This window comes from Thermohalobaculum xanthum (assembly GCF_016623495.1).
Lineage (GTDB): Bacteria > Pseudomonadota > Alphaproteobacteria > Rhodobacterales > Rhodobacteraceae > Thermohalobaculum > Thermohalobaculum xanthum.
In genome coordinates this window covers 959,370-1,070,915 of sequence record NZ_JAEHHL010000001.1, presented here as the reverse complement: position 1 = coordinate 1,070,915, position 111,546 = coordinate 959,370, and the positions used below count along the sequence as shown (strand labels likewise).

Annotated in this window: 104 protein-coding genes and 2 tRNA genes (1 of these 106 cut by a window edge); 60 read left to right on the top strand and 46 right to left on the bottom strand. The window is 65.8% G+C overall.

Features of this window, described 5'->3' with window-relative positions; translation table 11 throughout:
* From H0I76_RS05015 to H0I76_RS05005, 3 genes are all read left to right on the top strand, one after another.
* Positions 1–699 (top strand): enoyl-CoA hydratase (locus tag H0I76_RS05015; RefSeq protein ID WP_200607727.1); only part of this gene is annotated, 699 nt, incomplete at its 5' end.
* Between the two features lie 4 nt (positions 700–703).
* On the top strand, positions 704–2,338 hold the full coding sequence (locus H0I76_RS05010) for an acyl-CoA synthetase (RefSeq protein ID WP_200607725.1): 1,635 nt from the start codon (positions 704–706) through the stop codon (positions 2,336–2,338).
* Between the two features lie 405 nt (positions 2,339–2,743).
* On the top strand, positions 2,744–4,480 hold the full coding sequence (locus H0I76_RS05005; protein ID WP_200607722.1) for an adenylate/guanylate cyclase domain-containing protein: 1,737 nt from the start codon (positions 2,744–2,746) through the stop codon (positions 4,478–4,480).
* 558 nt (positions 4,481–5,038) lie between these two features.
* Here the strand turns inward: H0I76_RS05005 and H0I76_RS05000 are convergent.
* The 6 genes from H0I76_RS05000 to H0I76_RS04975 all read right to left on the bottom strand — a co-directional run bounded on the left by H0I76_RS05000 (position 5,039) and on the right by H0I76_RS04975 (position 8,873).
* A complete protein-coding gene (locus H0I76_RS05000; protein ID WP_200607719.1) occupies positions 5,039–5,356 on the bottom strand; it encodes a hypothetical protein in 318 nt (105 codons plus the stop codon).
* A gap of 59 nt (positions 5,357–5,415) precedes the next feature.
* Positions 5,416–6,051, bottom strand: coding sequence for a hypothetical protein (locus tag H0I76_RS04995; protein ID WP_200607717.1), 636 nt, complete (start codon positions 6,049–6,051; stop codon positions 5,416–5,418).
* On the bottom strand, positions 6,048–6,818 hold the full coding sequence (locus H0I76_RS04990) for a hypothetical protein (protein ID WP_200607715.1): 771 nt from the start codon (positions 6,816–6,818) through the stop codon (positions 6,048–6,050). The genes H0I76_RS04995 and H0I76_RS04990 overlap by 4 nt, the downstream gene beginning before the upstream one ends.
* Complete coding sequence (locus tag H0I76_RS19760) at positions 6,818–7,012, bottom strand: helix-turn-helix transcriptional regulator (protein ID WP_200607713.1); 195 nt, start codon at positions 7,010–7,012, stop codon at positions 6,818–6,820. The genes H0I76_RS04990 and H0I76_RS19760 overlap by 1 nt, the downstream gene beginning before the upstream one ends.
* Positions 7,013–7,092: 80 nt before the next feature.
* Complete coding sequence (locus tag H0I76_RS04980) at positions 7,093–7,683, bottom strand: hypothetical protein (RefSeq protein WP_200607710.1); 591 nt, start codon at positions 7,681–7,683, stop codon at positions 7,093–7,095.
* Positions 7,680–8,873, bottom strand: a complete 1,194-nt coding sequence (locus H0I76_RS04975; RefSeq protein ID WP_200607708.1) for a tyrosine-type recombinase/integrase — start codon at positions 8,871–8,873, stop codon at positions 7,680–7,682. Before H0I76_RS04975 ends, H0I76_RS04980 begins: the two co-directional genes overlap by 4 nt.
* A 646-nt stretch (positions 8,874–9,519) precedes the next feature.
* Between H0I76_RS04975 and H0I76_RS04970 the strand changes: the two genes are divergently transcribed.
* Both H0I76_RS04970 and H0I76_RS04965 read left to right on the top strand, forming a co-directional pair.
* A complete protein-coding gene (locus H0I76_RS04970; protein ID WP_200607705.1) occupies positions 9,520–10,920 on the top strand; it encodes a glutamate decarboxylase in 1,401 nt (466 codons plus the stop codon).
* A gap of 64 nt (positions 10,921–10,984) precedes the next feature.
* The gene (locus H0I76_RS04965) at positions 10,985–12,910 is read left to right on the top strand and encodes an aspartate:alanine exchanger family transporter (RefSeq protein ID WP_200607703.1); all 1,926 of its coding nucleotides are present in this window, start codon (positions 10,985–10,987) and stop codon (positions 12,908–12,910) included.
* 28 nt (positions 12,911–12,938) lie between these two features.
* Here the strand turns inward: H0I76_RS04965 and H0I76_RS04960 are convergent, their stop codons facing one another.
* The gene (locus tag H0I76_RS04960) at positions 12,939–13,724 is read right to left on the bottom strand and encodes an IclR family transcriptional regulator (protein ID WP_234455081.1); all 786 of its coding nucleotides are present in this window, start codon (positions 13,722–13,724) and stop codon (positions 12,939–12,941) included.
* Positions 13,725–13,953: 229 nt separating this feature from the next.
* Here H0I76_RS04960 and H0I76_RS04955 point away from each other — a divergent pair, with 229 nt between their 5' ends.
* The 8 genes from H0I76_RS04955 (at position 13,954) to H0I76_RS04920 (ending at position 23,457) form a co-directional block, all read left to right on the top strand.
* On the top strand, positions 13,954–15,426 hold the full coding sequence (locus tag H0I76_RS04955; protein ID WP_234455141.1) for an ABC transporter substrate-binding protein: 1,473 nt from the start codon (positions 13,954–13,956) through the stop codon (positions 15,424–15,426).
* 96 nt (positions 15,427–15,522) lie between these two features.
* Positions 15,523–16,440: an ABC transporter permease gene (locus H0I76_RS04950; RefSeq protein ID WP_200607698.1), complete on the top strand. Its 918-nt coding sequence runs from the start codon at positions 15,523–15,525 to the stop codon at positions 16,438–16,440.
* A 1-nt stretch (position 16,441) separates the two neighbouring features.
* The gene (locus H0I76_RS04945; protein WP_200607696.1) at positions 16,442–17,338 is read left to right on the top strand and encodes an ABC transporter permease; all 897 of its coding nucleotides are present in this window, start codon (positions 16,442–16,444) and stop codon (positions 17,336–17,338) included.
* A gap of 7 nt (positions 17,339–17,345) precedes the next feature.
* Complete coding sequence (locus tag H0I76_RS04940; protein WP_200607694.1) at positions 17,346–18,353, top strand: ABC transporter ATP-binding protein; 1,008 nt, start codon at positions 17,346–17,348, stop codon at positions 18,351–18,353.
* Positions 18,350–19,339: an ABC transporter ATP-binding protein gene (locus H0I76_RS04935; protein ID WP_200607691.1), complete on the top strand. Its 990-nt coding sequence runs from the start codon at positions 18,350–18,352 to the stop codon at positions 19,337–19,339. The genes H0I76_RS04940 and H0I76_RS04935 overlap by 4 nt, the downstream gene beginning before the upstream one ends.
* 28 nt (positions 19,340–19,367) lie before the next feature.
* Positions 19,368–20,951, top strand: coding sequence for a gamma-glutamyltransferase (locus H0I76_RS04930; RefSeq protein WP_200607689.1), 1,584 nt, complete (start codon positions 19,368–19,370; stop codon positions 20,949–20,951).
* Positions 20,948–22,354 (top strand): M20 family metallopeptidase, encoded by a 1,407-nt coding sequence (locus H0I76_RS04925; protein ID WP_234455080.1) that lies wholly within the window; start codon positions 20,948–20,950, stop codon positions 22,352–22,354. Before H0I76_RS04930 ends, H0I76_RS04925 begins: the two co-directional genes overlap by 4 nt.
* Before the next feature lie 146 nt (positions 22,355–22,500).
* Positions 22,501–23,457: a hypothetical protein gene (locus tag H0I76_RS04920; protein WP_200607687.1), complete on the top strand. Its 957-nt coding sequence runs from the start codon at positions 22,501–22,503 to the stop codon at positions 23,455–23,457.
* 50 nt (positions 23,458–23,507) lie between these two features.
* Here the strand turns inward: H0I76_RS04920 and H0I76_RS04915 are convergent, their stop codons facing one another.
* Positions 23,508–26,711, bottom strand: coding sequence for an ATP-binding protein (locus H0I76_RS04915; RefSeq protein WP_200607685.1), 3,204 nt, complete (start codon positions 26,709–26,711; stop codon positions 23,508–23,510).
* Between the two features lie 224 nt (positions 26,712–26,935).
* On the opposite strand from H0I76_RS04915, the gene H0I76_RS04910 reads away from it, so the two are divergent.
* The 8 genes from H0I76_RS04910 to H0I76_RS04875 all read left to right on the top strand — a co-directional run bounded on the left by H0I76_RS04910 (position 26,936) and on the right by H0I76_RS04875 (position 35,043).
* Positions 26,936–28,561 carry a GMC family oxidoreductase gene (locus tag H0I76_RS04910; protein WP_200607683.1) on the top strand — a complete coding sequence of 542 codons (1,626 nt, stop codon included), beginning with the start codon at positions 26,936–26,938 and terminating at the stop codon, positions 28,559–28,561.
* Positions 28,562–28,669: 108 nt separating this feature from the next.
* Positions 28,670–28,912 carry a hypothetical protein gene (locus H0I76_RS04905; protein ID WP_200607681.1) on the top strand — a complete coding sequence of 81 codons (243 nt, stop codon included), beginning with the start codon at positions 28,670–28,672 and terminating at the stop codon, positions 28,910–28,912.
* The gene (locus tag H0I76_RS04900) at positions 28,909–30,057 is read left to right on the top strand and encodes a TRAP transporter substrate-binding protein (protein ID WP_200607679.1); all 1,149 of its coding nucleotides are present in this window, start codon (positions 28,909–28,911) and stop codon (positions 30,055–30,057) included. The genes H0I76_RS04905 and H0I76_RS04900 overlap by 4 nt, the downstream gene beginning before the upstream one ends.
* Before the next feature lie 61 nt (positions 30,058–30,118).
* Positions 30,119–30,625 carry a TRAP transporter small permease gene (locus H0I76_RS04895; RefSeq protein WP_200607677.1) on the top strand — a complete coding sequence of 169 codons (507 nt, stop codon included), beginning with the start codon at positions 30,119–30,121 and terminating at the stop codon, positions 30,623–30,625.
* 10 nt (positions 30,626–30,635) lie between these two features.
* Positions 30,636–31,958 (top strand): TRAP transporter large permease, encoded by a 1,323-nt coding sequence (locus tag H0I76_RS04890; RefSeq protein ID WP_200607674.1) that lies wholly within the window; start codon positions 30,636–30,638, stop codon positions 31,956–31,958.
* Positions 31,959–31,968: 10 nt separating this feature from the next.
* The gene (gene hisD / locus H0I76_RS04885; protein ID WP_200607672.1) at positions 31,969–33,276 is read left to right on the top strand and encodes a histidinol dehydrogenase; all 1,308 of its coding nucleotides are present in this window, start codon (positions 31,969–31,971) and stop codon (positions 33,274–33,276) included.
* On the top strand, positions 33,269–34,042 hold the full coding sequence (locus tag H0I76_RS04880) for an SDR family NAD(P)-dependent oxidoreductase (protein WP_200607669.1): 774 nt from the start codon (positions 33,269–33,271) through the stop codon (positions 34,040–34,042). The genes hisD and H0I76_RS04880 overlap by 8 nt, the downstream gene beginning before the upstream one ends.
* Positions 34,039–35,043 carry a zinc-dependent alcohol dehydrogenase gene (locus H0I76_RS04875; RefSeq protein WP_200607667.1) on the top strand — a complete coding sequence of 335 codons (1,005 nt, stop codon included), beginning with the start codon at positions 34,039–34,041 and terminating at the stop codon, positions 35,041–35,043. Before H0I76_RS04880 ends, H0I76_RS04875 begins: the two co-directional genes overlap by 4 nt.
* Before the next feature lie 91 nt (positions 35,044–35,134).
* Here the strand turns inward: H0I76_RS04875 and H0I76_RS04870 are convergent, their stop codons facing one another.
* The gene (locus H0I76_RS04870; protein ID WP_200607665.1) at positions 35,135–35,794 is read right to left on the bottom strand and encodes a peroxiredoxin; all 660 of its coding nucleotides are present in this window, start codon (positions 35,792–35,794) and stop codon (positions 35,135–35,137) included.
* Positions 35,795–36,089: 295 nt separating this feature from the next.
* Between H0I76_RS04870 and efp the strand changes: the two genes are divergently transcribed.
* The 3 genes from efp (at position 36,090) to H0I76_RS04855 (ending at position 37,970) form a co-directional block, all read left to right on the top strand.
* A complete protein-coding gene (gene efp, locus H0I76_RS04865; protein WP_200607663.1) occupies positions 36,090–36,653 on the top strand; it encodes an elongation factor P in 564 nt (187 codons plus the stop codon).
* Positions 36,654–36,681: 28 nt separating this feature from the next.
* A complete protein-coding gene (locus tag H0I76_RS04860; RefSeq protein WP_200607661.1) occupies positions 36,682–37,473 on the top strand; it encodes an inositol monophosphatase family protein in 792 nt (263 codons plus the stop codon).
* Positions 37,474–37,556: 83 nt separating this feature from the next.
* A complete protein-coding gene (locus H0I76_RS04855; protein WP_200607659.1) occupies positions 37,557–37,970 on the top strand; it encodes a hypothetical protein in 414 nt (137 codons plus the stop codon).
* 6 nt (positions 37,971–37,976) lie between these two features.
* Here H0I76_RS04855 and H0I76_RS04850 read toward each other — a convergent pair whose 3' ends face one another.
* Complete coding sequence (locus H0I76_RS04850) at positions 37,977–38,270, bottom strand: cupin domain-containing protein (protein WP_200607657.1); 294 nt, start codon at positions 38,268–38,270, stop codon at positions 37,977–37,979.
* Between the two features lie 140 nt (positions 38,271–38,410).
* Entirely contained in the window at positions 38,411–39,529 is a 1,119-nt protein-coding gene (ald, locus tag H0I76_RS04845; RefSeq protein ID WP_200607655.1) for an alanine dehydrogenase, read from the bottom strand.
* Positions 39,530–39,781: 252 nt separating this feature from the next.
* On the opposite strand from ald, the gene H0I76_RS04840 reads away from it, so the two are divergent.
* From H0I76_RS04840 to H0I76_RS04830, 3 genes are all read left to right on the top strand, one after another.
* On the top strand, positions 39,782–41,041 hold the full coding sequence (locus H0I76_RS04840; RefSeq protein ID WP_200607653.1) for a biopolymer transporter ExbB: 1,260 nt from the start codon (positions 39,782–39,784) through the stop codon (positions 41,039–41,041).
* Positions 41,041–42,597 (top strand): peptidoglycan -binding protein, encoded by a 1,557-nt coding sequence (locus H0I76_RS04835; RefSeq protein WP_200607651.1) that lies wholly within the window; start codon positions 41,041–41,043, stop codon positions 42,595–42,597. The genes H0I76_RS04840 and H0I76_RS04835 overlap by 1 nt, the downstream gene beginning before the upstream one ends.
* 89 nt (positions 42,598–42,686) lie before the next feature.
* On the top strand, positions 42,687–43,106 hold the full coding sequence (locus H0I76_RS04830; protein ID WP_200607649.1) for a DUF4864 domain-containing protein: 420 nt from the start codon (positions 42,687–42,689) through the stop codon (positions 43,104–43,106).
* Here the strand turns inward: H0I76_RS04830 and H0I76_RS04825 are convergent.
* The 7 genes from H0I76_RS04825 to H0I76_RS04795 all read right to left on the bottom strand — a co-directional run bounded on the left by H0I76_RS04825 (position 43,103) and on the right by H0I76_RS04795 (position 50,473).
* On the bottom strand, positions 43,103–44,056 hold the full coding sequence (locus H0I76_RS04825) for an AEC family transporter (protein ID WP_234455078.1): 954 nt from the start codon (positions 44,054–44,056) through the stop codon (positions 43,103–43,105). The two genes, H0I76_RS04830 and H0I76_RS04825, sit on opposite strands and share 4 nt — an antisense overlap.
* A gap of 78 nt (positions 44,057–44,134) precedes the next feature.
* Entirely contained in the window at positions 44,135–44,950 is an 816-nt protein-coding gene (locus H0I76_RS04820) for an MBL fold metallo-hydrolase (protein ID WP_200607646.1), read from the bottom strand.
* Positions 44,950–45,759: a TatD family hydrolase gene (locus H0I76_RS04815; protein ID WP_200607644.1), complete on the bottom strand. Its 810-nt coding sequence runs from the start codon at positions 45,757–45,759 to the stop codon at positions 44,950–44,952. Before H0I76_RS04815 ends, H0I76_RS04820 begins: the two co-directional genes overlap by 1 nt.
* Before the next feature lie 27 nt (positions 45,760–45,786).
* Positions 45,787–46,935 (bottom strand): DNA polymerase III subunit delta', encoded by a 1,149-nt coding sequence (locus H0I76_RS04810; protein ID WP_200607642.1) that lies wholly within the window; start codon positions 46,933–46,935, stop codon positions 45,787–45,789.
* Positions 46,932–47,630 (bottom strand): dTMP kinase, encoded by a 699-nt coding sequence (tmk, locus tag H0I76_RS04805; RefSeq protein WP_200607640.1) that lies wholly within the window; start codon positions 47,628–47,630, stop codon positions 46,932–46,934. Before tmk ends, H0I76_RS04810 begins: the two co-directional genes overlap by 4 nt.
* Entirely contained in the window at positions 47,623–48,774 is a 1,152-nt protein-coding gene (locus H0I76_RS04800) for a D-alanyl-D-alanine carboxypeptidase family protein (RefSeq protein WP_200607638.1), read from the bottom strand. The genes tmk and H0I76_RS04800 overlap by 8 nt, the downstream gene beginning before the upstream one ends.
* Before the next feature lie 67 nt (positions 48,775–48,841).
* Entirely contained in the window at positions 48,842–50,473 is a 1,632-nt protein-coding gene (locus H0I76_RS04795) for an SPOR domain-containing protein (protein ID WP_200607636.1), read from the bottom strand.
* Positions 50,474–50,606: 133 nt separating this feature from the next.
* Here H0I76_RS04795 and H0I76_RS04790 point away from each other — a divergent pair.
* From H0I76_RS04790 to H0I76_RS04765, 6 genes are all read left to right on the top strand, one after another.
* Positions 50,607–50,694 (top strand) — tRNA-Ser (locus H0I76_RS04790).
* Between the two features lie 50 nt (positions 50,695–50,744).
* The gene (locus H0I76_RS04785) at positions 50,745–52,052 is read left to right on the top strand and encodes a tyrosine-type recombinase/integrase (RefSeq protein ID WP_200607634.1); all 1,308 of its coding nucleotides are present in this window, start codon (positions 50,745–50,747) and stop codon (positions 52,050–52,052) included.
* Positions 52,053–52,127: 75 nt separating this feature from the next.
* Positions 52,128–52,982 carry a hypothetical protein gene (locus tag H0I76_RS04780; RefSeq protein ID WP_200607631.1) on the top strand — a complete coding sequence of 285 codons (855 nt, stop codon included), beginning with the start codon at positions 52,128–52,130 and terminating at the stop codon, positions 52,980–52,982.
* Positions 52,983–53,069: 87 nt separating this feature from the next.
* Complete coding sequence (locus H0I76_RS04775; protein ID WP_200607629.1) at positions 53,070–53,282, top strand: helix-turn-helix transcriptional regulator; 213 nt, start codon at positions 53,070–53,072, stop codon at positions 53,280–53,282.
* The gene (locus tag H0I76_RS04770) at positions 53,282–53,707 is read left to right on the top strand and encodes a MerR family transcriptional regulator (RefSeq protein ID WP_200607626.1); all 426 of its coding nucleotides are present in this window, start codon (positions 53,282–53,284) and stop codon (positions 53,705–53,707) included. Before H0I76_RS04775 ends, H0I76_RS04770 begins: the two co-directional genes overlap by 1 nt.
* 51 nt (positions 53,708–53,758) lie before the next feature.
* Positions 53,759–54,781 (top strand): site-specific integrase, encoded by a 1,023-nt coding sequence (locus H0I76_RS04765; RefSeq protein ID WP_200607624.1) that lies wholly within the window; start codon positions 53,759–53,761, stop codon positions 54,779–54,781.
* 418 nt (positions 54,782–55,199) lie between these two features.
* On the opposite strand, the gene H0I76_RS04760 is transcribed toward H0I76_RS04765, so the two are convergent.
* The 11 genes from H0I76_RS04760 to H0I76_RS04715 form a co-directional block, all read right to left on the bottom strand.
* A complete protein-coding gene (locus H0I76_RS04760) occupies positions 55,200–55,553 on the bottom strand; it encodes a hypothetical protein (RefSeq protein ID WP_200607622.1) in 354 nt (117 codons plus the stop codon).
* A gap of 41 nt (positions 55,554–55,594) precedes the next feature.
* Positions 55,595–56,497: a type I-C CRISPR-associated protein Cas7/Csd2 gene (gene cas7c / locus H0I76_RS04755; protein ID WP_200607620.1), complete on the bottom strand. Its 903-nt coding sequence runs from the start codon at positions 56,495–56,497 to the stop codon at positions 55,595–55,597.
* Entirely contained in the window at positions 56,494–58,305 is a 1,812-nt protein-coding gene (gene cas8c / locus H0I76_RS04750; RefSeq protein ID WP_200607618.1) for a type I-C CRISPR-associated protein Cas8c/Csd1, read from the bottom strand. The genes cas7c and cas8c overlap by 4 nt, the downstream gene beginning before the upstream one ends.
* Entirely contained in the window at positions 58,302–58,970 is a 669-nt protein-coding gene (gene cas5c, locus H0I76_RS04745; protein WP_200607616.1) for a type I-C CRISPR-associated protein Cas5c, read from the bottom strand. The genes cas8c and cas5c overlap by 4 nt, the downstream gene beginning before the upstream one ends.
* A gap of 6 nt (positions 58,971–58,976) precedes the next feature.
* A complete protein-coding gene (gene cas3, locus H0I76_RS04740) occupies positions 58,977–61,220 on the bottom strand; it encodes a CRISPR-associated helicase Cas3' (RefSeq protein WP_200607614.1) in 2,244 nt (747 codons plus the stop codon).
* Positions 61,221–61,321: 101 nt separating this feature from the next.
* Positions 61,322–62,005 (bottom strand): DUF6064 family protein, encoded by a 684-nt coding sequence (locus H0I76_RS04735; protein ID WP_200607612.1) that lies wholly within the window; start codon positions 62,003–62,005, stop codon positions 61,322–61,324.
* The gene (locus H0I76_RS04730) at positions 62,005–62,925 is read right to left on the bottom strand and encodes an aldo/keto reductase (RefSeq protein WP_200607610.1); all 921 of its coding nucleotides are present in this window, start codon (positions 62,923–62,925) and stop codon (positions 62,005–62,007) included. The genes H0I76_RS04735 and H0I76_RS04730 overlap by 1 nt, the downstream gene beginning before the upstream one ends.
* Before the next feature lie 195 nt (positions 62,926–63,120).
* Complete coding sequence (locus tag H0I76_RS04725; RefSeq protein WP_200607608.1) at positions 63,121–63,606, bottom strand: flavodoxin family protein; 486 nt, start codon at positions 63,604–63,606, stop codon at positions 63,121–63,123.
* Between the two features lie 188 nt (positions 63,607–63,794).
* Positions 63,795–64,088, bottom strand: coding sequence for a hypothetical protein (locus tag H0I76_RS19365; protein WP_234455076.1), 294 nt, complete (start codon positions 64,086–64,088; stop codon positions 63,795–63,797).
* Between the two features lie 422 nt (positions 64,089–64,510).
* Positions 64,511–65,125 (bottom strand): cytochrome b/b6 domain-containing protein, encoded by a 615-nt coding sequence (locus H0I76_RS04720; RefSeq protein WP_234455075.1) that lies wholly within the window; start codon positions 65,123–65,125, stop codon positions 64,511–64,513.
* The gene (locus H0I76_RS04715; protein WP_200607604.1) at positions 65,125–65,583 is read right to left on the bottom strand and encodes a PepSY domain-containing protein; all 459 of its coding nucleotides are present in this window, start codon (positions 65,581–65,583) and stop codon (positions 65,125–65,127) included. The genes H0I76_RS04720 and H0I76_RS04715 overlap by 1 nt, the downstream gene beginning before the upstream one ends.
* 316 nt (positions 65,584–65,899) lie before the next feature.
* Between H0I76_RS04715 and H0I76_RS04710 the strand changes: the two genes are divergently transcribed.
* The 3 genes from H0I76_RS04710 (at position 65,900) to H0I76_RS04700 (ending at position 70,200) form a co-directional block, all read left to right on the top strand.
* Positions 65,900–68,317 carry an outer membrane beta-barrel protein gene (locus H0I76_RS04710; RefSeq protein WP_200607602.1) on the top strand — a complete coding sequence of 806 codons (2,418 nt, stop codon included), beginning with the start codon at positions 65,900–65,902 and terminating at the stop codon, positions 68,315–68,317.
* Between the two features lie 232 nt (positions 68,318–68,549).
* Positions 68,550–69,647: a hypothetical protein gene (locus H0I76_RS04705; protein ID WP_200607600.1), complete on the top strand. Its 1,098-nt coding sequence runs from the start codon at positions 68,550–68,552 to the stop codon at positions 69,645–69,647.
* 76 nt (positions 69,648–69,723) lie between these two features.
* Positions 69,724–70,200 (top strand): hypothetical protein, encoded by a 477-nt coding sequence (locus tag H0I76_RS04700; protein ID WP_200607598.1) that lies wholly within the window; start codon positions 69,724–69,726, stop codon positions 70,198–70,200.
* A gap of 421 nt (positions 70,201–70,621) precedes the next feature.
* Here H0I76_RS04700 and H0I76_RS04695 read toward each other — a convergent pair whose 3' ends face one another.
* The 3 genes from H0I76_RS04695 to H0I76_RS04685 are packed head-to-tail and all read right to left on the bottom strand — an operon-like array spanning position 70,622 to position 73,469.
* Entirely contained in the window at positions 70,622–70,999 is a 378-nt protein-coding gene (locus tag H0I76_RS04695; RefSeq protein WP_200607596.1) for a response regulator, read from the bottom strand.
* Between the two features lie 59 nt (positions 71,000–71,058).
* Positions 71,059–71,685 carry a response regulator transcription factor gene (locus H0I76_RS04690; RefSeq protein ID WP_200607594.1) on the bottom strand — a complete coding sequence of 209 codons (627 nt, stop codon included), beginning with the start codon at positions 71,683–71,685 and terminating at the stop codon, positions 71,059–71,061.
* Between the two features lie 8 nt (positions 71,686–71,693).
* The gene (locus tag H0I76_RS04685; protein ID WP_200607592.1) at positions 71,694–73,469 is read right to left on the bottom strand and encodes an ATP-binding protein; all 1,776 of its coding nucleotides are present in this window, start codon (positions 73,467–73,469) and stop codon (positions 71,694–71,696) included.
* Positions 73,470–73,734: 265 nt separating this feature from the next.
* Between H0I76_RS04685 and H0I76_RS04680 the strand changes: the two genes are divergently transcribed.
* The 5 genes from H0I76_RS04680 to H0I76_RS04660 all read left to right on the top strand — a co-directional run bounded on the left by H0I76_RS04680 (position 73,735) and on the right by H0I76_RS04660 (position 79,077).
* Positions 73,735–75,345 carry an arylsulfatase gene (locus H0I76_RS04680; RefSeq protein ID WP_200607590.1) on the top strand — a complete coding sequence of 537 codons (1,611 nt, stop codon included), beginning with the start codon at positions 73,735–73,737 and terminating at the stop codon, positions 75,343–75,345.
* Between the two features lie 128 nt (positions 75,346–75,473).
* Entirely contained in the window at positions 75,474–75,857 is a 384-nt protein-coding gene (locus H0I76_RS04675; RefSeq protein ID WP_200607588.1) for a hypothetical protein, read from the top strand.
* Between the two features lie 96 nt (positions 75,858–75,953).
* Complete coding sequence (locus H0I76_RS04670; RefSeq protein ID WP_200607586.1) at positions 75,954–76,952, top strand: HAD family hydrolase; 999 nt, start codon at positions 75,954–75,956, stop codon at positions 76,950–76,952.
* A 36-nt stretch (positions 76,953–76,988) separates the two neighbouring features.
* On the top strand, positions 76,989–77,807 hold the full coding sequence (locus tag H0I76_RS04665; protein ID WP_234455074.1) for a transporter: 819 nt from the start codon (positions 76,989–76,991) through the stop codon (positions 77,805–77,807).
* A gap of 184 nt (positions 77,808–77,991) precedes the next feature.
* Entirely contained in the window at positions 77,992–79,077 is a 1,086-nt protein-coding gene (locus tag H0I76_RS04660) for a ligand-gated ion channel (RefSeq protein ID WP_200607584.1), read from the top strand.
* A 448-nt stretch (positions 79,078–79,525) separates the two neighbouring features.
* Here H0I76_RS04660 and H0I76_RS04655 read toward each other — a convergent pair whose 3' ends face one another.
* Entirely contained in the window at positions 79,526–79,771 is a 246-nt protein-coding gene (locus H0I76_RS04655; RefSeq protein ID WP_200607582.1) for a hypothetical protein, read from the bottom strand.
* Between the two features lie 482 nt (positions 79,772–80,253).
* On the opposite strand from H0I76_RS04655, the gene H0I76_RS04650 reads away from it, so the two are divergent.
* Together H0I76_RS04650 and H0I76_RS04645 are read left to right on the top strand one after the other, a co-directional pair.
* Complete coding sequence (locus H0I76_RS04650) at positions 80,254–82,320, top strand: alkyl/aryl-sulfatase (RefSeq protein WP_200607580.1); 2,067 nt, start codon at positions 80,254–80,256, stop codon at positions 82,318–82,320.
* 291 nt (positions 82,321–82,611) lie between these two features.
* Positions 82,612–82,899 (top strand): sll1863 family stress response protein, encoded by a 288-nt coding sequence (locus tag H0I76_RS04645; protein WP_200607578.1) that lies wholly within the window; start codon positions 82,612–82,614, stop codon positions 82,897–82,899.
* Positions 82,900–83,413: 514 nt separating this feature from the next.
* On the opposite strand, the gene H0I76_RS04640 is transcribed toward H0I76_RS04645, so the two are convergent.
* Positions 83,414–85,540, bottom strand: a complete 2,127-nt coding sequence (locus H0I76_RS04640; protein ID WP_200607576.1) for an acyltransferase family protein — start codon at positions 85,538–85,540, stop codon at positions 83,414–83,416.
* A gap of 86 nt (positions 85,541–85,626) precedes the next feature.
* Here H0I76_RS04640 and H0I76_RS04635 point away from each other — a divergent pair, with 86 nt between their 5' ends.
* From H0I76_RS04635 to H0I76_RS04585, 11 genes are all read left to right on the top strand, one after another.
* Positions 85,627–85,968 carry a hypothetical protein gene (locus H0I76_RS04635; RefSeq protein ID WP_200607574.1) on the top strand — a complete coding sequence of 114 codons (342 nt, stop codon included), beginning with the start codon at positions 85,627–85,629 and terminating at the stop codon, positions 85,966–85,968.
* 707 nt (positions 85,969–86,675) lie between these two features.
* Positions 86,676–86,816 carry a hypothetical protein gene (locus tag H0I76_RS04630; RefSeq protein ID WP_200607572.1) on the top strand — a complete coding sequence of 47 codons (141 nt, stop codon included), beginning with the start codon at positions 86,676–86,678 and terminating at the stop codon, positions 86,814–86,816.
* 299 nt (positions 86,817–87,115) lie between these two features.
* A complete protein-coding gene (locus tag H0I76_RS04625) occupies positions 87,116–87,985 on the top strand; it encodes a LysR family transcriptional regulator (protein WP_234455073.1) in 870 nt (289 codons plus the stop codon).
* Positions 87,986–88,089: 104 nt separating this feature from the next.
* Positions 88,090–88,713 (top strand): NAD(P)H:quinone oxidoreductase, encoded by a 624-nt coding sequence (wrbA, locus tag H0I76_RS04620; protein WP_200607568.1) that lies wholly within the window; start codon positions 88,090–88,092, stop codon positions 88,711–88,713.
* Entirely contained in the window at positions 88,713–89,360 is a 648-nt protein-coding gene (locus H0I76_RS04615) for a DsbA family oxidoreductase (protein WP_200607566.1), read from the top strand. The genes wrbA and H0I76_RS04615 overlap by 1 nt, the downstream gene beginning before the upstream one ends.
* Positions 89,361–89,449: 89 nt before the next feature.
* Positions 89,450–90,352 (top strand): EamA family transporter, encoded by a 903-nt coding sequence (locus tag H0I76_RS04610; RefSeq protein ID WP_407704247.1) that lies wholly within the window; start codon positions 89,450–89,452, stop codon positions 90,350–90,352.
* A 279-nt stretch (positions 90,353–90,631) separates the two neighbouring features.
* On the top strand, positions 90,632–91,297 hold the full coding sequence (locus H0I76_RS04605) for a Crp/Fnr family transcriptional regulator (RefSeq protein WP_200607562.1): 666 nt from the start codon (positions 90,632–90,634) through the stop codon (positions 91,295–91,297).
* A gap of 75 nt (positions 91,298–91,372) precedes the next feature.
* Complete coding sequence (locus H0I76_RS04600; RefSeq protein ID WP_200607560.1) at positions 91,373–91,567, top strand: YgaP family membrane protein; 195 nt, start codon at positions 91,373–91,375, stop codon at positions 91,565–91,567.
* 40 nt (positions 91,568–91,607) lie between these two features.
* The gene (locus H0I76_RS04595) at positions 91,608–92,201 is read left to right on the top strand and encodes a rhodanese-like domain-containing protein (RefSeq protein WP_200607558.1); all 594 of its coding nucleotides are present in this window, start codon (positions 91,608–91,610) and stop codon (positions 92,199–92,201) included.
* Positions 92,202–92,379: 178 nt separating this feature from the next.
* Positions 92,380–92,718 carry a RidA family protein gene (locus H0I76_RS04590; protein WP_200607556.1) on the top strand — a complete coding sequence of 113 codons (339 nt, stop codon included), beginning with the start codon at positions 92,380–92,382 and terminating at the stop codon, positions 92,716–92,718.
* Between the two features lie 109 nt (positions 92,719–92,827).
* Positions 92,828–94,084 (top strand): D-amino acid dehydrogenase, encoded by a 1,257-nt coding sequence (locus H0I76_RS04585; RefSeq protein ID WP_200607553.1) that lies wholly within the window; start codon positions 92,828–92,830, stop codon positions 94,082–94,084.
* 24 nt (positions 94,085–94,108) lie between these two features.
* Here the strand turns inward: H0I76_RS04585 and H0I76_RS04580 are convergent, their stop codons facing one another.
* Complete coding sequence (locus tag H0I76_RS04580) at positions 94,109–95,032, bottom strand: hypothetical protein (RefSeq protein ID WP_200607551.1); 924 nt, start codon at positions 95,030–95,032, stop codon at positions 94,109–94,111.
* A gap of 301 nt (positions 95,033–95,333) precedes the next feature.
* On the opposite strand from H0I76_RS04580, the gene ftsH reads away from it, so the two are divergent.
* Positions 95,334–97,211, top strand: coding sequence for an ATP-dependent zinc metalloprotease FtsH (gene ftsH, locus H0I76_RS04575; protein ID WP_200607549.1), 1,878 nt, complete (start codon positions 95,334–95,336; stop codon positions 97,209–97,211).
* 22 nt (positions 97,212–97,233) lie between these two features.
* Here ftsH and H0I76_RS04570 read toward each other — a convergent pair whose 3' ends face one another.
* From H0I76_RS04570 to H0I76_RS04540, 7 genes are all read right to left on the bottom strand, one after another.
* Positions 97,234–98,130 carry a hypothetical protein gene (locus H0I76_RS04570; RefSeq protein ID WP_200607547.1) on the bottom strand — a complete coding sequence of 299 codons (897 nt, stop codon included), beginning with the start codon at positions 98,128–98,130 and terminating at the stop codon, positions 97,234–97,236.
* A complete protein-coding gene (locus tag H0I76_RS04565) occupies positions 98,114–100,639 on the bottom strand; it encodes a Lon protease family protein (RefSeq protein ID WP_200607544.1) in 2,526 nt (841 codons plus the stop codon). The genes H0I76_RS04570 and H0I76_RS04565 overlap by 17 nt, the downstream gene beginning before the upstream one ends.
* A 34-nt stretch (positions 100,640–100,673) precedes the next feature.
* The gene (locus H0I76_RS04560) at positions 100,674–101,120 is read right to left on the bottom strand and encodes a baeRF12 domain-containing protein (RefSeq protein WP_200607541.1); all 447 of its coding nucleotides are present in this window, start codon (positions 101,118–101,120) and stop codon (positions 100,674–100,676) included.
* A 138-nt stretch (positions 101,121–101,258) separates the two neighbouring features.
* Positions 101,259–101,726: an Hsp20/alpha crystallin family protein gene (locus H0I76_RS04555; RefSeq protein WP_200607539.1), complete on the bottom strand. Its 468-nt coding sequence runs from the start codon at positions 101,724–101,726 to the stop codon at positions 101,259–101,261.
* Positions 101,727–101,831: 105 nt separating this feature from the next.
* A complete protein-coding gene (locus tag H0I76_RS04550) occupies positions 101,832–102,656 on the bottom strand; it encodes a metal ABC transporter permease (RefSeq protein WP_200607537.1) in 825 nt (274 codons plus the stop codon).
* Positions 102,653–103,552 (bottom strand): ATP-binding cassette domain-containing protein, encoded by a 900-nt coding sequence (locus H0I76_RS04545; RefSeq protein WP_200607535.1) that lies wholly within the window; start codon positions 103,550–103,552, stop codon positions 102,653–102,655. The genes H0I76_RS04550 and H0I76_RS04545 overlap by 4 nt, the downstream gene beginning before the upstream one ends.
* On the bottom strand, positions 103,549–104,061 hold the full coding sequence (locus H0I76_RS04540; protein WP_200607533.1) for a Fur family transcriptional regulator: 513 nt from the start codon (positions 104,059–104,061) through the stop codon (positions 103,549–103,551). Before H0I76_RS04540 ends, H0I76_RS04545 begins: the two co-directional genes overlap by 4 nt.
* Positions 104,062–104,183: 122 nt before the next feature.
* On the opposite strand from H0I76_RS04540, the gene H0I76_RS04535 reads away from it, so the two are divergent.
* Positions 104,184–105,326, top strand: a complete 1,143-nt coding sequence (locus H0I76_RS04535) for a zinc ABC transporter substrate-binding protein (protein ID WP_234455072.1) — start codon at positions 104,184–104,186, stop codon at positions 105,324–105,326.
* A gap of 83 nt (positions 105,327–105,409) precedes the next feature.
* On the opposite strand, the gene H0I76_RS04530 is transcribed toward H0I76_RS04535, so the two are convergent.
* Entirely contained in the window at positions 105,410–106,711 is a 1,302-nt protein-coding gene (locus H0I76_RS04530) for an ATPase (protein ID WP_200607531.1), read from the bottom strand.
* 321 nt (positions 106,712–107,032) lie between these two features.
* Positions 107,033–107,117 (bottom strand) — tRNA-Leu (locus tag H0I76_RS04525).
* Between the two features lie 236 nt (positions 107,118–107,353).
* Between H0I76_RS04525 and lipB the strand changes: the two genes are divergently transcribed.
* The 4 genes from lipB (at position 107,354) to H0I76_RS04505 (ending at position 111,057) form a co-directional block, all read left to right on the top strand.
* Positions 107,354–108,022 (top strand): lipoyl(octanoyl) transferase LipB, encoded by a 669-nt coding sequence (gene lipB / locus H0I76_RS04520; protein ID WP_200607529.1) that lies wholly within the window; start codon positions 107,354–107,356, stop codon positions 108,020–108,022.
* A gap of 129 nt (positions 108,023–108,151) precedes the next feature.
* Positions 108,152–108,526 carry a c-type cytochrome gene (locus tag H0I76_RS04515; RefSeq protein ID WP_200607527.1) on the top strand — a complete coding sequence of 125 codons (375 nt, stop codon included), beginning with the start codon at positions 108,152–108,154 and terminating at the stop codon, positions 108,524–108,526.
* Between the two features lie 270 nt (positions 108,527–108,796).
* Positions 108,797–110,434: a cytochrome c oxidase subunit I gene (ctaD, locus tag H0I76_RS04510; protein ID WP_200607525.1), complete on the top strand. Its 1,638-nt coding sequence runs from the start codon at positions 108,797–108,799 to the stop codon at positions 110,432–110,434.
* 8 nt (positions 110,435–110,442) lie between these two features.
* Positions 110,443–111,057: a DUF2244 domain-containing protein gene (locus tag H0I76_RS04505; protein WP_200607523.1), complete on the top strand. Its 615-nt coding sequence runs from the start codon at positions 110,443–110,445 to the stop codon at positions 111,055–111,057.
* Here H0I76_RS04505 and H0I76_RS04500 read toward each other — a convergent pair.
* Positions 111,051–111,443: a DUF6165 family protein gene (locus H0I76_RS04500; RefSeq protein ID WP_200607521.1), complete on the bottom strand. Its 393-nt coding sequence runs from the start codon at positions 111,441–111,443 to the stop codon at positions 111,051–111,053. The two genes, H0I76_RS04505 and H0I76_RS04500, sit on opposite strands and share 7 nt — an antisense overlap.
* Positions 111,440–111,546, bottom strand: the 3' portion of a protein-coding gene (locus H0I76_RS04495) for a glycosyltransferase family 9 protein (RefSeq protein WP_200607519.1). Its footprint extends 1,324 nt past the window's final position; the window shows 107 of its 1,431 coding nt (coding positions 1,325–1,431); its start codon lies off the right edge, out of view; the stop codon is at positions 111,440–111,442. The genes H0I76_RS04500 and H0I76_RS04495 overlap by 4 nt, the downstream gene beginning before the upstream one ends.

Here is a 111,546-nt window from a genome sequence, read left to right as displayed (position 1 = left end):
CTCGCAATACTGGCCGCGGCCTTTGCCGAGGCCGGAGCCGATCCTTCGGTGCGTGTCGTCATTCTGGCCGCGAACGGACCGGCTTTTTGCGCGGGCCATGATCTGAAGGAAATGACCGCCGGCCGGTCCGCCCCTGATCGCGGCAGGGCCTATTTCACCAGGGTGATGGCGATGTGTTCCGGCGTCATGCAAGCGATCATGGCCTGCCCGAAACCCGTGATCGCGGAGGTTACGGGCATCGCGACCGCGGCGGGCTGCCAGCTGGTCGCGAGCTGCGATCTGGCCGTCGCCGCGGACACGGCGCAGTTCAGCACGCCCGGCGTGCATATCGGGCTGTTCTGCTCCACGCCCATGGTCGCCCTGTCGCGCAATGTCGGCAGCAAGCACGCGATGGAGATGCTCCTGACCGGCGACATGACCTCGGCCGGCCGCGCCGCGGAGATCGGGCTGGTCAACCGGAGCGTCCCTCCCGAAGCGTTGCAGGCGGCGACGATGGAGATGGCCCGCAAGATCGCGTCCAAATCCAGCATGACGCTCGCCACCGGCAAGCGCGCCTTCCATGCGCAACGCGAGATGGCCCTGTCCGAGGCCTATGCCTACGCCTCCGCGGTGATGGTCGAGAACATGCTCGCCCGCGACGCGGAGGAAGGCATCGGCGCATTCATCGAAAAGCGCTCGGCGCAATGGCAGGATCGGTAAGGCAATGGCGCACAATCCCTACAACACCGACATGGATCGCACCCCCGCGAACTATCAGCCCCTGACGCCGCTGACGTTTCTCGAGCGTGCCGCCGGTGTCTTTCCCGAGCATACCGCGATCATTCACGGCGCACTGCGGCGCAGCTACGCCGAGTTCTACGCGCGGTCGCGGCAACTGGCCTCGGCGCTGGCCCGGAGCGGGATCGGGCGGGGCGATACCGTGTCGGTGCTGCTGGCGAATACGCCGGCGATGCTCGAATGCCATTACGGGGTGCCCATGTGCGGTGCGGTCCTGCACTCAATCAACACCCGCCTCGACGCGGCGATCATCGCGTTCCAACTCGACCACGCCATGTCCAGGGTCGCAATCGTCGACCGGGAATTCATGCCGTTGATGCAGAAGGCGCTTGCGCTTGCCACCGCGAAGCCCGTCCTGATCCTGTATGACGACCCGGAGTTCGACGGCCCGCAAACGCCTGTAAAAGCGCCAGATTACGAGGCCTTCCTCTCCGGCGGCGATCCGGAGTTCACTTGGCGGATGCCCGAGGATGAGTGGGACGCCATCTCGATCAACTATACCTCCGGGACGACCGGCGACCCCAAGGGCGTCGTCTCCCATCACCGAGGCGCCTACCTGCTTGCGCAGGGCAATGCGCTGACGACATCCATGCAAAAGCACGCGGTCTATCTCTGGACCCTGCCGATGTTTCACTGCAACGGCTGGTGCTTCCCCTGGACGGTGTCTGCCATCATCGGCACACATGTCTGTCTGCGGCAGGTGCGGGCCGAGCCGATCTGGAATGCCCTTGCCGATGACGGCGTGACTCATCTGTGTGGCGCGCCGATCGTCATGTCGCTGATGATCTCGGCGCCGGACGAGGTTAAACGCGATCTCGACCACACCGTGCAGTTCTTCACCGCCGCCGCGCCGCCGCCGGAAAAGCTGCTGGCCGAGATGAAGGCCGCGGGCTTCGAAGTGACCCATCTTTATGGGCTGACGGAAACCTATGGCCCGGCGGTCGTGAATGACTGGCATCAAGCCTGGTCAGAGTTGCCCCCGGCTGATCAGGCCGCGCTGAAATCCCGTCAGGGCGTGCGCTACCTGGCGCTAGAGCAGCTAGACGTTTTCAACCCCGAGACGATGTGTCCGGTGCCGCGCGATGGTAAGACCATCGGCGAGGTCATGTTTCGCGGAAACGTCGTGATGAAGGGCTATTTTCGCAACCCCAAGGCCACGCAGGAGGCCTTTGCCGACGGCTGGTTCCACTCTGGCGATCTGGGGGTCATGCATCCCGATGGCTATATCCAGCTCAAGGACAGGTCGAAGGACATCATCATCTCGGGCGGTGAGAACATCTCCTCGATCGAGGTCGAGGAAGCGCTCTACCGTCATCCTGCCGTCGCGGTCGCCGCCGTCGTCGCGATGCCGCATGAGAAGTGGGGCGAAACGCCCTGCGCCTTCCTCGAACTTCGCACGGGCCATCAGGCGGATACGGAGGAGCTTCGCGCGTGGTGCCGCGATCAGCTCGCGCCCTATAAGGTTCCGGGCAAGTTCGTCTTCATGCCCATTCCTAGAACATCAACCGGTAAGATCCAGAAGTTTGCTCTTCGGGAGCAGGCAAGGGCTATCCCCATCTGACATCAAGGCGGACAAGCGGGTTCACGCTTTGTCGGCCTTCCGGCTCTGCGCTCCTCTCGACACCGTAAAGTCGCAGCGAATGACCGCGATCACGAACCCCGCCGCAGCATTCCAAGTCTCAAACGGCGGTCTGCTTAGGGTCGTTAGCGTTCATTCAAGCTTGTTGGCAGAAGGTCTTGAAAGTCCGCAAAGCGGACTTTGGTGGAGGGCGCAGCGAACGTCTCCCTCCGCCCACAGCCGTCGTGTCGGCGTCTCTCTCGGCCCTCTCCGGAGGCTCGTGCTCAACGCGGCGAAGGTCTGGATCGAGGCCACTGTCGCAGTTGGTCTTGATGTGCATACCCGCTTGCTTGCCAATGGTTGCGGCCGGCGCGGTAGGCTATTCTGAGATGTACCGGGGAAAGTCTCATGGCCAGCCGCCTCGCCGCGATCCTTGCTGCTGATGTCGTCGGGTTCTCGACCCTGATGAAGGATGACGAACTGGGCACGCTGGCCGCGCTCAGCACTCTCCGGGCGAAGGTAGTCGATCCCGCGATCGCCGAACGGGGCGGACGGGTCGTCAAACTCATGGGCGATGGAGCCCTGATAGAGTTCTCGTCGATCTCAAAGGCCGTGGAAGCGGCTCTCGCCATCCAGGAACAGCTCGGCGGGGCAAGGGAAACGATGCGGCTGCGCATCGGGATCAATCTCGGAGACGTGATCCTCGATGGGGACGATATCTATGGAACCGGGGTCAATATGGCCGTTCGGCTCGAAGAGCTCGCGGAACCTGGAGGGATCTGCGTTTCGTCCGTCGTGCGCGACAGCTTGAGCAGTTGTCTTCGCGAGCAGTTCCGCGATGCCGGCGAGCAAACGCTCAAGGGTCTCGGACCGATGCGCGTGTGGCGGTGGCCCTGTGCGGATACCCTCAGCATGACAGGCGCGTCGGCGCCCGATGCCGAAAAGCCATCGATCGCCGTGCTGCCGTTCGTCAACGTGAGCAACGACCGGGAGCAAGAGTATCTCGCCGACGGCATCACGGAGGACCTGATAACGGCCCTCGGCCGGTGCCGCTGGCTCTTCGTCATCGCCAGAAGTTCGGCCTTCTCCTATAAGGGGCAAACCAGGAGTGCTCCCGAGATTTGCAGCGAACTCGGCGTTCGTTACCTGCTTGAGGGGAGTGTCCGCAGATCGGGCGATCGTGTTCGGATCACTGCGTCGCTTTGCGACGGAAGAAACGGAGCCCGGCTTTGGGGCGAGCGCTACGATCGCGATCTCCACGATGTCTTCGACCTTCAGGACGAGATCACCTCTGTCATCGCGGGCACCATCGAGCCGGAACTCGAAACGATCGACCGCCTTGCCCGGGTCCACGCCCAGCGCCGCGATATCACCGCCTGGGATTCCTACCAGCGCGGTCTGTGGCACCTCTATCGCTTCACCGCCGACGACCTGCAGCAGGCAGCGGCGCATTTCGAGGACGCGATCGCCCGGGACGGGGATTTCTCTCAGGCCCATGCGAGGCTCGCCTATGTTGCCATCCAGCTTGGCTGGTATGGGCCGCGAGAGGAGCGTGCCGCGCGCGCGGCCGAGGCGGTGCGCCGGGCGACCATGGCGGTGCAGCTTGATGGCAGGGATCCTTCGGCCAGGCTGTCGCTTGGCCGCGGCCTCGCTCTGTCGGGTCAGATGGAGGCCGGCATCGAAGAGTTGCGACGGGCGGTAGCGCTCGATCCGAGTTTCGCTCAGGCGCATTTCGCGCTCGCTCAGGCTCTCACCGGCATCGACGCGCATCAGGAAGCGTTGCACGGGATTGAAACCGCGATCCGGCTCAGTCCGCGCGATCCGCATATGTGGACATTCCTGCACATACGGGCCATCGCACATTACATCGCGGATGACCTCAATCACGCGGAAGCCGACGAGCAAGCTGCGCTTCGGGAGCCAAACGTCACCTTCTATCCGTATACGCTTCTGGTCGCCATCTATGGCCGGGCTGGCAAGAAGCTCGAGGCGCAACGCGCGATCACGCAGCTTGACCGTCTCAGACCTGATTTCACCTGCGCTGAGGCAGTCGACGAGTGGTATTTCGGCGACCACGCGATGATGACGCCGCGTTTCCTGGAGCAGTTTGCTGCGGACCTGCGGAAGGCGGGACTACCCGGCTGATCGACCCGACCGATGCACAGAGACGCCGGAAAGTTGGTCAAAGTCGGCTTGGTCCACTCTCTCGACGTTCAAACGAATTGCATAGAAGTGCCGCTTTGCACCCGATCCGGTCGTCATGTTGATGTCACTCTTGGCCCATAGGCGCTGACGCTGAACACCCCAAGATGCAGCGAAGTGAGCTGCCCAAATTGTCTGGTACGGTTGAATTGTGAGCGCATAGGAGTACCATCGAAAAAAAGGACGGCCAGCGTGATTGAACACGCTGACCGCGCTGTGTTCAGGATACTCATGCTGGCGCCAATACTCGCAGTAGCCCGTGCATAAACCTATTCCATGGCAGTTCTGTGAATGTCGGAGGCCGACAAGATGATGATGCCGGTGCCCGTCTTCAAGCTGAGTGAAATAGTTGGTTCGGGCTCCAAGCTGTTCTTGGCCGCAGCGAGGACGGACGACCACCAAGGGCCAAGAGCTGAAATGCCCGCTAAGGCCGCACTGTCGCTGCCGGAAAATATATAGATGCAGATTAAAGTTTAATCTCTTAACAAAAGACCGTCAGGATTAAATTGCCTCAAGGAGGCGGAGATAAGCCTCAGTCGCTTCTTTGTCAGACATGCTTGAGTCGATCGCGAAAATTCCCGAGCTCGGCTGGTTCAGCGGATCGGCCATGGTCTTGGGTCGACCGTACGCGCGATCAAGGATCGAGTTGGCGGCCGAGACACGCGCCGCTTCACTTTTCCCATGCAGGGCGACATCGATTAGCGCGGCAAGTGCTTCCTCGCTGTGCTCCCGTGCCATCTCTGCAATGAAGCGCTTTGCCTGTGATACCGCGCCAGGTTTTCGACCTGCACCAAGGCGCCTCCCTCCATGTCCGGACATTTTGATTTTCCTGATTGTTTTTCAACGGAAACAGTTACGGTTCAAAGGCTTGATGGATGTTACGGCAGAAGTGATTGCGTGGCCGGCCTGCGGGCGACGGTGCGTGAAAACAGGCGCTGCTGATCGTGCGCCTCAATGGCGATTAAACGTTGCCGCTCGGCCATCGTCCAGTCCAGCACCCGCACCGCTGACCGATAGCGGTTCTCGAATTTCCGCGCTTTCGCAATGAATTCGCGAGGCGTCGGCGGCCACGTGCATTCCATCCCGAAATGGAGTGCAGCTTCGGCGATGGCGTGCAGCGAGACTGGCCCGGCTGCCAGCTCGAGCTCTAGGGAGAAGACGAAGAATTCGACAAAGGTCGCGGATTTCGCGGCGTCGAAGCCGCGCACTGCGTCAAGCATCGCAGCGACGATCTGCGCCGCCTCGTTTGCTCTGGTCGGGCGATCCGCCGCCGAACGCATCCTCTCACGGATTTCAGCAAGCTCGTTATCGTCAGGCAATGATTGCGCAGCAGCAAAGGCTTTAGCGGCCCCAAAGTCGCGCATCGATCCGACCTTGCGTGCGAGATCGAGGAACCCGAAGATCGGTAGCCGTGCATATCGTCGACGCGTTCGGTGTCCGTCTAGGTACGGTCCAAGCACCAGCGACGGTGCGGTGGGGAGGTGCGAGCCCCGCTCTGCGATTTTAAGCTTCATGAGTCAATTCCGTTAAGAGCGTCTTGCCGAGCGGCGACGATCGCCGCCGCCGATAACCGCCGATTTCCGGGGTGTTTGCGTCCGCCACATGGCTGCCACTCAAGTTCTCGGCGCACCCAATTTCGCCAAGCGGCACGCCAGTTTGTCTTGAGGCCCTTCGGCCCAGCGACCGAGATCGAGTAGTCGCGGAACTTTTGCCAGACGCGCTCCGCATCCTCTGCATGGAGCCCGAGCTTCACGGCGTCGTCGACGAGTTCCTCGGTTAGCACCGCATCTGGGTGCATTCGCGAAGCTCTTGGCGGTTTCATCTCTGGCCCGGAGTTGCCGTCAGGCCCCTCTCTTGTGGGATTCAAGGTCTTCAAAGTATTATTATCCGTCGCGCTCGTGTCGCGCTTCTGTCGCGGGTCGCGTCGCGCCTCTCTCGCGCCTCCGCCGCTCGAGTTCTGAAATTTATCATAATTGCGTACGTCTATGACAAGTTGACCTGTCGCGGTTTGCGTCGCGATCATGTCGCGGTTTTCGAGGCGGGTCAGGAAGCGACGGACACGGTCTTTCGACCAGCCCCAGCGATCGGCCATGAAGCGCAGCGAATGGCACAGCTGCCCACGTTCGAGATCCACGACTACGCGCCCAGACCGGACTGTCACCGGCCTCCACGCCGCCTCACTCAAGATCCAGACCCAAGCCTCGCGCTCGGAGAACGACGAGTCCCTGAAGGCCGCATGGGTCCAGATCGATCGGTGCACGTTGAAGGTGCCGCCGGCCATCATGCCGCCTCGCGGGCTTTTGCGCGAGTGATCGCTGCCTCGAGGTCGGCGCGATCCCACCTCGTGACGCGCCCAAGCCGGACAGGCTGCGGCAGGATGCCTGCGCTGACATGTCTCCAGGTGGTCGCGACCGAGATACCGAAAAGGTCCGCAACCTCATGAACCCTCAGAAAGCGAGCCTCTGGTTCTGTCATGTTGTCTCACCTCGATTTTTCTGCGCGATCCTTCGCGACGAGGTGAGTATGGGCGCGGCGGTGTTCATTGTAATTGAGAGCTAGGCCCCAATTTTCGCCGGTTCTCTCAAGTCGTTGGCGAGCCTCGCGTAATGTGCCGCGTTACGGACGATTCCGAGGGCCTCAAATACGTCCACAAGGAAATCGCCGAACGGGCTGCTCCCGTCATTGAAGGTCAGGCCGCCTTCGTCGTGCTGCTCGCGCCACAACTCGCCTGCCGCCCAGGCGGTCGCGGTCGCATGCCAGTCGGTGCCGTCCGCCACGCCGGTGGCGCGGAGCGAGCGTTGCACCGCGGGCAGCCGTCGCTCGATAGCCTCAGTAATATCCCGGATCGCGGCAGGCAGCCCGGCGGGGAGTCGTGGGCTTTGTTCCCCGTCCGAGAGCGCCTTGACGGCCGCAGGGCCCAAGCTGTCGAGCGCGGCCATAGCGTCCCGCAGATGGCGCACGAGCAGATTGAGGCCCGCGCTGTCGGATCGCCGGATCTGGCCAAAGTTCGCCTCGGCTAGCATCTCGGCTTGCCCGATAAACAACGCCTTGAAATGCGAGCGCGGCAACTCAGATCCGAGAAACTGATCGGCGAGCTCGGGCATGTGCCGTTCGATTGCGCCGCGGAGAGCTTCAATCTCGCTCATCGCACCAGCGCCTCGGGCAGCGCAATGACGTCGGCCGTCTCTCCCGTGACCATCGCTGCCCAGCGGTCGAGTGCGGCGGCGCGCTGCGGCAGGTTCTGTGCCCGGTTGTAGACCCGCGCGACGGCCGACGGTGCCGATCCGCTCGCGCTATGGTTCAGGATCCTGTCGACCACCGCCTCACTCTCGCCTGCCTCGCAAAGCGCCGAGGCGAACGCCGTTCGGAAGTCGTGTGGCCGGAAGTCCTCAACGCCAGTGGTTTGGTAGAGGCGAGCGTTTGCTTTCGAGAACCCAGAGACTGGCGACTTTCCGGTGGTCGTGAAAACGAACGGGGTGCCGCCGGTGCGCTCCTTAAGCGCTTCCAGTTCGGCCAAGACGGGCGCCGAAAGGTGCACGATGTGGGGGCGGCCATTCTTTGTCCTAGCGCCGGGGATCTCGTAGCGTCGCGCTGCGAAGTCGATCTCGGACCAGTGGGCGAGGGCCAGGTCACCGAGCCGCTGGGCGGTGAGGACGCGGAGCCTGAACAAGGCCCCCCAGATCGGCCCTAATTCGAATGTCGCACCGTAGACTTGTCGGATCTCGTCGAGACTCAGCACGCGCTCGCGCGGCTTCTCTTTCGCGGCTCGAGCCGTGCCGGCGCCGATGTGCTCAGGCAGGTGGCCGCGCTCAAAGCACCATCGCGAGAAATGCACCAGTGCCGCCCGGATGCGGTTTGCGGCGCCGAGCCGGCCTTCCGCCGCTTTCGCATCAATCGCGGCCTGAAGATCAACTCGGTCGAGGTCGTCGATCGGCCGTGCGAGGTGGGGTGCTAGTGCCGCCCGCAACTGCCGCTCGCGCTCGGCGGCGGTGCGGAGGTTGGGTGCGAGATATATCTTGGCGTAGAGGCTGATCGCGTCCGCAACCCTCATGACGGGTGCCGCGGGTTCCTCGACGGGGCGAGGGTCGACTCCCTGCACGGCAAGATGCCGGGTCTCGCGCGCGAGCTCGCGGGCCTCGGCTAGCCCAACGGCGGGGTAACTGCCCAGCGTCCGGCGCTGCTGCTTACCGTGCAGGGTGAACAGGACTGACCAGCTTCGGGCGCCCTTTGATGTAATGCGGAAGACCGCGCCGCTATCGGAGTCGGTGATCTCGAGGCGGCCCGTCGGCGGCGGCTTCAGGGTTTCGATCGCCCTGGCGGAGAGCCGTTTTTTCATGATCCAGATGGTCCTCTGGGGTGTTTATGGGGTGTTTTATGGCTGCGATTTGGTGAGATAAAGCTAGACGGTCAGTGAGCCGGTGACAATGGGACACAGCTGGCATGGTCCTGTAAATATTGATTAAAATCAACTTATCTCGCTGATAGATTTGGCTTTTCCAGAATGTGATTTTTCGGACTGTTAATCCGCGGGTCGCAGGTTCGAGTCCTGCCGCCGGAGCCAACCGTTTCAAGAGGTTAGGGCACCCGCCCGCACCCTTCTTCCCTACATGCCGATCTTGAGTTCGCGCCGGCAGCGCGTTGCCGCCCGCGGGCGCCTTTGCAGTGCCGGTCGCCATGCGTCGGCCCGAACCCCGGATCCCGTGACAACCGCGGGCGTTCTCGCGGCGCTGGCGAGGGGCGCAGTTCGGCCTGCCCTCGACGCTGGCCCAGGAGCACACCCGATCACGTGACAAAAAGCGATGCCGGCGTGCAAACTTTTCCCCGCATTCCGGGCGCGGAGCATTGGGTGCCGCGCTGCCGTCGCGCATTGTGACCCGGCAAGATCCGTCGATGGGTGCATCTGCGCCACCTTCGCGTACCCGTGCTATCGTGTCCCGCAGCCGCGTTTTCGATAGCGACCATGCCAGCAGGAGATTGAATGCATGTCTCTTCATTCAAAGGACAACATCCGAAGCGAGCTCTTGGCCGACATTTACGGATCGGCGGATGTCAGTTCCCTGCTTCCGAAGTACAGGCTGCCTGAAGAGGAGCAGAACGCACGCGTCGTGTCGGCGATCGTCCGCGACGAGCTGATGTTGGACGGCAATGCGCGCCAGAACCTCGCGACGTTCTGCCAGACGTGGCTCGACGACGAGATCCACAGGATCATGGATCTGTGCATCGACAAGAACATGATCGACAAGGACGAGTATCCGCAGACCGCCGAGATCGAGAAGCGTTGCGTGCACATGCTGGCCGACCTGTGGAACTCGCCGGAATCGACGAACACGCTCGGCACCTCGACGACGGGCTCGTCGGACGCCGCGATGCTCGGCGGCATGGCCGCCAAGTGGCGTTGGCGCGAGAAGATGCGCGCCGCCGGAAAGCCCACGGACAAGCCGAACATGGTGTGCGGCCCGGTGCAGGTCTGCTGGCACAAGTTCGCCAAGTACTGGGATATCGAGCTGCGCGAGATTCCGCTCGAGGGCGATCGACTGATCATGAACGCCGAAGAGGTGCTTAAGCGCGTCGACGAGAACACGATCTTCGTCGTGCCGACCTTCGGCGTGACGTTCACCTGCGAGTACGAGCCGGTAAAGGAGGTGCATGACGCGCTGGACCGCCTCGAGAAGGAGACGGGCCTCGACATTCCGATGCATGTCGATGCGGCCTCCGGCGGGTTCCTCGCGCCGTTCTGCGCCCCCGAGATCGAGTGGGATTTCCGTTTGCCGCGGGTCAAGTCGATCAACGCGTCGGGCCACAAGTTCGGGCTTGCGCCTCTCGGGACCGGCTGGTGCATCTTCCGCGACAAGAGCGACCTTCCCGAAGACCTGATCTTTCGGGTGAACTATCTGGGCGGCAACATGCCGACCTTCGCCCTCAGCTTCTCGCGGCCCGGCGGGCAGATCATCGCGCAATACTACAACCTGCTGCGGCTCGGTAAGGAGGGCTACCGCAAGGTGCATACGGCCTGCTACGAGACGGCGCAGTACCTGGCCGACGAGATCGGCAAGATGGGCCCGTTCAAGGTGCTGTTCGACGGCGATCCGAAGAAGGGGATCCCGGCCGTGTCGTGGACGGTCAAGGAAGGGTTCGACACGCGGGGCTACACCCTGTTCGACCTCAGCGACCGTCTCAGGATGCGCGGCTGGCAAGTTGCCGCCTACACCTTGCCGCCGGACAGGCAGGACCTGGTGGTCCAGCGCGTGCTGGTGCGCCACGGCTTCAGCAAGGATCTGGCCACGCTCTTTGTTGCGGACATGAAACGCTGCCTCGAGCATTTCGCGGCGCATCCCGTGACGACACCGATGACCGAACGCGAGGCCGGCGGCTACAGCCACTGAACGGTTGCCGCGAGGCCGCGTCACCGGGCCGGATGGGCCTTATCCGCGCAGGGAGACCCCGACAATGAGCCTTCCGGAAAGCCGCCACGCCGGCAAGAAGAGACCATTCATCGCGGCAGCCGCCCTTGTCTTGACGATTGCGGCGGGCAGCGCCGCGCTGGCCGCCGCGGTATCCCCCGACGCCGGGCAGCTCGTTCGCGAAGCCGAGCATGTCGTCGGCAATGTCTTCCAGTTCTTCGCGCCGATCGCGGAAACCGGGGTCAAGGGTGTCTTCGCGTTCCTCGGCCAGCAGCAGTGGGTGCTGATCCTGATCGCGATGGCGCTCGGCTATCCGCTCGGCAGGGTGGCCATCGGGCCGATCTCGCTCGGCTCGACCGCGGGCACCCTGCTGGTCGCGGTCATCATCTCGTTGGTCGCGCAGAGCTATTTCGGCCTCACATACTCGGTGCCCGGCATCGTCGCCACGATATTCCTGTCGCTGTTCATGTACGCGCTCGGCCTTGGCACAGGGCCGAAATTCTTCACGGGCCTGAGATCGGCCGGGCTGGCCGCGATCGTCGTGGGTCTCGTCATCTGGTCGCTCAACTGGGTGATCTGCGTCGGGGGCGCCAAGCTCTTCGGGCTGCCGTCCGGGTTCGCGGCAGGGCTCATCTCGGGCAGCTACACGATCACGGCGGTGCTTGGCGTCGCGCAATCGGCCGTGCAGAGCGGCGCGGCGCATGTTCCGCCGGGCATGACCGCCGACCAGATCGGCGCCAACATGGCCGCCGGATACGCGATCAGCTACATCCTGTCGAGCGTCGGGATCATCCTGCTGATGCGCTACCTTCCCGCGATCTTCGGCCATGACGCGATGGCGGACGCGAAGAAGGCCGAGGACGCGTTCTCGGGCTCGGGCAGCGACCCGCTTCCCGGCACGCCGCAGGCCTTCCTGCTGGGATACTCGCCCGTCGACATCCGGGCCTATAGGCTTCAGAACAAGGCCCTGATCGGCAAGACCGTCGAGGAACTGTTCGAGGCCCATCCCGACGCGCCCGTGCTGCGCATCGTGCGCGGCGGGAAGGTGGTCGATGTCCTGACGAACCCGGCCCTGCAGGAAGATGACCTCGTCACCATTCGGGCGGATCTCAAGCTCGAGATCCTGCGCGGCAGCGAGATCGGCCCCGAGGTCGACGACAAGCTCGCCCGGGATGTCGAGATCAGTGCCGCCGACATCCATGTCGGCTCGGCCGCGGCCTCGGGCAAGACGGTCGAGGAACTGGCCACGAACGAGCTCGGCTTCGGTCTGCGCCTCAAGGCGATCTTCCGTGCGGGCCAGGAAATCCCCCTCGGGCCCAAGACCGACGTGCGGCTCGGCGACGTCCTGCGCCTGACCGGCCCGCAGACCTGTATCGAGCGAGCCGCCAAGGGCCTGGGCGGCAAGGCGATCACGGCAGGGATGCTGGCCACGACCGAGACGATGTACCTCGCCATGGCGATGGCCGCGGGCTACGTGGTCGGCGCGCTCAGCATCACGATCGGCGGCATTCCCTTCGCGCTGGGAACCTCGGCCGGCTGCTTGCTCGCGGGTATCTTCGTCGCCTACTTCCGCAGCAGGAACCCCGAGTTCGGCGGACCGGTTTCCGAGGGCGCGCGCAGCTTCCTCCAGGATATCGGTCTCAACATCTTCGTGGCAGCGCTGGGCGCGAATGTCGGTCCCATGATCGCCAGCGCGCTCGGCGGGGACACGGTGTTGGTCCTTGCGCTGATCGGCACCACGGCGGCGCTTCTGCCGGTCGTCGTCGCCTTTTTCGTCGGCGACAAGATGCTCAAGATGAACTCGATCATTTGCGCGGGCGCCTGCGCGGGGGGGCGGAACTCGACGCCCAGCCTCAACGCCGTGCTCGACCAGTCGAAGAGCCAGGTCGCCGCGGTCCCGTACCCCGTTTCCTACGCCGTCACCACGGTGCTTGCGCTGATCGGCGGCTATATCGCGCAGATCATATCCTGAGTGCCCCGGCGGCCCGTGGCAGGTCGGCTCAGCGGTGCCGCCTCGGCGGCGTGATCCCGTTCGCGGTGTCGAGCAGGTAGGGCACGATCTCGCGCTCGACGCGGTCCGTGGTCCAGTGGAACGCCGAAACCGAACAATGCACGGCCGCGCTCGCCCTGCCGTCGGGGTCGAGGATCGGGGCGGCCACGCCGATCTCGTTCAGGATCAGCTCGTTCTTCGAGATCGAGTAGCCGCGCTCGACCGCCTCGGCCACCTCCCCGGCGATGCGGCCGCGGTCGAGCGTGGTGAGCGGCGTGTACTGCCTGACCGGCCAGTTCGCGATCGCCGCGCGCCGCTCCTCCTCGGGCAGAGTCGCGAGAATCGCCCGGCCCGACGAGGTGACCAGCGCCGGGATCCGGCGCCCGATCAACGTGGCCGCAAAATGCGATCGCGGGCTCGGCAGGCGGGTGACGTAGACGATGTCCATGCCCGAAAGCTCGGACATGTTGACCGTCTCGCCGACCTGATGGGAAAGCTCGATCAGCTTGGGACTGGACAGGGCGATCAGGGGATCGGACCAGAGATAGGCATAGGCCAGCTCGATCCAGGCATGCGAGGGGCGAAACCGCCGCGTCACCGGGTCCTTCTCGAGAAAGCCTTGCTGGTGCAGCGTGTTGGCCAGGCGCTGCGTCGCACTGCGATCCAGCCCCGCGCGTGCCGCGAGCTCGCTCAGCGCCATCTCCGTGTGCCCCTCGTCGAATGCGCGCAAGAGTTTCAGGCCCTTGGCAAGCGAGGCCACGAACAGGGTGTCCTGCTTCTCCGTCCGAATTTCCAAACCCCGGCCCCTCCCGCGTTTCGCCTCGCTGAATGGGCGAGAATCCACTCTTGACCACGCCGGTTCGCGGCGTTCTTATTCTACTATAAGATTGCTAGTATCATAATATGATACGGCAGCGAAGGACAAAGTTGAAACCGGGGGCGGGCCAGCAGGCAGCCCTCAAGACAGGGCCGGAGGGAAAATGAAGCGCAACCTGATCACGGGTGCCGTGGCGGCATCGGCCATCATGGCCGCGACAGGGGCCTATGCCGACAAGGCGAGCGACACGCTCAACGTCGCCTTCACCAAGGAGCTGGAGAACGTCGACAGCTACTTCAACTCATCGCGCGAGGGCGTGGTGATGCAGCGCGCCGTATGGGACGGGCTGATCTACCGCGATCCCAGCACGAACGAGTACATCGGCAACCTCGCGACGGAATGGAACTGGATCGACGACCTGACGCTGGAGCTCAAGCTGCGCGAGGGCGTCAAGTTCCACAATGGCGAGCCTTTCAACGCCGATGACGTGGTCTACACCGTGAATTTCGTCGCCGACGAGGCGAATGGCGTGAAGACCCAGCGCAACGTCAACTGGATGAAGTCGGCCGAGAAGATCGACGACTACACCGTCCGGATCCACCTGAAGAACCCGTTCCCCGCGGCGGTCGAGTTCCTCTCGGGTCCGGTCTCGATCTACCCGAACGAGTATTATGCCGAGGCCGGCCCGACCGGCATGGGCCTCAAGCCCGTCGGCACGGGCCCCTACAAGGTAGTCTCGGTCGAGCCGGGTAAGCACTTCGTGCTCGAGAAGAACGAGAACTACCACGACAGCCCGAAGGGCCAGCCCACCATCGGCAAGATCGACATCCGCACGATCCCGGACGTCAACACGCAGATGGCCGAGCTGTTCGGCGGAACGCTGGACCTGATCTGGCAGGTGCCGGCCGACCAGTCCGAGAAGCTTGCCGAGATGGGCCAGTTCACGGTCGCGAACGAAAGCACCATGCGCATCGGCTATCTGACGATGGACGCGGCGGGGCGCACCGGCAATGCCGACAACCCCTTCGCCGATGTTCGCGTTCGCCGCGCGGTCAACCATGCCATCGACCGCGAGGGGCTGGTGAAAGCGCTGCTCAAGGGCAAGTCGCAGGTCGTCTACTCGGCGTGCTTCCCCAGCCAGTTCGGCTGCTCGCAGGACGTGGCCGAGTATGAGTACGACCCCGAGAAGGCCAAGGCGCTGCTGGCCGAGGCCGGCTATCCGGACGGCTTCAAGACCGAGTTCTACGCCTATCGCGACCGCGAGTATGCCGAGGCCATCGCCAGCTTCCTCAACGCGGTCGGCATCGAGACCGACTTCAAGATGCTGCAGTACTCGGCGCTGCGCGAGCTGCGCATGTCGAGCGGCACGCCGATCTCGTTCCAGACCTGGGGCTCGTACTCGATCAACGACACCTCGGCGATCACCAGCCAGTTCTTCAAGCACGGCTCGCTTGACGACACGCGCGACGACGAGGTGAAGGAGTGGCTGGACATCGCCGACCGGGCGACCGATCCGGAAAAGCGCAAGGAATACTACGCCAAGGCGCTTCAGAAGATCGCGGATCAGGCCTACTGGGCGCCGATGTTCTCGTACAACACGAACTACGTGTTCACGAAGGACGTCGAGTACACGCCGACCGCGGACGAGGTCCTGCGCTTCCACGCGATGACGTGGAAGTAAGCTGAACCGACCTGACCCGGGCCGCGGCCGATCCCTGGCGATCGGCCGCGGCCAAGCCCTGCACGGCCCCCGGCGGCCAGCAACGAGGCGTCGAACGTGATTAAATTCATCCTGAAACGGCTTGGCCTCGCGCTCCTGGTGGCGCTGACGGTGTCGGCCATCAGCTTCAGCCTGCTCTTCATGTCGGGCGACCCGGCGGCGGCAATCGCCGGCGAGACCGCGAGCGGCGAGGACATCGAGGCGATCCGCCGGATCTATGGCTTCGACCGGCCCGTGCTGGTTCAGTACTGGGAATGGCTGCTGGGCGCGCTCCAGGGCAATTTCGGCGAGAGCTACTACTTCAAGCTGCCGGTTGCCGACCTGATCGCCGAGCGGCTGTCGATCACGATGACGCTGGGCGTCTGCGGCATCACCTTCGCGTTGGTCACGGCCGTGCCGCTCGGTGTTGCGGCGGCAATGCGGCCGAACTCGCTGATCGACCGCGCGGCCCTGCTTCTGTCGGTGATGGGGCAGGCGATGCCGAGCTTCTGGTTCGGTCTGATCCTGATCGTGATCTTCTCGATCCAGCTGGGCCTCTTGCCGCCCTCGGGTTCATCGACGCCGATCCATTTCATCATGCCGACGATCGTGCTTGGCTACTACGCCATGCCCGCGATCATGCGCCTCACGCGCGCGGGAATGCTCGAGGTCTTGTCCTCGGACTACATCCGCACCGCCCGCGCCAAGGGCGCAAGCGAGGTGCGGGTGATGTTCCGCCATGCGCTCAGGAACGCGATCATCCCGGTCGTCTCGCTCGCCGCGGTGCAGATGGGCTTCATGCTTGGCGGCTCGATCGTCGTTGAGTCGATCTTCGCGCTGCATGGCGCCGGATACCTGGCCTGGGAGTCGATCGGGCGGAACGACCTGCCCACGGTGCAGGCGCTGATCCTCGTGTTCTCGGGCTTCTACATCGTCTTCACCTTCCTCGCCGACGTGCTGAACGCGTGGCTCGACCCCCGGATGCGGACCGCCTGACATGGCCACGACCACAGATCCCCTGCTGGAAGAGATCCAGGGCCCGACGCCGGGCCAGCTGCTGCGCCGTCGCGTCTTCGGCCATCACGGCCTGATGATCGGCGGCGGGCTGGTCGCGCTCCTCGTCGTCGTCGCGATCCTTGCCCCCGTGCTTGCGCCGCACGATCCCTATGCGCAGAGCCTGCTCGAGCGCCTGCAGCCGCCGGTCTTTCTCGGCGGCAGCTGGGAGCATCCGCTCGGCACCGACCATCTGGGCCGTGATTACCTCTCGCGCCTGATCTACGGGGCGCGCGTGTCGCTGATGATCGGCGTCATCGCGGCGCTGATCTCGGGCCTGATCGGCACGGCCATGGGCGTCGCCGCCGGCTATTTCGGCGGGCGCGTCGACATGGTCGTGACATTCCTGATCAATGTCCGCCTGGCCATGCCGGTCGTCCTGGTGGCGCTGGCGGTCGTCGCGATCTTCGGCGGCTCGCTGCAGGTGGTGATCATCGTGCTCGGCCTGCTGCTCTGGGACCGTTTCGCCGTCGTGATGCGGGCCTCGACCCTGCAGGTGCGCGGGCGCGAGTACGTCGCCGCGGCGCGCGCCATCGGCTGTTCGACCCCGCGGATCGTGCTGACCGAGATCATGCCGAACATCGTCAACAACCTGATTGTGGTCGTGACCCTGGAAATGGCGCATGCGATCCTCCTCGAGGCCGCGCTGTCCTTCCTCGGGCTCGGCGTGCAGCCGCCGACGCCGTCCTGGGGGCTGATGGTCTCCGAGGGCAAGCAGATGATGCTGTTCGAGCCCTGGCTCGTGATGATCCCCGGCATCGTGCTCTTCCTGCTGGTGCTGGCAATCAACCTGATGGGCGACGGTCTGCGCGACGTCACCGCCCCCGAGAACCGGAGCTGAGGGCCAGATGACCGAGACCCGAGATCCGATCCTGTCGGTTCGCAACCTGACGCTCGACATCCCCGTCGGGGGCGGCACGCTCCACGCGGTGCGCGGTATCGACTTCGACCTCGCGCGCGGCGAGACGCTGTGCATCGTGGGCGAGTCCGGCTCCGGCAAGTCGCTCACCTCTCTGGCGATCATGGGACTGCTGGCGCCCCGGATCGAGCGGCGCGCCGACCGGCTGGAGTTCGACGGTGTCGATCTGCTCAAGGCCGGCCCGCGCAAGATGCGCAGCCTGCGTGGCAACCGCATGTCGATGATCTTCCAGGAGCCGATGACCTCACTCAATCCGGCCTACACCATCGGCGACCAGCTGACCGAGGCGCTGCTCTTGCACCGCAATGTCGGCAAGAAGGCCGCGCGCGACCGGGCGGTCGAGCTGCTGGAGAAGGTAGGGATCACCGCCGCGGCCAGCCGCCTCGGCCAGTTCCCGCACCAGCTTTCGGGCGGCCTTCGCCAGCGCGTGATGATCGCCATGGCACTGATGTGCGAGCCCGAACTGATCATCGCCGACGAGCCGACCACCGCGCTCGACGTGACCATTCAGGCGCAGATCCTGCGGCTGCTGGTGGACCTGCAGCGCGAGATGAACGTGGCGATGATCCTGATCACGCACGATCTGGGCGTGGTCGCGCGCGTCGCCGACAAGGTGGCGGTGATGTATGCGGGCGAACTGGTCGAGACCGGCCCCGCGGGCGCCGTCTTCGGCCAGCCGACGCATCCCTATACCCGCGGCCTGCTGCGCTGCATCCCCGTGCCCGGCAAGACCGAGCGGGGCGCCGAGCTCGGCACGATCCCGGGCATCGTGCCCTCGCTGGTGGGCGACGTCTCGGGCTGCCCCTTCCGCACCCGCTGCGAGGAGGCCGTCGCCGCCTGCCGCGGCGCGATCCCGCTGAGGCACCGCTCGGACGATGCGCATGCCTTCCGCTGCGTGCATGAAACCGGCATGGCCACCGCGGAGGTATCGGCATGAGTGACGCCACGACCCCGGTGCTCGAGCTGCGCAACGTCTCGAAGGTCTACACCATTCGCCAGGGCCTCTTTGCCGAGCGCAAGTCGCTTCGGGCCATCGACGACGTCTCGCTCAAGGTCGAGCGCGGCGGCGTGCTGGGGCTGGTGGGCGAATCGGGCTGCGGCAAGTCCACCCTCGCCAAGATCCTGCTTGGCCTCGAGACACCGACCACGGGCGAGGTGCTGATCGACGGCGAGCCCGTGGGTGCGCAGGACCGGCGCAAGCTGGCGCGCCGCATCCAGCCGATCTTCCAGGACCCGTACTCCTCGCTCAATCCGCGCAAGAGCATCGCCGACATCATCTCGCTGCCACTGCGCGTGCATGGCATCGGCGATGCCGCCAGCCAGGACAAGGCGGTGCGCGAAATCCTCGACATCGTCGGCCTGCCGGCGCGGGTGATGAACTCCTACCCCAGCCAGATGTCGGGCGGGCAGCGCCAGCGCGTGGCGATCGCCCGCGCGCTGATCATGAAGCCCGAGATCGTGATCTGCGACGAGCCGACCTCGGCGCTCGACGTCTCGGTCCAGAGCCAGATCCTCAACCTGCTGGGCGAGCTGCGCCGCGAGTTCGGGCTGACCTATCTCTTCATCAGCCACAACCTCGCGGTGGTCGAGCATCTCGCGACCCGCGTGGCGGTCATGTATCTCGGCCGCATCGTCGAGGAGGCGAGCGTTGCCGGCCTCTTCGACCACGCCCGGCATCCCTATTCACAGGCGCTGCTGGAATCGGTCCTGACCCCGGATCCCGCGCTCGGCGTGCCGGACACGCAACTTGGCGCGGCCTATCCGAATCCGATCGCGCCGCCGTCCGGCTGCCACTTCCACCCGCGCTGCCCCAAGGCCCTGCCGCAATGTTCGAGCGTGGCGCCCCGCCCGCTGACGACCGCCGACGGGCGCATCGAGTGCCACCTGTTCGACGAGGAAAAGGCAGAACCCGCCACGGCCTGACCGTTTCCGTTTCAGCGGAGTTTTTGACGTGAGAAGCAATTTTTCCGGCACCCAGCAGATCCGCAAGGCGGTGATCGCGACCGAGGGCGGCGTCGTCGCCGCCCAGCACTCCCGTGCCGCCGAGATCGGCGCCGAGGTGCTGGCCGCAGGCGGCGATGCGATCGACGCGGCGGTCGCCGTCTCCTTCGCCATCGGCGTCGTCGAGCCATGGATGAGCGGTCCCGCCGGCGGCGGCGCGATGATGATCTGGCGCGCCGACGAAGGCCGGGCGCATTCGGTCAACTACGGCATGCGCTCGCCTGCCGCGCTCGATCCCGCCGACTACCCTCTCTCGGGCGCGGGCAAGGCGAGCGACCTCTTCCCATGGGAGGCCGTGGTCGAGGACCGCAACGTGCAGGGCGCGACCTCGGTCGCCGTGCCAGGGCTGGTCGACGGTGTCGGCATCGCCCATGAACGCTTCGGCCGGATGCCCTGGCGCGACCTGATCCAACCTGCGATCGGGCTGGCGAAGGAGGGGCTGCATGTCGACTGGTACGCCGCGCTGATCATCGCCTCGGCGACGCGCGCGCTGGCGCAGGACCCGGACGCGGCGGCGATGTTCCTCGAGGACGGTCAGTGGCCGACCATCGCGGGCTGGACCAGCCTCTCCGACAAGCGCATCGCGATGGACCGCATGGCCGACACGCTCGACCGGATCGCCCTCAAGGGCCCGCGCGAGTTCTACGAGGGCGACGTTGCCCGGGCCATTGCCGCCGACATCCAGGCCAAGGGCGGCCCCCTCGCGTTCGATGATCTGCGCGCCTATCGAGCCGAGTTCGAAGCACCGCTGACCTTCGCCTACCGGGGTGCGCGGTTCGACGTCACGCCCTACATGACCGCCGGACCCACCTTCCGCGATGTCTTCGCGGTGATGGAAGAGGGGTACGCACCCGGCGCGACGGCCGATGGCAAGGCCTTCGCCATGATCGCCCGCGCGCTGAAGGCGGCCTATGCGCGGCGCCTGACCACCATGGGCGCCGAGGGCGAGGCCGAAACCGCCCCCGCCTGCACGACGCATTTCTCGGTGGTCGATCGCCACGGCAACATGGTGGCGCTGACGCAGACCCTGCTGTCGATCTTCGGGTCGCGCGTGGTGTCGCCCTCGACCGGGCTCCTGATGAACAACGGCATCATGTGGTTCGACCCCGAGCAGGGCAAACCGAACTCGCTGGCACCCGGCAAGCGCTGCCTGATGAATGTCTGCCCCGTGATCGGCGAGGCCGGCGGTCGGCGTTTCGCGCTTGGCGCCTCGGGCGGGCGCAAGATCGTCTCGGCGGTCGCGCAGCTTTCGGCGTTCGTGGCCGATTTCGGCATGGATATCGAGGCGGCCTTCCACCATCCGCGGATCGACGTCTCGGGCGGCGATACCGTGGTGGCCGACGACACGCTGCCGACCGAAACCGTCGCCGCGCTCGAAGCGGGCCACCCCGTGATCCGCGCCCGGCGTACGGTCTTCCCCTACGCCTTTGCCTGCCCGGCGGGCGTGATGCGCGAGGGGGCGCGCAACACCGGCTGCACCGAGATCATGTCGCCCTGGGGCGACGCCATACCCGAATCGCAGAGGGCTCAATGACCACCATGACCGCCGCTGCCCGCGAGGGCGCCATCGACCACGCGACGAAGTACTACGAGGAAGGGCGATTCCAGTCCGACCTCGGCGCCCTGGTCGCCTTCGAGACCGAGAGCCAGAATCCCGAGCAGAAGGCCGAGCTGATGCGCTACCTGCGCGAGGCGATGGAGCCGCGCCTTGTCGCCATGGGCTTTGCCTGCGAGATCTTCGCGAACCCCGATCCGCGCGGCGGACCGCTGCTGGTGGGCGAGCGGATCGAGGATCCGGCCCTGACCACGGTCTTGACCTATGGCCATGGCGACGTGATCCGGGCGCAGACCGATCAGTGGCGCGAGGGCCTCCACCCCTTCCGCCTGGTCGAGGAGGGCGAGCGCCTCTACGGCCGCGGCACGGCCGACAACAAGGGCCAGCACCTGATCAACATCGCGGCTCTCGAGGCCGTGCTGGCCGAGCGCGGCCGCCTCGGCTTCAACGTGCGCATCGTGATCGAGATGTCCGAGGAGACCGGCTCGGCCGGCCTGCCCGAGTTCTTCGCCGCCCAGAAGGACCGCCTGCAGGCCGATGTCCTGATCGCCTCGGACGGGCCGCGCCTCCAGCCCGACACGCCGACAATGTTCATGGGCTCGCGCGGCGGCGTCGGCTTCGACCTGATCGTCGATCTGCGCGAGGGCGCGCATCACTCGGGCAACTGGGGCGGGTTGCTGGCCGACCCGGCGATGATCCTGGCGCATGCGCTCGCCTCGATCTGCGACCGACGTGGCCAGATCAAAGTGCCCGAGTGGCGCCCCGACAGCCTGACGCCCGCAGTGCGCGCGGCCCTCGACGGGCTGCCGATCGAGGGCGAGGACGGCCCGGCGATCGACCACGACTGGGGCGAGGAAAGCCTCACACCGGCCGAGCGGGTCTTCGGCTGGAACTCCTTCGCCGTGCTGGCGATGACGAGCGGCGTGCCCGAGGCGCCGGTGAACGCCATCTCGGCCTCGGCCCGCGCGACCTGCCAGCTGCGCTACGTCGTCGGCACCGACCCCGAGGACATCCTGCCGGCGCTGCGCCGCCATCTCGACCGCGAAGGCTTCGGCATGGTGAAGATCGTCCCCATGGATCGCGGGTTCTTCAAGGCGACCCGCCTCGACCCCGACCACCCATGGGTGAAATTCACCGCCGCCTCGCTCGCGCGCACCGCGGGCAAGCCGCCGCACATCCTGCCCAATCTCGCCGGCTCGCTGCCGAACGACAGCTTCTCCGAGATCCTCGGCCTTCCGACGGTCTGGGTCCCGCATTCCTATCGCGGTTGCTCGCAGCACGCGCCGAACGAGCATGTGCTCAAGCCCGTCTGCCGCGACGCGCTCAGAGCGATGGCGGGCCTGTTCTGGGATATCGGCGAGACCGGCGGCCCGGGCGCCTGATACGAGGCGGATGATCCCAGACGGAGGGGCGCAGTCGCGCCCCTCTCCCCCTCCGATTGTTTCCCCCCTCTGCCGCTGGCATACTTGCCCTGCGGGGGAGAATTGCTTGCACGTGATTTCAGGCCGGTTTGGCCGAGGAGGGGAATATGGATTTCAGTCTCGCGCGCCGGATCGGCGCGGTCGCATTCGTGCTCGCGCTCGGGGCCTGCGCTCAGATCGAGAGCAAGATGGCCGATGTCGGGCTCGCGACAACGGCCAGTCCGTTCGCCGAGGTCGACATGAAGCTCAAGATTGCCGGCGCGAACCTCGATGACGACGTCAAGACCCGCGATCGTCTCAACGGCATGCTGAACCGCCTCGGCGCGCCCGGCGCCTCAACGCCCAAGGGCCGGATCAACGCGCTTCTGCGCAATCCGAACAAGCAGTTGAAAGGGGCGGGGGGCATCCAGGCGCGCACCGCCGCGGCCGCGGCCGCCGTCGCGCTCAACGCCCAGGGGCGCTTCCAGGGTGGCTTCACCAGCTACAGCGTGAAGGGCCAGATCCAGAGCGCGGTGGGCAACGAGTCTGGCTTCCACTTCGTGCCGGGCGAACCGATGCACATCTGGGTGCAGATGATCACCACCGCGTCGCGCACCACCGGCCCCGACCCGGTCAGCTTCGGCCGGGCCGAGATGTTCCGCGTCGCGGTGCCCGCCGGCGCCATGCATATCGAGCAGAAGACCGGGCCCGACAACAACGTCTTCCCGATCTTCGGCGCGGTGGCGTTCCCGATCAACGCTCAGATGGCGGATGTGTTCAATTACAAGCTCTGGGCGATGGGCACGGATGTGCGGATCACCGACTACTGGATTGACCGCAACTACAACTCGGCCAGCGGCCCGAACTACACCGAGAAATACACCGCCTCGAACGCGCCGGCCGAACTCCAGAGCATCTTCGAGGCTGACCCCGACGCCTGCTTCGACATGATGTTCGAGCTCAACCCGGGGCTCGACGTCTCGGACGGCGGCGCGCTGAACAACGGCAACCTGCCCTCGACGGCCGAGCCGCCATACTACTGCCTCGGCCGCTGCGCCAATCCGCCGATCGTCAACACCCGCTGAGGGCACCGCGATCCGGCCCCCACGCCCCCGTCGGACGGAGGCGTGGGGTACTAGCGTTCGAACTCGGCGTCGCCGGCCTCGGGCGCGTCGGCCAGCGCGCGCCGGATCGCCTCGATGCGTCGGTCATAGAAGCGCACGCTGATGCCTGCGTGCGCCTCGTCCATCGCCTCGAGCGCGGCCATCGCCTCGGTGTGGCGCATGTCCTTGAGCAGGGCGTCCGCGAGCAGGGCCTGGCCATAGCCGAGGATCTGCCGCGAGCCCGTGGCGCGGTATTTCTCGAGCCCCGCGCGCAGCCGCTCGATCCCCAGCGACCTGTCGCCGGTCATGGTCATCGCCCAGCCGAACACGATCTGCGACCAGGCCTCCCAATAGGTGAAACCGTCGCGCCGGCTGAGCTGGCGCGCGCGCGTGGCGAGCTCGAGCGCCGCGTTGGCGTCGCCCAGCGACTGCTCGACCGAGGCAAGGATCGAGAAGCCGTAGGCCGACGAGAAATCGTGGCCGGCCCGCTCGGACAGCGCGCGCGACCGGGCGACTGCCTCGCGCGCCCTGACCCCGGCCGAGGGGTCCTCGTCGCACATCAGCGCCAGAGCCCAGGCCCGCATGGCGTTGTCAACCACCTCGGGGTCGGCGACGTAGTAATGCGCCAGCGCCGAAAGCGGCACCTCGCTGCGCAGCCGTATCGCCTCGTCGAAATGCTCGATGGCGGCCTCGAACCGGCCCAGCATGAAGCAGCACATACCAAGGTTGTGCTGCCCCAGCACGGGGCATGCGGGGTCGGCGACGTGGCCGGTCAGCGCCATCATCTTCTGCGCGAAGTCGTAGGCCAGCTCGGCGCGCCCGGCGATCAGGTGCTCGCCGCACAGCCCGTGCAGGATGGTGAAGAGCTTGGCCTCGTCGCCATGCTCGGCCACCAGGTCGTGCAGCCGGTCGAGGTTGTCGGTGATGTCCTCCGAGCCCCAGCCGCGCGCCTCCAGCGCGATGCACAGCGCCTCGCGCAGCCGGGTCTCGGTGGCGACCAGCCGCGCGGCGTCGGTGTCCGAGGCGTTCTCGCGCAGGGCGGCGGTCAAGTGGGCGATCGCCTCGGAATTGGCCGATCGCGCGATCGCGGCCCGGGCCGCCTGTTCCCACAGCTCGATCGCGCGCCGCGGTTGTCCCGCCTTGCTGCAATGCTGCGCCGCCATCTCGGGCCGGCGCTCGACCAGGTCGGGGAAATGCTCCTCGAGGACCTCGGCGATGCGCCCGTGCAGGGCGCGCCGGCGGCTCTTGAGCATGCTTTCATAGGCGATGTCCTGCACGAGGGCATGCTTGAAGGTGTAGCGCGCATCGGGCGGGACGCCGTGTTGCGACAAGAGGTCGGCGCTGACCAGCATCCGCAGGGCCTCGTTAAGGACCTCGGCCGGCAGGCCGGTGACGATCGAGACAGCGCGGTGGCTGAAGGTGCGCCCGATGGCGGCGCCCACCGGCATCACCTTGTCGGCCAGCGGCAGCCGGTCGATCCGGGCCATCAGCGAGTCGCGCAGGGTCGCGGGCAGCGACAGCGGATCGGTGGCCGCGCCCCTGGCGCCGTCCTGCCCGCCATCGCCCTCGGCCGCGTCGAGCGCGGCCTTGGTCAGTTCCTCGATGAACAGGGGCACGCCGTCCGTCTTCGACACGATTGCCTCGAGCGGCGTGTGCTCCAGCCCGTGACCCTTGAGCAGGTTGGTCACGATCGCCGCGGACTCCTTGGGGCCGAGGCGGTTGATCTCGATCCGCGTCACGTTGGGCAGGCCGCTCCAACTCGACATGAACTCCTGCCGGAAGGTGCAGATCATCAGCACCCGGTGGCCGTCGACCCGCTCGACCAGCAGATCCAGCAGCTCCTGCGTCGTGGGGTCGATCCAGTGCAGGTCCTCGAACAGGACCAGCACCGGGCGCCGCTCGGCCAGCTTGAAGAGCCGCCCGACCAGAGCCTCGATCGTCGCGTTGCGCACCTGCTGCGCCGTCAGCCCGGCCAGCGAGGGCGCGGCCGTCTCGTGTGGCAGCCCCAGCAGCCGGGCGAACAGCGTCAACTCCGTGGCAGAGCAGGGCGGCTCGGCCAGCAGGGCCGAAAGCTTGCGCAGCTTCTCCTCGGGCCCATCCCCGGCGCGAAAGCGTGCGGCGAATTCCAGGTGCGCGGCCACGGGGTAGAGCGGGCTCTCGGTGTAATGCGCCGAACACTGGTACATCAGCCGCAGATGCGGCTCGCTGGCGGCTCGGTCGGCCAGCTCCCGCGCCAGCCGCGACTTGCCGATGCCGGGCTCGCCCGACAGAAGGACCACGTTGCCATGCCCTTCGACCGCCCGCGCCCAGCGCCGGCGCAGCTGGCCCAACTCCTCCTCGCGGTTGACGAAAAAGGTGCGCGTGCCGCGCTGGCGCGCCTCGAAGCGTGCCGCGGCGCTGCGCACCTCGCGCAGGCGATAGGTCTGGATCGGCTCGCGGAAGCCCTTGAGGGGGTGGCGCCCGGCGTCGTCGCAGACGAAGGCGTTGCCCAGCAGGCGGCGGGTCTCGGCGCTCACGATCACGGTGCCGGGCTCGGCCAGGGCCTGCAGCCGGGCCGCGAGGTTGGGGATCTCGCCCACCGCGGCGCGGATCGTCTCGAGCCCCTCGTAGACCAGGCCGCCGATCAGCACCTCGCCGGTGGCGATGCCGACGCGCGCGGCCAGCGGCTCGGCCCGCTCGGGCGCGATCATGGGCACCTCGCGCAGGGTCGCCAGCGCGGCCAGCGCCGCGCGCTCGGGGTCGTCCTCCTGTGCCGTGGGGTAGCCGAAATAGGCCAGGACCCCGTCGCCCGCGAAATGCGCGACATAGCCGCCATGACCGGCAACGATCTGGGCGCAGACGTCGTGATAGCGCCGGATCAGGTTCTTGTAGTCCTCGAGGTCGAGCTCGGCCGAAAGCGCGGTCGATCCCACGAGGTCGATGAACACCACGGTGAGATGCCGCAGGTGCCCGCTCGCCGTCACGTCCGAGAAACCACCGGGCACGGTCGGCGCCTCGACGGCGGGGGGCGACGCATCGGGGGGCGGTTCGGGGGCGGGCGGCGTAGCCGCGGGCGGGGGCGCGGACGCGATCGCGCGCAACAGCCGCTTGCGGTCACCCAGGGGGATGCCAAGCTTCTCGAGGTCCGCCTCGCTCAGTTCGCGAAGGATATCGACCGTGATGCGCTGTTCGCTGAACCGCGCCGTGTACTCCTCCAGGCCGAGCGAGGACAGCCATTCGCCAATCGACTCAGCCACGTAGGCAACCCCGAAAACTTCATCGCTCCAACGCTGCAACCCTAGCACGAGTTTCGTCGCTGCTGCACCCGTGTCGTCGGCGCGGGCGCGACGGTTTCCGTTGCGTCGGCGCAGAAATGCGACCTGCCCGGGTCGCAAACCGAAGCGTCGGCGCGGTGCCGCGATGACAGATTTGCGTCTTTGCGCGTCCGCGTCGTGGCGCTTGCAACCTGCGGAGGGAGATCGTGGCGGGGTCCGCGTTCGATTTCGTCATTGTCGGCGCCGGCTCGGCCGGCTGCGTTCTGGCCGAGCGCCTGACGGCCAGTGGTCGGCATCGTGTGCTCGTGCTCGAGGCCGGTGGCAGCGACCGGCGCTTCTTCGTCCAGATGCCGCTGGGCTACGGCAAGCTGTTCTTTGATCCTGCGGTGAACTGGCTCTATCGCACCGAGGCCGACCCCGGGCTCGCCGGGCAGCGCGATCACTGGCCGCGCGGCAAGCTTCTCGGCGGCTCGAGCGCGATCAACGCCATGGTCTACATTCGCGGACACGCCTCGGACTACGAGGACTGGGAGGCCGCGGGCAATCCCGGCTGGGGCTGGGACGAGGTTCTGGCCGCCTACCGCGCGATCGAGGACAACGAGGCCGGCGGCGATGCCTGGCGCGGGCAGGGCGGGCCGCTCTTCATCTCGGCCAACCGGCGCGACCTGCATCCGCTCTGCGAGGTCTTCGTCGACGCCACCGAGGCCGCCGGCATCCCGCGCAATGCGGATTTCAACGGCGCCGAGCAGGAGGGTGTCGGCAGCTATCAGCTCACGGTCAAGGGCGGGCGGCGCAACTCGGCGGCGCGGGCCTTCCTGCGGCCGGCGATGAAGCGCGAGAACCTGACCGTCCTGACCCACGCCCAGGCGACGCGGGTGGTCTTCGAGGGCACGCGCGCGGTCGGGGTCGAGTATCGCCACCGCGGGCGCACCCATGTCGCGCGGGCCGCGCGCGAGGTGATCCTTTCGGGCGGGGCGATCAACTCGCCGCAACTGCTCATGCTGTCCGGGGTGGGGCCGGGCGCCGCACTGCGCGATCTCGGCCTGCCGGTGGTGGTGGACAACGCCAATGTCGGCGCGCATCTGAGCGACCATCAGGGCCTCAACTACACCTACCGCATGCGGGTGCCGACCTATAACGACATCCTGCGCCCGTGGTGGGGCAAGCTCGCGGTCGGCATGCGCTACCTGCTGACCGGGCGCGGGCCGCTATCGCTGTCGATCAATCATGGCGGTGGCTTCTTCCGCACCTCGCCCGATCTGCCGCGGCCCAACATGCAGCTCTACATGCAGGCGATCTCGACGCTGATCCCGCGCGAGGGCGAGCGGCCGGTGCTCACGCCCGACCCGTTTCCGGGCCTGTCGCTGGGGCTGTCGAACTGCCGGCCGACCAGTCGCGGTCGGATCTCGCTGGCCAGCGCCGACCCCTTCGCCCATCCTCGCATCGAGGCGAATGCCCTGAGCACCGAGCACGACATCGCCGAGATGCTGGCCGCGGTGAAGTTCCTGCGCCGCATCGCGGCGTGCGAGCCGCTCGCGCCCCTGATCGACGAGGAGCTGCGCCCCGGCCCGGCGGTCGTCACGGACGACGATCTGATCGCCGACATCCGGGCGCGGTCAGGCACTGTCTTTCACCCCTCCTGCACCTGCCGCATGGGCCCCGACCCCGCGACAGCCGTGGTCGGGCCGGACCTGCGCGTGCACGGTGTCGCGGGCCTTCGGGTATGCGACGCCTCGGCCTTCCCCAGCCTGATCGGCGGCAACACCAACGCGCCGGCGATGATGATGGGCTGGAAAGGCGCCGGTCTGATCCTGCGCGATACCGCGAACTGACGCGGCCGCCCGCGCGCTGCGCCGGCGCCAGCGGGTCGCCGGGGCAGGACGCTTGCCAACCGCCGGGCGCCGCGCCTAACGTGAGCGCCAGCGCAAGTGAGCGAGTGCATGGCCCGACCGGATGGACGCGGATTGCTGCTCTCGGCGGCGATCGTGTTCGCCGTCTTCGCGGCGAATGTGCTCGCCGGCGCTCTCTGGGGGCAGCCCTTCTTCCCGGACATTGCCGAGATGCTGACGCTGTTCCTGGCCTGCGGCCTCTTCGTCGCGGGCGTCCTGCGGCGCGAGGGCGCGCAATTGCGCGAAAACACGGACCAGGGGCAAAGCCCCGGCAAGGGAGGAGAGACGGCATGATCGATGACCAGGACGAACTGCGATCCGAGGAGCGGCGCAACTTTCTCAAGCTGACCGGCACGGGCGCCTTCACCGCGGCGGTGGTCGCGGGCGCGGGCGGTGTGCTTTCGTCGGGCGAGGCGGTCGCGCAGACCGCGAAGGAAGAGCGCGAGCGCGAGGCGGCGGCACAGCACGTGATGACGCTGGCCACCGAGTATCAGATCGGCACCACGCGCAGCTACCCGATGATGCAGCTCGACGTGAAGGAGAACATCCAGAACGCGACCGACGGGAAGGTCTATGTCAAGCTCGCTCCCGGCGGCCAGCTGGGCATCGGCAGCGCACTGGCGCAGAAGGTGCAGGCGGGCACGGTGCAGGCCGGGCAGTTCTCGCTGTCGAACTTCGCGCCCTACGCGCCGGCGGTCGACCTGATCAACATGCCGTATCTGTGCGGCGCCAATCAGCGCTTCGTGAACCTCGTCACCTCGGACATCTGGAAGGAGGAGGTGAACACCCGCGTCGAGGCGCGCGGCTTCCGTCCGCTGTTCTACTTCTGCATCGACCCGCGCGTGGTGGCGGTGCGCAAGGGCGGCGGCAAGCCGGTGATCACCCCGGGCGACCTTGCCGGCATCAAGTTCCGTGTGCCGGGCTCGAAGATGCTCCAGCAGTACTACCGCATGGTCGGCGCGAACCCCACGCCGGTGGCCTGGGGCGAGACGCCCTCGGCGATCAAGCAGGGCGTGGCGGATGCGCTCGACCCGGCGGTCGGGGCGCTTTATGCCTTCGGCTTCAAGGACATACTCAGCCACGTGACCTTCACCCAGGCGGTGCCCGACAGCCAGTGCTACTCGTGCAACCTCGAATGGTTCAACTCGCTCGATGGTGGCGTGCAGGAGGCGATCGACTGGGCGTCCGAGATGTCGTTCCACCAGAACCTGGCCAAGGTCCCCTCGGCCCGCACCTTCGCCATGGCCGAGATGCGCAAGTCCGGCGTCGAGTTCCACTCGCTCACCGAGGATCAGCTGGCCGAGTGGCAGGCCGCCGGCGGCTACCAGCTGAGCGACTGGGACAGCTTCAAGGTCGAACTCGCCGGGTCGATGGAGACCTTCGACAAGCTGGTCGAGGCTGCCGGCACCCGCGGGCGCTACTACGTCCACGACGCCTGAGGCCCCAAGGGTTCCGGGCGCGGTATCGCCGCGCCCGGCGCGCCATCATCCGGATACCGAGATGTTTGCAACACTCGATCGCAACATCGAGCGCTGGGCGCTCCTCATCTTCTACGTGATGCTCGTTGCCACCATGGCGATCGAGGTGCTGCGCCGCGAACTCCTCGCCTACTCGTCCGTCTGGGGCGAGGAGATCGTGCGCTACGCCTTCATCTATCTCGCCTGGATCGGCGCGGCGGCGGCGGTGCGCGAGCGCGCGCATATCCGCATCGACGTCATCTATGCCTTCATCGGCCCGCGGTCGCGGGCGGTGCTCTACATCTTCGCCGACCTCGTCATGCTCGCGGTCGCCGTGATCGCCGTCTACTGGTCCTTCGAGACGGCCAAACTGTCGTGGCGCTTCGGCTCGGTCAGCGCCGGGCTCAGGGTGTCGATGGTCTGGTTCCTGATGGCGGTGCCGATCGGATTCTCGCTGATGATCTTCCGCCTGCTGCAATCGCTGCGCCGCGACTTCCGCGATCTCGCCCGGGGCAGAACGCCCTACGAGGGCGAGAAGCTGTTCGACTGAGGCCCGCGCGATGTGGCAGCTCCACCAGGAAACCTCGCTGGGCTGGGACTTCTACGGCCCGGTGATCCTCTTTGCCGCGCTCATCGCGCTCGGCGTGCCGGTCTGGGCCGCGATCGGCCTGAGCACGGTGGCGATGCTGCTTGCATCCGACATCCTGCCGCTCTCGCTCTTCGGCGAGGCGCTGTTCGACGGCATCGACGCCTTCGCGCTGACCGCGATCCCGCTGTTCATCCTCACCGGCGACGTTCTGGTGCGCACCGGGCTCTCGCGCCGCTTTCTCGATGTGGCCGAGGCGCTGACCTCCTGGACCCGCGGCGGCTTCGGCTCGGCCACGGTGCTGGTCTGCGGCATGTTCTCGGCCATCTCGGGCTCGGACGCGGCCGGCGCGGCGGCGGTCGGCCGGATGACCATCGACCGGCTGGTCGAGAGCGGCTATCCCCGCGCCTATGCCTGCGCGCTGGTGGCCTCGGGCGCCTGCACCGGCATCCTGATCCCGCCCTCGATCGCCTACATCATCATCGGGCTTGTCCTGGGGATCTCGGCCGCCACGCTCTTCCAGGCGGCACTGATCCCGGGGATCATGATCCTCGGCGCGATCCTGGTGACCAACATCGTGATCAACCGCCGCCATGCCTACGAGGGGGGCGGCGCGATCTCGGTGCGTGAATGGCTAAGCAACGTCGGCCGCGCGCTCGCGCGGGGCTGGTATGCCTTCATCGTGCCGGGCATCATCTTCTACGGCATCTTCTCGGGCCGCCTCACGCCGACCGAGGCCGGGGCCACCGCGGTCACGGTGACGGTGGCGATGGGCTTCCTGCTGGGCACGCTGCGTCTGGCCGACTTCCCGGCGATGATGGTCGGCTCGGCCAAGGTCAGCGGCGTGATTTTGCCGATCATCGCGATGTCGCTGCCGCTGGCACAGACCATGGCGGCGCTGGGGGTGCCGCAGGGCTTCGTCTCCTCCGTCACGGGCTTCACCGATGACCCCGCGACGCTGATCCTGATGATGATCCTGATCCTCATCGCCGCGGGCTGCGTGATGGAGACGACGCCAAACATCGTCATCCTGGCGCCGATCCTCAAGCCGCTGGCCGACGAGATCGGCATGAACGAGATCCAGTTCTGCGTGATGATGATCACGGCGCTGGGCGTGGGCTTCATCACCCCGCCGCTGGGCCTCAACCTGTTCGTGGTCTCGGGTCTGACGGGCGAGTCGATCCTGCGCATCGCCTGGCGCGCCGTGCCCTTCGTGCTGACGATGCTGATCGTGACCCTTCTGATCGCCTATGTTCCCGAGGTCTCGACCGCGCTCCTGCCCGAGATCTACCGATAGGAGGCCCGCCATGCCGCGCGCGTATCTCAAGAAGGCCAGCCGGACCGCCCAGACCGGCGCCGCGGATGTGGGCGAGGCGGTGCGCGCCATCCTTTCCGCCATCGAATCCGAGGGCGAGCCCGCGGCCCGGCGTTACGCCGCCGAGTTCGACCGCTACGAGGGCAACGTCGTCGTCACACGCGACGAGATCGAGGCCGCAGCCCGCCAAGTGCCCCAGCGGCTGAAGGACGACATCCGTTTCGCCCATGACAATATCCGCCGCTTCGCCGAGGCGCAGAAGGCCTCGCTCTCGGACTTCGAGGTCGAGATCCTGCCCGGCCTCGTGGCGGGGCAGCGCAGCATCCCCTGCCGCGCGGCGGGCTGCTACGTCCCCGGCGGGCGCTACAGCCATATCGCCTCGGCCATCATGACCGTGACCACCGCCAAGGTCGCGGGCTGCGGCCACATCGCCGCCTGCTCGCCGCCGCGCCCGGGCGTGGGCATCGCGCCCGCCATCCTCTACACGGCCGATCTGTGCGGGGCCGACACGATCCTCGCGATGGGCGGCGTGCAGGGGGTGGCATCGATGGTCTACGGCCTCTTCGGCCTTCCGCAGGCCGACATCATCGTGGGCCCCGGCAACCAGTTCGTGGCCGAGGCCAAGCGCCTGCTGTTCGGCCGGGTGGGCATCGACATGATCGCGGGGCCGACCGACAGCCTGATCCTGGCCGATGCCACCGCCGACCCCGAGATCGTGGCTGCCGACCTGGTCGGCCAGGCCGAGCATGGCTACAACTCGCCCGTCTGGCTGGTGACCGACCACCGCCCGCTAGCCGAGGCCGTGCTGGCCCGCGTGCCGGCGTTGATCGCCGATCTTCCCGACCTCAACCGCCAGAACGCCGAGGCCGCCTGGCGCGACTACGCCGAGGTGATCCTCTGCGACGGGCGCGATGAGATGGCGGCGACCGCCGACGACTACGCCCCCGAGCATCTCAGCGTGCAGGCCGCCGACCCCGACTGGTGGCTGGGCCGCCTCGCCTGCTACGGCTCGCTCTTCCTGGGTGAGGAGACGACGGTGGCCTTCGGCGACAAGGCCTCGGGGCCGAACCACGTGCTGCCGACCTCGCGCTCGGCGCGCTATACGGGCGGGCTGTCGGTGCACAAGTACATGAAAGTCGTCACCTGGCAGCGCTCGACCCGCGAGGCGGCGCGCCCGGTGGCCGAGGCGACCGCCCGGATCTCGCGGCTCGAGGGGATGGAGGCGCATGCCCGCACCGCCGACATCCGCCTCGCCAAGTATTTCCCGGGCCGCAATTTCGACCTCTCCGCCGATGACTGAGGCGGCGCGCGCGGCGGATCCGCTGTTCTCGGTCGCGGGCCGCGTTGCCTGTGTCACGGGCGCGAGCAGTGGGCTTGGGCGCGCCGCGGCCTCGATGCTGGCCGCGCGCGGCGCACGCGTGGTTGGCGTGGCCCGGCGCGAGGACGCGCTGGCCGCCTGGCGCGCCGAGACGGCGGGCGAGACGGCCGCCGTCGTGGCGGATCTCGGCGCCTGCGATGATTTCGCCGCGCTCGCCGCGCGCGTCTCGGCCCCCTTCGGCCCGCCCGCGATCGTGGTGCACGCGGCCGGCGTCAACACGCGCGAGCCGGCCGACGCGGTGACGCCTCAGGGCTGGCGCAGCACGATGGCGCTCAATCTCGACGCGCCGTTCTTCCTTTCGCAGGCGCTGGTTCCGGCGATGCGCGCGGCCGGCTGGGGCCGGATCGTCAACTTCGCCTCGCTCCAGTCGCGGCGCGCCTTTCCCGGCGGCATCGCCTATGGCGCGTCGAAGGGCGGGGTCGAGCAGCTCACCCGCGCCATGGCCGAGGCCTGGTCGAAGGATGGCATCACCGCGAACGCGCTGGCGCCCGGCTTCTTCCCGACGGAGCTAACCGCGCCCGTCTTCACTGACCCCGACCGGGCCGCGCGCAACGCGGCGCAGACCTGCATCGGCCGCAATGGCGATCTGGCCGACCTCGAAGGCCCGCTCGTGTTCCTGTGCTCGGACGCGTCCGGCTATGTCACCGGCCAGGTGCTCTTCGTCGACGGGGGGTTCACCGCGAAATGAAGGCGCTCGTCTACACCGCGCCGCGCGCGCTCGACTATCGCGAGGTACCCGACGCAGCGCCGCACACGGGCGAGGTGCTGATCCGCGTCGATGCCGTCGGCATCTGCGGCTCGGACATGCACGCCTACCAGGGCCATGACGAGCGCCGGCCCGCGCCGCTAATCCTGGGCCACGAAGCCGCGGGCGTGATCGTCGGCGGCGCCGAGGCGGGGCGGCGTGTCACCGTCAACCCGCTGGTGACCTGCGGCGGCTGCCCGGCCTGCCGGGCGGGGCGCGAGAACCTGTGCCCCACGCGCCAGATCATCTCGATGCCGCCGCGCGAGGGCGCCTTTGCCGAGATGCTCGCCATGCCAACCGAGAACCTCGTCACCGTGCCCGATGGTGTGCCGCTTGGCATGGCGGCGCTGGCCGAGCCGCTTGCCTGTGGCTGGCACGCGGTCCGGCTGGGGGCGCAAGCGCTGGGCCAGCCGCTGGCCGGCACGCGCTGCGCGGTGCTTGGCGGCGGCGCGATCGGCCTTGGCGCGGCGCTCGCGGCCCTCGCACAGGGCGCGCCCGGCCCGGTGCCGGTGGCCGAGCCCAACCGCCTGCGCCACGCCGCCATCGCCTCGGCCGGGGCGCTGGCGCCGCATCTGCCGGGCGAGGGCGGCCTGGACGCGGGCGAGGCCGACCTGGTGATCGACGCCGTCGGCTACCCTGCCACGCGGGCCGAGGCCTGCCGGCTTGCGCGGCCGGGCGGCGTCATCGTGCATATCGGGCTCGGCTCGGCCGAGGGTGGCCTCGAAATCCGCCGCATGACGCTGCAGGAGATCACCTTCATCGGCACCTACACCTACACGAAGGCGGACTTCCGCGCGACCGCGGCGGCGATCTTCGAGGGCCGTCTTGGCCCGCTCGGCTGGGCCGAGGCCCGCCCCCTCTCGGCCGGCGCTGCCGCCTTTGCCGAGATCGAGGCCGGCCGCGCGGCCGCGCCCAAGATCGTGCTGATGCCGGGGCAGGGCTGACGCCATGCCCCCGCGGGCGGCTTTGATGCCGCCCGTCACGCGCCCCCGGGCGGCTTCGCAGCCGCCCTTCACGCGCCCGCGGGCGCCGCGATCAGCCCTGCGGCTGGCGGGTCTTGCGCAGGTAGGGCAGGACCGTCTCGAACGCGCCGAACTTTTCCTGCGCCTCGTCGTTCGAGACCGCGGGGGTGATGATCACGTCCTCGCCCTGCTTCCAGTTCGCGGGCGTCGCCACCTTGTGCCTGGCGGTCAGCTGGATCGAGTCGATCGCGCGCAGGATCTCGTCGAAGTTGCGCCCCGTGGTCATCGGGTACGTCAGTGACAGCTTCACCTTCTTGTCCGGTCCGATCACGAAGACCGATCGCACGGTGGCGTTGTCGGCGGGCGTGCGCCCCTCGGAGGTGCCGCTCTCGGACGCGGGCAGCATGTCGTAGAGCTTGGCGACCTTCAGCTCGGGGTCGCCGATCAGCGGGTAGTCGACCTTGCCGCCGGTGGCGGTCTCGATGTCGGCTTTCCACTTCTTGTGGCTTTCGACCGGATCGACCGAGATGCCGATGATCTTGGCGCCGCGCTTGAGGAACTCGGACTTCATCTTCGCCATCGTGCCCAACTCGGTCGTGCAGACCGGGGTGAAGTCCTTGGGGTGGCTGAACAGGACCGCGTAGCCGTCGCCGATCCACTCGTGGAAACTGATCTGGCCATCAGTCGTGTCGGCGGTGAAGTCGGGGGCGGTGTCATTAATCCGCAGGCTCATAATACAATCCCCTGTAGTGCTTATCGAGGTTCCACGGGAACGTGGTGGACCATTGCGCCGCGGTTTGCAACATGCACCCGATCACTTTCTCGGCCGCTGCCCCGCGGCACGGGGATGACGGCACCGTGGCTGGCGCCGACTGCGCCCCGGTGGCCGGGGGGCGGCGTTCCTTTCGATGCCATGGCCGGTCCGTCCGGGTGATCGCGTCGCGGCCGGCGCTTGCCCGCGCGCGCCTTGCCAGTGGCGGGAGGGGCGGATATAGGGGCGCGAACCTCATCCATCGCAGGACCTTTCCATGCCGAAGATCAACGGGAACGAAATCCGCCCGGGCAACATCATCGAACACGATGGCGGCCTCTGGATCGCCGTGCGCACCAGCCACGTCAAGCCGGGCAAGGGCGGCGCCTTCGCGCAGGTCGAGCTCAAGAACATCCGCGACGGGCGCAAGCTGAACGAGCGGTTCCGCTCCGCCGACAAGGTCGAGCGCGTCCGCCTCGAGCAGAAGGACAAGCAGTTCCTCTACGAGACCGACGGCATGCTGGTGTTCATGGACACCGAGACCTACGAGCAGACCGAGCTCCCGGCCGACATCCTCGGCGACCGCCGCCCCTTCCTGCAGGACGGCATGACCGTGGTCGTCGAGTATTATGATGAGGAGGCGCTCTCGGCCACGCTGCCCGAGAAGGTGACCTGCGAGATCGTCGAGACCGAGCCCGTGGTCAAGGGCCAGACCGCCGCCAACTCGTTCAAGCCCGCCATGCTCGACAACGGCGTGCGCGTGATGGTGCCGCCCTTCGTCGGCAGCGGCGAGAAGATCGTGGTCAACACCGAAACCTTCGAATACGTCGAGCGCGCCTGAGCGCCCGTCGAGTCCTCCGGAGAGACCTATGTCGACCGCCTCGCCCACGCTCAACGTGATGATCAAGGCTGCCCGCAAGGCGGCCCGGCGCCTCGTGCGCGACTTCGGCGAGGTCGAGAACCTCCAGGTCTCGATGAAGGGGGCGGGGGACTTCGTCTCGGCCGCCGACCGCAAGGCCGAGGAGATCATCCGCGAGGAACTCACCACTGCACGCCCCGCCTATGGCTGGGTGGGCGAGGAATCCGAGCCGGTCGAGGGCAAGGACCCGACCCGGCGCTGGATCGTCGATCCGCTGGACGGCACCACGAACTTCCTGCACGGCCTGCCGCACTGGTCGATCTCGATCGCGCTCGAGCACAAGGGCGAGATCGTCGCGGGCGTGGTCTACGACCCGGCCAAGGACGAGATGTTCGTGGCCGAGCAGGGCTCGGGCGCCTGGCTCAACGACCGTCGCATCCGCGTCTCGGCGCGGCGCGAGATGGTGGGTCTGCTGCTCGCAACCGGCGTGCCCTTCGGCTCGAAGCGCACGCTGCATCTCACGATGCGCGACTTCGCCGCGCTGATGCCGCGCTGCTCGGGCGTGCGTCGCATGGGCTCGGCGGCGCTCGATCTCGCCTATGTCGCGGCGGGTCGCTACGACGGCTTCTGGGAGCGCGAACTCCAGTCCTGGGACATGGCGGCGGGCATCCTGCTGGTGAAGGAGGCGGGCGGCCTCGTCGGCACCATCAAGCCCGGCGGCGATCCGCTCGAGACCGGTGTGATCCTCGCCACCAACGCCGAGGTGTTCGAGCCGATCCGCAAGCTGCTCGACCCCGACTGATTTTACCTCGCGTCAAGCGGACTTGATCCCGCGGCACTGGCGCGCGACTGTGCCGGACTGACACAGCGCGCGGGAGACGGATCATGCGCACATCTGCGAGAAACGCGCTCGCCTTCGGCTTCACCCTGGCCCTTGCGGCGGCCGCCTGCACGCCCGAGCCCAAGCTCGATCCCGAGACCTTCCCCGGCGGCGTCCTGCGAGTGAACTATGCGGGCGGGGCCGAGGATATCCTGCTGATGGTCAATCCCGACGGCAGCCTCGCCGGCGCCGAGGGAGCGGCGAGCGTCGACGGCTGGTCGGCGACCCGCTCGCTCGTGGCCTTCACCGCCGTGCCGGCGAAGGGCGCGCCCGAACTGGCCTTCGCGCTGCCCGCCGCCGCCTTCGGCCCCGATTACGCGGGGCAGGCCCGGGCCGCCGGCAACTGCACCGCCAATTGCACCCGCGAGGCGACCGCCTGGTGGGCGCGCGGCAAGGAGAAGCTGGCGCTGCCGAAGTGAGGGGCCTCAGCCCGGCCGGCTCTTCAGTTCGACCTCGACGAAACGCAACTCGCCCTCGCCCTTCCAGACGACGTCGTGCTCGACGCCGGCCTCGCGGTAATAGCTGACGCCGGGCTGCATCAGGAACTCGGTCCGCTGGCCGCCCGGGCCGACGATCTCGACCGGCCCGCCCGTGACCGGGGTGATGACGTAGTCGAAGCCATGCCGATGCCAGCCGGTCGCCGCGCCGGGCGCGAAGCTCCATTCGGTGACGCGGACCTGGTCGTTGTCGATGTGGATGGTTGGCACGGCTTCGGTCATCGCGACTCTCCTGCAGGCTTCATGCGGCCGGGCAGGGGTGGCGCGCGGCCACCGACTGCCCGTCATGTTGTTCTTGGAAAATTGTTTTAAATCATATGTATGAGTGGCCTTTCACGTGTGAAAGGCCACCCGGTTCACGCTCAGACCGCCAGCGCCAGCTTGGGGCTGAGGACGTCGATCTCCAGCGCCTGGCCCACGGCGAAGTTCGTGAGCTTGCCGCTGTGGGTATTGAGCCCCGCCAAAAGGTGGGGGTCGTCCCGGCAGGCGTCGCGCCAGCCCTTGTCGGCCAAAGCGATCAGGAAGGGCAGGGTCGCGTTGCCCAGCGCGATGGTCGACGAGCGCGCAACGGCGCCGGGCATGTTCGCCACGCAGTAGTGGACGATGCCGTCGACGATGTAGATCGGGTCGTCATGGGTCGTGGCGCGCGAGGTCTCGAAGCAGCCGCCCTGGTCGATCGCGACGTCCACCACCACGGCGCCGGGCTTCATCTCAGACAACTGCGCGCGGGTCACCAGCTTGGGCGCCGCGGCGCCGGCGATCAGCACGGCGCCGACCACCATGTCGGCGGTGGCCACCAGTTCCTCGGTATTGGCTTGCGACGCATAGCGGGTGCCGATCTGCCCGCCGAAGACATCGTCGAGATAGCGCAGCCGGTCGAGCGAGCGGTCGAGCACGGTGACATGCGCCCCCATTCCCGCCGCGACCCTCGCGGCGTTGGTGCCGACGACACCGCCGCCGATCACCACCACCTCGGCGGGCCCGACACCCGGCACGCCGCCCAGCAGCACGCCGCGCCCGCCGTTCGCCTTCTGCAGCGCCCAGGCGCCGACCTGCGGCGCCAGCCGTCCGGCGACCTCGGACATCGGCGCCAGCAGCGGCAGGCCGCCGCGTGCGTCCGTCACCGTCTCATAGGCGATGGCGGTCACGCCGGACGCAAGCAGGTCCTTCGTCTGTTCGGGGTCCGGCGCGAGGTGGAGATAGGTGAACAGCACCTGGCCCTCGCGCAGCTGCGCGCGCTCGGATGCCTGTGGCTCCTTCACCTTCACGACCATCTCGGCGCGGGCGAAGACCTCGGCGGCGGTGGCGACGATCTCGGCGCCCGCGGCCTGGTAGAGCTCGTCGCCGAAACCGGCCCCGGCCCCGGCGCCCGTCTCGATGATGACCTGGTGGCCGTGGACCACCGCCTCGCGCGCCGCGGCAGGCGTCATGCCCACGCGGTATTCCTGGTTCTTGATCTCTTTCGGGCAGCCGATCAGCACGGTCCCAGTCCCCCTGTCGGTTATGCTTTCTCGTCCGGCCGAGGGCCTCTCTCGACCGGGCATGAGGACCATACTGTGCGCCAAGTCCCGGCGTTAGGGCCAGCCTGTGCCAAATCGACGTGTCAGTGGCGCGTCGGCCACGCACCGGGTTGGTCTCGGGAACGTCGCACAAGCCTCTGGCGCGACGCGGAAATGCGGCTATTCTGGGCGGCGAGGGAAGCAGTGAGCATGGTTGGGGCGCGGGGAGAGCGTATGGCAGCGATCGACCACAGGGAGGTCCAGTTCTCCCGTCCGGTGCGCCAGATCTTCCTGATGCTTTCCGTGCTCGGGCTCGTCGCCGTCGCCGCCTTCTTCCTGTTTCGCGAGATCCAGCAGGTCTTCTTCGCCAATCCCTACCTGAACGGCGTGATCATCGGCATCTTCGTCATCGGCGTGATGGCGACCTTCTGGCAGGTCGGCCAGCTGATTGCCGCGATGCGCTGGGTGCGCTCGGTGCAGGCGGGATACAAGGGGATCGAGCTCACCCGCCCACCCTCGCTGATGATCGCGATGGCGCCGCTGGTGCGCGAGGGCGGCATGCAGAAGCGCATTGCCACCAGCTCGACGCGCTCGATCCTCGACTCGGTCTCGACGCGCCTCGACGAGACGCGCGACATCACGCGCTATCTCGCCAACCTGCTGATCTTCCTTGGCCTGCTCGGCACCTTCTGGGGCCTGTCCAAGACGGTGCCGGCGGTGGTCGACACCATCCGCTCGCTTGCGCCCGCGGACGGGCAGGTGTCGGACGTCTCGGTCTTCGACCGCCTGATGACGGGGCTCGAGAGCCAGCTCGGCGGCATGGGCACGGCCTTCGCCTCGTCGCTGCTGGGCCTTGCGGGCTCTCTCGTGGTCGGGATGCTCGAGCTCTTTGCCGGCCATGGTCAGAACCGGTTCTACCGCGAGCTCGAGGAATGGCTGGCCTCGTTTACGCGGCTTGGGCTGATTTCGGAGGGCGAGGGGCCCGAGGGGCCGCTCGTTGCCCTTCTCGAGCGCGTGGACGAGGGGCTGGAGAAGACCGTCGAATTCGCCGCGCGCGCCGAGGCCGCGCGCATCGAGGCCGAGAACCGGCTGGCGCGCGCTGCCGATGTTGTGGGCCAGATGGCCGAGCAGATCGAGAACGAGCGCAGCTCGGTCGCGCAGATGGTGAGCGAGATGCGCGAGGGGCGCGAGAACCAGTCGGGGCGCGACCATGCCGTGCTGACCGTCCTCAAGCGCATCGACCAGGGGCAGTCGCAGGTCGCGTCGAGCCAGGCCGGGATGGTCCAGATCCTCGACCGCGCGCTTGAAAGCCGCCGCCAGGTGCTCGACAGCGAGACGCGCCAGCACCTGCGGAACCTCGACCACCAGATGCGCCAGCTGATCGACGAGTTGGCGCTCGGCCGCCAGCAATCGGTTGACGCGATCAGGGCCGAGCTGCGGCTGCTGATCCGCCTGATCGACGAACGAACAGGCGGTCCGGGCGGAGAGGGCTGATGGCGCTCACCCGCCGCACGGGGGCTCGGTTCGAGGCCACGATCTGGCCGGGCTTCGTGGACGCGCTGACGGCGCTTCTGCTCATCCTGATGTTCGTGCTCTCGATCTTCATGATCGTGCAGTTCAGCCTGCGCGAGACCGTCACCGGCCAGACCGAGACGATCCGCACGCAGGAGGACGAGCTCACGGCCCAGGCGACGCAGATCGACCGGCTCTCGTCGCAGCTTGCGGAGCTGGCCGATGTGCTGTCGCTCGAGCGTGCGGGCCGCGAGGCGGCCGAGGCCGAGGCGGGCGAGCTGCGCTCGACCCTGACCGATGCACAGGCCGAGGCCGACCGGCTCGACGCCGCGCTCGCGGCGATGACCCGGGCGCGCGCCGAGGCCGAGGCGCGTACTCAGGAACTGACGGGCGAGCTGGCCCAGACCGTCGACGCGCGCGATGCGCTGGCCGCGTCGCTGGCCGCCGCGCGCGAGGAGATCGACGAGCAGACCGAGGCCGCGCGCCTCGCCGCGGCCAAGCGCGAAGCGATGGAGGCGCTGATCGCCGAGCTCAACGCCAGCCGCGAGCAGCAGGACGACGAGATCGCGAAGCTGCGCGGAACCGAAGCCGAGGCACAGGCAAGGCTGGCGGAAGCCCGCGAGAGCCTGACGGCCGAGGAGGAGGCCCGGGCGCTGGAGGCCGCGGCGGCCGAGGCGTTGCGGCGCAGGCTGGAAGGCTCGGAGGCCGAGCTCGATGCCATGACGCTCGCCCTCGAGAGCGCCCGCAAGGAGGCGGAAGAGACGCTCACGCTGCTCGCCGCGGCCGAGGCGGCGAAGCGCAAGCTCGAGCAGGACCAGGGCCAGACCGAGAGCGAGTTGAGCCAGGCCGAGGCGCTTCGGCGCATCGCCGAGAGCGAGCTGGCGGAGGCCGAGGAGCGGACGGCCGAGGAGGCGCGCAAGGCCGCACTTCTGAACCAGCAGGTCGGCGCGCTGCGCGATCAGCTCGGGTCGCTTCAGGCCCTGCTCGACGACGCCGCCGAGCGCGACCGCAGCCAGAAGGTGCAGATTGCCGAGCTGGGCCAGAAGCTCAACGCCGCGCTGGCGCAGAAGGTGTCCGAACTCTCGCGCTTCCGCTCGGAATTCTTCGGACGGATGCGCGAGGTGCTGGGCGGGCGAAGCGACATCAGGGTGGTGGGCGACCGCTTCGTCTTCCAGTCCGAGGTGCTCTTTGCACCCGGCTCGTCTGAACTCAATCCCGCTGGTATCGCCGAGCTCGCGAAGCTTGGCTCGGTCCTGAGCGAGGTGTCGAAGAACATCCCCGAAGGGCTCGACTGGATCCTGCGCGTTGACGGTCACACCGACTCGACGCCGGTGCGGGGCGGCGGCCCCTTCGCCAACTGGGAGCTGAGCCAGGCGCGAGCACTGTCGGTCGTGCGCTACCTCGTCGAGGAAGAAGGCGTGCCGCCCGAGCGGCTGGCGGCCACGGGTTTCGGCGAGTACCAGCCGATCGAGGAGGGCGACAGCCCGGACATCCTGGCACGCAACCGCCGGATCGAGTTCAAGTTCACCGAGCGCTGACGAACCACGCGGCCGGAGTGGGGGCGTCCTTGACCCCGATCGGTGCCGTCCCATCATTCCGGATACGCGATGCTCCGGAGGAAAGGGTGATGCACCGACTGCTCTCGTCACTGGCCCTGGCCCTGGCCCTGTCACTCGCGTTGTCGTTTCATCCAGCACGGGCCGATGATGCCGCAGCGATCCGCACAGTCATCGCGGATCAGCTCGCCGCGTTCGATCGGGGCGATCTCGAGGCCGCCTTTGCCCATGCCTCGCCCGGGATCCAGGCGCGTTTCGGTGACCCGCGCGCCTTCGGGGACATGGTGCGCAGCGGTTACCCGATGGTCTGGGACCCGGGTCGTTACGAGATGCGCGGGCTGTCGGCGACGCCGCGCGGGCAGGTCCAGACGGTCATGTTCGAGGATGCGGCAGGCATCCTTTGGGAAGCGGACTACCTCATGGAAAAGGTCGGCGGCGTCTGGCGTATCGCGGGTGTCGCGCTGCGGCGGCTGCCTGGTGTCGGCAGCTAGAGAGCCGCGCCGCCCAGGAGCGCGAGCCAGATGGTGATCGTGAAGACGCTCGCCGCGGTGCCGAGAAGCACGGTGGAAGCCGACGTCCCGATCGCCCGGTCATACATCGCCGCGAAGACGTAGCCGTTCACCCCGGTCGGCATCGCCGCGATCACGACCGAGGCGCGCACGAACTCGATCGGCAGGCCGAAGACATGAGCGCTGAGCACCCAGGCGATGAAGGGGTGCAGAAGAAGGCTGAGCGCGGCCACCATGCCCGCCTCGCCCAGCTCGGCGCGGAGGCGATAACGTGTCAGGACGCCGCCAAGTGCGAAGAGCGCGACGGGCAGCGCGGCCGCCGAAATCATGTTGATCGTCGCGGTCACGGGCTCGGGCAGCGGGACGCCTGCCAGATTCAGCGCGAAGCCCGCCGCGATGCCCAGCGTCAGCTCGTTGTGGAACATCGCGCGGGCGGTCCGTCTCAGCGCGACCCCGATGGGCGCGCCATCGCGGCGCGAGAACTCCATCGTCATGATGCCCACGAGATAGCCGAAGGGTGCATGAAAGGCGATGATCGCGAAGGCGGGTGCAAGCGCTTCCTCGCCATAGGCCCGCGTCATGATGGGGACCCCGAGGAGAACGGTGTTCGAGAACAGCGCGCAGAACCCCACGGCGACCGACTCGCCCGGCCGGCGGCCCCAGATCTTGCGCGAGAGGAAGATCCCGCCGACGAAGGCCGTGACCGCGCCGATGTAGAAAGACGCGAGGTGTTCGGGCACTAGCACCGCGCCGAGATCGAGGCGGTAGATCGCCCGGAACAACAGCACCGGCACCGCGATCCCGGTGGCGAACCGCACCAGCGCATCGATGCCCGCATCGGGAAAAATCTTGGTCCGGACGGTCGCATAGCCGGCACCGACGACCAGAAACACCGGCAGGACGATCAGGAAGAGGCTGAGAATGGCGTGCATCGGCGATGCCTCTCATGGACGCGGCCCCGGCGGAGGCAGGCGCGTGATACGCCGGGTGCGAGCGGTGCCACCGGTCGGTCAGTCGGCGGCAGGGAATTCCAGCACCAGCCCGTCATGGGCCGGGGTCACGTTGGCGGGGGTCTGGGCGTTCAGGGTCTCGTAGTCGAGATCGACATGCATGTTGGTGAGGAACGCCCGCCGCGGCGCGGCATCGGCGATCCATGCGAGCGCCGTCTCGACATTCGCGTGGCTGACATGCGGGGTGTAGCGCAGCGCGTCGGTGATCCAGGTGTCGATGCCGCGCACCACCTCCCATGCGTCGTCGGACATGGCGGAGATGTCGGGCGTGTAGGCCAGCGGGCCGATATGGAAGCCGAGGGCCTCGATCTCGCCATGCGGCACGGAAAAGGGCGCGAGCGTCAGGGTGCCGCCGGCGCCACCGATCTTGACCGGCCCCTCGATCCGGAAGAGGTCGAGGATCGCCGGGTAATTCGAGCCGGGCGGCGTCTCGAAGACATAGCCGAAGCGCTGGCGGATCGCGGCCTCGGTCCGAGCGTCCATCCATGCGGGCAGGCGCGAGCGGCGGTTGAAGACCACCATGCGCAAGTCGTCGATGCCGTGGCAGTGGTCGGCGTGGTCATGGGTGAAGACCACGGCATCGAGCAGCCCCGCGCCGGCATGCGCCAGTTGCTCGGCGATGTCGGGACCGGCATCGATCAGGACCGAGGTCTCCCCCTCGTCGGTGACGCGCTGGACCAGCAGGGCACAGCGCCGGCGCCGGTTGCGCGGATCGTTCGGGTCGCACGCACCCCAGTTCGGCCCGGCCGGGCCGATGCGCGGCACGCCCCCCGAGGACCCGCAGCCGAGCACCGTGAAACGCAGAATTGCGCTCATCAGGCCGCGGCCTCCTCGCCCGTCCGGGCGGCCTTGGTAAAGAGCCGGTCGAAATTGGCATTGGTCCGGGCCGCGAACCGGTCAAGCTCGATCCCCAGATGCTCGGCCATCGCCGCCGCGGTCCGGGCGACATAGGCCGGCTCGTTGCGCTTGCCGCGATAGGGCGGCGGGGCAAGATAGGGGGCGTCGGTCTCGACCAGCAGACGGTCGATCGGCGCGGCGGCAAAGATCTCGCGCAGCGCCCCGGACTTCGGGAAAGCCGCGATGCCCGAGACCGAGAGGTAGAAGCCGAGATCAAGCGCCGTTTGCGCCAACGACGCGCCCGACGAGAAGCAGTGCATCACGCAGGCATAGGCGCCGGCGCGGTGTTCCTCGGACAGGATCCTCGCCATGTCCTCGTCGGCATCCCTTGCGTGGATGATCAGCGGCAGGCCGGTGCGCCGCGCCGCCTCGATATGTATGCGCAGGCTTTCCTGCTGCGTCGCGGCGCTTTCGGCCGTGTAGTGATAGTCGAGCCCGCTTTCGCCGATCCCGACGAACTTCGGGTGACGCGCCAGCGCGACCAGCTCGTCAACCGTGGCCATCGGCTCGGCGGCGGCGTTCATCGGATGTGTCCCGACCGCGTAAAACACCCCGTCGAAGCGCTCGGCAATGGCGCGGATCCGCGGCTCTTCACGAAGGCGCGTGCAGATCGTCACCATCCGCGTCACCCCCGCCGCGGCTGCGCGGGCGACGACCGCGGGCAGCTCGTCGGCAAAGTCGGGGAAGTCGAGATGGCAATGGCTGTCGACCAGCCGGGGCGCTGACATCGGAAGGGCGGCTCCTCAGGCGGGGTTTCAGGCAGCCGCGCGGGCGCGGGCCAGAGTGTCGTCGAGATCGAGCAACGTATCCATGATGGTCTGCGCGGGGTCAAGGTTGACGGCGCGCGCATGGGCCGTCCGCGCCGCGAGCCGGGATGCGGCCTCGGCCCAGAGCGCGGCCTGCGCGGGGTGGCGGGCGATACGGCTGGCAAGCTGGGCCTCGCCGCGGGCAACCTCGGCGGCGGGAGTGATCCCGGCGGCGTGGCGGGCGAGCCGCCCCGCGACCACGATGATCAGGTCGAGCGCGAGCGCGTAGCGCGTCTCGGCGCCGCGTGCGCCGACCGCATCCGCCAGCGCGATGAGGGCCGTGCGGTCCACGCAGCCGCCGCCGGAGAGCGCGGCGATGACACGCTGGCAGAGTTCGAGCCCGTCGCCTTCCAGCAGGCGCAGTGCCGCGCCGACCGAGCCGCCGGCAAGCTCGGCCAGCGCGGCCTGACCGGAGGGATCGACCGGAGCACCGGCCGCTTCGAGCGCGGCGGCAAGGTCCGCGGGCGACAGCGGCGCAAGATCGAGGGTGCGGCAGCGCGACCGGATCGTCGGCAGGAGTGCCGCGGGCGAGTGTGACACGAGCAGGAAGGCGGTGCGGGCGGGCGGCTCTTCAAGCATCTTGAGGATGGCATTCTGCGCCTGCACGTTCATCTCGTCGGCCGCGTCGACGACCACTGCGCGCCATCCGCCGTCGGCCGCGCTGAGGCCGAGGAAGCGGCGCAGGTCCCGAACCTCGTCGATGCGGATCACGCTGTAGGGGCGGCTCTTGTCGTTCAGGCCGCGACGCAGCACCGCGAGCCGCGGCTCGGCGCCCGCTCGGATCCGGGTGAGGACGGGGCAGGCATCGGGCGGATCGAGGGTATCCGGCACGGAAGGTCCGATCGCGGCGTCGCCGCCGAACAGGCTGGGTCCGGCGTCGTCGGTCGGTGCGGCGATCAGAGCGCGCGCGATCCTGTACGCGAGCGTCGCCTTGCCGATCCCGCGCGGTCCGCGAAGCAGCCAGGCGTGGTGCAGCCGTCCTGCCCGCCAGACGTCGAGGAAGGCGCGCTCGGCCGGCCCCTGGCCGATCAGGTGGACGCTGTCGCGCGGGTGAGGATGGCCGGGGACCCGGTCGGGCTCGGGCAGGGTGTCGCTCATGGCGCCATGGCCCCCGCAAGACGTTCTACCCTCGCCCAGATGCGCGCGGCGACCTCGTCGGGCGCGGCATTCGCGTCGATCAGGTGGCAGCGCTCAGGTGCGGCGGCGGCGATGTCGCGAAAGGCGGCGGCCAGCCGGGACTGGAAGTCCGCTCCCTTCCGCTCGAAGCGGTCCTCGCGAGGTCCGGCCGATGCGTCAGACCGCGAGGATGCGCGCGCGAGGGCCGTGTCCGGCGCCAGTTCAAGGATCAGGGTCAGGTCAGGCTCGATGCCGATGGCAAGCGCGTGCAGACGGTCGACGAAGTCGCGGCCCGAGCCGCCGGCGAGGCCCTGATAGGCCCGCGTCGAATCCGCGAAGCGGTCGCAGATGACCACCGCACCGCGCGCGAGGCCGGGGGCGATCACGCGCTCGAGATGGTCGCGCCGCGCCGCGGTGAACAGCAGCGTTTCGGTCTCGGACGACCAGCGGCCCGGTTCGCCTTCGACAAGCAGGCGGCGGATCTCCTCGGCCCCGGGGGCGCCGCCGGGCTCGCGGGTCAGCACGACGTCGCGACCAAACGCGCGCAGACGCTCCGCAAGCAGGCGGGCCTGGGTCGATTTTCCTGTGCCGTCGATCCCCTCGAGCGTAATGAAGACGCCGCCGGACCCTTGGTCGGAACCAGCGCCGCGACCGCTGGCGGCGCGCGCTTCAGCCATCTGCGCTCGCCACCACACGGCGCATGATCAGCTTCGCCGCGGCTTCGATTCGTCTGAGGACACCGCCCTCGGCCACGCTCTTGGCCGCGACCAGCGGCACCGCCTGCGTCGGAATGTCGGGGATCGCGATCTCGATGCGGCCAACCGGCGCGCCCTGCTCGATCGGCGCCGGGACCGGGCCGTCGTAGTGCACGCTCAGGCGTGCGGCGTCGATCGAGCCCAGCGGCGCGGTGACCACGACGTCGCGAGCAGCGGTAAGCGGAACCGTCGTGTCCGCGCCGATCCAGACATCGGCTTCGGCGATCGCCTCGCCGGCGGAAAAAAGCTTGCGGGTCTCAAAGGCGCGAAATCCCCAGTTCATCAGCCGCTCGGTTTCACGCTGGCGCTGCGCGGTGTCGCCAAGCCCGCTGACGACCAGGATGAGTCGGCGCTCGCCGCGCTTGGCCGAGGCGACGAGGCCATATCCGGCCTCCTCGGTGTGACCGGTCTTGAGCCCGTCCGCACCGATCCCCGCTTCAAGCAAGGGGTTGCGGTTGCGCTGGGTGATCCCGTCCCAGGTGAACTCGGTCTCGGCGAACATCGGGTAGAACTGAGGGAAGTCCTCGATGATCCGCGTCGCCAGCAGCGCGAGGTCGTGCACGCTCATGTAGTGCTGGGGGTCCGGCCAGCCGGTCGCGTTCGCGAAATGCGAGGCGGTCAGGCCCAGTTCCGGTGCGCGCTTGTTCATCAGCGCGGCGAACCCGGCTTCCGAGCCCGCAAGTGCCTCGGCAAGCGCCACCGCGGCGTCGTTGCCGGACTGCACGATCACCCCGCGCAGGAGGTCGGCGATGCTCACCACCTCGCCTTCGCGGATGAACATCTTCGAGCCGCCGAACGAGGCCGCATGCGCCGAGGTCCGGAAGCTGTCCTGGAGTGACAGGCGCCCGGCCTCGATCGCCTCGAAGATCATGTAGAGCGTCATGAGCTTCGACATCGATGCGGGTGGCAGTGGCTCGTCCGCGTTCTTCTCGAGCAGCGTCGCGCCTGACTGCATGTCGATCAGCACCGCGGCGCGCGCGGGCGTTGTCTGGGTCTCGGCGCCCGCCGTCGCAGCGAGCCCGAAGAGCACCGCAAGTGCGGCGAGCATCGTTGTGATTGCCTTCATTGCTTGCCTCGTGGTCTGCCCTGTTGGTCGGCGGTCATCTTCCGCAACGCGCCGCTGCTGCTACGCCTCACTCTCTGATCAGGCGGGCATCGCGGATGCCGAGATCCTCAATCACTCTCAATGCCCTATCACGTTCGATCTCGTTGCCAAAGGGTCCGGCGATGACCCGGAGAAGGACCCGTCCGGACCTGTCGATCGGTTCCGCCTGAGCCTTGATGTCCGCGTCCGCGAGCTGCGCGACGAGCCGGTCGCTGTTCTCTCGCACCGCGAAGATTCCGACCTGGATGAAATTCACCGTGTCGCGCGTCGGCGTTCGGGCAGCCGGGGTGAGATCGGACGGGGCAGGGGCCGGTTCGTTCGTGGACGCCCCCTCCTCCTCGGTGTCGACAGGCGCCGCCGGGCCCCGGTCGGTTTCGGGTGCCGTCGCGCCGGCGTCCGGCCGGGCCGGCTCGGCCTCGCTGTCTGGGGCCGTAGGCCTCGCGGCGTCCTCTCGGACGGCCGGTGTCTCTGGCGTTCCTTCCTTGGCGGCAACCGAATCCTCGCTCGGGCGAGCCGCGCTGGCGGGAGGACTGACCTCGCCGGCGGGCTCGACAGCCGGCTCCTCGGTCTCCGCGCTGGCAGCACCGCGCGGCGTTTCCGTCGCGGCTGACGCCGGTTCGACCTTCGGCTGGTCTGCACCTGCTTCCGGCGTCGGCTCGGTGATGTCGGTGCCCTCGGGCGGTTCGATCTCGAGCCTCACGACGGGAGCCGACTCGACCAGCGAGGGTTCGGGCAGCGCGGGTTCGCGAAGGGCCACGATCACGATGTCCGCACTGCGGTTGACGCGCATGCCAAGCGCCTGCGCCCCCTCTGACGAGATCTGCAGCGGCACATCCGGCGCCATGCCCTCGCGCCGGAAGAGCGCGCCGTCCGCGGCGCGGCCAGTCGAAAGGTTGAAGATCCGCGCGCGCGTCGTGCGTCGTGCCGCCGGATGCGCTACCCAGATCCCCGCAATCGTGCGCGTCCCGTTCCAGCGCGCTTCACCCTGTGCCGCAAAGACGTCGGGCGCAAGCTCCAGCCGGTTGTTCAGCCGTCCGTCGAAGTCACCCGCATAGAGCGCGGGATCGACCGGGGGCAGTTCGGGGAGCTTTTCGACCTCGGGCTCGGCCTCGGCCTCCGACGCGACGGCTTCATCTGCCGAGGCGTCCGCCGGGGCGCTTGCATCGGTTGTTTGCGGATCGTCCGGCGAAGGTTCCGCCGCCGCGCCATCAGGGCGAGCGTCGCCTGCAGCCGTGGTGTTGAGGCCTTCGGCGCTCGTCTCCCCGCCATCGGTCTGCGCAGCCTCGTCAGCCGTGCCGGGCGCGCTCTCGGCTGAGGCCCCGTCCTCATCAAGGGCGATGTCGGCGGTATCCAGGGGTTCTCCTGGATCCTGTGGCGTGTCGGGCGCGGGGCTATCGGGGGCGCCGGGCGAGGGCGTGATCTCAGCCGTGGCTGTGTCGGGGGCATCCGGCCGGTCTGCTGCCTTTGCCAGAAAGGCGTCGGTCGCCTGGTCGATCTCCGATGCGGGTTCGCCACGGGCCGAGTCCGGGATCGCCTGGCCGGACGTCTGCTCCCCTTGCCCGGTGCCCGTCGGCGCCTCGCAAGCCGTCAGTCCCGATGCGAGAAGTACAAAGAACAGCCGCCGCATCGCGCCCGCCGACCCAGCCGTTCCAAAGCTCATCTCAGTTTTTCCCGAGGCCTGCCTGCCTGCCGCCAAGCAGTCTATCCAAGGGTGCCATGCATGGGAAGAACGGCCATCGGCGCCGCACCCCTTGCCGAGGTGTGCGCCCCCGGGTTAACTGCGCTCCGCGTCAGGAAGGGTGGCAGAGTGGTCGATTGCGGCGGTCTTGAAAACCGTTGAACCGCGAGGTTCCGTGGGTTCGAATCCCACCCCTTCCGCCACCACCAAATGCCCTTCAGTTTTGTGAGATGCCTTTCATTCTTCAAACGGCATGATTTTTCTGAATTTATCACCTCACTTCGCCATCTTGAATTTTGTTCGCTTACCTCGCATTCTGCTCGTTGCGTGGTATGAATGGTGGTATGACTCCGTGGCGCTTACCGGGAAATTGACAAAGCGACTGGTCGAGAACCTTGGTCCCGGCAGGCATGGCGACGGGGGCGGGCTCTATCTCGTTGTCGATCCCTCTGGCTCCCGTCGCTGGATCGTCCGCGTGACCGTCAAGGGACAAAGGAATAGGAAGGGTGCGCCGCTTCGCACCGATTTCGGGCTTGGAGGCGCGGATGTCGTGAGCCTGGCGCAGGCCCGTGAGCGTGCTCTCGAATACCGCCGGATGGCGCGGCAAGGCCTGAACCCGCGGTACAACGCGCGGCAAGCCGTACCGACATTTGCCGAGGTTGCGGAACAGGTGCACATCGAACGCCTGCCGACGTGGAAGAACGCCAAGCATGGCCAGCAGTGGATCAACACCCTGCGCGATTACGCTTTCCCAAAGATCGGGCGCATGCCCGTCGACAGCGTCGGCCAACCAGAAGTCCTCATGTGCCTGTCACCGATCTGGACCGACAAGCATGAGACCGCGCGTCGCGTCGCGCAGCGGATCAAGACGGTCCTGGACGTCGCCCGGTCCAAGGGCTTTCGAGAGGGCGAGAACCCCGTGACCGCAATCCGGGAGGCCAAGGTCCTGCCGCCGGTCAGGAAGAAGCGCGCACACCACAAGGCGATGCACTGGCGCGACGTGCCGGCTTTCTATGCCAACCTCGCGGGGCGCAACGCGATGGCGGCGAAGGCGCTGATGTTCACCTGCCTCACCGGAAGCCGGACCAACGAGGTCCTCGGGATGAGGTGGGAAGAGCTGAACTTCGAAGAGCGCGTGTGGTCTTGCCCAGCGGATCGCATGAAGGCGGGGGTGGAGCACCGCGTGCCCCTGACGGACGCCATGCGCGCGATCATCGAGCCGCTGCACTCGATGCGATCGGAGTACGTGTTCGAAGGGCAACGGCGGCACCGGCCGCTCTCGAACATGGCGATGCTGATGTTGCTCCGGCGCATGTCGGCCGACGACGTGACGGTGCACGGCTTTCGCTCGACCTTCCGGGACTGGGCCGCAGAGGTGGCGGGAGCGCCGCGGGAAGTCGCCGAGATGAGCCTGTCACACCGAATCGGGTCGGTGGTTGAGCAGGCCTATGCACGCTCGGATCTCCTCGAAAGGCGGCGCAAGCTCATGGAGAGCTGGTCGAATTACGTGACCGGCAACCTCGGGAACGTGGTCGAACTCAAGAAAGTTCCGCGAAAGTAATGCGGGAAGGTCCTTTTAGTAGAGGATTCCCGCAAAGGGTCGCACACTGAAACAAAGCCAGAACGATCTCTTGTAATGCAGGAAGGCATGCCTCAAGCTGCCTTCATGCAAAAAAATGACGCAGAAAACCAGGACCTCTCGGTTGCCGAACAGCTCCATGCCGTCGTGGACGAGATGCTCTCACCCTATGGCAAGCAATCCCCCAGAGCATCGACCCTCCTGGGAAACTCCCCGCCATTCGACACATCGAAGCCGAACCAGCACGACACCAAGGCGCAGTTCATTCGCGAGCGGGATGCGTGCAAGGAGACGCTGGAGCACCTCGACGCGGTGTTCTCCACGCTGTTGCCTTCGGAGGAAGACGAAGCCGGGCGGGAAATGTTCGACGCCTTGCACCCGCGCATCGATCAGAAGCTGCGAGATCAGGCGCGCCGCATATTCGCGGATAGCCCGACGTCCCTCGTGAGGAAGAACATTGCTGAGGTGGGCGGGAGCCATGTGTTCCTTTATATGTGTCTTGATCTTCAAAGCGTTATCGGGGACCGGCTCCGCGAACTCAACGAACAGGAAGAGCGCTTCTGGAACCTGAAGCACCGCGCCCCGGACTACTACGCGCGCGAGATCGCTCTCAGACTTGCCCGGCTGTTTGCGCAAGAGACAGGCCAGTTCCCGACCTGGGGCACATCGCCCCATGACGGCAGCGGATCGACCCAGTTCGCGCGGGCCCTTGCGAAGGCCTTCACGATCCTGGGGATCAAGTCTCATACGCGCGGGCCTGCGGAGTGGGCGCTGGGCCAACTGACCGAAACGGACATGGAGCCTTCGGGAGACGCTTTCGAGGGGCTCCGTGGGTACGGCGTGCCGCGTCAGCGGAACGCTCTCGAGGAGTGCCTGGCATTGATGAACGATCGAAGAAGGCAGTCAGAGTAAGGGCTTTCCAACGCTCCGAAGCCGCATTTTTACCGACCTGCTCAAGCGTGGTCCAACGCCTCCAAGATGAACCAAGGAGGCCAGATCATGGCGAAACTCTTCGAGCACGACCGCAACTATCTGCCCGGCGACCCGGACCTCGACCTGCTCGGCGACCGGGACAAACTCACACAGTGGCGCCACAAGGGTGTCGGCCCCGCCTATTACAAGCTGGGCCGAAAGATCATCTACCGCGGCGCGGATCTGAACGCGTGGGCCGACGCGCGCCGCGTAGATCCGAACGATGACGGCGCACTCTGATGCGCCGGCGCATCGACGCGCGCCGCGTGAAAACGCACCGGGCCTACAGGATCGATCAGCTCGCCGAGATTGTCGGGGTGACGGTTCAAACAGTCAGGAACTGGCGCAGGCAGGGCCTTCCCTGCATCACCGACAAGCGCCCCTTCCTGATCCGAGGCCGGGACTTCAAGGAGTTCCACGCGTCGCGCCTCAAGGCCAGCAAGCAAGCTTTAGGGGCCTTCGAGATCTTCTGTCTCTGCTGCAAGCGCCCCCGCGCCCCAATGCCGGGACTGGTCGATCACGAGCCGATGGAAGGAGGGCGAAGTCGCATAATCATGATCTGCCCGCATTGTGAACGGACCGCCCAACGGATCGTGAGCGATCGCAACCTTACCGAATGGGCCACGAGGTTCGAGTTCGCCATCAACAGGCGTGGCTACGACTAAGCGAACCTCTGCGACCCGGTTCAAAACAACACTTCGAGCAGGAGGCTGAAGATGGTGAAAGTCATCCCCGAAAACGAGCATATCAAGCACCGCTACCTCTACCACCTGAAGCAGGCGAAGGGTCGCGACGAGAAGACCCTCGACAAGGTCGCGGCGGCGCTCAGCCAGTTCGAGGCCGCCATCGGCTGGAAGGACTTCAAGCGATTCCGCCGGGAATGGGGCGAGCGGTTCAAGACGCATCTGAAAAAGGCCCGCAGCAAGAGAACCGGGAGACCTCTCAGCCAGTCGACGGTCGATGCGACCCTCGCGCAGGTGAAGGCATTCGTGCTCTGGCTGGCCGACCAGCCGGGATACAAGTCGAGGGTTGGCTACAGCGATGCCGATTACTTCAACAACTCTCTGAAGGCATCTCGAGCCGCTCACGCACGGCGAGCGACCCCGTATCCATCGATGGAGCAGTGTCTCCATGCCTTCCATGGCATGCCCGAAGTGGACGTGTTCGAGCGGCGTGATAAGGCACTCTTTGCATTCTTCATGCTGACCGGTGCCCGCGTCGGTGCCGTCGCGAGCTTGCGGTTGAAGCATGTCAACCTGTTCGACGGCCACGTCTTCCAGGACGCCCGCGAGGTGGCGACGAAGAACGCAAAGACCTTCGACACATGGTTCCTGCCGGTCGACCCGTCATACCGGGAGTACTTTGAGCGCTGGGTGATCTACCTGCGCGAGGTGGAGCTCTTCAGTGATACTGACCCGCTCTTTCCGAAGCCTCGGATGGCTCTACGATCCGGCAAGTTCGCGAAGGACGGGCTGGCACGGGAGCATTACGAGGGCACGGGCAAGCTGACCTCCGTGATCCGGGCGGCCTTCGCGCGGGTGCACCTGCCGCAATTTACGCCGCACTCCTTCCGGAAGACCTTGGTGCTTTATGGCGACCGGATTTGCCAGACGCGCGAGCAGTTTAAGGCGTATTCGATGAACATGGGTCACGAAAATCTCGCAACGACCATGGAATCCTACCTCCCGGTGTCTCGAGAGCGGCAGGCCGAATTGCTCAAATCCCTGTCGAAAGCTTGATCTCGTGCTTGAGCTTCACCGAGCGTCGCTTGGGACGGATCGGTGGTTTCAATCCACGCCCCGGCACGAGGGGCGATCGCAGAACCTCCGTATTTTCATGGTCCTGAAACTTGTTTCAATCCACGCCCCCCGCACGGGGGGCGACCGTCCGATGACGCGCCGTGGCGGATCTGGATCAATGTTTCAATCCACGCCCCCGCACGGGGGGCGACTCGCTCGGCTTTTCGCCCGCCGCGTCCATGCCGTAGTTTCAATCCACGCCCCCGCACGGGGGCGACGCCAGTTCAACTTTACCAAGCAAGCCTACGAGAAGTTTCAATCCACGCCCTCGCACGGGGGGCGAGCGTGTGAGTCGGGATACCGGCGCTTTCGTTGATGTTTATGTCCACGCACCAAAATCTGGACCCAGCGCCGAACGCTATTTTTTGGGTAGCTCAACCCAGTCACTGCCCCATTCGGTGACCGTCTTGCGTGAGCGGCTTTTTTCAAGAGGCCAGAATCTGCGCTGATAACGGCGTCCTTCGAACTCGACGACCTCTTTGCTCATTGCATTGGGAAAGGCATGATCAAGCGCCTGTTCCAGCGCCTCCTTTTCCGTCAATGCGATTTGGCCAGCCCTCTTCAAGTGCCCTTCGATCAAACGCACTTTGCTTCGGGCAAGACGAATATCGCTTCGGTACTTGTCTGGATTGTTGCCATCGTAGCGATCGGATCTTTCTTCCCATTGCCGCAGCTCATCGCGCGCGGCCTTGAGGTCTTCAATTGTATACATTCTTCCTCTGATTGATTGTGCAAGCGGCAGTGAAGACTGTCTCAGAACGGCTCTATGACGCAAATCCCGTCAGGGAGACCGGATGTGTCGACGCCAATTCGATAGTCCGAAAACGCGCGCGCTGGTGGCCAGTTGTGCGTGCGCGGGTCGCCGACCGGGAGCGCATCGCCGCCATTCAGGCGGCTCACCGTTACTCGATCAAAGAGCTTGTGCGCCTGAGCATTGCCGAGCGCCGAGTCGTGCTTGAAAGCAATCAGGCGACGTCCCGCCATCATTCCGCGCGCCGCAGACCGATCGAGGTCGTACATGTCCCGAAACGCATTCCAGAGCAATTCGAGATCATCTTCCGAGAAGCCAGATTTCTCCGCGAGCTTCGCGTTGATGAAGCCGTGCGCACAGTAGAGCCCATAGGGCACGATGTGCTTTCGACCCATTGTGCGCTCTTTCTCGATGTCCTTTTCGTTAGTCACTGAGGATCGTGTGATGGAGACCTCAAGCGGCATGATCGGCTCTTGCGAGCGGGCGAATGACAGCTGCACCGGGCCGCGCACCTGGCCGCAATTCACCTCCGTTGTCATGACGGCGCCAAACGTACGGATGTCGAAGAAGTTCTTGCACATCCAGTCGGTGAGCTCGCGCGCCTCCTGCTCCTTCTTTGGGAGCTTCTTCGCTTCCTGTTTGATCTTGGTTGCCTCATAAGCACGCGCGTGCTGGCGATTGAGAACCGCGCGCTCGGCCATGTAGATCTCGTAGCCCGGCTCGCCCGCCTTCGAAGCGGCTACGTAGTCGCGGATCTTCCGCTTGAGGCTTACATCCGAAACGAGGCCCTGGTTTGTCTCCGGGTCCATCCGCGGCAAGTTGCCCGCATCGGGGTCGCCGTTCGGGTTGCCGTTCTCGACATCAAAGAAAAAGACAAAGTCATAGCGGTTCGAAATCGCGGTCATTCTTCGCTCCCAGCGTCGATCAGTTCCTCTGCGCCCTCAGTCTCGTCGGCCTTCTTTCGAGCCCACCTCTGGTGGTAGTAACCGGCAACGAAGCGTCCCTGGTCCTCGAGGTTAAGAGAGCGCGGCAAATCAGCTTCGAGCCCCGCCCAGATCTCACCCATCTGGGAATCCAGCCAGTGAGCAAGGCCGCCTCCATCGCCCTTTCGCATGACGGCCAAATGGTGGGTGGCGTTCTTCACGAGGACGGGGAACACGCGCGCCGGCGTCGACGACGCAGCCGCGAAGTACCGATCCTTGATCGTCGCATTGAGGCCGGGAAGAGCCCTTCTCTGGATACTCTCGAGAACGGCAAAGAGCCGTCCCAGCCGATAGGCCGGGTTGGGGTTGTCGGGATCGAGGCCCACTGGGATCACCTCCTGTCCAATGTTTCTGTTGACGAATGCCCTGCAGATCGCAGCTCTGCGGCCATTAATTTCGCCATCCGCTCTGATCCGGCCGACGACACTTGAAAGCAGTGGCCGCGGATAGGGCGCTCCTGTCAGAACCGCGCGCATCAGCTCACCACCGAGGAGGGGGGAAATGTTCTCTGCCTTGCGCTGGATTGCAGTCTCGTAAAGGAGCGACCAGGCCGCTGGTGGCCCTTTCCATGGAGCAGGGTCCAACTCGAGATCCTGCCAGAAGCGCATGATCTGGCGGGCGAAGTCTCCGAAGGTGCCCGGGTTCCAGAAGCGGATCGAGAGCCGGGAAGCGTTGGGCGCGAGGCCGAGAATGTAGACACGGGTCTGGGGGTCAAGCTCAGGGCCGTCCGTGGCCTGCCCCTTTGCAACGGCCTCGAGCGCGGCACGGATCTTGAGGTTTGCAGCGTCATCGTCCTCCGGCTGGAGGGCGCCGAAGAGCAGATCTTCTATGGTAGCGGCAGCTTTTGGGTTTTGGGTTTCTGCCCAGAAGACGACGGTCGCATCTCCGATACGAACGTTCCGTCCCGAGTCGCGCGCCAGAAGAGCATTGAGGGCGGTCGTGTATGCATATGCCGCGCGCTCCGATACGGGAGCGTTCTCCCCCTGCGTTTTTCCATAAGATTCGAAGGCGTTAAGATTAAACGACACGATCGACGCCCCGGAACTCTGTGCGCCGAGAACGCCTTTGATCGATGGGTGCAGCCTTGCGATCGATGCGCGCTCACCCGTGACGAGGCAAAGCGACTGGTTCCCACAGGGCTCCTCCGCGGAGATCAATTCGACGGCGGCGGGGCGCTCGTGGACATAGAGGGGGACGCCGCTGGCATCCGTGTCACCGTCGAGCCGAAAGACGATGTTCTGGTCGAGTGCCTCCTCCGGGAAGCCCCGTGCGGCGAAGTCGCTCGGATGCCATGTCTCGAGGAAGCGGCGCATAGCGATTAGGCCGGGGTCAGTCGCATCCGCGAGGAGGTCTTGATGAAGCAGCTTGAATGCTTCGTGTTCCGCAGCGGTGCGCTTTTCCTGTCCGGGGACCATGCGTCCTTCATCGTCGGTGATTGGTTTGCCGCCCTCATCCTTTTTTGCCGTGATACCAAGCACGTAAGCCGTCTTGTCCCATAGACGGTTTGGCTTAATGCCTGCTGTCCGCTTTACGGCTGCTGGTACAGAGAGGGATGCGGCGATCCTCCGTGTTCCTTCTGTCACCAGTTTTGGAGCAATACGGATAACATTGCCCTCCTCGTCGAGCACGACTTCGGCGCCAATCTTCTCGACGGAATATCGTGGTCGCGGGGCTTCGCCGGCATCCGCAAGCCGGTCGTAGAGGGATGCCAGTGCGGTCAGGATCGTCACTGTGCCATCCCCTCCTTGCGGGCGCGACCGAGGTCAATTACCCCGTCCTGCATAACGGCCCGAAAGAAGAGGGGCTCACGACCGTTTTCGTAATCTATGTCGTAGAGCATCCATCCAAGATCCCGGTTGCGTTCGTCTTGCGGCAGGCTGCTCTCGGGAAACTCATCAACAAGGTCGAAATGGGCGGGGAACTCTCTCACGCCCAGACATGGCCGATGAAAGCACTGCCCGCTCGCCGCCCTACGTCTGAACATCTCGATGTGCTTGGTGTCGTTATCATCGGGCCCAGCTTTCGGGGTTATCTCAAAATGTGCCTCGATCCCGTACAGGACGTTCCTCAGCGCGAGCGTCGCGCGTTGCTGGCGATCTTCGTCGATTGCGTGGCCGACCCCGTCGAGGTTTCCGGCATTCATCGCTCGCTTCACATTAACGGCGGAGATCTTCGATCCCACCTCGTTGCGGCGGATGTTTTCGAACCGGATGGGGGCGAGCACATGGATGCTGTCGACGACCCATCTGATCGCTGGCTTCCAGTGGATCGCTTCGAGGATTCCCCGCGCTGCTGAAGGTGTGATCACGTCGTAGCTCACGCGTTCCACCTTCATCTCCGGGCGCGTAAAGCAGGCATAATCACCCCAAACGAGAAGTTTAATCCCGAACCCCATATCCCCTCACAATTCCTGCAAGCCAAAGTCTTCAATATCATCCCAGCGCAGCCCAGCACGGTCATCGTAGAGGTCAACATTCGCTAACAGCAAGAATTGCGGGCCGAACTCGTCCTCTCGCCAGAACTCAGCCGCCCCAGCCGCAACGAACCGTCCACGCACTCTTTGGGGCAACTGGATCTGATAGGGCTGGAGCTGACGCGCGATGGTGCCGGGATGCGGGTGGGTCTGCAGTCGCTCCAGTGTTGCATCGGGTACGCCAAAGGCTCCCCCGCGAATGACGATCGGCAGCGCACCATCGGCGATAATTCGAAATGCAGAGGCTATGTCCGCAAACGGGAAGTCCATTTGGCCGCCCGATCGCTCGATTGCCGGAATAATCCCCCTCACAGATCCGACCATCTCCGCGTCCAGATCATGCGCCCGGTCCCAGTAGAGAAGCCGGAAATAGTCGCGAACCGCGTCGAGCGAGAGAGGATCAGCGTGGCGAGAGAGAATCTCGGCACCGATATCGGCAAACTGTTTCAGATCGGGCGGTGGCCGATGCTCTCCACTGGGCCGAAAGACAAACACCTCGCCTCGTTCGGCCATGCGTCCTTCTCGATTGCAACGTCCTGCTGCCTGAGCGACGGAGTCGATCCCGGCGACTGCCCGGTAGACCACGGGAAAGTCGACGTCGACGCCGGCCTCAATCAGGGAGGTCGCAATCAGGTGCACCGGAAGGTCTTGAGCTAGCCTTGTGCGTACCTCGCGCAGAACACTCCGCCGGTGTTCTGGCGTCATGCTGGTGGTCAAATGAGAGGCGCCGTCGTGGTCGCGTATACGTTCGAAGAGCTGTCTCGCATGGCGGCGGTTGTTGACGATTACGAGGCCGCTGGCCTTCGCGGCAAGGCGTGCCAGCAGTTCATCGTCTGAAAGGGGGCCACAGTTGACGACACGGACGCGGCGCAACGCCTCGTAAAGTTGTGCGGGCTGGGGCGCGAGCTCGCGAACATCGGCGCGTGCGAAACCTTCAGGGTGTGGGAAACCATCTTCCCGAAAGAGAGCCGGTTGAGTTGCCGTGCAAAGGACGATGCTCGAGTTGTAGCCGCGCGCGAGTTCCCGGAGTGCTGCGAGACATGGACGGAGCAAGCGGAGTGGTAGCGTCTGCGCTTCATCAAGGATCATGACGGCATTCGCAAGCCGATGAAGCTTTCGGCATTTGGAGGTGCGATTGGAGTAGAGGCTCTCGAAAAACTGGACTGCGGTTGTCACGATTACCGGGCGATCCCAGTTCTGCGCCGCGAGCTTCATACGTTCGGACTCGGCTGGATCGTCGAGCCCATCCCAGTCGAACGCCGAATGGTGCTCCAGAACGGCTTCATTGTCCTTGAGCGCATCGCGAAAGACGTCTGCGGTCTGTTCGACGATGGAAGTGTAGGGGATCACGTAAATCACCCGCTGAAGACCGTGCCGCTTGGCGTGATCGAGCGCAAACGCGAGCGATGCGAGAGTCTTCCCTCCGCCGGTTGGAACCGTGAGCGAGAAGAGCCCGGGGGCGGCTGCGGCCTGGCTCCGAACGTGAGATCTGATCTCGTCGCGAAGCTTGTTTACCGTTCCGCTGGGATTGCCAAAGCGTGACAGACGCTCCTCCAGAGCTTCGGACAGAACGGCTACCGACGGTCCTTGGCTACGCCTGGAGGCGCGACCACCAAGCTCGTCATAAAACCGCTCTGTCTCGATATAATCGGCATCGACAAGCGCGGAGAAAATCATTCGCGCGAAGAATTGGAATGCAAACGAGCGTTCCGATGCATTCGCCGGGACGACACTGAGTGGTCGCGGGATATGACCCACCACGGTCGGCAGCACGATACCTTCGGGGAGCTGTATGAGCTCTGCAGTTCGCGTCCGCTCGCGGAGCGGTGTTGGCGGGCGACCCTCGGAGTGTGTTGCGCCGTTCGGCAACCCCGAATGGTGCCCTGCAATGCAGAAAGCGAGCAGTTTTCCGACGAGGCCTGGAAGGTGCTCCTCCGCGTAACGCGCGCCCTCTCCGCTATGGGGCTCGGAGTTGGCCTCGCCCCTCAACTTGGCCTGAAAGGCGGGCTTGGCCTTGCCGAGGTCGTGGAGCAGGCCAGCGGTTTCGCCCCATGCCCTGGCGTCGAATTGCGCGGAATACTCTCCCGCCCGAGCGGCAACCGCCAAGAGGTGATCTTTCAGGGGCTCCCAGTCCGTACGATCGCGCCGTTCAGATGAATGTGCAAAAAGCATGGACTGTCGTGCTCCCTTAGCCGCCATCGGAGAGGAAAGGTACATGGGCGGTCAAGTCGGCCTTGTTCCTTGAAGTGCATTTTGACAGTACGCTGACGCCTTTAGAGGCGGTTTACGCCGCTGCGCCTCCAGTCTGCCGCATACCCAATGGTCCAAATTCCGAGCGCGGCGAGCAGGAGCCAGCCCTGCGCCTCGCCGAGGAGCAGCAACGTGGTTGCGCTCGTCACGCACCAAGCGACGGGCACGATCGATAGTGCCGCACGCAATGGGCTGCGTCGGATTAGCAGAAGAAGGCCGAGGCTGGCGAGCGCGGTGGGGTCTGGTGCGAGGCCAATAATCTCTGCCTGGTCAAAAGCCCGCCTAAATCCGAGACCAATCAAAGGATGCAGGAGCACGGCATAAGCGATGAGTCCGATGCCCAACGTCCGAGAGATGCCAGACCTCGAATCTCGCGCCAAGAGCGCTCCGGTCAGCACCGCCGCCACTATCAGAGCGCTCTCGACCCCAAACCCCCAGACCGCGTATTTCATGGGCCAGTTGATCGGGACGTAGCGCGCCGCGATGAAATGCGCCGACCCCAACCAGGCCAATGCAAGCGCCAGCCAGATCACGCGCAGCTTCCAACGCCCCGGGGTTGCGAGCGCGCCGAGCATCGTGACGCCGGTACCAGCGGCAAACACAGGTAGGGGCCAAAGCGAGAGGTTCTGGAGAGCGAAGAGGCGCCAATAGACATCGGGGCCGAACATCAGGAAGTCGCCCGGCGAATAGCTGAGCCAGTCGGTCATCAGAGATCTGCGATATCCGCTGCCATCCGCCTCCTGAGTGCGTCATCGGGGAGCGGTCCGCGCGCCGCGGCCTTGTTTTCACGGAGATGGGCCATCTGCCGCGTGGCGGGAATGACAACAGTTACGGCCGGGTGCGATATGATGAACTTGAGCAGCAACTGCGGCCAGGTCTGCGCTCCGATTTCCTCGGTCCAGGCTGGCAGCGGCGCCCCTTGAAAACGCCGCACCAATGCACCGCGGCGGTAGGGCCTGTTGACGATCACCCCAATGCCGCGCTCCTGAGCCAGCGGCAGGAGCCGCGCCTCGGCCTCCCGGTCCTGTACATTGTAGGTGAGCTGCACGAAATCGATCGGCTCCTCCCGCATGATCTGCTCGAGCAGTTCGTGTCTGCGCCCATGGGAGGTCGTGACCCCGACATACCGAAGGCGACCCTCGGCCTTCATTGCATAGAGGGTTTCGAGATTACCCCTCCAGCCCTGCAGGTTGTGAACCTGGAGGAGATCGAACTTGTCGATACCCCACTTGTCTCCAGTCTCGGCGATCTGATTTGGGCCTTGCCTAGGTGAGGAGGTCCAGACTTTCTCGGCGGAGAATACGACCGATGGATCACGTAGCCTCGTCAGACCGTGTCCAATGGTATCCTGGGACGAGCCATACATGGGCGACGAGTCGATCATCCCGCCGCCTTCCTCCGCGAAAGCCTCGATGACTTGAGCGCAACGCTCGAGCAGCACCGGGTCCCTGCCCACGTTGAAAGTGATCCAGCTGCCAAGGCCGATCACGGGGATGCGCTCGCCAGTCATCGGGATGGCCCGTGTGGCCTCTGCAGACGGATCGGTGGCCTGGCCGCGCCTGAACAGGCTCAACGTCGCGGCCGCGGCGACGCCACCGGCAAGAAGAGTGCGTCTCGAGAGGCTCATGTCGACATGTCCCTCATCAGGTTCCACTCACCGGATCACCTAGTGCAAAAGGCAGAGCATGAAACTTCAGGGGCTATCCGCGACGCGACCCCGCCGGAAATCTGCCTCGAAGAATGGCTATTCCGACACCAGCTTCTCCAAGATTTTCCATGTCACGAGGCGTGAGTTTGAAGAGCCGCGCCGATCGCGGCCCAGTCAAAACACCCCCATGCTCAACCCGGCCCCCATGGCGGCTCCCAACTCGCGACAGCGGGCGAGCTGTTCCTCCGGGATGGTCTTTTCCGCGAGAATTTCCTCAGGTGTCTGGGCGTGGGTGCAGACGATCAGGGGCGGTTGAACTTCCTTCAGACGCCACCCTCTCGCTATGCGCGCGATCTGTCGTGCTGCATTTTCTCCGTCCGAGCCAGCGCAGACCATCTGGGCGTAGGGGCGCCCCTCGATGCGGCCGAGAACTGGATAATAGCATCGATCGAAGAAATCCTTCATCACGCCAGAAATCGCGGCAAGGTTCTCCGGTGCGCAGAAAATGTAGCCATCCGCATGCAGCAAGTCGTGGGGTCCGGCCCCACCCGCCGTCCGCAGGAAGGTCTCGATTTCCGTCTGAGCTGCCCCGGCTGCGGCCTCGGCCATCTGCCGGCTGCCGCCAGTTCTCGAGTGATAAACGATCAAGAGCTGCACCATGCTTTGGCGTCTAGCGCTTCGTGCGCGTGTCGGCCAATACAATTCAAACCCAAGCCTTCGATGGACGCAGGCGCTGGCATCCCAAACAGTGGATCGGAGTTAGCAAGCCAAGACGCCGCGCGCGCGGATTGGCCCTCGGAGCGCGGATGAGAGCGTCCAGCATTGGCCCGCACGTCCGCATGAATGATCTAGTTGATCGTCCAGGTTGATGCTGTGATCACCGTCTTTCGAGCGAGACCGGCTTGCCGTTGCTTGAAGGTGGCTCTCGCAAGCTGAAGGCGGGCCAGTGCTCGATCGCGGTTCTCATAGAGCGATCTGAGACGCGAGCCCGGGTCGCCAATCATGAGGACGCCATGAGTGTCAGCGCCCGGAAACCAGGCGAGGGCCATTTCGAGCGCACGCTGAAAGGCGCGGTCGGCGTCGATATAACGGCGATAGGATGTACGAAGAACGCGGTGACTAACCTCAAGATCGGGGTGCATGATGTGACCCTTCGAAGCTGGGCATGTCCTCCGCCAAACTGTATCGCAAACCGTGCGCGATTTGCATCTACTGCACGTAGAAGGTGTAGACCACAGGCATCATCCAGCGTTTGAAAGGTCCGCAAACGGGTGTCTTCGTTCGAATGAAGGCTGCAGAGGCCACTTGGGCACGCGAGCAGTAATACGTTATGGCTCGGCCGAGCGACAGCAATGGACCGGGTTCTGCCATTCGGATTGGCTACGGCAGTGGCGGCTTCGGGCGGCGAGCGGTCATTCGCTGCGCCGGTCACCAAAGTCCGCTTTGCGGACAGGTATTCCCATCGGCTCGGCCGGCATAATCACGGATGCCTGCAAGGCCCTACCGCGCTGATGCATATCCAGAACCAAGGGGACTGCCCCACCGGCCATCAGCCCAAGCCCGTTCAGCCTTCCTTTCCGCTCGAACGGCCGCCCAGCATCGGGCGCACGAGGTTGCGGCCCGCAAGCCGGCTCTCGAGTCCGACGCCCGCAACGTGAAGGGCGGCAAGGACAAGAATAAGGTTCGCGGCGACCTCGTGGACTTCCTCGAGGACCTCGTCTTCCTCCTCCCGCTCACGCTCGTCGTCGCGATCATGCGATGCAACCGACTCCTGCCTGGTGGCGGGACGCTCTTCGAACGGCGAGCCCGCCATGCCGATGCCGGTCAGAGTCACCACGGCAAGAAGACCCCAGAGTGCGTAGGCCATCAGCGAGCCGAGCGGATTGTGCGAGGGGTAGTCGCGGTAGCGCCCGGCGAGCAGGTCGCCCAAATGGGCACGTGCGGTCGAGAGGCTCGGCGGAAAGGATGCGAAGCGCGCCCTCTTCGTGCCAACGAGGCCCCAGATCAGCCGCAGCGCCAGAAGCGCGAAGGCTGCATAACCGACCCAGACATGGACCCGGCCGCCATCCTCGGTAACGAGGCCGTTGAGGAGAACAGCGGCCGCAATCCCCCAATGCGTGAGCCGGACGACCGGGTCCCAAGGCCGAAGGGTCTCGTTGGAAGACACAGTGTCGGGCATCATTCGTCCTCCTCTACCTTCAAGGTGCGGCCATCGCGCGGGTCGATCTCGAGCTCCCAGCGACGGCCGTCGCGCATCGCCTTTACCTCGATCTCGCCACGCTCGCGTTCGTACTTCACGATCTCATAGCCCTCTGCCGAGAGCCGCGCTCGGAGGTCGGCGTCATCGACGCCCGGAAGAGGCCAGGGACCGCCGCGGCCTCGCGTTTCGACCCGCGTAACCTCGCCGGTCGAAGGATCGACGAAAGCCTCGATCCTCCGGGCTTCCCTGATGATGGTGAGTTCGATCGACCTATCGCTGCGCTCAAACGCAGTGAGCGCGTATCCGTCGGCGGCCAGCGCGGCGGAGATCTCGTCGAGCGTTATGCCGAGACGCGCGCCTTGCTCCGGTTCGGCTGCAGCTGCCGGGCCAGCAAGGAGCGCCGCGGTGATCGCGGCCGCGGTGATAAAGCGTGACATGGGGGTCTCCTTTCTCCCGGCCGTCAGAGCCGACCGGCATCCACTAGGTTGAGACCGAGCCGTCTTGGGAGCGGCAGGTCATCTTGCCTGCGCTAACGCGTCTCCGTTTAGAGCCAATTCCAGGCGAGCCAATCCCTGGCTGCTGCGGTCGGGAATCCGTCGCCAGGTGCGCGCCTTCGCCATAAGCGGCGCGAAATCCGTCATCTCAGCAACATAGAATGGACTTTTCACGGACTGACCTTGTCATAAGTCAACTTAAAGGGCGCCGATATGGAATAGTGTTTCGGGGAATTGCCGCGAACGAGCGAGGGGCAGCGTGAAGGGCAAGAGAGGACGGCGGATCCCAGTCGGGATCGCCGCGGCACTCGCCGGTGTCGGCGCGGCCGCGATGGCGCAGGATGCGGAGGATGCGGGCGCATCATGGGACATCGACGCCGGCGTGACGGTCGGCGAGATGTACAATGACAACATCTTCGCAACCGAGAACGACAAGCAGGGCGACTTCATCACGGTGATCCAGCCCTTCGTCACGATCAATGGCGGCAATGAGACGGCGCGCGTTCGGCTCTCGGCGTCGGGCGACATCGGACTTCATGCACGCGAGACGGGCGAGAACTACGAGGACTTCCTCGTCGGGGGCGAGGGTCGCGTGAACCTTGGCGCGGAGACCTTCATTTTCGGCGGGGCAGATTACGCTTGGGAGCATGAGCCCCGGACGTCGCCCGACGACGAGAACGGCACCAGGCCTACCCCCTATACCGAGGGAAGTGCTTTCGTGGGTGTCTCTCACGACGAGGGACGCGTCGGCATCCGGGTCGGCGCAAACATGCGCCGGCTCGACTTCGGCAATGTCCCCTCGGCAAGCCCGCCCGGATTCATCGACAACAACGACCGCGACCGCCTGATGGGCGAGTTCGGCGGGCGCGTCGCCTACGATATCGGAAACGATCGCGCCCTCTTCGTCCAAGGCCTGTACGACATGCGACATTATAAGCAGGCCGTTGACGACCAGGGATACGAGCGTGACTCCGATGGCATTCAGGCCGCGGTCGGCGTCTCCGGCGATCTCGGGCCCGTGCGCGGCGAGGTGCTTGTTGGCGTGCTCTCGCAGAACTACGAGGACCCGGCCTTCTCTGCGACAACCGTCCCCGACTTCGGTGGCAAGGTGACCTGGCGACCGGGGCCCCGCACGACCGTCACCGGCCTTGTCGATCGCACGATCGAGGAAACCACGCTCGCCGGCTCGTCAGGCTATGTGAGCACCGCGGCCGGCCTCGATGTCTCGCACCGCGTGGCGCCTGATCTCTCGGTGGTGGGTTATGCCTTTCTCACCAAGAACGACTACCGCGAGAGCTCGCGGACCGACTACGTGACGGAAATCGGTGGCGGGCTGCGCTACTACCTCACGCCCAACGTGTTTCTTGGCGGCGACTACAGCTTCGCCCAGCGAAGCTCGGATGTCGCAGGCCAGGACTATGACGAGCACACCTTCATGCTGAGCCTTGGTGCCACACTCGACGCGGCCTACGCGGTGAACGAGGGCTTCGCCTCGGGCACCGACGGGGGCTTCTACGGTGGCGTGCAGTTCGGGCACGGGACCCTGACGACAGCGCTCGACGGCCAACGCGGCGGAGGAGGAACGGGGGCGCTTGCGGCTGACTTCGCGGGAGCAGGCGTGCTTGGCGGCCCTTTCATCGGCTACCGTGCCGATGTCGGGAACATCCTCCTCGGCGTCGAGCTCGACGGGGACTACGGCGACGCCGAATGGGCGCATTCCTCCAACCGGGACTTTTCGGTTCGCCGCAAAGACAGCATCGGCGGCAGCGCAATCGTTGGATTCCGCACCCGCAACGATGTGCTTCTCTATGGTCGCGCCGGCGCGGTCGGCACGAGTTTCGAGACCAGCTACGGGAACGGGTTGATCGAAGTGAGCGACACCGAGCGCCGCCTTGGCCTTCGGGGTGGTATCGGCGCCGAGTTCCTGATCGGCAACGGCTTCTCGGGCCGCATGGAATACCTCCTTACCTCATATGGCGACTACGACTACGGGCTGACCGCGACGGAAGACAACCTCGCCAACATGGAGTCGATCGCGCGGGTCGGGCTCGTCTACAGCTTGGGCGAGCATGACGCGCCGGCGCCGCAGCCCGCCGACTTCACCGGCTTCTATGTCGGCGCCCGCGTCGGGCATGGCACCCTCCTGACCGACACGTCGGGCGAGCGGACGTCGGGCATGGGCGTCACGACCCTGCGCGAGACGACCCAGGGCAGCGGAGGCGTCAACGGCGGTATCTTCGCCGGCTATGGCCACGCGTTCGACGAGTTCTACGTTGGTGCCGAGATCGAAGGCGAACTCTCGACCTCGAACTGGAACATCGATCGCGATCCGAACGGGCGGCTTTTCTCGGCCGAGAAGAAGGGATTGGTCGGGGCGATGCTCAAGGGCGGCTACATCGTCAACGATGCGATCCTCGTCTACGCCAAGGGTGGCGTGGTGAACAGCTGGTTCGACGCGGATTACAGTTTCGGGGGTGCATCTGCCTCGCGCAGTCGCTCCGACACTGGCATTCGCGTGGGCGGAGGGATCGAGTTCCCCGTTACGGACAAGCTGCATGTGAACCTCGATTACACCCATACGAGCTACGACTCGTTCACAGTGGATTACGGCGCGGGGACCGAACGGTTCGAGCCGTCGGAAAACCAGTTCAGTGTTGGGCTCTCCTACAGGTTCTGAGAAGCATCGCCAGAAGTTCCACAGAGATTTCCAGCATTTTGACTCCGATCAAGGACACATGGACCGGCAAGTCGGATGGTTTCGGTGACTTAGCGGGGCGTCCGACCGGAAGGCAGTTTCGGCTCGTGGCCGGTAGGCGCCTTTTCCTTGTGGGAGACAAGAACCGATGACATTCCGTAATCCTACCCGAGTAACTGCTGCGCTTCTGGCAAGCGTCACGGCCGGCGCACTCATGATTGCACTTCCGCTGGACACGGCGTCGGCGGCCGGCCAGGGCTCGGGCAGTGGCCAGCAGCGCGGCCAGGGCGCCGGCGGTGGGCACGGCCAGGGCGGTTCGGACGCGGCCCATGGCCGGAGCGGTGGGCTTGGCGGCATCTTCCGCGACATCACGGGCGCGGCGGACGAGGATTCCGATCGACCAGACTGGGCGGGTGAGAAGGGTGGCAAGGCGGGCGCTGGTGCGAAGCCCGAGACCGCCGGTTCGAAGCGCGGTGACGTATTCGGCGACCTCTGGGTCATCCTGCGCGACGAGGATGGCGTGCCGATCCTTACCCCTGAGGGCTTCGTCCAGCCGCTCGACGCCGACGGCAACCCGATCCCGCTCGACGAGGAAGGACACCCGGTCGACGAGACCCTGACCGTCGAAGTCGAACTTGGCCGCCTCAACGTCGGCCGCGCGCCGACCAAGGTGCTCGACCGTCGGGCCGATGAGGTCATCGCCCTGCTCTCGGGTGCAACGGCGCTCGCGCTTGATCCGGCCGGCCGGCTCCTCGTGACCTCAGTCGTTGACGGCGTCGAGACGACGAAGACGATCGACTCGCCGCTCGAGAACCTCGCGATCTACGTGGCGTTGATGACGACCGGGAGCATCCCTGGCCTGACGCCCGAGACCTTGGCGGGAACCGAGTTCGACTTCATGGTCGATGGCCAGTTGACGGTCGAGGACCTCGAGGCCGCCCCCGCGTTCCTCGCGGCCGCGACCGACAAGACCGGTGTCTTCACGGCCGATGAGATCGCCTACATCGATGCCTTCCTCGGCATCCAGACGACGACCGTGGGCGATGTCACCTATTCCGACATCGAGTATGCCGACTTCAGCTATGATCGTTCCGACACCTTCACGGGCGTCACCACGACCGTCCTGATCCAGCAGACCGACGGAAGCTGGCTACCGACGGAGGTGAATATCTATGAGGTCGTTTTCGACAATGTAGACCTGACGGCGAGCGGCTCTCTCGAAGCCTTCACGGCGGCAGCCGAAGATGCGCGGCTGGTGATCGAGTACATCCATGAATACGCGGTGCCGGTCGACCAACTGGCCGCGAACTGAGGCGATCATTGCTAGAAGTGGGGGCGCGAGCGAAGCCGCTTCGCGCCCCTTTTTTCGAAGACTTGGGGCGAGGGAGATGACCATGATCTTCAGATCTCGGACGACGCGACGCGCGCTCGCCAAGCTCCTCGCGGGCACCGCGCTCGTAACACTAATTGGCGCGGCACCACTCGATCTTTCGGCGCAGACCCATTCTGGCGGCAGCGGAGGTGGCGGCGGTAAGGCCGGCGCCGGTGGCGGTCACCTCGTGACGGGCACGCATGACACGAGCCACGGGACTGGCCATGAGATCGGCGACCAGCACGACGCCTCGGAAGGAAAAGGCAAAGGACCGAAATACATGGGCGGCCGAGACGGGGCGACCGGCGGCCATGATAGTGGTGACGAGCATGATCACACCGCAGACGACGACCACGCCGACGCGGCCGATGGCCATGAGAGCGAAGGCGGCAAGGGCCCAAAATACATGGGAGGTCGCGCAGGCGAAGGCATCCTGACCAGGGGGAAGGGCCATTCGCTCGAGGAACGCGTGTTCAGTGACGAAGGCGGTTGAGCTAGTAGTCTCGGTTGGGTTCGAAGCGGACATTAGCAGCGTCGAGCACGAATGACGGCTTTGGGCCGGAAGCTGCCGACCGCTCAATGTCGGCTTCGTCCGCCGAGTGGCCTTTCGTTATCCGTGCAGCGAATGGCCGCTTCGAGCCCTGAACGGTCATTCGCCGCGGTACCCTTGATGACATTCGTGGGCGGGAAGCAGACGTTCGCTGAGGCTTGGACGAAGCTCAGCTCTACATACCGGTAGCGGAGATCCCTCGTATCGCGGCCTTGGAAATCTGGCATGGCTGAGATGGGTGGCCTCCCGAAATTTCGAGGACCGATCGTAGTCTGGTGCGGAGATAGGAACATCTAACAAAAATTTATGGCGGACATTTAACCTTGAGAATTCGAAGTCTGTGCATCGGTATGCCGACAAAAATTCAATCAGTAGTTTGCGTTGTCTTCTCGATCAGGGCCTCAATATCCGACTGTGACACGGGCTTCAAAATATAGGCCACAGCACCAGCCGCGAGGCAGGTCTCTCGTAGACCTGGCTCGTCCAGTCCAGTGATCACTGCGACTGAGACCGCAGGGGTCAACGTGGCAAGCTTCTTCAGAGTCTCCACTCCCGTCAATCCGGGCATATGCTGGTCCAAAATGGCAAACGCCGGAGGCGTCGTATCGACGGCGGCAAGCAAAGCTTCGCCCGAGCCATATGTAACTGCTTCGTATCCAAGTGAGCGGACCAGCCGTCCGAGCGCGCGTAGCACGCCTGCATCGTCATCGACGATCGCGACCAAAATTCGATCATAGTCCATTCTGATCGTATAGGCCTACCGCAGGCGGATGGAAATTGGCCTTTGGGCCTATCCCTGGGTCAGCTTTTCTTGCTTTCAACGTCGAGCCCAACCATCGCGCGGACCAGTTCTGCGAGGGACGGCATACGCATCTTCCGCATCATGCGAGAGCGGTGAACCTTTATCGTCTTTTCCGCCGTGCCGAGCTCTGCCGCGATCTGCTTGTTCTGCCGCCCGATCACGACGAGGTCGAGCACCTGTCGTTCACGCGGCGTAAGCGTTTCGAGGCGCTCCACGAGATCGACGCATGTTGATTTGACCGCGCGAGTGGCATCATCAAACGCTAGAGCTTTCTCGACAGCTGATAGAAGGGCCGACGCGTCCGCCGGTTTGGTCAGGAAATCGACGGCTCCAGCCTTCATCGCGCGCACGCTCGCCGGGATGTTGCCGGTACCCGTCAGGAATAAAACAGGCAGGCCAGTCCCTGAAGATGAAAGAGATTCTTGGACGGCAAAGCCATCGACGCCCGGAAGATCGAGATCAATCAGCACGCACCCCGACCCACCCGGCGTGTACTCCTTGAAGAAGGCTTCGGCACTTTCGTGGCAGGAACAGCTGTATCCCGCCGAGGATAGCAGCCGGAAAAGGCTCTTTCGGATAGCGGGATCGTCATCCACGACATGCACCGTCGGCGGCGCTTCGGACATGGGTTTCCTTACGGTTCGGGCAGGGCGAGGATGATGCGTGCACCAGTCTTCAAATCGTGTTCAAACGCAAGCGTACCGCCATGGGCCTTCGCGATCGAGCGACAAATCGACAGCCCGAGTCCGAGGCCATCTTGCTTCGAGGAGACGAATGGCCTGAAGGCATCGACCGCGGCCTCTTTTGTAACTCCTGGCCCTTCGTCGGAGACCACCACCTGACGCGTGCCGTCGGCGAGAACTCGGCTCTCGACAAGGACTTGGCGCTGCTCGGGTGGCAGTTCCCTCATCGCGTCGGCCGCATTCAGCAACAGGTTGAGGACGACCTGCTGAAGTTGCGTGAAGTTGCCCAGAACCGTGATTTGTTCCTTGCTGCGCCTGAAATCGACGTCCGTTCGCCGTGCGATCAACTCACTGTGCGACAGTTTTAGCGTGTCGGAGATGACCGCGTTCAGGTCGATCTGCCCGAACTCCACCTCGCCTTCCTTCATCATGCGCCGGAGCTGGACAATGATCTCTGCGGCGCGCCGATCATCCTTGGCAATATCGGAGAGGATTTCAGAGACCTCGGCGAGGTCTGGCGTCTCCGAGTCGAGTATGCGCGAGCCGGCCTCGGCGTTCGACATGATGGCTGCCAGAGGTTGATTCAGCTCGTGGGCAATGGCACCGGAAAGCTGGCCGAGCTGGGATGCGCGCGCCGAGTAAGCAAGTGCCAGTCGATCCGCTTCGAGCTGTCTGGCCGCGTTCCTCCGCCGTCGCATCTGCACGATCAAGGCGGCAATGGTCGCCGTCTGGAGCAACAGAACCACCGTGGCCAATGCAATTTCGAGCTCGTATCTCCGCCATGCGGGGGCAACGTAGAAGAGGCGCTCCGTGTCCGACGGGACAAGGTCCCTGTCGATGCCAAAGCGGGCGAGCTGAGGCCAGTTCACTACATCGGCACCCGGCGCCTCGGTGATCGGCAGCTTGCCGCTACCCCCGTCACTTATCGCGGAAAGGGCTCTGTCGGCCAGGATCCATCCGATATCCGCAAAGGTCGTGATGTGGCCACCCATGACGCCGGATCGCAGAAAGGTGCTGTAGAACCCATAGGTCGGCGCACCGGAAGAGGCCGCGATTGCCCCCGCGGCGTCGCTGGGGAGCATTTTCCTTCCCGTGGCGTCTCTGAGGATTGTCAGGATCAGAAGGATGGTATTGCGGTCGTAGCCGCGCGCCGCCTCCACGTAGCCGGCCAGCGGCAGATCCGAGACAAAGGACACCGGAAGGCCAGCGAACTGGCTCCCGAGTGTTTTTCGCGCCCAGCTGGCCAGATTGCGGTCGAACTCGGCAGAGCCGGACATCACCACGATCTGGCGTGCCTCGGGCTGCAGTTTCATCGCGAACTCCATCAGATTGGCCATGTCATAGGCCCTGAAGAGGCCGCCCACATGGGGCGGCAGATCCGCTTTGATCATCGGGTCCCAGGCAACCGTGGTGAACAGGATCGGGGCGCCCGGCGCCAGACTATCCTGGTGCTCCAGCGCGAAGGAGAGGGCAGCGGGACCGACGGCCATAACGACGTCGAAGGTCATGCTTGAGAAGTTTTCTTCCAGCATGCCCATGAAGCGTGCCGACTTCGGGTTTTTGGGGAACCGCGCGTTGTCGAGATAGACGCTGTAGATCTCGCGTTCCGTCGGCAAGGCCTCGGCCAGCCTCTGCTCGATCCCCCCGGCGATTTCGATGTTCGCAATGAGCGAACTGTGATGCTCGTAAATGACAAGAAACCGCAGCGTGGTCGTATCGGCGTGCAACCCGCCCCCCGGAAACGCGAGAAACGCAGCCAGAAGTGCTCCAGACGGCAAGCACCGGACAAAAGAACGCATCCGTCTCAATGTAGGCCCTCGGTCCAATAACATCTGTCTAGCCGAGCCGGTAACATACCCATCGTGAGCCTCAATGGGTTGCTCTTTTAGGCCACCGTCGCTTCGGCACCGGAATGCGAGCCGACTGTGTCGAGATGCCTCGTTCAACGCCTGGATGGCCCGATCCCGGAACAGCAAGGGAAGAATCATCATCATGCTACCAATCAGAACAGCATTTTTAGCTGCCGCCGTGTCGCTTGGCGCGACGATTGCGGTCGCACAGGAAACATCCCCACCAAACATCGTCTTCATCATGGGAGACGACATCGGGATGTGGAACATCGGGGCTTATCATCGCGGCTTGATGGCGGGGCGAACGCCCAACATAGATAAGCTTGCGGCCGAGGGCGCGCTATTCACCGACTACTATGCCGAAGCGAGCTGCACGGCTGGCCGTGCCAACTTCGTCACCGGCCAGCTGCCGATACGCACCGGCCTCACCACCGTGGGCCAGGCCGGCGCCACCGTCGGCATGCCGGCGGAGGCCCCCACGATCGCGACAGCGCTCAAGGAACTCGGTTATGCGACCGGGCAGTTCGGCAAGAACCACCTCGGCGACCGCAACGAGTACCTGCCGACGGTGCATGGTTTCGACGAGTTCTTCGGCTATCTCTATCACCTCGACGCGATGGAGGATCCGTGGAAACCGAACTATCCCAAGGACCTTCTGGACAAGGTTGGCCCCCGCAACGTGCTGCACAGCTGGGCCACCGAAGAGGAGGACCTCACTGTTGATCCGCGCTGGGGCAAGGTGGGCAAGCAGAGGATCGAGGACAAGGGACCACTGCCGCCGCACCCGGTCGACGGTGTCGAACTGAACATGGAGACGGTGGACGACGTCATTCTCGAACACGCCACGAGCTTCATGGACAAGGCGCAGGCCGACGGCAAGCCGTTCTTCGTCTGGCTGAACCCGACCCGCATGCATGTCTTCACCCATCTAAGCGAAAAGTATGAAGCCATGCGCACGTCCGAGAATGGCTGGTCGGTCTACGAGGCCGGCATGGCGCAGTTCGACGACATCATCGGCAGCGTGATGGCCTATCTCGACGAGAAGGGGATCGCCGACAATACGATCGTCGTCGTGACCACGGACAACGGCGCGGAGGGGTTCACCTGGCCCGACGGCGGCACAACCCCGTTCAAGGGCTGGAAAGGCATGGGCACCGAGGGCGGGTTCCGCGTGCCGATGATCATGCGCTGGCCGGACCGAATGGAACGCGGGCAGATCATCAACGGCGTCATGTCTGGCCTCGACTTCTTCCCTACCTTCGTTGCGGCCGCCGGCTATGACGGCGACGTCGCCGAGGAGCTGAAGGCGGGCAAGTCCCTGGCCGGAACGGAGTACAAGGTGCATCTCGACGGCTACAATCAGCTTGACATGCTGACCAAGGGCGGTGCCTCGGCACGCGAAGAACTCTGGTACTTCACCGAGACGGAGCTCGCCTCCGCGAGGGTCGGAGACTACAAATACGTGTTCATAGAGCAGCCGGACGGCTGGTTCGGGCCCAAGGTGCATCTCGACTGGCCGGGCATCTACAATCTGCGCCTCGACCCGTTCGAGAAGATGAACGTCGGCGACTCGCTCTTCGCGGGCGAATGGTGGGCCTTCGAGTTCTGGCGCTTCGTCTTCGTGCAACAACAGGTCGCCCAGCTTGCGCAGACCTTCGGGGACTTCCCGCCGATGCAGCGCGCAGCGAGCTTCAATCTCTCTGCCGTGAAGGCGCAGGTCGAGCGGGCCATGGCCAATCGGGCGGGGAACTGAGCCACACACAACTCGGCCGGGCCCGCCCACGGGCCCGGCTTCATCGCGAATGACCACGGAAGTTCTCAGGAGGCGAGGACGTTCGTGGCAGCCAACGGAACGACACTCATTCTGTTATGGAGACGAACATGTCGAAAAAGATGACGCTCGTGATCGGCGCCTTCTTGGCAGGGGTTGTCGGGGCAGGTTTTGCCCATGCGGACGACGCGGCGGTGAATGCCGCGCTCGACGCATGTCGGAACAGCGATGATTATTCGAGCCAGTCGCAACGAAGCATGTGCGAGATGCATGTGCTGGCGATGCAAAGTTCGGTTGATGCCGCTCAGAACCATACCGAGCGGACTCTTCACCTTGATTTCGACGACACGAACGACTCTGCGGAGGTTGCCGCAGCAAAAAAGGCACTTGATGACGCCGTCGACAACTGCGGCGATCAGGGCCTCAAAGGTGGTGAGATGGAGGCATGCCGGCTCGAGGCCTTCCATGCCTACCACGAGGCGATGGGGAACTGAGCGCAGGCACAACCCGACGGCGCTCGTGGAGTCGGGCGCCGTCCGCGTGTGGATCGGGTGCGGCGTAGGATTTCGCGACTTTGGAAAGGACCCATCATGCGAGCATTCAGACTGGGCATCCGTGCACCGTCACTTGCCGTTCTGGCAGTGGTTGCGCAAGCGGGCCTTGCCCTGGCCGCCGAGGATCCTCTGCCATCGTGGAACAATGGTGAGACCAAGGCTGCGATCGTCGACTTCGTTTCGGCCGTGACTTCGGAGGGCGGCGCGGACTACGTGCCACCCGATGATCGCATCGCGACCTTCGACAATGACGGCACGCTTTGGAGCGAACAGCCGATGTATGTGCAGCTCGCCTTCGCACTCGACCGCGTCAAGGAAATGGCGCCGGCTCATCCGGAGTGGAAGGAGGCCGAGCCCTACAAGTCGGTCCTGTCGGGCGATATGAAAGCGCTCGCCGCCGTCGGGCAGAAGGGGCTTCTCCAGATTATTGCCGCGACCCATGGCGGCATGCCGAGCGAGGCTTTCACGCAGATCGCAGCCGACTGGATCGCGACGGCCAAGCATCCGGTGAGCGGCAAGCCGTATACCGAGATGATCTACGCGCCGATGCTCGAACTCATCGACTATCTCAAGGCGAACGACTTCAAGGTCTTCATCGTCTCGGGCGGCGGCGTCGAGTTCATGCGGCCCTGGACCGAGAAGACCTATGGCATCCCGCCCGAGAACGTCGTCGGGTCGTCGATCAAGACGAAATACGACGTCGTCGAGGGTACGCCGAGGATCGTGCGGCAGATGGAGATCGATTTCATTGACGACGGCCCCGGTAAACCCGTCGGCATCCAGAAGTTCATCGGCAAGCAGCCGATCGCGGCCTTTGGCAACTCGGACGGCGATTTCCAGATGCTGGAATGGACCACCGCGGGCGCCGGGCGCCGCCTCGGCATGATTGTTCACCACGACGACGCCGAGCGGGAGGTTGCCTATGACCGGAAGTCCCATTTCGGGCACCTCGACAAGGCGCTTGATGCCGCGCCCGAGAAGGGCTGGCACCTGATAAGCATGAAGGACGACTGGTCGCGGATCTTCCCGGACTGAGTGCCGCATGGCGATCGGGATGGAGGAGGGAGCGCAATGACAACGAGAGCGACAAGTGGATGCCTGGCGGTGGTCCTTTTTCTTTCCACGGCCGACGCGGCATGGGCCGACGCGGACCTTGCCAAGCAACTTCAGAACCCGATCGCCAACCTGATCAGCGTTCCGATCCAGAGCAACTTCGACTTCAATGTCGGGCCGGACGATGGATGGCGCAGCACGACGAACATCCAGCCGGTCATTCCCATCACGCTGGGCGATGACTGGAACATGATCAGCCGGACGATCGTGCCGATCATCTACCAGGACGATGTCGCGGGAAACTCCGGCTCGCAGTTCGGCCTCAGCGACAGTTTGCAGAGCCTGTTCTTCTCGCCGCAGAAACCCGTGAAGACGCCGATGGGCAATCTGGTCTGGGGCGTCGGCCCCGCGGCGCAGATCCCGACATCGACCGACCGGCTGCTGGGCCTTGGAACGTTCGGGCTCGGGCCCACGGGCGTGGCGCTTTTTCAGGAGGGTCCCTGGACCTATGGCGCCCTCGTCAACCATGTCTGGGGCGTCGCCGAGACCAGGGACAACGTGCCCGACCTCAACAACACCTACATGCAGCCCTTCATCGTCTACACGACGCAGTCGGCATGGTCGTTCTCGGTCAATTCCGAGCTCAATTACAACTGGGATGCACAGAGTGGCGAACACCTGGCCGGGCCGATCAATTTCGGGGTCGCGAAGCTCGTGAAGATCGGCGAGCAGCCGGTGCAGATCCAGGGCCGCCTGCGCTGGTGGGCTGCCGACACGCCCGCGAGCGCCGAGGGTCTCGGATTCACGGTCAATGTGACGCTGGTGTTCCCAAAATGAGCTGCCCATCCCTTGCGTTGACAGCGCGAGCGCTTGGCACGCGCATCTTCAATGCACCGGGCTCCCAAGCCGCGGCGCGCTCCAATCCGACCGGATTGGGTCGTGCCACTAGCGTTCCTTTTCCCCGCATTCTCAACCCAGACGAAGACGCGAGGGAATAAGAACGATGGCCTCGGGGCACATGATGAGCCGCACTCGTAATCGACACCCGGGAGTTCTTTACATTGCCTTCCTGATGCTCGCGGCAGTTTGCTGTCCAATATTATCGGTGCCTGCACAGACCCCCGGCACGGCCCCCATTTCCGAAGAGCCGACGCCCGCCGCGGATCACACGACCATCGAACGCCCGACCACCTGGGGCGAACCCACCGAAGTCCAGCTGAGGACTTACGTGATCGACGTTGACGCGATCGACTCCGCGAACCAGCGCTTCTCGGCGAGTGTTTTCCTTGTTGCCAGGTGGACTGACCACAGTCTGAAGCATTCGGGCCCCGGGCCGAAAATCATGCCTGCCACCTCCGTTTGGACACCTCGTCTTGCGATCGTCAATCAGCAGCAGGGATGGTCCGCTTTCCCACCCTATGCGGAGGTGGAGCCGGATGGCACAGTGACCATGCGGCAGAAGGTCTGGGCCTGGTTCTCCCAGCCCCTTGACCTGCGAGATTTCCCGTTCGATCGTCAGACACTCCAGATCCATGTGGTTGCCGCAGGATTACTGCGAACCGAGGTGGCCCTCGTGGCTCTCGTAGAAGCGCATGGGCGTCAATCCGCGATCAGCGAAACCTTTTCGTTACCCGATTTCGAGGTGCTGGACTGGAAGGTCGAGCCACGCGAATTCCTTGCTTTCAAGGGTGAGGCGGGAACGGCTGGATTTATAATGGAGATATTCACTCAGCGAACGCCCCAATATTACGTGTTCAAACTGATCGTCCCGCTCTGCCTCATCGTTGCAATGTCATGGGCGCCGCTCTGGATCCCCAGTTCAGAAACAGGAGCCAGGATTGGCATCGCTGCCACAGCTTTTCTGACGCTTGTCGCCTATCTCTTCGCAACTGCCAATCTATTACCAAGAGTGCCCTACTTCACGCGTATGGACCGCTTCATCCTGCTATCTACGCTTCTCGTATTCTGCAGCCTCGCACAGACCATCGCGGTGATCTCTTTAAGGCAATATCTTGGCGCCGCGCGTTGCCAAAGCTTCCAGAAAGTATCACGTATAGTCTACCCCGTATTACTCACACTCATCATCTACGTGTCCTTTGTGATTTAAGCCGACAGAAATTTCAATCAGACCAAATCATTGCCCAATGAGAAGAAAGTCGCTCCAGACTTGCTCTCAGCGCCGACCCAACTGACGTGGCGGTAGCATCCGGTATGGGCGTGTTTAACGTTGAGGCGGCGATAGGCGGCAGTGGGCAAATGCTGTTAAAAAACGATCGTTGGGGGAGCCGGGATGTCCTGGCCCAGTCGCCTCTGGGCAAGGGAAGCGTCGGCGATGAAGCGGAAACGTGCGCCTTGGCTTCAGCCTGTCGCTGGATCTCATCCACTTTACGTCGATCAAACTACATGGAAGCACAGGTGTCTATAGCCGGACAGGCACGAACTTTGACACCATCGGCTTCGCACTGCTCTTCCGATGGGGTGCAGGACTATAGCAGCATCATCACTGCGGCGGCACATCCGAGCCCGCTGTACCCGCTGTGGTGCATTCATCGGAGTCAGCCTTCGCACTTCCTTCCATTGCTTGTTTCCGACGGGGCCTCCGCCTTTGCCTCTGCTTTCGCGGGGGCGGGATCGGACGCGCGAAGGTGGATGTCCCTCTGGGGAAAAGGAATCTCGACGCCGGCCTTCTGAAGCCCCATGTAGATCTGGACCAGCATGTCGGATTTCGCCGCTACGCTTTCACGGATGTCCTTCACGACCTGTTCAGCCGTCGCCTTCGGTGTCCCGGATTTCTGTCTCATCTCCACTCCATGGTGGTTACGATGAGCCAGAAACCCTCCCTTACCCAATCACGTCAATTTGGCCCATAGGCGCTGACGGCAGACACAGAACTTCGAGACAAACGTAGAACTTTATGCGGTTCGTCTCGAAGCTGCCGGCACCAAATTTGCTACCCTATCGTCCTTTGGGCATTTCTATGTGTGGGTTCAGAATTTCATCCTTCCCGTGGGATTGGCGATCATCGCTATCTACTTGCTGCTTAGATATGGCACCTTTGTGCCGCCCACGAACATGTAGCGCCCCTTCAGATTGCGGCGAGTGGTAACTTCGTCCGCTGAGCCGCCCTTCGTTATCCGTGCAGCGAACGACTGCTCCGAGTCCAAGGCAGTCGTTCACTCCGGCGCCGCGTGAGTCCTCAAGGATGATCTAGATCATCGCGTCCAAGGGATTCGAAGCTACCCTGCGGTGCTGCCGTTGGCGGCAAGCAACGTGGAGACCGATCATGAGATTATTGAACACCTTGGCCATCTTGACAGGCGCGGCCTTGGCCCTTGCACATTCGCCGGCGGTTTCCCAAGAGGCTGGGTCGCATTTCGACCCGAAAGGCAAGATGCCCTCGCCCCAAACGGTCAAGATCATCGAGCAGCTTCGCGGCAGCCTTCCCTTCGAGGACGAACGCGACTTCGAGGAAGCGCAGCGTGGCTTCATCGCGGCGCCCGACTACAGGCAGATCATGGCCGAGGCGGGGAACGTCGCCTGGGACATGGCGAGCTACGACTGGCTGTTGCAGGGCCAGGACTTCGACAGCATCCATCCGTCTCTCCAACGCCAGGCCGTGCTCAACATGGCGTACGGGCTCTACGAGGTGCTGCCCGGCAAGATCTATCAGGTGCGCGGCTTCGACCTAGCGAACATCACATTTGTCAAGGGCGATACGGGTTGGATTGTCTTCGACCCTCTGACCGCCAAGGAAACCGCCGCTGCCGCGCTCCAACTCGTCAACGAGCAGCTCGGCGAGTTTCCAGTCGTCGCCGTGGTCTATTCGCACAGCCATGCCGACCACTTCGGCGGCGTCCGCGGCGTCGTGGACGAAGCCGATGTCTCCAGCGGCGACGTGCCCGTCATCGCGCCCGTCGGCTTCATGGACCACGCGGTATCCGAGAACATCTATGCCGGCAACGCGATGAACCGGCGCATGTTCATGCAGTACGGGGTCCTGCTGCCGCGCAGCCCCTTCGGCCATGTCGACCAGTCGATCGGCAAGAACACTGCCGCCGGCAATCTCGGTCTCATCGCTCCAACCGTCATCATCAAGGACGACTTTGAGGAGATGACGGTCGACGGCGTCAGGATGATCTTTCAGAACACGCCCGGCACCGAGGCCCCGGCGGAAATGAACACCTACTTCCCGGACCTCAAGGCGTTCTGGGCGGCGGAGAACATCACCGGCACCATCCACAACATCTACACGCTGCGCGGCGCCCTCGTCCGCGACGCGCTGGAATGGTCGAAGCAGATCAACGTGGCGCTGTACCGCTTCGGGCAGGAGGCCGAGGTCATGTTCTCCGCACATACCTGGCCCCGCTTCGGCAACGAACGCATCCAGGAGGTGATGCGTGCACAGCGCGACACCTACGGACATCTCAACAACGGGGTGCTGCACTTGGCCAACCAAGGAGTCACGATCAACGAGATCCACAACGTCTATAAGGTTCCCGAGAGCCTGCAGCACCAGTGGGCCGCGCGCAGTTACCACGGCTCGGTCGAGCATAACAGCCGCGCCGTCGTAAACCGCTACCTCGGCTACTGGGACGCCAATCCGGCGACGCTCATCCCGTTGTCGCCGGACGACTCGGCACCGCTCTACGTCGAGATGATGGGGGGAGCCGAGCCGATCATCGCAAAGGGGCGTGAGCTCTACGAGGCCGGCGAGTACAAGCTGGCGCAGGAGATCCTCAATAAGCTCGTCTACGCCGAGCCGACGAACCAGGAGGCTAAGGATCTGCTCGCGGACGTGTTCGAGCAGATCGGCTACCAGCAGGAAAGCCCATCGGTGCGCAACAGCTTCCTCGCCGGGGCCTATGAGCTGCGGAACGGCATCCCCGCCGGCGCGACGCCGAATTCCGCCGGCCCCGATATCGTTCGGGGGATGGGCACCGCGCTCTGGCTCGACTTCCTCGGCGTCCGGCTCGACAGCGAGAAGGCTGGCGACCGGGAGTTCACCATCAATCTCGTCACGCCGGACACCGATGAAGAGTTCGTCGTCGAGCTCAGCAACGGAGCCCTGACCAACATCGCGGGCTTCCAAGCCGAGAACGCCGACCTCACCATCACGATCGCGCGCGCCGATTTGGTCGACGTGATGATGGGCACCGCGTCAATGGACGAGCAGATCGAGGCCGGAAAGGCCGCGCTCGACGGAGACGCGAACGTGCTGGAAGAGCTGAAGGGCATGCTGGTGCAGTTCGACCTCGGGTTTGAGATACTTCCTGGCACGGGCGGTGCGGATCTCACGCCGGACATGAACCCCTTCAGGCAGCCTCCGCCGGCCGACACCTCCGGCGGCTGACCGGTTCGGCCCGCCGTCGGCGCCTGATTATCCTCAAGAAGATCGATCGTGATCAGGCGCCTGCGAACGAACCGATCGAAACGCTCGCGAACGGCGGCTTGGTCCGCAGAGCGGACCTTGGTGCGGCCCGCAGCGAATGACTGCTCCCCGCTCGAAGCCGCCATTGATGGTGCCAGTCCGGATGGCGAAAACCGGCCAAGAGTTGACTCAAGCCTATCCGGCGGCAACCTCTGCTACGGCACGGACGCAACGACGCAGCACGTCAGAGCAGCGAGACGAAAGGAGATCTCCATGGAGACCCGCGACCAATACGTGGAACGCCTGAAACAGAAGATCGATGAGTGGAACGCCCAGATCACGGAGTTCGATCACAAGATGAAAGAGGCATCGCTTGACGCGCAGAGGCAATACGCCGCCGCACTCGACGAGATGAAGGAGCAGTGCGCCGAGGCCGAGAAGAAGATGCGCGAGGTAGCCAACACCGAGCGCGAGAAGTGGGAGCAGCGCCGCGCGCAGTTCGAGACCGCCTGGCAGGACATCGCGGACGGCTTCCAGCAGGCATGGTCTCGCTTTAAATGAGCCGGTGCGGCGGGTCGTTACCCGGGGCGGCTCGCAGCTTCAGGAGCTAGTGCGCAGCAGAGACGGATGGATGAACCGCGCTTCGTGACGACACTCTCACGTGGGAACTTCCGCTTTATCCGCGATCCGGTCACTGATTACATTCGAGGCGAACGGCCGCTTTCCTGGAGTGGCAGGATTTGCTCCGATGATGACAAAGCTCAAGGGCGTCGCCCGGCCCGCGCGATCCATCTATCTCTACGTGCTGTGGTTTGAAATGTGGTACACTTTTACATTAAGAGAATATTTTTGATATAATTCAAATCACTAAATGAAAAATCATGCGGACACCCCTTCCGCCACTGCCCGTTACGCGGGGCCTCTGGCCACTCGGCTGTCGCCTGATTTCTCCCTTGGTGTCGGGGCGCTCAGCCCCGACCAAACATGACCTGACCGCGAACTGGGCCAAGCCGTGGCCGAGGCGCTTCCGGGGCAGGGTCAGTGCGCCAGGAATTCTGGTCAGGTCGAGCCCGGGTCACGGTTCGAACGATAGCCCGCGAAGCAGTCCCTGGGCCTTGAAGCGCGCGACCATCTCAATCGATCCGGCACGGGAAAGATGCCCGTAATCGCTCTGCATGGGGAAGCCGTCGGGCGTGATCACGCGACAATTCTGAAAGCCGCACATCGTGTCGATGGCCGAGATGTAGGTCACCTTTTCCAATGCCTGGACAGCCTGCCGCAGTTTCCCGTCAAGCTCCCGCTTCTCCATTAAGCGTGACCATGTTCGAAAATCGTCGGCATCCTCGAGGCGGCCAAATGCGAGAAGTCGCGGCAGATCCTGAAGATACTCCACCACGGGGCCGATCACATAGATTTGCCTGACATGCGGCGACAGCTCTTTGATTGTGCGTGTCAACGAAAGAATGTCCCGTTCCTGCCAGCGAGCAGCGACGACGATAGCGTCAAACCGCTTCTTCTTTACGTATTGATCGATTACGTGGCGGTAGAGCTCGATACAGTTGGATACGCCTTTATCCCAGACGAGCGGACGGCACTGCGAGGCATTGACGATCGATAGGTGCCGCTCATCGAGAACTTCTTCAAATCCCGTAAGATAGTGGTCCATATGACTGTCGCCAAGCAGCAGAACATTCTGGGAGTTCTTGCTCAAATGTATGCAGCCCGAGTAGTCGAAATCGTCGGGATCCTTTTCCTTGCTTGCCTCGAGGAAGCAATCCTCGCCTGAGTCCTGGTCGCCGTGGGCCCCCGTCACAACAGAGATCATGCGACGCTGCTGGTTGTTGAACCGCCACGAGAAGCCATCATTCAAGATGAGGGCGCCAGCGACCAGGCTTACACACGCGATGCCGCCAACGGTCGCCTTGAAGAATCTCAGCGGGTTACCTGTGATCGGGATCGCGAGGAACCGGCGCTCGATCCAGTACCAACTCGCTGCTCCAAGGACGAGAGACGCGAGGAGCAGGAGCGCTTTTTCGAACGGATTGGTGTGGGCGACCCGCATCTCGTAGAACACGACGATCGGCCAGTGCCACAAGTAGACCGAGTAGGAAATTCGGCCGATGAATCGCGAGGCCGGATTTTCGAGGGCAAGGCTCGACAGCCTGGATCGGCCATTCATTCCGGCAAGGATTATCAGGCCGGTTCCAACGGTTGCCGGAAGGGCGTGGATGCCCGGCATCGGCGTCCCTTCGTGAAGAAGGAAGAACGACGCCACGATCGCGGCAAGGCCGAGCGCGGCGGCTCCGTCGCGCAAACCTCCTCGCCAGGCGTGCGCCCAGTTCGTGCACGCCAGAACGCCTCCGATGCAGAACTCCCAGAACCGCGTCGGCATGATGAAGAACGCGACATTCTCATTGACGCCGATGAGCCATTGAGCGAGCGCGAATGAAAGTATTGCGAGTACTGCCATCCAGGCTGCTGCAACGTGGCGCGCCGAACTGGCAAGTAGCATCATCAGTAATGGGAAAACGAGATAATACTGCTCTTCGACCGAAAGCGACCATGTGTGGAGCAGTGGATTTGATTCGAGTTGAGAGTTGAAGTACCCGCTTACGGAGGCGAAGTATATGTTCGAGACATATAAGGATGAGGCGACTGCCGAGATTGCGGTGCTCTCGACCTCGTCCGGCAGTGACCAAATGGGTGTCACCGCCATGACGACGATGAGCAACGCCAGATGAGCGGGAAGAAGCCGCCTGATCCGGCGCGAGAAAAACTCTGTCAGAGAGAAGCTGTGCCGCTCGATCCGGTCCCTGATGATGGATGTGATCAAGAACCCGGAGATGACATAAAAGACATCAACCCCGATGTAGCCTCCTTGGAGGCGCAACGGAGCGATATGGAAAATCACGACACCGAGAACCGCAACCGCGCGCAGACCCTCGATGTCTGGTCGGAACTTCCTAAGCAAAGCCAAACATCCCAATACGCAACCTGACAATAAAGTACCCGGATAAATAAAAATCTTCCATTTATTTTTTGATTTGTGAGTGATCCTTGCCCGTTGTCGCGTTTCGCGGACGTGTGGGGGCTGTGCTTGGCCCTGAGAAGGTTGTGTCGGCCGTGGGAACGGCGCGTGGCACGGCAGGTGCCAATTGTGCGCGCATGCAAGCGTGTTGACCCGAAGCGGCGCTGCGGTCATCCTCGGGCTCGCGAGGAACGGGGGCTCTCATGAACTTGGATCATGGTCCTGCGACCGAGGCCCCCAGGCCTCACAGGGAGGCTGCGTTGTCGGCAGACGAAGAGAGCGCCATCAAGCGGCTTCGGGCATCTCGGACCAGGTATCGCCAGAACCTCGAGATCGATGCCAGGAAGTCGGGCGTGGCGTGGTTGATGGCCTATGCCACTTACGAGCAGGTGATGTTCCTGCTTTCGATGCGCTCGGGCGATCACGGCGGCGATGTCATGCAGCTCGACAATGCGGCGTCGCTGTTCGGCGAGATCGACCGCCAGATCCCTCGAGTATCGGAAATCGCCAGCTGGTCGCGGGACGAGGTTTGGCTCGAGACGTTCATCAATGGCGCACTCGATCGCTGGAAGGAGATTTCAGCGAAGATCGAGAGCGACTGAGGCTCGGCGGGCGCAATTCCGAAGCGAAGGTCATGCCCGGGTCGTCGCGCGTCACCCAACGGCCGACGGCGCGGCCCGACGGTTAACCGGGATTTAACCACTCTGTGGGACGGTTAACGCGCGGCTACCCTCATACCGAGAGGGCAGCCGCAGTACGCCAAGCGAGCAGAACGCGCCACCTGCAAGCTAGCAACTTGGTGGCGCATTAATTCCATCGGCTGCGAATGTCGAATGATTGGCCGCCATGAGGCGCCTTTGTGGCTCGTGGCGTCATGCACCGACCGATGTTAAACCGGGCGCCCGTCCGGCCTTCTCGCTCTGTTGCCAATACCTTACATGACCACCGAGCATCGGGGCATCTCTCGCATCGCGCCCGACATCTCTCCCTTCGCCACCGAAAACGCGCGTCTGCATTCGTGCGGGAGCAGCGCCCGAATTGAACTTGAGCGCAGGGGAAGGCCCCCAAGCTTCATCGCGTGCCGGCGTGCGGGCAAGGCGCTCCCCACCTCCCGGTTTCCAGACCGACGCGGACAGTCTGGCGGCGAGGGTTAAGAGAGGTCTGACCATCCCCTCTCCAGTTGAGGGGCCTCGATCGAGGCCGCGAGCGAGACTTAATTTCGCCACAATATCGCCATGTTTGTTGCATTTTGCCATATTTCCGCCATGATCTCAGATGCGAGGGCGCTCCGCCGAGAGGAGATCGAATGATGACTCGATGGTTCGCGCGCGGCCTGCGGGTCCTGTTCTGGTCATGGTTCGTGGGCGGGGTGGCGCTTGGCATGGCGGCGCATGCAAATCCCAGCCTGAAGGGGTTCCTCTTCGAGGTAGCCCATCACGCGATGCGCTAGCGGCCTTGCCGGTCTTTGGGCCGGATCCGCGGGTGACTACAACGACGCCACTGTGTGTTCAGAAGCGCTAACTCGGTGTTGCCGACGCGAACGATTGGCCGTTCCGGGCGAAGCTTCCGCCGGAAATCGCCGTCGCGGAACCGGTGGCGCGCATGCTGAACAAGCGACACGGAATTCCCGATCAGAGAAGACCTTTCCCAGCCATCCGCGCATCATGCTAAGGATCGGTCCGCCGGATAGCGCAATCCCGCCCCGAACAGCGCAAAAGACAGGCTCCCGACGTGGATAAGCTCTCGGTCATGAAAGCCTTCTGCCGCATCGTCGAGCGCGGAAGTTTCGCGCGCGCCGCCGAGGATCTTGGCGTCTCGCCGGCCTTGCTCAGCCGCGAGATCAAGCTGCTTGAGGAAAGTCTCGGCTCGTCACTGCTCACCCGCACCACGCGCAGCATGTCGCTCACCGACCAGGGGCGTCTCTACTACGACGAGGCGCAAGGCATTCTCGATGCGGTTGGCCGGGTCGAGGACCGCATTCGCGAGGGCGCGGGTGCGCTGCGCGGGCATCTGAAGGTGAACGCGTCGAGTTCGTTCGGGCAAACGGTGATCGCGCCGCTGCTGCCCGGGTTCCTCCGCCGGTACCCCGATCTCAGGCTGACGCTGGCCCTCGACGATCGGGTCGTCGACATGGTCGAGGGCGGCTTCGACGTCTCGATCCGCATCCGCTCGTCGATGCCGGACTCGACGCTGATAGCCAGGAAGATCGGAGCCGTGAGGCAGCGGATCTTCGCCTCGCCCGACTACCTCGAGGACGCCGGCACCCCGGCGCAGCCGCAGGACATCACGCGCCACAAGATCGTGGGCTACTTGTTTGCCGACCACCTTGCCGAGTGGGAACTCGATGGCCCGGGCGGCATCACGCGCATCGGTGTCGACCCGCATGTCAGGGTCGGCAGCAGCCTCGTCCTGCGCGACCTGCTGATCGCCGGGCAAGGGATCGGCACGATGCCCGATTTCATCGCGAATGCGGCCCAGCGGGACGGCGCGCTGGTGCGGGTTCTGCCCGAGCACGAGCTTCCGCCGCGCGAGATCTGGGCCGTGACAGCCGCGCGTCTCGGCATGGACGCGCGGGTGTCAGCATTCCTCGACCACCTTCAGGCGGCGCTGCGCGACTGAGATTATTCAACCTGGTTGAAGAATGATGTGAAAGCGGGCGGGTTATTCCGGCCCGCCCCGGTCCCGATCCTCACGGCAGCGAAACCCAAGCCGATGAGGACACCATGACCCGCATTCTCGTTCTGTACTATTCCAGCTACGGCCACGTGCGCGAGCTGGCGCGGGCGGAAGCCGAGGGCGCACGCAGCGTCGCGGGCACCGTCGTCGACATCCGCCGCGTTCCCGAGACGGTTCCCGAAGCCGTGCGCAGCAAGGCCGGTTACATCGAGGACGACACACCCGTCGCTGCGCCGGCGGACCTGACTCGCTACGACGGCATCATCTTCGGCACGCCGACGCGCTTTGGCATGATGGCGGCGCAGCTCAAGCAGTTCCTCGACCAGGCCGGCGGATTGTGGGCCGAGAATGCCCTCGTTGGGAAGGTCGCGGCGGTCTTCGCCTCGACCGGCTCGCAGCATGGCGGGCACGAGGCGACGCTCCTGTCGACGCATATCCCGCTGATGCATTTCGGCATGCTGATCGCCGGGCTGCCCTACAGCTTCGGCGGCCAGACTTCGGTCAGCGGGATCGTTGGTGGCGCGCCCTATGGCGCGGGCACCATTGCGGGATCCGATGGGGCGTTGCGACCCACCGGGATCGACCTCGCCGGCGCCCGCCACCAGGGCGCGCATGTGGCACGCATCGCCGCGCGGCTTGCGGGCGCGGACCTCGAGCGGGAGGTCGCGTGATGCACCGCCCGCTCACCATCGACTTCTTCCATGACGTGGTCTGCTGCTGGTGTTTCAACATCTCGTCGCGGATGCGGACGCTGGCGGCCGAGCTTGATCTCGACATCCGCCACCGGACCTTCGTGCTGCAGGCCAGTCGCGAGGAGATGGCTTCGCGCTGGGGAACGCCTGCGCAAGCGCGCGAGACCATCCTGGAACACTGGGCGGTCTGCCGGCTGGCGAGCGACCGTCCGGAACTGATCGACATCGCCGGGATGCGCCGCGCCGATTTCGACTATCCGCATGGATGGGCTGCCGCAATCGCCTGCAAGGCCGCGGAACGCATCGGCGGGCAGGCCGCCCACTGGGACATGTTCGATCGCATCCAGCTCGCGCATCTCTCGCAGGCGCGCAACGTCGCCGATCCGGGCGTCCTGCACGAACTGGCCGCCGAGGCCGGGCTCGATACCGGGGTCTTTGACAGGCTGGCGCGCGACCCCTCGGTCGGCGCGGCCGTCGAGGCCGATCGCCGGCAGGCAAGGCGCCTTCAGGTGCAGTCGATCCCGGCCCTCATCGTGCGCGAGACCGGAACGCGGCTGGTGAACGGCCCGATCGAGGATCTGCGCGTGCAGCTTCGGGCCGCCGCGCGGCTGGCACCTCAGCACTGACGAGGCGCGACACCGGCCACAGGTTCAGGGCGGCCGCGTCGCGCACCCACACCCGATTTCACTTGTGAAAAGCAAGCAGGAGCATGGCCATGGCGCGTCCAGCCGACATCTTCCTCACCGCGATGGCGCCCGCCATCTGGGGCAGCACATACATCGTAACGACCGAGGCGCTTCCCTCGGGTTATCCGATCACGCTCGCGGTTCTTCGGGCATTGCCGACGGGACTGCTTCTCCTTGCCTTTACCCGGTGCCTGCCGCCTCGTGACTGGCTTGGCCGCGTCTTCCTGCTCGGCGCGTTCAACTTCGCGATTTTCTGGGTGCTCCTGTTCGTCGCGGCATACCGGCTTCCCGGCGGTGTCGCGGCGACGCTCGGCGCGGTGCAAGCGCTGTTGGTGATCGGGCTCTCGAACCTGTTGCTCGGCACGCCGGTGCGGGTGCTCGCCGTTCTCGCCGCGTCCTGCGGAATCCTAGGAATCGCTGCCCTGGTGCTTGGGCCCGAGGCAAGGCTCGACCCGATCGGCATTGTCGCGGGTCTGGGCGGCGCGGCGTCGATGGCGGCCGGGACCGTCCTCAGCCGCAAGTGGCAGCCGCCCGTGCCGGCGCTGAGCTTCACTGCCTGGCAGCTCAGCGCCGGTGGACTGATCCTTCTGCCTGTCGCGCTGGTCCTCGAGCCACCGCTTCCGGCGCTGAGCACGGCCAATCTCGCGGGTCTGGTCTGGCTCGGACTGGTCGGTGCGGCGGTCACCTATTGGCTCTGGTTCCGGGGCGTCGCGCGGATCGAGCCGGGTGCCGTGTCGATGCTCGGGATGATGAGCCCGGTGACCGCGGTCATCCTAGGATGGCTCTGGCTTGGCCAGTCGCTGACGTCGCTGCAGATCTGCGGGGCAGTGGTCGTCCTCGCCTCGGTATGGGTGGGGCAGCTCGCGAACCGGCCCCGCGCCGATGTTCCGAAGGGCCCCGAGTTCTCCGGCGCTTCGAGGGCGACGGGCTAGACGTCGAGAAGCCGGTGCCGGGCCGCTCTCTTCGACGAGCCCGCCAGCAGCGTGTCCCAAGTGCGGAAGACCTCCAGCGCGTCCTTCCCCAACGCCGGCACGGTGATGGATACGGAAGGTGACAGGACCGGCCATGGGCCGCTTGCGCAGGGTGGATTGTCGCGATGCGGCTTCGCGGCTTGTGTCTCTCACCCCGCTTTACGCATTCCGCGCCTTGTCACCTGCGCTGGCCACGCGCACTCTCAAGGCCACCCGGGGCGACATGGCGAAATCGGTAGCATGAGCGAGACCATCGAACAGGCGCTGGAACGCGCGGCGCCGGGACTGTCCGACCGGCTGCGAAAAGCAATCGCGGCGCGCGCGAGCCGGGTTCGCGTCCATGATGGCCATCGGCTGTTCGGGCCGGGTGATCGCTCCGAGAACTTCCTGATCGCGCTCTCGGGCGCGGTGCGGGTCGAGCACATGGGGCCAAGCGGCCGCTCGGTCGTGCTCTACCGGGTCGCGCCGGGCGAAAGCTGCGTGATGACGACGTCGTGCCTGCTCTCGGGCGCCGCCTACGAAGCCTATGGCTATGCCGAGGGCGAGGTCGAGGCCATCGCCGTGCCCGCCGTTGCCTTCAGGGAGCTGGTCGAGCAGGAAGCGGCGTTTCGCGACCTGGCGCTGAGTGTCTTTTCGCAAAGGATCATCGAGCTCGTGGACGTGATCGACGAGTTGCTGCTCCACCGCGTCGATCTGCGCCTCGCCTCCTGGCTCGCGGATCGTGCGCCGGCCGGCGGCGTGATTGCCGCGACCCATCAGTCGATCGCCTCCGAACTTGGCACCGCGCGCGAGGTGGTCTCGCGCATCCTGAAGGAATTCGAGCGGCGCGGCTGGCTCAAGCTGACCCGCGGCGAGATCCGTGTCGCGGACCCGGGATCCCTGCAGGTCTTCTCCGCCACGCGCTGAGCGTGACGACGTCACTGACGGCACGGCGCCGATGCGCCAAGCTGTCTGGCGAATCGTTGGTACAGGAGACCCGCCATGAAGTTCGACACGAATATCGGCACCACCGACCGCATCCTGCGCATCGTCCTCGGCCTCTTGCTGATCGGCATGGCGATCGGGGGCCAGATCGGTCCGTGGGGCTGGATCGGGATCGTGCCCGTTCTCACGGCCTTCATCCGCTACTGTCCCGCTTATGCGATCCTCGGGATCCGGACCTGCAAGGAATGCTGAAACCGTTTCCGTTCCTTCAAGGACACAGAGGAAGACCACCATGTGGAAGCATGTGATCGCGGCCGGCGCCTGCGTCATCGCGCTGGCGTCTCCGGCGGGCGCCGCCGACATCCGCTCGAGCGTCGATGCCGCGACCCTGGACAAGAAAAAGTCGACGCCGCTCGGCCTCTACCTGACGCCACAGGATGCCCATGCGGCGCTGCAGGCGGATCCCGCGATCGTCTTCGTCGATGTGCGCGACCCGATCGAGGTCGCGTTTGTCGGTCATCCCGAGGGGATCGACGCAAACGTCCCGGTCAAGATCGCGACACACCGCTTCGACGGCAAGAAGGGCGACTACGTAATGGAGCCGAACGCCGGTTTCGTCGCCCAGGTCGAGGCCGTCCTGGCGCGCGAGGGGCGTGGTAAGACGGACCCGGTCTTCGTGATGTGCCGCTCGGGCGGCCGCTCGGCCGCCGCCGCGAGGCAGCTGATCGAGGCCGGGTTCACCAATGTCTGGAACCTGGTCGAGGGCTTCGAGGGCGACAGCGACAAGGCAAGCGGCCAGCGCACGCTCAACGGTTGGCGCAACGCGGGGCTGCCCTGGTCCTACAAGCTCGACGAAAGGCTTGCCTGGCAGCCAACGGCCAACTGAGCGGTTGCCGGGCTCGGACCGGCGGCGCGCCGGTGCGCGCCGCCCTTTCAGCGGTTCTACCATCCCGCCCGATAGGGGCTTGCCTTCATCGCCGCGGCGCGTTCAAGTGAGCGCGCTGCGGCGTATTGCGCCGACACCGGGCGCCGCCCGGTTCCATCCCTGCGCGAAGGAGTCCCCGATGATCGAACGCCTGCATGTCGGCCCGCGGATGAGCCAGATCGTCAAGCATGGCGGGGTCGTCTATCTCGCCGGCCAGGTCGGCGAGGGCGACAGCGTCGAGGCGCAGACACGCGACTGCCTCGCGCAGATCGACAAGCTCCTGACCGAGGCGGGCAGCAGCCGCGAGCGTATTCTGCAGGCGGTGATCTGGCTTGCCGACATGGCCGATTTCGCCGAGATGAACGCGGTATGGGACGCTTGGGTGCCCCAGGGGCACACCCCCGCCCGTGCCTGCGGCGAGGCGAAGCTGGCGGCGCCGAAATATCGCGTCGAGATCATCATCACCGCCGCAGCCTGAGCATCGCTTGAGCGCCGGTGGACCGTGCGGGCTGCACGCACCGCCGGCCCGAGAGCATCCGGCCGGTGATACCCTGGTGACGCCCACTTAGTGGGCCGGAGGGAAGAAGATGAAGGTCATCGTACTCGGGGCAGGGGTCATCGGCGTGACCACCGCCTGGTATCTGGCACGCGGCGGCGCCGAGGTTCTCGTTCTCGACCGTCAGCCGGGCCCCGGCATGGAGACGAGCTTCGCCAATGCGGGCGAGCTCAGCTACGGCATGACCTCGCCCTGGGCCGCGCCCGGCATTCCCATGAAGGCCGTGAAGTGGCTGTTCATGCGCCACCGCCCGCTGTTCATCTGGCCGTTACTCAGCGTCAGCATGTGGGCCTGGGGTGCGCGGATGCTGATGAACTGCAACGAGGCATCCTACCGGCTGAACAAGAGCCGGATGGTTCGGATCTCGAACTACAGTCGCGATGTCCTGCCGGATCTTCTGTCCGAGGTGCCGCTCGAGTTCGACATGCGTGAACAGGGCACGCTTCAGCTCTTCCGGACCGAGAAGCAGGTGAAGTCCTCGAAGGCCGACCAGGAAGTGCTGGCCGAGTTCGGCTCGCCCTACGAGGTGCTCGACCGCGACGGCTGCATCGCCGCCGAGCCGGGGCTCGCGCATGTCGCCGACAAGTTTGTCGGGGGCCTGCGCCTGACGGCCGACCGCACCGGCGACTGCCGGATGTTCACGCTCGCGCTTGCCGAGAAGGCCGCCACGCTCGGCGTGACCTTCCGCTATGGCGTCACGATCAAGGAACTGGCGGTCGAGCGCGACAACATCGCCGGTGTGATCACCGACCAGGGACGCGAGACGGCGGATGCCTATGTCTGCTGCCTGGGGCCCTACGCGCCGATCCTGCTCCGGACCGTCGGCATCCGCCTGCCGATCTACCCGATCAAGGGGTACTCGATCACGCTGCCAGTGACGGATGCGGCCGCCGCGCCCCAGTCCACCATCATGGACGAGACCCACAAGGTGGCGATCACCCGGCTGGGCGACCGGATCCGGGTTGCCGGGCAGGCCGAGATCATCGGGTACAACAGAAAGCTCGGCAGCCACGCGACCGACACGGTCCGTCATGTCGTCTCGGACCTGTTCCCGAAAGGCGGCGACGTGTCGAAGGCCGAGGGCTGGACCGGGCTGAGGCCGATGACCCCCGACGGCACGCCCGTGATCGGACCGACGCGCTACCCGAACCTGTTCCTGAACACCGGGCACGGAACCCTCGGCTGGACGATGTCGGCGGGTTCGGGCCGCGCCGTTGCGGACGCGGTGCTGGGACGAACGCCCGAGATCGACTTCGACGGGCTTACCGCGCAACGCTACGGGCAGTAAGGCGGCGGACGCCGGGACGGCGCGCTACTGCCTGCCGCGTTGCCAGCGTCCGTTCGCCTGCATGACCTGCTCCTGCGGCGTTCCATTTCGCGCCGCCGCGCTCGAGCGATCGCGCCCCGTGTCACGGCGTTGTTGCTGCGAGGGATCGCTCTGACGGTTGCGCTGCGCGTTTGCGGTGCGCTCCTGCTGCGTCTCCCGGGCGCGCTCGCGCTGCGTCTCGCCCCGGCTGCGTGATCCGCGGCCGTTGTCGGCTTGCCGTTCGCGTTCCGCGCCCTTTCGCGCTTCTCGCTGGCGTTCACGCTGGGACTTGCGTTCGGCCTGGTCCTGCCTGCGCGCCTCGCGCTCCTGCTCGCGCTCGGCGCGTTCGCGCCTTTGCCGTTGGCGTTCGGCTTCCCGCTGGCGCTCCCGCTCGTATCTCTCGTTGCGCTCGGTATCGCGTTGGTTCCGGCGCTCTCGCTCGCGTTCGCTGCGCTCCCGCTCGGTGCGCCGGTCGCGTTCCCGATCGCTCCGCTCCCGTTCTGCCCGCCGCTCGCGCTCCCGCTCCAGCCGGGCCCGCTCTTCGCGGTCGCGTTCGCGATCGACGCTGCGGCGGCCATCATTGCGCCCGTCTCCGTCGCGATGATAGCGCCGCCGATGCTCCACGTTGTTCTGGTAGGGGTAGCGGTCCCGGATATAGATCACGTTCCGGCTGCGAGGCCGCAGATAGACATGCGCGGGCAGCGTGCGCACGCGCACCCAACGACGATCATACCAGTAGTAATACCCCGTATGGACGTGGTAATAAACGTTCACGTCGGGATAATAATAATACTCGTAATACGGATCGCCGTAGTATCCGCCTCCGCCATAGTAGTAGTCATCGTCATAAGCCGGGGCGCAGGCCATGAGGGCCGATCCGGGCGCCAGGACAGTGCCGGCCAGAAGCCGGAGAAGGCTGCGTCGATGCATCCTGCCCTCCCTACATCTGTTATCGCGGCGCGTTTCGAGCCGCATGATCTGGTATAACGCAAGACATACGCGCTCCCGTCGCGCCCGGCGTTGATGGATCGCAACTTCCGCCCTGTGCGAGCCGGGGCCGCGGTTTCGCAACGCGCGCATTCGCCGCCCCGTGACGACCCGCGGTTCGACCGACCCGCCGGTGCAAGAACGGCAACGCGCCCGCGTGTTGACGCGTGTCAATGCGCGCGAGGAGGCCCGCGCCTTACGATAGGGTCTCCAGGTGGCCGAGAGCGCCCGTTGGGAGGACGCGATGGCACGCAAGCAGCAGGATGACGGTCAGAACGGCGAGGCGCCGATGCCGCCCCTGTGGCTTTACGCGCTGATGTTCCTCGTCGCGATCGCCTTGATGCGGTCGGTGGTCGGTGACGGCGCGGGGACCGCGACCGAAACCATCGCCTACTCGACCCTCAAGGAGCGGATCGCCGACGGAGTGATCTCCGAGGTCGAGATCGACGGCACCGAGATCACGGCGACACCCTCGATCGGCACCGGCACGGGCGAGAGTGTCCCGAAGCTCAAGGCCTATGCGCCCGAGATTGGCGATCCGGAGCTCTTCCCTTTGCTCGAGGAGAAGCGCGTCGGCATCTGGAACGCCCCGCCGCGCGAGGGCGGCGCACTGGTGTGGTTCCTTCCCTGGCTCCTGATCATCGGCATCTATTTCCTGATGATGCGCCGGATGGGCGGGCTCCCCGGCGCGGGCGGCGACATTCTCGGCTCGAAGGTCTGGCGGGTGAGCGGCGAGCGCCCGGACGTCACCTTTACCGATGTCGCCGGGCAGGACGAGGCGAAGAGGGAGGTCTCGGAACTCGTGGACTTCCTGCGCGAGCCCGAGCGTTTCGCCCGGCTCGGCGCCCGTCCGCCAAGCGGTGTGCTGCTGATGGGGCCTCCGGGAACCGGCAAGACCCTGCTGGCCCGCGCGCTGGCAGGCGAGGCGGGGGTTCCGTTCTTCTCGACCTCGGGCTCGGCTTTCATCGAGCTCTATGTCGGCATCGGCGCCTCGCGGGTGCGGCGGATGTTCGAAGCGGCGCGAAAGGCCGCGCCCGCGATCGTGTTCATCGACGAACTCGACAGCATCGGGCGCGTGCGCGGCACGGGGCTGGGCGGGGGGCACGATGAGCGCGAGCAGACGCTCAACCAGATCCTTGCCGAGCTCGACGGCTTCACCGGGCGCGAGGCCGTGGTCGTGCTGGCCGCCACCAACCGCCCCGATGTGCTCGATCCCGCGCTTCTGCGTCCCGGCCGTTTCGACCGCCACGTGACGCTGGCGCTGCCCGACCGGAACGCGCGGCGAGCGATTCTCGAGGTGCACTCGAAGAAGGTGCCGTTGGCGGCGGAAGTAAGGCTTGACGAGATCGCGGGCGCGACGCCGGGCTTCTCGGGCGCGGACCTGCGCAACCTGATCAACGAGGCCGCGATCGCCGCCGCGCGCGACGGCGCCAGCGAAGTCACCCGCCACCATCTCGACGAGGCCCGCGACAGGGTGATCATGGGCACGGTCCGCACCCTCGCGATGCAGCCCGAGGAACGCCACCGCATTGCCGTTCACGAGTCCGGCCACGCAGCGGCCGCCTTCTACCTGCCGGACGCTGACCCCCTGCTCAAGGTCACGATCATCCCGCGCGGGCGGAGTCTCGGTGGCACGCACATGCTGCCGGAGGAGGAGCGCCATACCCTTCCCGAGTCGTATCTGCGCGCGCAGCTGGCCATCATGCTGGCCGGGCGGGCCGCCGAGCAGCTTTTTCTCGGTTCGGTCAGTTCCGGCGCCGAGGACGATATCCGCCGCGCAACCGCGATGGCCCGCTCGATGGTCGCGCGCTGGGGCATGGGCGAGGGGATCGGGCCGGTCGACCTCAGCCAGTCCGAGGAGCACCCCTTCCTCGGCCGCGAGATCGCGCAGCCCCGCACTTTCGCCGATCGCACCGCGGCCCGGGTCGACGAGGCCGTCTCCGCGCTCATCACCGAGGCGGGAGATCGCGCGACGAAGGCGCTCGCGGACAATCGCGACGCCGTTTCGCGCCTGATCGCTCGGCTCGAAGAGGAAGAGGTGCTCGAGCGTGCCCAGATCGAGGCCTGCCTGAATTCGGGGCCGGGGCGCACGCTCGGCGTTATTGAAGGCCGCCGCGACTGACGGGTGCGGCGTGCGGGTTCCGCTAGGGCGCCGGAATCCCCGCCATCCGGCGCGCGGCGTCCCCCGACAGCAGCAGGACGGGCGCACGGATGCGGCGCAGCGCGCGTTCGAGCGCTCCGCCGCCCTCGAAGGGGGCGCCGGACAGATCCGCAACGACCATGCTCGGCGCAAGGCACGCGATCGCATCCGCGATCTCGTCCGCCCGGTCGACCGGCCAGCCATGCAGCGAGAACGGGCCATCCGTGAGGGTGCGCGCGCGCACCGCGAGCGCCTCGTGCCCCCCGGGCGCTGCGAGCGCAAGCAGCGCGAGGCGGCGATGACCGGCACGCGCGATCCGTGCCGCGAGACGCACCGTGCCCGAACCCGCAAGGTCGCCGTCATCGATCGCAACGATCGGACCTCTCCTGTGGGAGATGCCGGCGGGGACCAGGAGAACAGCACCCGCATTCGCGGCAGCGGCCTTCACCAGTGCCTCGGACGTCGTGGGCCAAAGGCCTGCGCCTGCGCCGAGGACGACCAGGTCCCCCGGGGCCGCACGGCCGGCAATGACAGCCTCCATCCGGCCCGCGACGGTCTCGAACGGGGCCGGCCGAGCCGGGAGCAGGGCGTGTAGCGCGTTTCGGCATGCGGCCTCCGCCCGTGCCCAGGCACGTTCGACGGCCTCTGGCGATACGGTTTCGGCCTCGCCGCGCCCCGGCGCGAGGATGGTGGCGAAGGGCAGGGCCACGAGATCGGCGAGCGCCTGCTCGCGGACATAGACCCCGGCCACCTCGGCATCGGTCGCGCGCGCGGCGAGGCAGGCGGTCTCGATCAGAACGGCGCTCCCTTCCGTGCCCGTCAGCGCGACCAGCACGCGGCTGAAAAGTGCGCCGGCAAGCCGGTTCTCGCCCTCGGACGACGGATCAGCGCTCGTCGTCATCAATGTCACCGGGTGCGTGTTCGTCCGGGCCGTCCTTCGCGGCGAAGGCGCGGCGCGCCTGGGCGAAGGCGTCGAGGCGCGCCTCGACCAGCCCGTTGACCGAGCCCTTCGGAAAGCGCCCGTCGGCGCCGCGCGTTCCCGCCTCGCGCCCCGTGAGCAGCATGATGCCCTGGTCGATGTGGGCGACGGGGTAGACATGGAACTGTCCCGCCGTCGCCGCCTCGACGACGCGCGGCCGCAGGACGAGGTGCTTTACATTCGACGCCGGGATCAGCACCCCCTGCGTGCCCGTCAAGCCGCGCGCCGAACAGATGTCGAAGAACCCTTCGATCTTCTCGTTCACACCGCCGATCGCCTGAACCTGGCCCAACTGGTTGACCGAGCCGGTGACTGCAAGGTCCTGGCGCAAGGGCAGCCCCGACAGGGCCGACAACAAGGCATAGAGCTCGGCCGACGAGGCGCTGTCCCCGTCGACCCCGCCATAGGACTGCTCGAAGACCAACGAGGCCCAGAGCGACATCGGCGCCTCGGTGGCGTAGGTCGCGGCAAGGTAGGACGAAAGGATGAGCACGCCCTTCGAGTGGATCGGCCCGCCAAGCTTCGTCTCGCGCTCGATATCGATCACGCGCCCGGTGCCCATGCGAACGCGCGCAGTAATTCGCGCGGGTGCGCCGAAGGCCGAGGCATGACTGGCCGCGACCACGGTCAGGCCGTTGATCTGGCCCACGCGGCTCCCCTCGGTATCGATCATCACGGTGCCGCGGCCGATTTCCTCGTGCCAGCGCTGGCGTAGCCCCTCGGCGCGGAACTGGCGCTCGTCGATGGCGCGCGAGATGTCCTCGGCGGTGATCTTGTCGCGCCCGGCATCGCCGGCCCAGTGATCGGCCTCGGCGAGCAGGTCGGCCAGCATCCGCAGTCGCAGCGAGAGGCGCTCGGCGTCGCCGGTCATGCGGGTCGCCTCGCCGATCGCCGCGGCAATCCCGCTTGCGTCGAGTTCGCGCAGCCCTTCACGCGCCCCGATCGCGCCGATCAGCCTTGCGTAGGACGGCAGCGCCCGCTCGTCGCGCGGCATGCGGTCTTCGAAGTCGGCCTCGACCTTGAAGAGCTCGCCGAATTCCGGGTCGAGCGCCGAGAGCAGGTGATAGACCAGCGGCTCGCCGATCATCAGCACCTTGACGTCGAGCGGGATCGGCTCGGGCTCGAGCGAGACGGTGCTCAGGAGGCTCAGTTCCTCGGCCGCCGAGGCGATGGTGATGCGGCGCGAGCGCAGGGCGCGCTTGAGCGCGTCCCACGACAGCGGCTCGCGCAACAGGCGCATGGCATCGAGCACCAGGAAGCCGCCATTCGCGCGGTGCAGGGCGCCCGCGCGGATCATCGTGAAGTCGGTCTCCAGCGCGCCCATGCGCGCGGTGTGATCCACCCGTCCGATCAGCCGCGCGAGGGTGGGATGATCTTCGTAGACCACCGGCGCGCCCGCGGGCTCGGCACCCGCGCCATTCGTGATCACGACATTGACCAGGTACCGCCGGAAACGCGGATCCTCCGACACCGGCATCGAGGCCTCGGGAAACGGGCTGTCCTCGCCATCACTGATGTCGATTACGAAAAGCTCGACATTGTCGATGAGATCGCCGCGCATCGCCTCGAGCCGCTCGACGGCGGTGGCGACGTCCTCGAACTCGGCCCGCACCCCCTTGATCGCGGCATCGACCACCGTCTGTGCCATCTCGGCATTGAGCGCGCGGATCTCGTTGCGGCGTTTCTCCTCCTCGACCGGCATCTGCCGCATCAGGGCGGCAAGCTCGGTCTGCAACTCGCCGATCCTGTCCTGGATGCGCTGGCGCTCCTCGAGCGGCAATTCCTGGAACTCGTCGGGCTTCACCACCTCGCCATCGCGCAGGGGCGCGAAGGCAAAGCCCATCGGCGTGCGCAGGATCCCGATCCCTTCGGCGCGGGCACGCTTCTCGATCGCCTCGAAACCCTCGTTCTGCCGTTCCTGGAACGTGTCCTCGATCCGGCGTCGGCGTTCGCGATAGGCGTCGGTCTTGAACAGCGCGGGGATCGCGGTGCGAAGCTGATCAACGAGGCTGGCCACCGCGTCGCGAAAGGGTGCCGCGCGTCCCGGCGGCAGGCTCATCGCGCGTGGCTTCCAGTCGGTCGCGAAGTTGTGGACATAGATCCAGTCGTCCGGCGCCTGGCGCGCGCGGGCCGCCTGAGTCGCCGCGCGCATCGCCAGGCTGCGCCGCCCCGATCCCTCCGGGCCATGAACGAAGGCGTTGAAGCCCGGATGCCGGATGCGCGTGGCGAAGGTCAGCGCTCGGGTCGCGCGATCCTGCCCCGGGACGCCCTCGTCGCCCGCCCGGGCGGAACGCATGGCGTCGACAAGCGCAGGCGTGATCGCGGTCGGGTCGAGGCCGGGGCACAGCGCCTCGGGGGGCAGGGGAGCGGTGTCCTCCCCCTCCCGCGAAGCGTCCCGCCCGGCGTCGCCTTGCCCGCCCGGCTCGCTCATTGCGGCCGAGGCGCCTGGTGGCCGCGCGATGGCATCACTCGGCCCGGTTCAGCATGGTCGTGATGTCGGGCAGCGTGTGCCGCGTGTAATCGCCCTCGATCTCGTGCAGGATCGCCGATCTCGCGCGGTCGTCGAAACGGCTGCGCAGCACTCCCAGCGTGCGTGCATCGGCGACGATCACCAGTTTCTTGAAGTCACCGCCCTTCACTGCCCGGTTGACATGCTCGGCGAGGCTCGTGGCGAAGACCTCCTTGGCCAGGCGCTTCCAGTCGGTTTCCTCGACCGTCTCGCGGGCGGAACTGGCCGGGCGCGGGAACCGCCCCGGCCGGTCCGATCCCAGCTCGGCGCTGTGCGACGGGTTCGGCTCGCTGCGCGTCTCCTCGACGCGCAGATCGATCCGGAAGCCCTCACCGTGGTTGCGGAGCACGAGATACTTCTCGCCGTCGGCGACGATCACGCCGGCTTTGTTCGGAAGGCGCATGTGGTTTCTCCCCTGGTCTGTTGTCTTCGGCCCGAGCACCGGGTTCTTCGGCGATCGGGCATCACGCGGTCCGTTCCGCGGCTGCGGCCCGCCGGGTCATCGCGCCTCGGCCGCGGAACCGGCGCATGGCGCGCGGATCTACTGGCCCGGCTTGACCTCGATCTTCCTGGTGTCCGATCTCGACGCGGCGGGCTTGGGCACGCTCAGCGTCAGCACGCCATTTCGGAAGGTCGCCTTGACCTTGTCGGCCTCGGGCTCGAAGGGCAGGGTCAGGTTGCGCGCGAACCGGCCATAGCTGCGCTCCATCAGGTGGTAGTCGCCATCCTCGCGCCTGGTCTCGGACTTCTTCTCGCCGGTGATGCGAACGTCGCGGCCCGTGATCGCGACGTCGATGTCCTTCTCCTCCATGCCGGGAAGCTCGGCCGTGATCTCGACGCGGCCGTCGGTCTCCTTCATGTCGACGCGCGGGCTCAGCCCCGCCGCGCCCTGGCGGAACGGCCAGCCGCGCGAGAAGTCGTCGAACACGCGCTCGATCTCGCGCTGAAGCGAGGTGAAGGGGCTCGTGGCCGGCGCGGGTGCGTTCTGGTTCTTGGGATCGGTCTCCATACGGCGGGTCCTCCTCGTGGCGGAGTCGCGAGAAATTCGTCCGCCGCCCCGATGGGACGGCGGTTCAAATCTCGCACGAATGCACGTGGGCGGCTTTGATGCCGGTCAAGTTCCGCGACTGCGCGCCGTGCGCGCCTCGGTCAGCCGCGGTCCCGCCGCCGCGGCCACGAGGAACGCGGCCACCGCCGCGACGACGATGCTTGGTCCTGCGGGCGTGTCGAGCCGATAGGACGCGGCGATGCCCGCGACCGCGGCGCCCGCCCCGATCCCCGCCGCCAGCAGCGCCATGCTTTCGGGGGTGCGCGCGAATCCGCGCGCGGCGGCCGCGGGGACGATCAGCATCGCGGTGATCAGCAGCGCGCCGACGACCTTGATCGCGACCGCGACCAGCAGGGCGAGGGCGATCGTCAGCACGATCCGCTCGCGCGCCGGGTTGATGCCCTCGGCCGAGGCGAGATCGGGGCTGAGCGTCGCGCTCATCAGCCCCCGCCAGCGTGCCGCAAGCAGGCCCGCCACCAGGATCGCGCCGCCCCAGATCACGGCGAGGTCGCCGCGCGTGACTGCAAGGATGTCACCGAACAGGTAGCCCATCAGGTCGACGCGCACGCCTTCGAGGAAGGACACCGCGACAAGGCCCAGCGCGAGGGCCGCATGGGCGACAACGCCAAGCAGCGTATCGGCGGCAAATGCGCCGTCCGGCCGGGCCGACAACGCCATCGCAACCGCAAGTGCTGCGACCAGAACGCCCAGGAGGACCGGCGTTCCCGCGGCCAGCGCCAGGGCCACCCCCAGCAGTGCCGCATGCGCTGTCGCGTCCCCGAAATACGCCATCCGTCGCCAGACGACGAAACAGCCAAGGGGACCGGCGGCGCAGGCCACGCCGATACCGGCCAGAGCGGCGCGAAACAGGAAGTCATCGAGCAGGATCATCGGCCGGTCTCTTCCGTTTCATGCGCTGCGCCCGGTGCAGCCTCGTGGTCGTGGTGGTGCCCATGATCGTGCCCGCAACAGCCTTGCGGCTCCGGCTGCCCGGCGCCCGGCTCCGCCGCCTTGTCGTGGCGGTGGTCGTGGACATGGCGATAGAGCGCAAGCGTGCCCTCGGTGCCCATCCCGAACAGCGCGCGGTATTCCGGCCGCGCCGAGACGACGGTCGGCGTGCCCTCGCAGCAGACATGGCCGTTGAGGCAGATGACGCGATCGGACGCGCTCATCACGACGTGCAGGTCGTGGCTGGCCATCAGCACCGCGCAGCCCAGTTCGGCCCGCACGTCCTCGATCAGGCGGTAGAAGGCCGCGACCCCGGGCTGGTCGAGGCCTTGCGTCGCCTCGTCCAGGACCAGCAGGTCGGGGCGGCGCAGCAGCGCCCGTGCGAGCACCGCGCGCTGGAACTGCCCACCCGAAAGGGTCGCCATTTGCTGCCCGCCCAGCGCCGGGATGCCCACGCGATCGAGCGCCGCGCGCCGCGACGCCGTGTCGGTCGCCCCGCCGAGGGCAAGGAAGCGATCCACCGTGACCGGCATCGTGCGGTCGATCGCGAGTTTCTGCGGGACATAGCCGATGGCCAGCCCCGGCTTGCGCAGGATGTGCCCGCCGTCGGGGCAAACGGCGCCGATCACCGCCCGCAGCAGCGTGGTCTTGCCCGAGCCGTTCGGTCCGACCAGCGTGACAATCTCGCCCGGATGGATCTTCAGGTCGACGTCCCACAGCGCGCGCCGCTCGCCATGCTTGACGCTCAGTCCGCGCGTCTCGACAAGGGGCTCTCCGCCCTGTGCCGTCGCTTGCGTGACGGCGGGCGCCGCCCGCGCTGCATGATGGGGCAGGTTCATGCCGTCTCTCCCACGCGGCAGCTTGGGCACAGGCCTTCCGCCTCGACCACGGTGCGCCCGATGTCGAAGCCGATCCGCGCCGCCTCGCGCTCGAGGTCGCGTGCAATCGGGGCCGAGGGCAGCTCCGCCACTGCGCGGCAGTCGCGGCAGATCATGAAGACCGGGTCGTGGCGCTCGCAGGGGGCCGTGCAGGCGACATAGGCATTCAGCTTCTCGATGCGATGCGCGAAGCCATGCGCCACGAGGAAGTCGAGCGCGCGATAGGCGATCGGCGGCTGCGGCACCGCGCCTTCGTCGGTCAGCCGGCGCAGCACGTCGTAGGCGCCCAGCGCGACATGGCTCTCCAGCAGGATTTCGAGCACCCGCTCGCGCACCGGCGTCAGCCGAAGCCCCGCGGTCTTGCAGTGCGCCTGCGCGTCTTCGATCGCCGCGCGTCGGCATCGCGCGTGGTCATGCGGCGCGAATGCAACCGAGCCGGCGCTGCCCCGGGGTCCGTCCGCTTCGTCCATCGGTGTCGCCCGCCTGTTACAAGATAACTTTTCGATTGTTATATCATCACATCTCTAATAGAGCTTCGCTGCGATCGGGACAAGAGGCCGCCGAGGCCGGGATTTGAGAACGGGATCGAACCATGTTGAGCACTTCCGAACAGTATCGTGGCTCGCGTCATGGGCGCGTGCGTGGCTTTGCATCCGCCACGATGGTGACGGCGCTGTTGGGCGCCATTGCGCTCTCGTCCGGGGCGGCGGGGCAGTCCGCGTCTCCGGCGCCGCGTGTCGCCACCGATATCGCGCCTGTCCACTCGCTGGTGGCGCGGGTCATGCAGGGCGTGGGAACGCCAGATCTCGTCGTCCCGCCGGGGGCCTCGCCGCATGATTACGCCCTGCGCCCCTCGCAGGCGCGCATGTTGGACGATGCCGCTCTGATTGTCTGGATGGGTCCCGAACTGGCGCCCTGGTTCGGCGAGGCGATCAAGTCGATTGCCCCGAACGCCGCGGTCGTGACCCTGCCGGGGCTGCCCGGAACGACCCGGCTCGCACCGCGCTCGGGCGGGAACTTCGAGCGGCACGATCATGACCACGGCCACGGGCACGAGGGTGAGCATGGTCGCGATGCCGATCACGCCGACGAGAACGGGCATGCGCATGACAGCGATCACGATCACGCCGATGAGCATGATCACGCGAGCCACACCGAAGCCGATCACGCCGATGAGCATGATCACGATGCCGGCCACGCTGACGCCGTGAAACATGCCGATCCGCATTTCTGGCTGGATCCGCTCAATGCGCGGATGTGGCTGGCCGCGATCGCCGCGACACTCGCCGAACTCGACCCCGCGAACGCCGAGGCCTACCGCGCGAATGCGGCCACGGGCCAGGCCGAGATCGACGCTCTCGTCGAGCGCGTGTCGCAGCGGCTCGAGCCCCTGCGCGGCCGCCCCTACATCGTGTTTCACGACGCCTACCAGTACTTCGAGCGCCGCTTCGATTTCCCCGCTGCGGGCGCGATCGCGCTCAGCGATGCCGTCAGGCCCAGCGCCGCGCGCGTGGCCGAGATCCGCGCCGTGCTCGACGACCTCGGCGCGGCTTGCGTCTTCTCGGAGCCCCAGTTCGAGCCGAAGGTCGTCGCCACGGTGGTCGAGGGCACCGGGGCAGGGCGCGGCACGCTGGATCCGGTTGGCGCCGATCTCGAGCCGGGCCCCGGTCTCTACCCCGCGCTTATCGAGAGCATGACCGCGAGCTTCGAGGCCTGCCTCGAGCCGCGCGGCTGAGTGGCGCCTGCCCGACGCAAAAAGCAAACGGTGCGCCCCGGAAGGGCGCACCGCGTCATTTCAACATCGCGATGAACGGGCGGTCAGTGCGCCGTCTGCGTTACCATATGTGCCCAGGCGCGCTTCAGGAATTCGGGCTTCAGCTGCGGCTCGACGCCCTCATAGGCGCAGATCGCAAGGCTCTGCTCGACCAGGAAGCGTGGATGGAAGGCGTGGAACGCGGCGTTCGCGGTCTTGCCGTAAAGCTCGAACAGCACGTAGGCCAGCGTGTCCTCGTCCAGCGTCATGCCGTTGCGCTGCGCGGTGCGGGCGAAGATGCGGATGAACTGGTTGCGATCGGGCGGCATGATCGGGATCTTGAAGCGGATGCGCCGAAGGCCGGCCGTGTCGAGCAGCTCTTCCGGGGCGATGTTGGTCGAGAAGATCACCAGCGTGTCGAACGGCACCTCGAACTTGCGCCCGGTGCTGAGCGACAGGTAGTCGACCCGGTTTTCAAGCGGCACGATCAGCCGGTTGACGAACTCCTGCGGCTTGTGCCGCTGGCGCCCGAAGTCATCGACCACGAACACGCCGCCACACGCCTTGAGCTGGTAGGGCGCCTCGTAGATCCGCGCTGACGAGCTATAGGAAAGGTCCAGCTTCTCCAGCGTCAGCTCGCCACCCGTGATGACCGCAGGTCGGCGGCACAGCACATAGCGCTGGTCGTGTCCAGAGTGGCTGCGGCGCAGCACGCCGTCGCCATGCGGCGCGTCGTCGATCGCGATATGCACCGTCGGGTCGTAGAGGGTGATGATCTGGTTGTCGACTTCCAGCGCATGCGGAATGTACACGCCCTGGTGGTAGGCATGGCAGAAGTGCTCGGCGATCGTCGACTTGCCGTTGCCGGGCGGGCCGAAGAGCATGATCGACTGGCCCGAATTTGCCGCCGGGCCGAGTTGCTGCATGACGCCTTCGGACAGGGTCAGATCCGCGAAGGCGTTCTCCAGCATCTCGCGCGTCAGCGTCTCGCCCTTGATCGACTGGTTCTTCACCTGGTCGACGAACTGGTGCAACGGCACCGGGGCCGGCCCGATCCACTGGTTCTTGTCGAACGCCTCGCTGGCGCGCGCGCGCCCGCGCTCGGTAATCGCGTAGCGCATCTCGGCGTTGAGATTCGCGCCAAGCTGCCCGACCGCGTAGAAAAGCTTCATCTCCAGCGCCATCTCGAGCAGCTGGTCCAGGATCCAGCGCGGCAGCTTCATCGCCTGCGCCATCTCGGATGGGCGGTCGAGTCCCATGGCGTCGACCGTCTTGGTCAGCAGATCAATCAGGAAAACGTCGTCGAGCCCGGTAGCTTCAATCGAAGACGGCGGCTTCGGTCCAGCGGAAACAATGTCGCCGGTCATGTTGCTGCTATTCGTTGACACATTCATCAGAAGAACACCCCATAATCCCCGCCATTTTAGGGTGCACGAATTGCCCCCTTTCGGCAAGGAATAGCGTTCCAGAGCGCCATCTGTTGCATTCCCGGACAGGTTTTATGTGGTGGGCGGGCGAACGCGTGACCTTCGCGCACCAGGTGCGGCGGTCGCGCCCGCCGGGTCGAATCGCACCGCGGCCCCGCTCATGCGGGCCGTGCGCCGGCTGTCGGTTCGGGGGGCATAACGAAGCACGCCCCCGCGGTTTCCGCGGAGGCGTTGCCATCGGGTCCGAAGACCTCAGGATTCTGGTGCGGTCGAGAAGACTCGAACTTCCACGGGTTGCCCCACAGCGACCTCAACGCTGCGCGTCTACCAATTCCGCCACGACCGCTCAGGTATTGGTGGCGCGGGAGATAGCGAAGATTTCGCGGCTTGTGAAGCCCTCATCCGATTAAATTTGAGGCGACGTGCCCCCGGGCGCGCGCCCAGGGGCAAAGCGTGCACATCCTGCCTGTCCGGCCTTTCTCGCCCGTCTCGGGCCGGCGCAAAGCTTGCCGGCAGCGGACGTGCGCCGTAATGCTCGACCCGTGCCGGACGGATGGGCCGGGAACGACGCGAGCGAGCAGCATGGTCGAGTGGCGCAGAAGCGACGGGCTGGTCCCGTATCCCGAGGCGGCGGCCTTCATGGAGGCGCGCGCCGACGCGATCGGGGCGGGGCGCGCGGACGAGTGCATCTGGCTGCTCGAACATCCCCCCCTTTATACGGCCGGGACCTCGGCGCGTCCGTCGGACCTGATCGAGCCCGATCGGTTCCCGGTCTACCAGACCCGGCGCGGCGGCGAGTACACGTATCACGGCCCCGGCCAGCGCGTGGTCTATGTCATGCTGGACCTCAACCGGCGGGGGCGTGACGTGCGGGCCTTTGTGCGCGCGCTCGAGGAATGGGTCATCATGACGCTTGCCGAGTTCCAGGTTCGCGGCGAGCGGCGCGACGGGCGCGTCGGCGTCTGGGTCGTCCGACCCGACCGCCCGCGGGGGGCGCAGGGCGAGCTGGCCGAGGACAAGATCGCCGCGATCGGCGTGCGCCTGCGGCGCTGGGTGAGCTTCCATGGCCTTGCGATCAACGTCGAGCCGGACCTCTCGCATTTCGGTGGCATCGTCCCTTGCGGCATTCGCGGTCATGGCGTGACCAGCCTCGTCGATCTCGGCCTTCCGGTGACGATGAACGACGTCGACCTCGCGCTCGAGCGATGCTTCGAGCCCGCGATGGCGACTGCGACCCTCGCGCACAGCTGAGTGAATCGTGCGTGAATCGCCCCGCGCCGGGGTTGCGTTCAGCGCCCCGCCTGCTAGCTCTTGAGGTCCGCTCCGCAGCAAAGCCCGCCGGGGCGAGTGAGTTGCATGACGCTTCAGGGAGCACGACCAATGAAAAGGATTGCGAGCATCGCCGCCGCCGTCGCAGCGCTGAGCATTGCCGGGGCCGCCCATGCCGGCGACGCGGATGCCGGCAAGAAGGTCTTCAACAAGTGCAAGGCCTGCCACAAGCTTGAAGAGGGCAAGAACGGCGTTGGCCCGACGCTCTTCGGCCTTTCGGGCCGCCCGGTCGGCTCGGTCGAGGGCTACAAGTACTCCGACGCGATGATGGCCTACGCGGATGGCGGCAAGGTGTGGGACGAGGCGGCGCTGAACGAGTTCCTCGCCAATCCCAAGGGTACCGTCCCCGGCACCAAGATGGCTTTCGCGGGGCTCAAGAAGCCCGAGGATATCGCCAACGTCATCGCCTTCATCGAAGCGAACTGAGACACCGCGCGGCGCATTCTTGCCGCGCGGCACCGCAGGACCGAAGCTTCGAGCGCGCGCGCCTGACCGGGTGCGCGCGCAGGCATTTGCGGGAGAGCCGTTTCCGTCTGGCAGGAATTTCCGGCGCCTGCGACACAAAGGCCCCCCGGATCGCGTGAACAACCGGCGCTGGATGGTTGCCGGACCGGGGCGAGCGGGCTAAACCCACGAGTCAGACGTGTTATCAGCCGGCCATAGACCGGCGGTGGGATCTGTGAACAGGAGCACAGCATGGCCGACGCGGCAGTCCATGCACATGACCACGGGCAGCCCGGGTTCTTCACCCGGTGGTTCTGCTCGACCAACCACAAGGACATCGGCATCCTCTACCTCTTCACGGCGGGCGTGATCGGGATCATCTCGGTTGCGTTCACCATGTACATGCGCCTCGAGCTCATGGAGCCGGGCGTGCAGTACATGCTGCTCGAGGACGGAACGCCGAACGGCCATCTCTGGAACGTCATGATCACCGCGCACGGCGTGCTGATGATGTTCTTCGTTGTCATCCCGGCGCTCTTCGGCGGCTTCGGCAACTACTTCATGCCGCTGCATATCGGCGCGCCGGACATGGCCTTCCCGCGGATGAACAACCTCAGCTACTGGCTGTTCGTCGCGGGTGCGTCGCTGGGCGTGCTCTCGCTGTTCGTGCCGGGCGGCAACGGCCAGCCTGGGACCGGCGTGGGATGGGTGCTCTACGCGCCGCTCTCGACGACCGAGTCGGGCATGTCGATGGACTTCGCGATCTTCGCGGTGCACCTATCGGGCGCCTCGTCGATCCTGGGCGCCATCAACATCATCACGACCTTCCTCAACATGCGCGCTCCGGGCATGACGCTGATGAAGGTGCCGCTGTTCGCCTGGTCGATCTTCATCACCGCCTTCATGATCCTGCTGGCGCTCCCGGTCCTCGCGGGTGCCATCACGATGCTGCTGACCGACCGCAACTTCGGGACGACCTTCTTCGATCCCGCGGGCGGCGGCGACCCGGTGCTCTACCAGCACATCCTGTGGTTCTTCGGGCACCCCGAGGTCTACATCATCGTCGTGCCGGCCTTCGGCATCGTCAGCCACGTGATCTCGACCTTCTCGAAGAAGCCGATCTTCGGCTACTCGGGCATGGTGTTCGCCATGGCCGGCATCGCGCTCCTGGGCTTCGTCGTCTGGGCCCACCACATGTACACGGTGGGCATGTCGAAGAACGCGCAGGCCTACTTCATGATCGCCACGATGTTCATTGCGGTGCCGACCGGCATCAAGATCTTCTCGTGGATCGCGACCATGTGGGGCGGCTCGATCGAGATGAAGGTGCCGATGCTCTGGGCCTTCGGCTTCCTCTTCCTCTTCACCGTGGGCGGCGTCACCGGCATCGTGCTCAGCCAGGCCGGCATCGACCGCGCCTACCACGACACTTACTACGTCGTGGCGCATTTCCACTACGTGATGAGCCTCGGGGCCGTGTTCGGTATCTTCATGGGCATCTACTACTGGATCGGCAAGATGTCGGGCCGGCAGTACCCCGAGCATCTGGGCAAGATCCACTTCTGGATGATGTTCATCGGTGCGAACATCACCTTCTTCCCGCAGCACTTCCTTGGCCGCCAGGGCATGCCGCGCCGCTACATCGACTATCCCGAGGCGTTTGCCTTCTGGAACTACATCTCGTCGATCGGCGCGTTCATCTCGGGTGCCTCGCTCATCCTGTTCCTCTACATCCTGTGGTACACGCTGACCAAGGGTGCGAAGGTGACCGAGCCGAACTACTGGCACGACGAGCTCGGCACGCTCGAGTGGACGCTGCCGAACCCGCCGCCGGCGCATACCTTCGAAGAGCTGCCGACCCGCGAGATGTGGGACAAGCACGCGCACTGAGACGGGCGATGCTCGATCCCAGGAATGACACGGCCGGGGGGAAACCCCCGGCCGTTCGCGCCTCGGGGCAGGGGGTGTTCGCCCACACGCCCGACTGGGCCGGCCGCTCGGATCCCCCGGCCTACCACGTCCACCTGTGGCCCAACCGCTCGCTGGGACGGCGCGGGCGCCGGGGCGTGATGACGCTTTTGGGCGTGGGGCTGCTGATCCCGCTGATCCCGTCGCTGGGGACGCCGGTGTTCTGGGGCCTCCTGCCGTTCGAGGCGGCGGCCTTCTTCGCCCTTTGGTACTCGTTTCGCCGCAACGACGCGGACGCCCGGCTGACCGAGGAACTCGCGCTCTGGCCCGACGAGATCAGGGTCGAGCGATGCGAGCCCTCGGGCCAGGTGCTGCGCTGGCGCGCCGATCCCTACTGGGTGCGCATCACCGTCCATAGCGACAGCCGCCCCGAGAAGTATCTTACCCTCAAGGGCGGCGGCCGCGAGATCGAGCTTGGCGCCTTCCTCAGCCCGGGCGAGCGCGAGGCGCTGGCCGAGGAGATCGAGTCGGCCATCCGTGCCACCCTCACCCGCGGCGCGGTCCCCCCGGACGAACCTGCGGGGTCGCAGGGCACGCCTCAGTAGGGCTTGTAGGATTTCTCCTCGATGAGGCGCGAGCCGAGCGCAAGGCTGATCTCACGCTTCAGCGCCGCGCGCCGGTCATTTGTGCGATAGACCGCACGTGCCAGCGCGACGAACTCGGCGCCGAAATCCCCCGCCGCCTCGCAGGCGCGGATCCGGTCCTCGATGTCCCAGAGCGCCTCGTTCGCCGCGCGCAGGGCCTCGCTCAGGCGCGGCAGGTCGGGATGCGGCGGGATCGCCCGCTCGCGCGCGGCCTGCAGCGCCGCCCGCTCGGCCTCGACATTGGCGCGCTGGGCCGGGTCGGTGATCCGCTCGGCCTTGATGTCGAGGATCGTCAGCCGGTCGATCAGCTCGCCCGCTGGCACCTCGATGGTGACGGTCCCGCTCATGCATGCCCCCGCCGTTCGAGCAGGCCGGGGTGCGCCCGCAGCGCCGCCTCGACACGGGCGAACAGCTCGTCCCAGTCCCCCGGTTGCTGCTGTCGCCACAGCC

Bases quoted from the DNA above. Each gene is read 5' to 3' on its own strand.
- H0I76_RS05010 (WP_200607725.1), top strand. From the start codon at position 704: ATGGCGCACAATCCCTACAACACCGACATGGATCGCACCCCCGCGAAC.
- H0I76_RS05005 (WP_200607722.1), top strand. From the start codon at position 2,744: ATGGCCAGCCGCCTCGCCGCGATCCTTGCTGCTGATGTCGTCGGGTTC.
- H0I76_RS05000 (WP_200607719.1), bottom strand. From the start codon at position 5,356: ATGTCCGGACATGGAGGGAGGCGCCTTGGTGCAGGTCGAAAACCTGGC.
- H0I76_RS04995 (WP_200607717.1), bottom strand. From the start codon at position 6,051: ATGAAGCTTAAAATCGCAGAGCGGGGCTCGCACCTCCCCACCGCACCG.
- H0I76_RS04990 (WP_200607715.1), bottom strand. From the start codon at position 6,818: ATGGCCGGCGGCACCTTCAACGTGCACCGATCGATCTGGACCCATGCG.
- H0I76_RS19760 (WP_200607713.1), bottom strand. From the start codon at position 7,012: ATGACAGAACCAGAGGCTCGCTTTCTGAGGGTTCATGAGGTTGCGGAC.
- H0I76_RS04980 (WP_200607710.1), bottom strand. From the start codon at position 7,683: ATGAGCGAGATTGAAGCTCTCCGCGGCGCAATCGAACGGCACATGCCC.
- H0I76_RS04975 (WP_200607708.1), bottom strand. From the start codon at position 8,873: ATGAAAAAACGGCTCTCCGCCAGGGCGATCGAAACCCTGAAGCCGCCG.
- H0I76_RS04970 (WP_200607705.1), top strand. From the start codon at position 9,520: ATGTCTCTTCATTCAAAGGACAACATCCGAAGCGAGCTCTTGGCCGAC.
- H0I76_RS04965 (WP_200607703.1), top strand. From the start codon at position 10,985: ATGAGCCTTCCGGAAAGCCGCCACGCCGGCAAGAAGAGACCATTCATC.
- H0I76_RS04955 (WP_234455141.1), top strand. From the start codon at position 13,954: ATGGCCGCGACAGGGGCCTATGCCGACAAGGCGAGCGACACGCTCAAC.
- H0I76_RS04945 (WP_200607696.1), top strand. From the start codon at position 16,442: ATGGCCACGACCACAGATCCCCTGCTGGAAGAGATCCAGGGCCCGACG.
- H0I76_RS04940 (WP_200607694.1), top strand. From the start codon at position 17,346: ATGACCGAGACCCGAGATCCGATCCTGTCGGTTCGCAACCTGACGCTC.
- H0I76_RS04935 (WP_200607691.1), top strand. From the start codon at position 18,350: ATGAGTGACGCCACGACCCCGGTGCTCGAGCTGCGCAACGTCTCGAAG.
- H0I76_RS04925 (WP_234455080.1), top strand. From the start codon at position 20,948: ATGACCACCATGACCGCCGCTGCCCGCGAGGGCGCCATCGACCACGCG.
- H0I76_RS04920 (WP_200607687.1), top strand. From the start codon at position 22,501: ATGGATTTCAGTCTCGCGCGCCGGATCGGCGCGGTCGCATTCGTGCTC.
- H0I76_RS04905 (WP_200607681.1), top strand. From the start codon at position 28,670: ATGGCCCGACCGGATGGACGCGGATTGCTGCTCTCGGCGGCGATCGTG.
- H0I76_RS04900 (WP_200607679.1), top strand. From the start codon at position 28,909: ATGATCGATGACCAGGACGAACTGCGATCCGAGGAGCGGCGCAACTTT.
- H0I76_RS04895 (WP_200607677.1), top strand. From the start codon at position 30,119: ATGTTTGCAACACTCGATCGCAACATCGAGCGCTGGGCGCTCCTCATC.
- H0I76_RS04890 (WP_200607674.1), top strand. From the start codon at position 30,636: ATGTGGCAGCTCCACCAGGAAACCTCGCTGGGCTGGGACTTCTACGGC.
- hisD (WP_200607672.1), top strand. From the start codon at position 31,969: ATGCCGCGCGCGTATCTCAAGAAGGCCAGCCGGACCGCCCAGACCGGC.
- H0I76_RS04880 (WP_200607669.1), top strand. From the start codon at position 33,269: ATGACTGAGGCGGCGCGCGCGGCGGATCCGCTGTTCTCGGTCGCGGGC.
- H0I76_RS04875 (WP_200607667.1), top strand. From the start codon at position 34,039: ATGAAGGCGCTCGTCTACACCGCGCCGCGCGCGCTCGACTATCGCGAG.
- H0I76_RS04870 (WP_200607665.1), bottom strand. From the start codon at position 35,794: ATGAGCCTGCGGATTAATGACACCGCCCCCGACTTCACCGCCGACACG.
- efp (WP_200607663.1), top strand. From the start codon at position 36,090: ATGCCGAAGATCAACGGGAACGAAATCCGCCCGGGCAACATCATCGAA.
- H0I76_RS04860 (WP_200607661.1), top strand. From the start codon at position 36,682: ATGTCGACCGCCTCGCCCACGCTCAACGTGATGATCAAGGCTGCCCGC.
- H0I76_RS04855 (WP_200607659.1), top strand. From the start codon at position 37,557: ATGCGCACATCTGCGAGAAACGCGCTCGCCTTCGGCTTCACCCTGGCC.
- H0I76_RS04850 (WP_200607657.1), bottom strand. From the start codon at position 38,270: ATGACCGAAGCCGTGCCAACCATCCACATCGACAACGACCAGGTCCGC.
- H0I76_RS04840 (WP_200607653.1), top strand. From the start codon at position 39,782: ATGGCAGCGATCGACCACAGGGAGGTCCAGTTCTCCCGTCCGGTGCGC.
- H0I76_RS04835 (WP_200607651.1), top strand. From the start codon at position 41,041: ATGGCGCTCACCCGCCGCACGGGGGCTCGGTTCGAGGCCACGATCTGG.
- H0I76_RS04830 (WP_200607649.1), top strand. From the start codon at position 42,687: ATGCACCGACTGCTCTCGTCACTGGCCCTGGCCCTGGCCCTGTCACTC.
- H0I76_RS04825 (WP_234455078.1), bottom strand. From the start codon at position 44,056: ATGCACGCCATTCTCAGCCTCTTCCTGATCGTCCTGCCGGTGTTTCTG.
- H0I76_RS04820 (WP_200607646.1), bottom strand. From the start codon at position 44,950: ATGAGCGCAATTCTGCGTTTCACGGTGCTCGGCTGCGGGTCCTCGGGG.
- H0I76_RS04815 (WP_200607644.1), bottom strand. From the start codon at position 45,759: ATGTCAGCGCCCCGGCTGGTCGACAGCCATTGCCATCTCGACTTCCCC.
- H0I76_RS04810 (WP_200607642.1), bottom strand. From the start codon at position 46,935: ATGAGCGACACCCTGCCCGAGCCCGACCGGGTCCCCGGCCATCCTCAC.
- tmk (WP_200607640.1), bottom strand. From the start codon at position 47,630: ATGGCTGAAGCGCGCGCCGCCAGCGGTCGCGGCGCTGGTTCCGACCAA.
- H0I76_RS04800 (WP_200607638.1), bottom strand. From the start codon at position 48,774: ATGAAGGCAATCACAACGATGCTCGCCGCACTTGCGGTGCTCTTCGGG.
- H0I76_RS04795 (WP_200607636.1), bottom strand. From the start codon at position 50,473: ATGAGCTTTGGAACGGCTGGGTCGGCGGGCGCGATGCGGCGGCTGTTC.
- H0I76_RS04785 (WP_200607634.1), top strand. From the start codon at position 50,745: ATGATTTTTCTGAATTTATCACCTCACTTCGCCATCTTGAATTTTGTT.
- H0I76_RS04780 (WP_200607631.1), top strand. From the start codon at position 52,128: ATGCAGGAAGGCATGCCTCAAGCTGCCTTCATGCAAAAAAATGACGCA.
- H0I76_RS04775 (WP_200607629.1), top strand. From the start codon at position 53,070: ATGGCGAAACTCTTCGAGCACGACCGCAACTATCTGCCCGGCGACCCG.
- H0I76_RS04770 (WP_200607626.1), top strand. From the start codon at position 53,282: ATGCGCCGGCGCATCGACGCGCGCCGCGTGAAAACGCACCGGGCCTAC.
- H0I76_RS04765 (WP_200607624.1), top strand. From the start codon at position 53,759: ATGGTGAAAGTCATCCCCGAAAACGAGCATATCAAGCACCGCTACCTC.
- H0I76_RS04760 (WP_200607622.1), bottom strand. From the start codon at position 55,553: ATGTATACAATTGAAGACCTCAAGGCCGCGCGCGATGAGCTGCGGCAA.
- cas7c (WP_200607620.1), bottom strand. From the start codon at position 56,497: ATGACCGCGATTTCGAACCGCTATGACTTTGTCTTTTTCTTTGATGTC.
- cas5c (WP_200607616.1), bottom strand. From the start codon at position 58,970: ATGGGGTTCGGGATTAAACTTCTCGTTTGGGGTGATTATGCCTGCTTT.
- cas3 (WP_200607614.1), bottom strand. From the start codon at position 61,220: ATGCTTTTTGCACATTCATCTGAACGGCGCGATCGTACGGACTGGGAG.
- H0I76_RS04735 (WP_200607612.1), bottom strand. From the start codon at position 62,005: ATGACCGACTGGCTCAGCTATTCGCCGGGCGACTTCCTGATGTTCGGC.
- H0I76_RS04730 (WP_200607610.1), bottom strand. From the start codon at position 62,925: ATGAGCCTCTCGAGACGCACTCTTCTTGCCGGTGGCGTCGCCGCGGCC.
- H0I76_RS04725 (WP_200607608.1), bottom strand. From the start codon at position 63,606: ATGGTGCAGCTCTTGATCGTTTATCACTCGAGAACTGGCGGCAGCCGG.
- H0I76_RS19365 (WP_234455076.1), bottom strand. From the start codon at position 64,088: ATGCACCCCGATCTTGAGGTTAGTCACCGCGTTCTTCGTACATCCTAT.
- H0I76_RS04720 (WP_234455075.1), bottom strand. From the start codon at position 65,125: ATGCCCGACACTGTGTCTTCCAACGAGACCCTTCGGCCTTGGGACCCG.
- H0I76_RS04715 (WP_200607604.1), bottom strand. From the start codon at position 65,583: ATGTCACGCTTTATCACCGCGGCCGCGATCACCGCGGCGCTCCTTGCT.
- H0I76_RS04705 (WP_200607600.1), top strand. From the start codon at position 68,550: ATGATTGCACTTCCGCTGGACACGGCGTCGGCGGCCGGCCAGGGCTCG.
- H0I76_RS04700 (WP_200607598.1), top strand. From the start codon at position 69,724: ATGACCATGATCTTCAGATCTCGGACGACGCGACGCGCGCTCGCCAAG.
- H0I76_RS04695 (WP_200607596.1), bottom strand. From the start codon at position 70,999: ATGGACTATGATCGAATTTTGGTCGCGATCGTCGATGACGATGCAGGC.
- H0I76_RS04690 (WP_200607594.1), bottom strand. From the start codon at position 71,685: ATGTCCGAAGCGCCGCCGACGGTGCATGTCGTGGATGACGATCCCGCT.
- H0I76_RS04680 (WP_200607590.1), top strand. From the start codon at position 73,735: ATGCTACCAATCAGAACAGCATTTTTAGCTGCCGCCGTGTCGCTTGGC.
- H0I76_RS04675 (WP_200607588.1), top strand. From the start codon at position 75,474: ATGTCGAAAAAGATGACGCTCGTGATCGGCGCCTTCTTGGCAGGGGTT.
- H0I76_RS04670 (WP_200607586.1), top strand. From the start codon at position 75,954: ATGCGAGCATTCAGACTGGGCATCCGTGCACCGTCACTTGCCGTTCTG.
- H0I76_RS04665 (WP_234455074.1), top strand. From the start codon at position 76,989: ATGACAACGAGAGCGACAAGTGGATGCCTGGCGGTGGTCCTTTTTCTT.
- H0I76_RS04660 (WP_200607584.1), top strand. From the start codon at position 77,992: ATGAGCCGCACTCGTAATCGACACCCGGGAGTTCTTTACATTGCCTTC.
- H0I76_RS04655 (WP_200607582.1), bottom strand. From the start codon at position 79,771: ATGAGACAGAAATCCGGGACACCGAAGGCGACGGCTGAACAGGTCGTG.
- H0I76_RS04650 (WP_200607580.1), top strand. From the start codon at position 80,254: ATGAGATTATTGAACACCTTGGCCATCTTGACAGGCGCGGCCTTGGCC.
- H0I76_RS04645 (WP_200607578.1), top strand. From the start codon at position 82,612: ATGGAGACCCGCGACCAATACGTGGAACGCCTGAAACAGAAGATCGAT.
- H0I76_RS04640 (WP_200607576.1), bottom strand. From the start codon at position 85,540: ATGACCGCAGCGCCGCTTCGGGTCAACACGCTTGCATGCGCGCACAAT.
- H0I76_RS04630 (WP_200607572.1), top strand. From the start codon at position 86,676: ATGACTCGATGGTTCGCGCGCGGCCTGCGGGTCCTGTTCTGGTCATGG.
- H0I76_RS04625 (WP_234455073.1), top strand. From the start codon at position 87,116: ATGAAAGCCTTCTGCCGCATCGTCGAGCGCGGAAGTTTCGCGCGCGCC.
- wrbA (WP_200607568.1), top strand. From the start codon at position 88,090: ATGACCCGCATTCTCGTTCTGTACTATTCCAGCTACGGCCACGTGCGC.
- H0I76_RS04615 (WP_200607566.1), top strand. From the start codon at position 88,713: ATGCACCGCCCGCTCACCATCGACTTCTTCCATGACGTGGTCTGCTGC.
- H0I76_RS04610 (WP_407704247.1), top strand. From the start codon at position 89,450: ATGGCGCGTCCAGCCGACATCTTCCTCACCGCGATGGCGCCCGCCATC.
- H0I76_RS04605 (WP_200607562.1), top strand. From the start codon at position 90,632: ATGAGCGAGACCATCGAACAGGCGCTGGAACGCGCGGCGCCGGGACTG.
- H0I76_RS04600 (WP_200607560.1), top strand. From the start codon at position 91,373: ATGAAGTTCGACACGAATATCGGCACCACCGACCGCATCCTGCGCATC.
- H0I76_RS04595 (WP_200607558.1), top strand. From the start codon at position 91,608: ATGTGGAAGCATGTGATCGCGGCCGGCGCCTGCGTCATCGCGCTGGCG.
- H0I76_RS04590 (WP_200607556.1), top strand. From the start codon at position 92,380: ATGATCGAACGCCTGCATGTCGGCCCGCGGATGAGCCAGATCGTCAAG.
- H0I76_RS04585 (WP_200607553.1), top strand. From the start codon at position 92,828: ATGAAGGTCATCGTACTCGGGGCAGGGGTCATCGGCGTGACCACCGCC.
- H0I76_RS04580 (WP_200607551.1), bottom strand. From the start codon at position 95,032: ATGCATCGACGCAGCCTTCTCCGGCTTCTGGCCGGCACTGTCCTGGCG.
- ftsH (WP_200607549.1), top strand. From the start codon at position 95,334: ATGGCACGCAAGCAGCAGGATGACGGTCAGAACGGCGAGGCGCCGATG.
- H0I76_RS04570 (WP_200607547.1), bottom strand. From the start codon at position 98,130: ATGACGACGAGCGCTGATCCGTCGTCCGAGGGCGAGAACCGGCTTGCC.
- H0I76_RS04565 (WP_200607544.1), bottom strand. From the start codon at position 100,639: ATGAGCGAGCCGGGCGGGCAAGGCGACGCCGGGCGGGACGCTTCGCGG.
- H0I76_RS04560 (WP_200607541.1), bottom strand. From the start codon at position 101,120: ATGCGCCTTCCGAACAAAGCCGGCGTGATCGTCGCCGACGGCGAGAAG.
- H0I76_RS04555 (WP_200607539.1), bottom strand. From the start codon at position 101,726: ATGGAGACCGATCCCAAGAACCAGAACGCACCCGCGCCGGCCACGAGC.
- H0I76_RS04550 (WP_200607537.1), bottom strand. From the start codon at position 102,656: ATGATCCTGCTCGATGACTTCCTGTTTCGCGCCGCTCTGGCCGGTATC.
- H0I76_RS04545 (WP_200607535.1), bottom strand. From the start codon at position 103,552: ATGAACCTGCCCCATCATGCAGCGCGGGCGGCGCCCGCCGTCACGCAA.
- H0I76_RS04540 (WP_200607533.1), bottom strand. From the start codon at position 104,061: ATGGACGAAGCGGACGGACCCCGGGGCAGCGCCGGCTCGGTTGCATTC.
- H0I76_RS04535 (WP_234455072.1), top strand. From the start codon at position 104,184: ATGTTGAGCACTTCCGAACAGTATCGTGGCTCGCGTCATGGGCGCGTG.
- H0I76_RS04530 (WP_200607531.1), bottom strand. From the start codon at position 106,711: ATGACCGGCGACATTGTTTCCGCTGGACCGAAGCCGCCGTCTTCGATT.
- lipB (WP_200607529.1), top strand. From the start codon at position 107,354: ATGGTCGAGTGGCGCAGAAGCGACGGGCTGGTCCCGTATCCCGAGGCG.
- H0I76_RS04515 (WP_200607527.1), top strand. From the start codon at position 108,152: ATGAAAAGGATTGCGAGCATCGCCGCCGCCGTCGCAGCGCTGAGCATT.
- ctaD (WP_200607525.1), top strand. From the start codon at position 108,797: ATGGCCGACGCGGCAGTCCATGCACATGACCACGGGCAGCCCGGGTTC.
- H0I76_RS04505 (WP_200607523.1), top strand. From the start codon at position 110,443: ATGCTCGATCCCAGGAATGACACGGCCGGGGGGAAACCCCCGGCCGTT.
- H0I76_RS04500 (WP_200607521.1), bottom strand. From the start codon at position 111,443: ATGAGCGGGACCGTCACCATCGAGGTGCCAGCGGGCGAGCTGATCGAC.